At 68.7% G+C, this 115,343-nt stretch carries 91 protein-coding genes, 1 tRNA gene and 9 pseudogenes (2 of these 101 cut by a window edge); 48 read left to right on the top strand and 53 right to left on the bottom strand.

Annotation, left to right across the window (positions count from 1 at the left end):
- Positions 1 to 22, top strand: a pseudogene (locus FBY35_RS06280) (MFS transporter) (its annotated part extends 773 nt beyond the left edge of the window); the annotation flags it as partial.
- Positions 23 to 263: 241 nt separating this feature from the next.
- Here FBY35_RS06280 and FBY35_RS06275 read toward each other — a convergent pair.
- Entirely contained in the window at positions 264 to 791 is a 528-nt protein-coding gene (locus FBY35_RS06275) for a DUF2238 domain-containing protein (RefSeq protein WP_399208349.1), read from the bottom strand.
- Positions 792 to 1,030: 239 nt separating this feature from the next.
- On the opposite strand from FBY35_RS06275, the gene FBY35_RS37965 reads away from it, so the two are divergent.
- The 4 genes from FBY35_RS37965 to FBY35_RS06260 are packed head-to-tail and all read left to right on the top strand — an operon-like array spanning position 1,031 to position 2,023.
- Positions 1,031 to 1,186, top strand: a complete 156-nt coding sequence (locus tag FBY35_RS37965) for a hypothetical protein (protein WP_160159243.1) — start codon at positions 1,031 to 1,033, stop codon at positions 1,184 to 1,186.
- A complete protein-coding gene (locus FBY35_RS06270; protein ID WP_142212827.1) occupies positions 1,183 to 1,578 on the top strand; it encodes a transposase in 396 nt (131 codons plus the stop codon). The genes FBY35_RS37965 and FBY35_RS06270 overlap by 4 nt, the downstream gene beginning before the upstream one ends.
- Positions 1,579 to 1,611: 33 nt before the next feature.
- Positions 1,612 to 1,803, top strand: a complete 192-nt coding sequence (locus FBY35_RS06265; RefSeq protein WP_142212826.1) for an AfsA-related hotdog domain-containing protein — start codon at positions 1,612 to 1,614, stop codon at positions 1,801 to 1,803.
- Positions 1,804 to 1,831: 28 nt separating this feature from the next.
- The gene (locus FBY35_RS06260) at positions 1,832 to 2,023 is read left to right on the top strand and encodes a hypothetical protein (protein ID WP_142212825.1); all 192 of its coding nucleotides are present in this window, start codon (positions 1,832 to 1,834) and stop codon (positions 2,021 to 2,023) included.
- A gap of 49 nt (positions 2,024 to 2,072) precedes the next feature.
- On the opposite strand, the gene FBY35_RS06255 is transcribed toward FBY35_RS06260, so the two are convergent.
- Positions 2,073 to 2,597: a LysR substrate-binding domain-containing protein gene (locus tag FBY35_RS06255; protein WP_399208237.1), complete on the bottom strand. Its 525-nt coding sequence runs from the start codon at positions 2,595 to 2,597 to the stop codon at positions 2,073 to 2,075.
- Positions 2,598 to 2,932: 335 nt separating this feature from the next.
- Positions 2,933 to 3,949, bottom strand: a complete 1,017-nt coding sequence (locus FBY35_RS06250; protein WP_142212824.1) for a terpene synthase family protein — start codon at positions 3,947 to 3,949, stop codon at positions 2,933 to 2,935.
- Between the two features lie 467 nt (positions 3,950 to 4,416).
- On the opposite strand from FBY35_RS06250, the gene FBY35_RS06245 reads away from it, so the two are divergent.
- The 6 genes from FBY35_RS06245 to FBY35_RS06220 all read left to right on the top strand — a co-directional run bounded on the left by FBY35_RS06245 (position 4,417) and on the right by FBY35_RS06220 (position 13,392).
- Positions 4,417 to 6,237, top strand: coding sequence for a SpoIIE family protein phosphatase (locus FBY35_RS06245; RefSeq protein ID WP_142212823.1), 1,821 nt, complete (start codon positions 4,417 to 4,419; stop codon positions 6,235 to 6,237).
- A 457-nt stretch (positions 6,238 to 6,694) separates the two neighbouring features.
- Complete coding sequence (locus FBY35_RS06240; protein ID WP_222123111.1) at positions 6,695 to 7,375, top strand: alpha/beta fold hydrolase; 681 nt, start codon at positions 6,695 to 6,697, stop codon at positions 7,373 to 7,375.
- A gap of 2,080 nt (positions 7,376 to 9,455) precedes the next feature.
- Positions 9,456 to 9,785, top strand: a complete 330-nt coding sequence (locus tag FBY35_RS06235) for a hypothetical protein (RefSeq protein ID WP_142212821.1) — start codon at positions 9,456 to 9,458, stop codon at positions 9,783 to 9,785.
- A 415-nt stretch (positions 9,786 to 10,200) separates the two neighbouring features.
- Positions 10,201 to 12,489, top strand: a complete 2,289-nt coding sequence (locus FBY35_RS06230) for a LuxR C-terminal-related transcriptional regulator (RefSeq protein WP_142212820.1) — start codon at positions 10,201 to 10,203, stop codon at positions 12,487 to 12,489.
- A 187-nt stretch (positions 12,490 to 12,676) separates the two neighbouring features.
- On the top strand, positions 12,677 to 13,099 hold the full coding sequence (locus FBY35_RS06225; protein ID WP_142212819.1) for a hypothetical protein: 423 nt from the start codon (positions 12,677 to 12,679) through the stop codon (positions 13,097 to 13,099).
- On the top strand, positions 13,096 to 13,392 hold the full coding sequence (locus FBY35_RS06220) for a hypothetical protein (protein ID WP_142212818.1): 297 nt from the start codon (positions 13,096 to 13,098) through the stop codon (positions 13,390 to 13,392). Before FBY35_RS06225 ends, FBY35_RS06220 begins: the two co-directional genes overlap by 4 nt.
- Here FBY35_RS06220 and FBY35_RS06215 read toward each other — a convergent pair.
- Positions 13,389 to 15,797 (bottom strand): MMPL family transporter, encoded by a 2,409-nt coding sequence (locus FBY35_RS06215; protein WP_142214927.1) that lies wholly within the window; start codon positions 15,795 to 15,797, stop codon positions 13,389 to 13,391. The genes FBY35_RS06220 and FBY35_RS06215 overlap by 4 nt on opposite strands.
- A 328-nt stretch (positions 15,798 to 16,125) precedes the next feature.
- Here FBY35_RS06215 and FBY35_RS06210 point away from each other — a divergent pair, with 328 nt between their 5' ends.
- The 4 genes and pseudogenes from FBY35_RS06210 to FBY35_RS06190 all read left to right on the top strand — a co-directional run bounded on the left by FBY35_RS06210 (position 16,126) and on the right by FBY35_RS06190 (position 20,061).
- Positions 16,126 to 17,367: an ISAs1 family transposase gene (locus FBY35_RS06210; protein ID WP_142212817.1), complete on the top strand. Its 1,242-nt coding sequence runs from the start codon at positions 16,126 to 16,128 to the stop codon at positions 17,365 to 17,367.
- Between the two features lie 245 nt (positions 17,368 to 17,612).
- Positions 17,613 to 18,422 (top strand): annotated as a pseudogene (locus FBY35_RS06205) (IS630 family transposase); the annotation flags it as partial.
- Positions 18,423 to 18,524: 102 nt separating this feature from the next.
- On the top strand, positions 18,525 to 19,037 hold the full coding sequence (locus tag FBY35_RS06200; RefSeq protein WP_260848532.1) for a transposase: 513 nt from the start codon (positions 18,525 to 18,527) through the stop codon (positions 19,035 to 19,037).
- 376 nt (positions 19,038 to 19,413) lie between these two features.
- Complete coding sequence (locus FBY35_RS06190; protein ID WP_142212816.1) at positions 19,414 to 20,061, top strand: transferase; 648 nt, start codon at positions 19,414 to 19,416, stop codon at positions 20,059 to 20,061.
- 114 nt (positions 20,062 to 20,175) lie between these two features.
- On the opposite strand, the gene FBY35_RS36960 is transcribed toward FBY35_RS06190, so the two are convergent.
- The 9 genes and pseudogenes from FBY35_RS36960 to nsrR all read right to left on the bottom strand — a co-directional run bounded on the left by FBY35_RS36960 (position 20,176) and on the right by nsrR (position 26,120).
- Positions 20,176 to 20,580, bottom strand: coding sequence for a recombinase family protein (locus tag FBY35_RS36960; protein ID WP_186356868.1), 405 nt, complete (start codon positions 20,578 to 20,580; stop codon positions 20,176 to 20,178).
- Between the two features lie 259 nt (positions 20,581 to 20,839).
- Positions 20,840 to 20,968, bottom strand: a pseudogene (locus tag FBY35_RS36955) (DUF5999 family protein); the annotation flags it as partial.
- A gap of 489 nt (positions 20,969 to 21,457) precedes the next feature.
- Positions 21,458 to 22,012: a DDE-type integrase/transposase/recombinase gene (locus FBY35_RS37960; RefSeq protein WP_142212814.1), complete on the bottom strand. Its 555-nt coding sequence runs from the start codon at positions 22,010 to 22,012 to the stop codon at positions 21,458 to 21,460.
- Between the two features lie 6 nt (positions 22,013 to 22,018).
- On the bottom strand, positions 22,019 to 22,402 hold the full coding sequence (locus FBY35_RS06175; protein WP_142212813.1) for a hypothetical protein: 384 nt from the start codon (positions 22,400 to 22,402) through the stop codon (positions 22,019 to 22,021).
- A 145-nt stretch (positions 22,403 to 22,547) separates the two neighbouring features.
- Positions 22,548 to 22,745: a DUF5999 family protein gene (locus tag FBY35_RS06170; protein WP_142212812.1), complete on the bottom strand. Its 198-nt coding sequence runs from the start codon at positions 22,743 to 22,745 to the stop codon at positions 22,548 to 22,550.
- 326 nt (positions 22,746 to 23,071) lie between these two features.
- On the bottom strand, positions 23,072 to 23,581 hold the full coding sequence (locus FBY35_RS06165) for an ATP-binding protein (protein WP_142212811.1): 510 nt from the start codon (positions 23,579 to 23,581) through the stop codon (positions 23,072 to 23,074).
- 273 nt (positions 23,582 to 23,854) lie between these two features.
- Positions 23,855 to 24,283, bottom strand: coding sequence for a hypothetical protein (locus FBY35_RS06155; RefSeq protein ID WP_142212810.1), 429 nt, complete (start codon positions 24,281 to 24,283; stop codon positions 23,855 to 23,857).
- Between the two features lie 124 nt (positions 24,284 to 24,407).
- On the bottom strand, positions 24,408 to 25,604 hold the full coding sequence (locus tag FBY35_RS06150) for a globin domain-containing protein (protein WP_142212809.1): 1,197 nt from the start codon (positions 25,602 to 25,604) through the stop codon (positions 24,408 to 24,410).
- Between the two features lie 72 nt (positions 25,605 to 25,676).
- On the bottom strand, positions 25,677 to 26,120 hold the full coding sequence (nsrR, locus tag FBY35_RS06145) for a nitric oxide-sensing transcriptional repressor NsrR (protein ID WP_142212808.1): 444 nt from the start codon (positions 26,118 to 26,120) through the stop codon (positions 25,677 to 25,679).
- A 190-nt stretch (positions 26,121 to 26,310) separates the two neighbouring features.
- Between nsrR and FBY35_RS06140 the strand changes: the two genes are divergently transcribed.
- Positions 26,311 to 26,496, top strand: coding sequence for a hypothetical protein (locus FBY35_RS06140; protein ID WP_142212807.1), 186 nt, complete (start codon positions 26,311 to 26,313; stop codon positions 26,494 to 26,496).
- Positions 26,497 to 26,669: 173 nt separating this feature from the next.
- Positions 26,670 to 26,757: transfer RNA gene (locus FBY35_RS06135), tRNA-Leu, on the top strand.
- Positions 26,758 to 26,979: 222 nt separating this feature from the next.
- Here the strand turns inward: FBY35_RS06135 and FBY35_RS06130 are convergent.
- The 4 genes from FBY35_RS06130 to FBY35_RS06115 all read right to left on the bottom strand — a co-directional run bounded on the left by FBY35_RS06130 (position 26,980) and on the right by FBY35_RS06115 (position 30,795).
- Positions 26,980 to 27,600 carry an ATP/GTP-binding protein gene (locus FBY35_RS06130; RefSeq protein ID WP_142212806.1) on the bottom strand — a complete coding sequence of 207 codons (621 nt, stop codon included), beginning with the start codon at positions 27,598 to 27,600 and terminating at the stop codon, positions 26,980 to 26,982.
- Positions 27,587 to 27,991, bottom strand: coding sequence for a DUF742 domain-containing protein (locus FBY35_RS06125; RefSeq protein WP_260848531.1), 405 nt, complete (start codon positions 27,989 to 27,991; stop codon positions 27,587 to 27,589). The genes FBY35_RS06130 and FBY35_RS06125 overlap by 14 nt, the downstream gene beginning before the upstream one ends.
- Positions 27,992 to 28,034: 43 nt before the next feature.
- Positions 28,035 to 28,481, bottom strand: coding sequence for a roadblock/LC7 domain-containing protein (locus FBY35_RS06120; RefSeq protein WP_142212805.1), 447 nt, complete (start codon positions 28,479 to 28,481; stop codon positions 28,035 to 28,037).
- A 64-nt stretch (positions 28,482 to 28,545) separates the two neighbouring features.
- Positions 28,546 to 30,795 (bottom strand): ATP-binding protein, encoded by a 2,250-nt coding sequence (locus FBY35_RS06115; protein ID WP_222123110.1) that lies wholly within the window; start codon positions 30,793 to 30,795, stop codon positions 28,546 to 28,548.
- Positions 30,796 to 31,457: 662 nt separating this feature from the next.
- Here FBY35_RS06115 and FBY35_RS06110 point away from each other — a divergent pair.
- Positions 31,458 to 33,098, top strand: a complete 1,641-nt coding sequence (locus FBY35_RS06110; protein WP_160159242.1) for a LuxR family transcriptional regulator — start codon at positions 31,458 to 31,460, stop codon at positions 33,096 to 33,098.
- Positions 33,099 to 33,251: 153 nt separating this feature from the next.
- Here the strand turns inward: FBY35_RS06110 and FBY35_RS06105 are convergent, their stop codons facing one another.
- Entirely contained in the window at positions 33,252 to 33,605 is a 354-nt protein-coding gene (locus FBY35_RS06105) for a DUF805 domain-containing protein (RefSeq protein ID WP_142212802.1), read from the bottom strand.
- A 246-nt stretch (positions 33,606 to 33,851) separates the two neighbouring features.
- On the bottom strand, positions 33,852 to 35,681 hold the full coding sequence (locus tag FBY35_RS06100) for a long-chain fatty acid--CoA ligase (RefSeq protein ID WP_142212801.1): 1,830 nt from the start codon (positions 35,679 to 35,681) through the stop codon (positions 33,852 to 33,854).
- A 256-nt stretch (positions 35,682 to 35,937) separates the two neighbouring features.
- Here FBY35_RS06100 and FBY35_RS06095 point away from each other — a divergent pair, with 256 nt between their 5' ends.
- Positions 35,938 to 36,759 carry a helix-turn-helix transcriptional regulator gene (locus tag FBY35_RS06095; protein WP_142212800.1) on the top strand — a complete coding sequence of 274 codons (822 nt, stop codon included), beginning with the start codon at positions 35,938 to 35,940 and terminating at the stop codon, positions 36,757 to 36,759.
- A complete protein-coding gene (locus tag FBY35_RS06090) occupies positions 36,756 to 37,001 on the top strand; it encodes a DUF397 domain-containing protein (protein ID WP_142212799.1) in 246 nt (81 codons plus the stop codon). The genes FBY35_RS06095 and FBY35_RS06090 overlap by 4 nt, the downstream gene beginning before the upstream one ends.
- Here FBY35_RS06090 and FBY35_RS06085 read toward each other — a convergent pair.
- Entirely contained in the window at positions 36,959 to 37,828 is an 870-nt protein-coding gene (locus tag FBY35_RS06085) for a CDP-alcohol phosphatidyltransferase family protein (protein ID WP_142212798.1), read from the bottom strand. The two genes, FBY35_RS06090 and FBY35_RS06085, sit on opposite strands and share 43 nt — an antisense overlap.
- Before the next feature lie 107 nt (positions 37,829 to 37,935).
- Here FBY35_RS06085 and FBY35_RS06080 point away from each other — a divergent pair, with 107 nt between their 5' ends.
- The 5 genes and pseudogenes from FBY35_RS06080 to FBY35_RS36370 form a co-directional block, all read left to right on the top strand.
- The gene (locus FBY35_RS06080) at positions 37,936 to 38,913 is read left to right on the top strand and encodes a dehydrogenase (RefSeq protein WP_142212797.1); all 978 of its coding nucleotides are present in this window, start codon (positions 37,936 to 37,938) and stop codon (positions 38,911 to 38,913) included.
- Positions 38,914 to 38,976: 63 nt separating this feature from the next.
- A complete protein-coding gene (locus FBY35_RS06075; RefSeq protein ID WP_142212796.1) occupies positions 38,977 to 39,375 on the top strand; it encodes a 6-carboxytetrahydropterin synthase in 399 nt (132 codons plus the stop codon).
- On the top strand, positions 39,372 to 40,466 hold the full coding sequence (locus FBY35_RS06070; RefSeq protein WP_142212795.1) for a glycosyltransferase family 4 protein: 1,095 nt from the start codon (positions 39,372 to 39,374) through the stop codon (positions 40,464 to 40,466). Before FBY35_RS06075 ends, FBY35_RS06070 begins: the two co-directional genes overlap by 4 nt.
- On the top strand, positions 40,394 to 41,302 hold the full coding sequence (locus tag FBY35_RS06065; RefSeq protein WP_399208236.1) for an SAM-dependent methyltransferase: 909 nt from the start codon (positions 40,394 to 40,396) through the stop codon (positions 41,300 to 41,302). Before FBY35_RS06070 ends, FBY35_RS06065 begins: the two co-directional genes overlap by 73 nt.
- Positions 41,299 to 42,228, top strand: a pseudogene (locus FBY35_RS36370) (lysylphosphatidylglycerol synthase transmembrane domain-containing protein); the annotation flags it as partial. The gene FBY35_RS06065 and the pseudogene FBY35_RS36370, both read left to right, overlap by 4 nt.
- A 177-nt stretch (positions 42,229 to 42,405) precedes the next feature.
- Here the strand turns inward: FBY35_RS36370 and FBY35_RS36950 are convergent.
- Positions 42,406 to 43,050, bottom strand: a pseudogene (locus FBY35_RS36950) (RibD family protein); the annotation flags it as partial.
- On the bottom strand, positions 43,047 to 43,796 hold the full coding sequence (locus FBY35_RS06055) for a creatininase family protein (protein ID WP_142212792.1): 750 nt from the start codon (positions 43,794 to 43,796) through the stop codon (positions 43,047 to 43,049). The pseudogene FBY35_RS36950 and the gene FBY35_RS06055, both read right to left, overlap by 4 nt.
- Positions 43,797 to 43,921: 125 nt before the next feature.
- On the opposite strand from FBY35_RS06055, the gene FBY35_RS06050 reads away from it, so the two are divergent.
- Entirely contained in the window at positions 43,922 to 44,572 is a 651-nt protein-coding gene (locus FBY35_RS06050; protein WP_142212791.1) for a GTP cyclohydrolase II, read from the top strand.
- A gap of 21 nt (positions 44,573 to 44,593) precedes the next feature.
- On the opposite strand, the pseudogene FBY35_RS06045 reads toward FBY35_RS06050, so the two are convergent.
- The 4 genes and pseudogenes from FBY35_RS06045 to FBY35_RS06030 form a co-directional block, all read right to left on the bottom strand.
- Positions 44,594 to 47,437 (bottom strand): annotated as a pseudogene (locus FBY35_RS06045) (hypothetical protein); the annotation flags it as partial.
- A gap of 59 nt (positions 47,438 to 47,496) precedes the next feature.
- A pseudogene (locus FBY35_RS06040) lies at positions 47,497 to 49,774 on the bottom strand (NHLP family bacteriocin export ABC transporter peptidase/permease/ATPase subunit).
- Positions 49,771 to 50,397 (bottom strand): HlyD family efflux transporter periplasmic adaptor subunit, encoded by a 627-nt coding sequence (locus FBY35_RS06035; RefSeq protein WP_260848530.1) that lies wholly within the window; start codon positions 50,395 to 50,397, stop codon positions 49,771 to 49,773. The pseudogene FBY35_RS06040 and the gene FBY35_RS06035 overlap by 4 nt, the downstream one beginning before the upstream one ends.
- A gap of 37 nt (positions 50,398 to 50,434) precedes the next feature.
- Entirely contained in the window at positions 50,435 to 50,671 is a 237-nt protein-coding gene (locus tag FBY35_RS06030) for a type A2 lantipeptide (RefSeq protein ID WP_142212790.1), read from the bottom strand.
- A 617-nt stretch (positions 50,672 to 51,288) separates the two neighbouring features.
- Between FBY35_RS06030 and FBY35_RS06025 the strand changes: the two genes are divergently transcribed.
- From FBY35_RS06025 to FBY35_RS06010, 4 genes are all read left to right on the top strand, one after another.
- Complete coding sequence (locus FBY35_RS06025; RefSeq protein WP_142212789.1) at positions 51,289 to 53,154, top strand: cellulase family glycosylhydrolase; 1,866 nt, start codon at positions 51,289 to 51,291, stop codon at positions 53,152 to 53,154.
- Between the two features lie 137 nt (positions 53,155 to 53,291).
- Positions 53,292 to 53,657, top strand: a complete 366-nt coding sequence (locus tag FBY35_RS06020) for a hypothetical protein (protein WP_142212788.1) — start codon at positions 53,292 to 53,294, stop codon at positions 53,655 to 53,657.
- 113 nt (positions 53,658 to 53,770) lie between these two features.
- Positions 53,771 to 55,528: an NlpC/P60 family protein gene (locus tag FBY35_RS06015; RefSeq protein WP_142212787.1), complete on the top strand. Its 1,758-nt coding sequence runs from the start codon at positions 53,771 to 53,773 to the stop codon at positions 55,526 to 55,528.
- Positions 55,529 to 55,800: 272 nt separating this feature from the next.
- Positions 55,801 to 56,583, top strand: a complete 783-nt coding sequence (locus FBY35_RS06010) for a class I SAM-dependent methyltransferase (protein ID WP_142212786.1) — start codon at positions 55,801 to 55,803, stop codon at positions 56,581 to 56,583.
- Between the two features lie 110 nt (positions 56,584 to 56,693).
- On the opposite strand, the gene FBY35_RS06005 is transcribed toward FBY35_RS06010, so the two are convergent.
- Positions 56,694 to 57,521 (bottom strand): N-formylglutamate amidohydrolase, encoded by an 828-nt coding sequence (locus tag FBY35_RS06005; RefSeq protein WP_142212785.1) that lies wholly within the window; start codon positions 57,519 to 57,521, stop codon positions 56,694 to 56,696.
- 402 nt (positions 57,522 to 57,923) lie between these two features.
- Here FBY35_RS06005 and FBY35_RS06000 point away from each other — a divergent pair, with 402 nt between their 5' ends.
- From FBY35_RS06000 to FBY35_RS05990, 3 genes are all read left to right on the top strand, one after another.
- Positions 57,924 to 58,829 (top strand): LysR family transcriptional regulator, encoded by a 906-nt coding sequence (locus FBY35_RS06000; protein WP_142212784.1) that lies wholly within the window; start codon positions 57,924 to 57,926, stop codon positions 58,827 to 58,829.
- Between the two features lie 90 nt (positions 58,830 to 58,919).
- The gene (locus FBY35_RS05995; protein ID WP_142212783.1) at positions 58,920 to 59,498 is read left to right on the top strand and encodes a cysteine dioxygenase family protein; all 579 of its coding nucleotides are present in this window, start codon (positions 58,920 to 58,922) and stop codon (positions 59,496 to 59,498) included.
- Positions 59,498 to 60,538, top strand: a complete 1,041-nt coding sequence (locus FBY35_RS05990) for a YeiH family protein (RefSeq protein WP_142212782.1) — start codon at positions 59,498 to 59,500, stop codon at positions 60,536 to 60,538. Before FBY35_RS05995 ends, FBY35_RS05990 begins: the two co-directional genes overlap by 1 nt.
- On the opposite strand, the gene xylB is transcribed toward FBY35_RS05990, so the two are convergent.
- Positions 60,528 to 62,027: a xylulokinase gene (gene xylB / locus FBY35_RS05985; protein WP_142212781.1), complete on the bottom strand. Its 1,500-nt coding sequence runs from the start codon at positions 62,025 to 62,027 to the stop codon at positions 60,528 to 60,530. The genes FBY35_RS05990 and xylB overlap by 11 nt on opposite strands.
- A 158-nt stretch (positions 62,028 to 62,185) precedes the next feature.
- Between xylB and xylA the strand changes: the two genes are divergently transcribed.
- A complete protein-coding gene (xylA, locus tag FBY35_RS05980) occupies positions 62,186 to 63,355 on the top strand; it encodes a xylose isomerase (RefSeq protein WP_142212780.1) in 1,170 nt (389 codons plus the stop codon).
- Positions 63,356 to 63,692: 337 nt separating this feature from the next.
- Here xylA and FBY35_RS05975 read toward each other — a convergent pair whose 3' ends face one another.
- Genes FBY35_RS05975 through FBY35_RS05955 form a run of 5 tightly spaced genes read right to left on the bottom strand, consistent with a single transcriptional unit; the run spans position 63,693 to position 68,799 of the window.
- The gene (locus FBY35_RS05975) at positions 63,693 to 64,943 is read right to left on the bottom strand and encodes an ROK family protein (protein ID WP_142212779.1); all 1,251 of its coding nucleotides are present in this window, start codon (positions 64,941 to 64,943) and stop codon (positions 63,693 to 63,695) included.
- A complete protein-coding gene (locus tag FBY35_RS05970) occupies positions 64,940 to 66,400 on the bottom strand; it encodes an FAD-dependent monooxygenase (RefSeq protein WP_142212778.1) in 1,461 nt (486 codons plus the stop codon). The genes FBY35_RS05975 and FBY35_RS05970 overlap by 4 nt, the downstream gene beginning before the upstream one ends.
- Entirely contained in the window at positions 66,397 to 67,587 is a 1,191-nt protein-coding gene (locus tag FBY35_RS05965) for an MAB_1171c family putative transporter (protein WP_142212777.1), read from the bottom strand. Before FBY35_RS05965 ends, FBY35_RS05970 begins: the two co-directional genes overlap by 4 nt.
- A gap of 3 nt (positions 67,588 to 67,590) precedes the next feature.
- Entirely contained in the window at positions 67,591 to 68,121 is a 531-nt protein-coding gene (locus FBY35_RS05960) for a toxin-antitoxin system, toxin component (RefSeq protein WP_142214924.1), read from the bottom strand.
- A 45-nt stretch (positions 68,122 to 68,166) separates the two neighbouring features.
- Complete coding sequence (locus FBY35_RS05955; protein WP_142212776.1) at positions 68,167 to 68,799, bottom strand: helix-turn-helix transcriptional regulator; 633 nt, start codon at positions 68,797 to 68,799, stop codon at positions 68,167 to 68,169.
- Positions 68,800 to 69,031: 232 nt separating this feature from the next.
- On the opposite strand from FBY35_RS05955, the gene FBY35_RS05950 reads away from it, so the two are divergent.
- On the top strand, positions 69,032 to 70,111 hold the full coding sequence (locus tag FBY35_RS05950) for a helix-turn-helix domain-containing protein (RefSeq protein WP_142212775.1): 1,080 nt from the start codon (positions 69,032 to 69,034) through the stop codon (positions 70,109 to 70,111).
- Positions 70,112 to 70,197: 86 nt separating this feature from the next.
- Here FBY35_RS05950 and FBY35_RS05945 read toward each other — a convergent pair whose 3' ends face one another.
- The 3 genes from FBY35_RS05945 to FBY35_RS05935 form a co-directional block, all read right to left on the bottom strand.
- Positions 70,198 to 70,491: a hypothetical protein gene (locus FBY35_RS05945; RefSeq protein ID WP_142212774.1), complete on the bottom strand. Its 294-nt coding sequence runs from the start codon at positions 70,489 to 70,491 to the stop codon at positions 70,198 to 70,200.
- 84 nt (positions 70,492 to 70,575) lie between these two features.
- Positions 70,576 to 71,022: a hypothetical protein gene (locus tag FBY35_RS05940; RefSeq protein ID WP_260848529.1), complete on the bottom strand. Its 447-nt coding sequence runs from the start codon at positions 71,020 to 71,022 to the stop codon at positions 70,576 to 70,578.
- A complete protein-coding gene (locus tag FBY35_RS05935; RefSeq protein ID WP_142212773.1) occupies positions 71,016 to 71,501 on the bottom strand; it encodes an ATP-binding protein in 486 nt (161 codons plus the stop codon). The genes FBY35_RS05940 and FBY35_RS05935 overlap by 7 nt, the downstream gene beginning before the upstream one ends.
- Positions 71,502 to 71,625: 124 nt before the next feature.
- On the opposite strand from FBY35_RS05935, the gene FBY35_RS05930 reads away from it, so the two are divergent.
- Both FBY35_RS05930 and FBY35_RS05925 read left to right on the top strand, forming a co-directional pair.
- Positions 71,626 to 72,486 (top strand): helix-turn-helix transcriptional regulator, encoded by an 861-nt coding sequence (locus FBY35_RS05930; protein WP_142212772.1) that lies wholly within the window; start codon positions 71,626 to 71,628, stop codon positions 72,484 to 72,486.
- Positions 72,486 to 72,725: a DUF397 domain-containing protein gene (locus tag FBY35_RS05925; RefSeq protein WP_142212771.1), complete on the top strand. Its 240-nt coding sequence runs from the start codon at positions 72,486 to 72,488 to the stop codon at positions 72,723 to 72,725. The genes FBY35_RS05930 and FBY35_RS05925 overlap by 1 nt, the downstream gene beginning before the upstream one ends.
- A gap of 56 nt (positions 72,726 to 72,781) precedes the next feature.
- Here FBY35_RS05925 and FBY35_RS05920 read toward each other — a convergent pair whose 3' ends face one another.
- From FBY35_RS05920 to FBY35_RS05905, 4 genes and pseudogenes are all read right to left on the bottom strand, one after another.
- A complete protein-coding gene (locus FBY35_RS05920; RefSeq protein ID WP_142212770.1) occupies positions 72,782 to 73,276 on the bottom strand; it encodes a hypothetical protein in 495 nt (164 codons plus the stop codon).
- A gap of 86 nt (positions 73,277 to 73,362) precedes the next feature.
- Positions 73,363 to 73,632 carry a transposase family protein gene (locus FBY35_RS05915; RefSeq protein WP_142212769.1) on the bottom strand — a complete coding sequence of 90 codons (270 nt, stop codon included), beginning with the start codon at positions 73,630 to 73,632 and terminating at the stop codon, positions 73,363 to 73,365.
- A 309-nt stretch (positions 73,633 to 73,941) separates the two neighbouring features.
- Positions 73,942 to 74,403 (bottom strand): hypothetical protein, encoded by a 462-nt coding sequence (locus tag FBY35_RS05910; RefSeq protein WP_142212768.1) that lies wholly within the window; start codon positions 74,401 to 74,403, stop codon positions 73,942 to 73,944.
- A gap of 780 nt (positions 74,404 to 75,183) precedes the next feature.
- Positions 75,184 to 82,055, bottom strand: a pseudogene (locus FBY35_RS05905) (DNRLRE domain-containing protein); the annotation flags it as partial.
- A 571-nt stretch (positions 82,056 to 82,626) separates the two neighbouring features.
- Here FBY35_RS05905 and FBY35_RS05900 point away from each other — a divergent pair.
- Entirely contained in the window at positions 82,627 to 83,436 is an 810-nt protein-coding gene (locus FBY35_RS05900) for a class I SAM-dependent methyltransferase (protein ID WP_142212767.1), read from the top strand.
- 61 nt (positions 83,437 to 83,497) lie between these two features.
- Positions 83,498 to 83,807, top strand: a pseudogene (locus tag FBY35_RS36945) (TetR family transcriptional regulator); the annotation flags it as partial.
- A 46-nt stretch (positions 83,808 to 83,853) separates the two neighbouring features.
- Here FBY35_RS36945 and FBY35_RS05890 read toward each other — a convergent pair.
- Entirely contained in the window at positions 83,854 to 85,275 is a 1,422-nt protein-coding gene (locus tag FBY35_RS05890; protein ID WP_142212766.1) for a glycosyltransferase family 87 protein, read from the bottom strand.
- Positions 85,276 to 85,389: 114 nt separating this feature from the next.
- Between FBY35_RS05890 and FBY35_RS05885 the strand changes: the two genes are divergently transcribed.
- On the top strand, positions 85,390 to 86,550 hold the full coding sequence (locus FBY35_RS05885; RefSeq protein WP_260848528.1) for a molybdopterin-dependent oxidoreductase: 1,161 nt from the start codon (positions 85,390 to 85,392) through the stop codon (positions 86,548 to 86,550).
- Positions 86,550 to 86,939, top strand: coding sequence for a hypothetical protein (locus FBY35_RS05880; protein WP_142212764.1), 390 nt, complete (start codon positions 86,550 to 86,552; stop codon positions 86,937 to 86,939). Before FBY35_RS05885 ends, FBY35_RS05880 begins: the two co-directional genes overlap by 1 nt.
- Positions 86,940 to 87,321: 382 nt before the next feature.
- On the opposite strand, the gene FBY35_RS05875 is transcribed toward FBY35_RS05880, so the two are convergent.
- Genes FBY35_RS05875 through FBY35_RS05860 form a run of 4 tightly spaced genes read right to left on the bottom strand, consistent with a single transcriptional unit; the run spans position 87,322 to position 90,507 of the window.
- Positions 87,322 to 88,017: a bifunctional 2-polyprenyl-6-hydroxyphenol methylase/3-demethylubiquinol 3-O-methyltransferase UbiG gene (locus FBY35_RS05875; RefSeq protein WP_142212763.1), complete on the bottom strand. Its 696-nt coding sequence runs from the start codon at positions 88,015 to 88,017 to the stop codon at positions 87,322 to 87,324.
- A complete protein-coding gene (locus tag FBY35_RS05870; protein WP_142212762.1) occupies positions 88,014 to 88,769 on the bottom strand; it encodes a DUF2064 domain-containing protein in 756 nt (251 codons plus the stop codon). The genes FBY35_RS05875 and FBY35_RS05870 overlap by 4 nt, the downstream gene beginning before the upstream one ends.
- Positions 88,766 to 89,455 (bottom strand): glycosyltransferase family 2 protein, encoded by a 690-nt coding sequence (locus FBY35_RS05865; protein ID WP_142212761.1) that lies wholly within the window; start codon positions 89,453 to 89,455, stop codon positions 88,766 to 88,768. Before FBY35_RS05865 ends, FBY35_RS05870 begins: the two co-directional genes overlap by 4 nt.
- Complete coding sequence (locus FBY35_RS05860) at positions 89,452 to 90,507, bottom strand: NAD(P)-dependent oxidoreductase (RefSeq protein WP_142212760.1); 1,056 nt, start codon at positions 90,505 to 90,507, stop codon at positions 89,452 to 89,454. The genes FBY35_RS05865 and FBY35_RS05860 overlap by 4 nt, the downstream gene beginning before the upstream one ends.
- A gap of 299 nt (positions 90,508 to 90,806) precedes the next feature.
- On the opposite strand from FBY35_RS05860, the gene FBY35_RS05855 reads away from it, so the two are divergent.
- Positions 90,807 to 91,241: a YchJ family protein gene (locus FBY35_RS05855; RefSeq protein ID WP_142212759.1), complete on the top strand. Its 435-nt coding sequence runs from the start codon at positions 90,807 to 90,809 to the stop codon at positions 91,239 to 91,241.
- Between the two features lie 30 nt (positions 91,242 to 91,271).
- Here the strand turns inward: FBY35_RS05855 and FBY35_RS05850 are convergent, their stop codons facing one another.
- The 3 genes from FBY35_RS05850 to FBY35_RS05840 all read right to left on the bottom strand — a co-directional run bounded on the left by FBY35_RS05850 (position 91,272) and on the right by FBY35_RS05840 (position 93,360).
- On the bottom strand, positions 91,272 to 91,472 hold the full coding sequence (locus tag FBY35_RS05850; RefSeq protein WP_142212758.1) for a hypothetical protein: 201 nt from the start codon (positions 91,470 to 91,472) through the stop codon (positions 91,272 to 91,274).
- A 16-nt stretch (positions 91,473 to 91,488) separates the two neighbouring features.
- Positions 91,489 to 91,746: a hypothetical protein gene (locus FBY35_RS05845; RefSeq protein WP_142212757.1), complete on the bottom strand. Its 258-nt coding sequence runs from the start codon at positions 91,744 to 91,746 to the stop codon at positions 91,489 to 91,491.
- A 549-nt stretch (positions 91,747 to 92,295) separates the two neighbouring features.
- Positions 92,296 to 93,360 carry an ATP-dependent DNA ligase gene (locus FBY35_RS05840; RefSeq protein ID WP_142212756.1) on the bottom strand — a complete coding sequence of 355 codons (1,065 nt, stop codon included), beginning with the start codon at positions 93,358 to 93,360 and terminating at the stop codon, positions 92,296 to 92,298.
- Between the two features lie 52 nt (positions 93,361 to 93,412).
- Here FBY35_RS05840 and ligD point away from each other — a divergent pair, with 52 nt between their 5' ends.
- On the top strand, positions 93,413 to 94,426 hold the full coding sequence (ligD, locus tag FBY35_RS05835; protein ID WP_142212755.1) for a non-homologous end-joining DNA ligase: 1,014 nt from the start codon (positions 93,413 to 93,415) through the stop codon (positions 94,424 to 94,426).
- Positions 94,427 to 94,465: 39 nt separating this feature from the next.
- Here the strand turns inward: ligD and FBY35_RS05830 are convergent, their stop codons facing one another.
- Complete coding sequence (locus FBY35_RS05830) at positions 94,466 to 96,610, bottom strand: OmpL47-type beta-barrel domain-containing protein (RefSeq protein ID WP_142214922.1); 2,145 nt, start codon at positions 96,608 to 96,610, stop codon at positions 94,466 to 94,468.
- A gap of 56 nt (positions 96,611 to 96,666) precedes the next feature.
- On the bottom strand, positions 96,667 to 99,150 hold the full coding sequence (locus tag FBY35_RS05825; protein WP_142212754.1) for a ThuA domain-containing protein: 2,484 nt from the start codon (positions 99,148 to 99,150) through the stop codon (positions 96,667 to 96,669).
- 205 nt (positions 99,151 to 99,355) lie between these two features.
- Between FBY35_RS05825 and FBY35_RS05820 the strand changes: the two genes are divergently transcribed.
- Together FBY35_RS05820 and FBY35_RS05815 are read left to right on the top strand one after the other, a co-directional pair.
- Complete coding sequence (locus FBY35_RS05820; RefSeq protein ID WP_142212753.1) at positions 99,356 to 100,378, top strand: multicopper oxidase domain-containing protein; 1,023 nt, start codon at positions 99,356 to 99,358, stop codon at positions 100,376 to 100,378.
- A gap of 319 nt (positions 100,379 to 100,697) precedes the next feature.
- A complete protein-coding gene (locus FBY35_RS05815) occupies positions 100,698 to 102,509 on the top strand; it encodes a glycoside hydrolase family 15 protein (RefSeq protein WP_142212752.1) in 1,812 nt (603 codons plus the stop codon).
- A 74-nt stretch (positions 102,510 to 102,583) separates the two neighbouring features.
- Here FBY35_RS05815 and FBY35_RS05810 read toward each other — a convergent pair whose 3' ends face one another.
- Entirely contained in the window at positions 102,584 to 107,044 is a 4,461-nt protein-coding gene (locus FBY35_RS05810) for an aminotransferase class I/II-fold pyridoxal phosphate-dependent enzyme (protein WP_142214921.1), read from the bottom strand.
- A gap of 519 nt (positions 107,045 to 107,563) precedes the next feature.
- Between FBY35_RS05810 and FBY35_RS05805 the strand changes: the two genes are divergently transcribed.
- The 3 genes from FBY35_RS05805 to FBY35_RS05795 all read left to right on the top strand — a co-directional run bounded on the left by FBY35_RS05805 (position 107,564) and on the right by FBY35_RS05795 (position 113,292).
- A complete protein-coding gene (locus FBY35_RS05805; RefSeq protein ID WP_160159241.1) occupies positions 107,564 to 108,829 on the top strand; it encodes a family 16 glycosylhydrolase in 1,266 nt (421 codons plus the stop codon).
- Positions 108,830 to 109,163: 334 nt separating this feature from the next.
- Positions 109,164 to 111,917 carry an HAD hydrolase family protein gene (locus FBY35_RS05800; protein WP_142212750.1) on the top strand — a complete coding sequence of 918 codons (2,754 nt, stop codon included), beginning with the start codon at positions 109,164 to 109,166 and terminating at the stop codon, positions 111,915 to 111,917.
- A gap of 250 nt (positions 111,918 to 112,167) precedes the next feature.
- Complete coding sequence (locus tag FBY35_RS05795) at positions 112,168 to 113,292, top strand: GNAT family N-acetyltransferase (protein ID WP_160159240.1); 1,125 nt, start codon at positions 112,168 to 112,170, stop codon at positions 113,290 to 113,292.
- Between the two features lie 7 nt (positions 113,293 to 113,299).
- On the opposite strand, the gene FBY35_RS05790 is transcribed toward FBY35_RS05795, so the two are convergent.
- Positions 113,300 to 114,598 (bottom strand): lipopolysaccharide biosynthesis protein, encoded by a 1,299-nt coding sequence (locus tag FBY35_RS05790; RefSeq protein WP_142212748.1) that lies wholly within the window; start codon positions 114,596 to 114,598, stop codon positions 113,300 to 113,302.
- Between the two features lie 347 nt (positions 114,599 to 114,945).
- Positions 114,946 to 115,343: the 3' portion of a GNAT family N-acetyltransferase gene (locus tag FBY35_RS05785; protein ID WP_142212747.1), read on the bottom strand. 691 nt of this gene lie beyond the right edge of the window; the window shows 398 of its 1,089 coding nt (coding positions 692–1,089); the start codon falls outside the window, past its right edge; its stop codon occupies positions 114,946 to 114,948.

Raw genomic sequence — 115,343 nt, 5'->3', positions numbered from 1 at the left:
CGAGAGTTACACCACCGCCTTTGACCGCCGCACAAGGACTCCGTTTCTCAATTCACTGCGCCGGGTGTGATGGGTCCGGCGTGATCATTCCTGCGGTCGCCTCCTGGTCGTGCGGCCGCGGGGGTGTGCAGGTGTCGAGGCAGTCGCAGGGGCTGCCCAAAATTGTGGAGTTGGGCCGCCGCATGATCGAACGCTGCCGCCGGGCGACGGTGCCCTTCGGCTGGGTGGCCGCCGACAGCGCCGGCGGGGACTGGTTCCTCGGGTCAGCCGGCCAGCCGCGCCAACTGCCGGTCATGCCACCTGCTGAGCAGCAGCAGCGCGACCGTAGCGCCGATCAGTGCGCAGAACATGTCCCACTGGGTGTCCCACACATCGCCCTGCGTGGCCAGGAAGTCGTCCGCCGCATGGCCGCCAATGACCGCCGTCGCCCATTCGAACATCTCAAAGCCCGCGCTGAAGGCCAGGCAGCTGCAGACCGTGAGTGGCGCCAGCCAACGGCTCCCGCGAAGGGGTGAGGTCCGGCTCAGCAACTCGCGTACCCCGATGGCCGGTACAAAGCCCTGCATCAGGTGCCCGAACCGGTCGTACGGATTCCGGGCAAGCCCCAGGGTGTCCTGTAGCCACCCTCCCAGCGGCACCCGGGCATACGTGTAGTGCCCGCCCACCGCCAGCACCAGTGCGTGCACGGCGAGCAGACAGCAAAGAAGGCCCGTCAGTGGGAAACGCCGCCAGAACAGAACGGCCAGCGGCAGTCCGATCAGCACCCACACCACTTCCAGCAGCCAGGTCATCCGGTCGTACGGCTCCCACGCGGAGACAGCGACCCCGACGACGACCACGGCGACGCAGGCGCGGGCAAGCGCCGACGAAGCAGGGAGCGTGTTCGCTGTACGGCCTGCGATCATGGACACCGGAGTTCCCTCCCTCTCGGCTCCCCATTGTCACAGCCCCCGACCCCAACAGCCTGAGCACGACTACGCAGTTGCATACTCGTTTCCGCCGCTGGGCCAGGGACGGCACCTTCGATCGGATGTTCCGCACTGCACAGGCGAAGGCCGACGCGGCCGGAGACATCGACTGGCTGGTGTCGGTCGACTCCTCGATCGTGCGAGCCCACCAGCACACAGCCGGTGCCGAAAAGGGGGGCTCCGCAGCCCGGCACTCGGCCGCTCCAGAGGCGGAATGACCAGCAAGATCCACCTGGCCTGCGACGCTGTCGGGCGGCCGCTGGCCTTCGTCGTCGCCGGCAGAAACACCAACGACTGCACCCGGTTCACCGCGGTCATGGACGCAATACGGGTGCCTCGCATCGGTCCCGTCCGGCCCCGGACAAGGCCGTCCCACATCATCGGCGACAAGGACTACAGCTCCAAAGCCATCCGGGCCTGGCTTCGGCTTCGGGGCACCGCCCACACCATTGCCGAGCGAGCCGACCAGATCCGCAACCGGCCAGGCGGGGCAGCCGGGGCGGCCGGCCGCCCCGTTTCGACAGGGCGGTCTACAAAAGGGCGCAACGTGGCGCACAAGCAGCGTTCCGACGGCAACGGCTGCTGGGTAGCCGGGCCTCGCCAGCGATGAAGTGGCACCGGGTCTCCTGGCCGTTACAACCGTGTGCGTCTGCTCTTGCTGCCGCCGCCGGCATGCCTCACGCCATTCGGCCGCGACCGCTTCGAGGACGTGGTGCTCGCTGCCACCGACCGACCCGACCGCTGGCAGTTGCGTGTCGACACAACCCACCCCATCCTCTTCGACCACCTTGTCGACCACGCCCCGGGCATGCTGCTCCTGGAGCCCGCCCGCTAGGCCGCCCTGGCCACGGCCCCCGCGGCCGATGGCCGTCACCGGCATGGACTGCGACTTCGTGAAGTACGCCGAGATGTACGCCCCCTGCCGGCTTCAGACGGAGTGGACGGTGGACTCCGACCGGGTCCGGATCAGGGCACGGCAGCACGACCGGGAGATCTTCTCCAGCGTCGTGACCCTGGCTGCCATACCCGCTGCCGACTCCGCTCGCACCGCCTGACATGTGCCCCTGCAGCCCTCGCCGCAGGCCCGCGCCGAACGGGCCGCGGTCAGTCCGCCGCGGATCCATCGGACGGGCCGGCGGTGGCGGCCGCGTCCCGCAGCGCGTCCAACAGGCCGCGCAGGGCGGGCTGTTCGAGGGCGGTCTCCCGTGCGGCGGCCGAGATCACACGGACAGGCTCGGGGTTGCGGACCGGGCGCACGACGACGCCGGGATGCCGGTTGCGCAGCCCCAGCCTCGGCATCAGACCGACACCGAGACCGGCCGCGACGAATCCCTGCGCGGTGGCGTAGTCCTCGCTCTGGATGACGAAGTCGGGGCTGAAGCCGGCCGCCGCGCAGGAGTCGATCACCGGCTCGAGGCAGGGGCCGGACGGTTCGCTGCCGACCCGCTGCTCGCCTGCGAGCTCGTTCAGGTCGATGACCTCTTTGCCGGCGAGCGGATGACCGAGGGGCAGTACGGCTGCGTACGGGTCGTCGAGGAGATGGACGGTACGGAAGCCGTGACCGGCGCGCTCCCGCACCTGGACGACCACCGCCAGGTCGGCCCGGCCCCGCGTGCACGGACCGCGCACCCCGACGCGGCGTCAGGGGGCCGTGGCGACTGCCGAGAAGCGGGCACCCGCGCGGCCGACGACGGACGGCCCGCCTCCCGAGGCGCCGGTGGCCGAGGAGTCGACCGTCCTTGAGCCGGCCCCGAAGCGCGCGGCGGTGCCGCGCGCACCGCTCTGGAGAACGCCCGGTGACCGCCGAGCCGGAGCCGCGGCTGTGGTCCGCGTACCGCGAACTGACCGAGAAGGCGGTCCACGTGAGGGCTGACACCGAGCTCACGCCACCCGGTCTGGCGGCGTGAGGACGAGCCGGCGGACAACCCGAGGTGGTGTGATCAGGTGCCCGCGCACTCTTGGCGTCAGCCGAGGCCTTCCATGTGCATCTCCTCGAGATAGGTGGGCTGGTCAGGCCGCGCGCGGATCACTCGGGAGTAGCGGTCGGAGGCACGGCACCAGTCGTGACAGGCTCTCATCTGCGCCTGGAGGTCATCGACGAACAAGTAAGCGTTCTCCCGGTCGGGCAGGGGAAGGGCATCGGCATCGAAAAGTGCCGGGAGCTCAGATTTGAGGTGCAGGAATTCGTCGGTGTGGCGGCGTACTATCGATTGGGTCTCCGCGAGGGCTTCCCGTCGTGAATAGTGTCGGTGATGCTGCAGCACGATCACCAGATTGTGGAAGTCGCCTCTGGCTTCTTCCTTGGCCACGGAGAACGCGTCCTGAATGATGTTGACGACCTGGACCGTCGCATTGTGCATCTTCTGGATTTCCGGCATGGAGAAGACGGCCTCAGGTAATTCGTAATGACCGATGCGTTCGGCGTAGTCGATCAGTACATTTTCCAGCCCTGCCTTGTGGCGCAGGCTGAGGTATGTATTGACGTCGGGCACGATACCGCTTTGGCGGTTGATGGTCTCGCTGGTGTAGGCGTTGAGGAAGTCTTCCCAGTTCCGGGACGACCGCCGCTGCCAGGATGCGGACATACCGCGGACCTGGCGAGACCAGATCGAGGCCAGCCCGCGTGCCGCGGGGGTGGGATCCCCCTTCGGCGTCGCCCCGGGAGGTGAGTGCACGACATCGATGAGTTGCTGGATGATCTGTGCGACTCTGTCGGGCTGTATTCCCAGCGGGCCGTCGAACTGGTCATCTACCAAGAGGAACCAGCCTGCGATATCCGTCCCCAACTCCAGGTCTGCTCCGCTCGCATGTGGCCAGAAGCGGGCAGCAACGCCGGGCACGTCCCATCGGTAGTACTCGCGCAGGGATTCATGGCCCAGTAGTCTATGCTCCTGAATCCAGGCCATATGGTGAGCCGCTGCCGATTCGACGTCTTGGCTGATCCGCGAGGGGAAGGGGAGATCGAACGAGAATTCTTGCACGGCGCTCTCCTTATCCAGTTGACTTTGTGCGGACTACAGTGGCGAAGACTCGGGCACACCGTCGCCCCGACCGTTCGCTGGGTATGATTATCGGAGCGCGAACCCTTGATCGGGTCCCCGGCGGAGGCAATACCCCGGCGTAAAGAGGCACCTGCACAACCTGGCCCGCGCTCCTCACTCCCGGAGTGGTTCGCCACCGTGTTGACGCCCTTCCTTCGGTCATGCGCCACCGGCGCGGGTCCGGCACGCTGGCTGACGGAGACGTCGACCATCGATGCCCAACTCCCCCCGGTCCGCACGTTCCGCCCTCGGGACATGCTTGGGGAGAAGGTCCAGTTCCTGCGACAGCGTCACCCTTTCAGGTGCCCGGCTGATCACGTCTCCGTACGGCGGGCATCGCGGTTCTACGCTGATACCTCGTCATACGACTCTCATGAGACGTCGTTGCCTACAACGGGGAGTGCCCGGTGACAGAGGTCGGATTGCAGTCCGGGCCCAGCGCCGGCAAGGGCATCGCAGGGGGCACTACTTCCGCGCTGCCCGCCCCGGACCGGCGGACGGAAGGGCACGGTGCCAAGGACGCCGGCACGGATCACCAGCCGTCGAACTCTCCGTTCCAGCCGAGCGCAGGCCCGGTCCAGGCCGGGTTCTTCTGCTGGGACGTCGCCACCGGAGAGATCGACTGTGATCCGCCCACCTTCCGCCTTCACGGCCTGCCCGAGGACAGCCCCGCTCATCTCGACACCTTCCTGTCGAGGATTCCGGAATCCGATCTGCCCGAGTTCATGGGTGCGCTGCAGTCGATGGCGGAGGCCGGTGGCAACTACCAGATCGCCTACCGGATCCCGGCGGGTGAGGGTGGCTGGCGCTCGCTGGAGGCCCGCGGGCGTGTGCTCTCCGATGCGGCGGGAGTTCCGACGAGGATGGTCGGGGTGGTGATGGACACCACGGCCGCTCATGAGCGTCAGGAAGCCGAGAAGCGACGGCTCCGCGACAGTGCGACCCGCAATCGGCGGATGCAGCAGCTCACCGCCTCGTTGGCCGCCGCCGTGACAGTCAAGGACATCATGGCGGCCACTCAGGTGGGGTTGCAGGACTTCGGCGCGAGCGGGCTCGCCGTGGTGGCGTCCCAGTGCGATCGGCTGTCGGTCGTGGCCTCCTGCGGCTATCAGGAGGAGGAACTGGCTGTCCTATGCGATGCGGACACAGGCGCGTGCTCTCTGTTGCAGGACGCCCTTGCGCGCCATGCCCCGGTGTTCGTCGCTTCCGTCGCCGACCGGGCTGCCGCATACCCGCAGCAGGCGCAGCAGGCCGCCGAAGGATCACGCAGCCGGGCGTGGGCGGCGATTCCCATGGCGGATTCCCAAGGGCCGATCGGGGTCTGCCTGATGGGGTTCCCTTCGCCCCAGGAGTTCGGTCCCGAGGAGCGGGCGCTGCTCGTTGCCCTCGCCGGACTGCTCGCCCAGTCCCTGGAGCGGGCGAGGATGTACGAGTCGCAGCACGCTCTGGCCTTGGACCTGCAGCGCGGAATCCTGCCCCAAGGGCCGCTGTCGGCCCCCGGTTTGACGATCGCCGCGCGCTACCAGGCGGCCACGTCGGGCATGTGGATCGGCGGTGACTGGTACGACGCCATCCGCCTTCCCGACGGCGCGGTGGCACTGGTGATCGGCGACGTCCAGGGCCACAGCGTGCATGCTGCCTCGCTGATGGGCAAGCTCCGCACGGCCATTCATGCTTATGCCTGTGAGGGTCACGGTCCCGCGGGCGTTCTGGCACGGACGAATCGGCTGCTGGTCGAGTTCAGCCCGGACCCGGACCGGGCGATGCTCGCCACCTGTTGCTATCTGCTGATCCGCCCTGCCGAGGGGACGCTCGAGGCCTGCACGGCGGGCCATCTGGCACCTGCCCTGATCGCTCCGGGTGAGCCACCGCGCCTCCTCGAAATCGCTGGTGGCCTCCCGCTCGGTGTCGACCCGCAGGCCCAGTACCCGAGCGAGCAGATCCCCATCCGACCCGGCAGCGTGCTGGCGGTCACCACCGACGGGCTCCTTGAAGCCGCGGGGGGAGACATCGGAGTGGCCATCGAAGACTTTCTGGCAGGGCTGGCAGGGGCCGCGACAGCCGACCTCGAGGTCCTGGCGGACAAACTCCTTGCCGGGGTCAAGCCGGCACCGCGGCGCAGCGACGACATCGCCCTCCTGCTGGCCCGCCTCATCGGCCCCCAGCGCCCTGACGAGCCATCTGCCACAGGGATGGCCACGCAAGCAGAGGCGTCCGACGCGCGCTGAAGCTGCTGAGTGAATCATGCCGCGGTGGGCGGGTAGACCCGCATGTGGAGCCTGCTTGCCGTCGTTGACGTGGCCGCGCCGTCCCCGGGCCTCCCGCGCTCGCCGGGCCGAAAGGGCCGGACTCGACTCATGCCAAGGCGGTCCGGCGGATCCATCGCCGTCCTTGTTCAGCTGGAAATTCGGCCATCACCCAGGATCGTCGAACTACGTGTTCGGGTACCTGTGTTGGGCGGTTGAGCCCATTTGCCCAGCCGGCGGCCAGGGCAGGTACCAGGATTTGATGCAGGCTGCTACGTCGTATCTCCGTCCGGGAGAACACGTGGGACGGCCGCACGGAAATCTCACGGGAATTCCGTGATCGCGGGACGGCTCCGAGTCCGACAGTCTCGACTCTCGAAAGCTAAACCCGGCGTGCACAGCAGGGTGGATACGGATCCGAGTACAAGGATTGATTGTCGTGACAGACATTGTGGTGGTACACGGACTGTGGGCCGACGGGTCGAGTTGGAGCGAGGTGATCCCGCTCCTGCACGCGGCCGGGCACCGGGTCCACGCTGTGCAGCTGCCGCTGACCTCTGTGGGGGCTGACGTGGCGTACACCCGGCAGATTGTGGACCGGCTGCCGGGGCCCGTCGTTCTGGCCGGCTGGTCATACGGCGGCGCCATTATCACCAACGCAGCGCAGGGCACCCCAAATGTGTCCGCCCTGGTTTACATAGCGGCCTTCGCCCCTCACAAGGGTGAGAACGGCAATGACATCATGTCCCGCTACCCGTCCACCGTCGGCAAAGCGGTCTGCGTCGATGAACAGGGCCGGCAGTGGATCGACCCCGACCAGTACGGTCGGCTGTTTGCTGCAGACGTCCATCCCTCCCGCGCCGCTGTGCTGGCCAGCGTGCAGAAGCCGGCCGCGGAGTCATGCTTCTCCACGGCCTCGGGAGAGCCGGCCTGGCTCACGATCCCGTCCTGGTACGTGGTGGCCGAGAACGACAGGGCCCTGTTGCCCGAGGCCCAGCGGTGGATGGCCGAGCGTATCGGGGCAGCCACCACGTCCGTACCTGCGAGCCACGCCGTGCTGGTCTCCCAGCCCGCACGCGTCGCCGAGGTAATTGCTACGGCCGCAGCGGCCAACTTCTGATCATGGGAAGAGCGCAGTACGCACGCCGGAACTTCCGGCACAACACATTGAAGGCGATGGCATGCCGCGGACATGTGCGGCCAGGCCCGCACATGAGAACGAGAACTTGCTGCGCTTTGCCCTGAAACTGGAGGATCGGTGTCCGGCCTCGTCGCTGCGGTCAGTCTGCTGGGCTCTCGGGCACTGGCCGGGCCCGAAGGCCGGACGCCCCGTTGCGGAGTCACGAAAGAGGTAACGGGGGCTACTGGCCGCGACCGCTGTCGGGCTCATTGACGGCGGCGCCGCCCCACGCGCCGGTGCCGCCCTGCTCAGGCGGCATGAGCCGGCCGCTGACCGGAGTGCCGTGCTCGAGGATGCCTATCAGGTCTACCAGGAGGCCATGGACGCTCTGGGCCCGGTATGGGCGCGTTTGGATGCGTGTGGGACTGCCGAGTGCGCGGCGCCCTGAGGGCCGCCTCCAGCCCCTAAGGGCTGTCCCGCAATACCCGCCGGGCGCGCGACGACAGCTACGGCACCTCGCTGCGTTGTCGAATCGCCCGAATACGCCCAGTATGAGGACGACTCTCCGCCTTGCGATGCACCGCATCTGACGCCGCGCGCTCATCCGCCGGGTATTGCGGGACAGCCCTTAGGTCACACAAGGAACGTTAGAGTGCGAGTCAAGTTACTGGATTTTATGAGATTTCTTAGGCGAATCTATTGCACATGGCTCCGGCGGGAGCCTATACAAGACATGACAAAGCCTCTTCGCGGCCCGCCCCGAGTCCGGGACCTTGTCACCCGCCACCTGAGGCGGCACCGGATTCCTTCCACAGCCTGAAAGCTCCGGCCATGTCTCCCTACTCGGCCCGCCCGGCCTCTCTCGGCCCCCCGCCCCTCGCCTCCTGGGTCGACATCACGCGACCGGGACCGAAGACGCTGATGGGGCAGCACATTTACTCGAAGTGGTCGATCGCGGCGGTGGCCGGCGCCGGCAACCCGGCGAACCCGGAGGCAGGTGCGGATGCGATCTCCGGCCGGGGACTGCTCATCGAAGAGCTTCCACGGCGTCGGGTAGAACGCCCGTTCCGAAAGACCATGCTGTCTGGACCGAAGCCTTGGTCCGCCCGCTGCACGAGCACCATGACAGCAGCAGTGGCCACCACGATGGCTCAAGTGGGGGGTATGTACCCGCAGAGGCAGTGGCGATATACGTATTTCTGCCCTGTCCAAGTACCCAGCACGGCAGCGAGGGTGGACGAGAGCCGGACCAGCCCTCAGGGACGCGCAAGTTTGCCGTACCCAGGGGGACGGTGGACCGTGTCCCACGCTCGACCGTGTGCCGGCGATGAAGGTGATCAATTCCGTACAGGGGGAACCGCCATCACCGTTCTCGAGCCGAGCGAGCGGTCGTGCCCGCGCTTTCAGGCCCCCCGTCTGCTGCACGACCAGGATTCGCCGCCTGAGGAGACCGCCGGACACCTCCTCACCGCCGAGCCGACCGGTATGCCGTGGGTCCTCGGCATACTGCGCGCCGCCGCCCGCGCGGCCACGGGGCCCGACGAACCCGGTGCGGCGGTCCGCTACCTGCGCCGAGCCCTGCGGGAACCTCTGCCGGAAGGCGACCGGGCCGTAGTGCTCGCGGAGTTGGGCCGTGCCGAGGCCGGCAGTCACCCAGCAGCCGCGGTCAGCCATCTCACCGAGTACGTCCAGCCTCTGCTGATCGACCTGGGCGATCCGGCAAGGCGACCCCATGTCGCCCAAGCCCTTGCCGTACTGGAGGTGGCGAGCTTGAGCGAGCCCGTGGCCGCCACGAGGGGCAGTTGCCGTCCGCGCACACCTCGCCCTCGCCCTCGGATCAGGAGCCGACGCCGACTCTGTGGCTGCACAAGCACGCCTGGCACTAAAGGGGGATCTGTCACACGGCACGATGACAACCGCCGCTGGGCTGGCGGTATCAGCCCTGACCTTGTTCGACCGCCACATGATCGCCGTCATCCACCTGTCGTTCGAACAGCGAGTCGGGCGGACCGTGTCCACTGCCGTGAGCGGTGTCGTCTCTCAGACATCTCGGGCTCAGCCCCCCGGCTCCTCCGCAACCGTGACCTCATCAGGCCAGGCACCGCCGCAGGCGGCGGCGATGCCGCCGGAGGTTGCCCAAACCGCCGCACGGCTCAAGGACGCCATGCTGCAGCAACCGCTCACCGTTTCAGGCAACGCGCTCGCCCTGCTGGTCCTCCTGGCCGTACGGCTCGGCTGGTACTTGGCCGGACTCGCACTGCGACCGGTGCACGAGATCACCACCGCCCGCAGGCTGTGCTGGGGGAATCTGCACGAACGCATCGGTCTCACCGGCCTCCTGGAAGCCGCCCACCGGCCCCGGCGGGGAGGGCCGCCCGGCGCCACGCTCGCTGAGGAGAAACCGCCGTGACCACTGCCGGAGACACTGCCGTGACCAGGTTCGGCACGACCCGTCGCCGCCCGCTCGCTGGGGCCTGCTCGCGCTGTTGTCCGGCGGACGGACGGGAAATCGCCCACCGCCACAGCGCTTGGCATCATGGCACCGACCGGGTCCGCCTGTCCGTTCCCCTCCTCTGCCGTCCCGAGCAGGTGCCTGGCGGCGGCCCGCGCCCGCAGGTGGCCAACCAACCGAGCAAGCCACGTCGAGGGGACGGGGCTGGGCAAGGACGCATTGAGCACTGGTACCCGTCATCCACGCACGGCCTGAGGGCCGGACAGAGGCAGGCGGCTGTGGCCGGGCGGCGCGGCCGCCCGTTCCCCGGAGGCGAGCCGTCGTGGTGAGCCCGGGAGCTTCTTTCCAAGCGGCTGGCGCCCTGCCCGCCCAGGTGACCAGCTTCGTCGGCCGCCGCCAAGAGGTGGCCGCCGCCAAGAAGTTGCTGGGTCACAGTCGGCTGGTGACGCTGACCGGCCCGGGCGGCATTGGCAAGACCCGGCTGGCGTTGCGGGTCGCCGCGGAAGTACAGCGCTCCTTCCCCGGCGGGGTGCGACTCGTGCAGCTGGCGGGCCTGGAGGACGGTGATCGGCTTGCCCGAGCCGTGGCTGACGAACTCAGGCTGGGCAATGCGTCAGCACGTGAGCCGGAAGTTTCACTGGCGGAGTACGTGGCGGACCTACGGCTGCTTCTGGTCCTGGACAATTGCGAGCACCTGCTCGACGCATGCGCCCGGCTGGTCAGCACCCTCCTTGCCGCGGCTCCTGGGCTTCGGGTGCTGGCGACCAGCCGCCAGGTGCTGGGCCTGGGAGGTGAGCAGGCAATGGTCGTGCCACCTCTGTCGGCGCCCGAGCCGAGTGATGTCCCTCCTCAGGCAGGAGAGCGCTCAGAGGCAGTGACGCTGTTCGCAGAACGGGCTGTCTCGGTGTGCCCGGACTTCGTACTCACCCCCGAAAAGGCCCTGGCGGTCGCCCGGATCTGCCACCAGTTGGACGGGATCCCGCTGGCTATCGAACTGGCAGCGGCACGGCTGAGGTCCCTGTCGGTGGAAGGCATCCTCGCGCGTATGGACGAACGCTTCGACCTCCTCACCAAGGGATCGCGGAGCGCTGCCCAGCGGCAGCGCACACTGCGTGCCCTCATCGACTGGAGCTTCGATCTGTGCACGCCCTCCGAGCGGCTGCTGTGGGCACGCCTGTCTGTGTTCTGCGACGGCTTCGACCTGGAGGCGGCCGAAGCAGTGTGCCGCGGGCAGGGCCTCGAACGACGCGACGTGCTCGACCTTCTGTCGGCGCTGGTGGACAAGTCCATCGTCACCTGCGAGGAGCGCGGCACGCAGATGCGCTACTGGCTGCCGACGACATTCCGCCAGTACGGACGCGAACATCTGGCCCACTGCGGTGAGGAACGCATGCTCGTCGAGCGGCACTTCCACTGGTACCGGAAGAAGGCTGACCTGGCTGAGGCGGACTGGTTCGGCTCCCGCCAGATGTCGTGGCTGGCGTGGTTCCAGACGGAACAAGCCAACATGCGCGCCGCGTTGGAGCTCTGCATGTCCAAGCCCGATCGGGCAGAGTCAGGGCTGCGGATGGCTGCCTCGTTGTGGAGCCTCCGGCTTGGCCACTGGCTCGACTTCGGCTCCCTGAGCGAGGCACGGCACTGGATCGCCCAGGGCCTCGCCCTGGCTCCCTTCCCCAGCCCGGCCGGAGCGAGAGCGCTGCTCGTCGACGGGACGCTCGCCCTGCTGCAAGGCGACCCGGACACCGCTCGCAGGCGGATGGAAGAAAGCCACGAAACGGTACAACACTTGGGCGATGAACCGGCCTTGGCCCGTGCACGCGTGACCCTGGCCGGGATGATCTCCATGTTCCGGGGGAAGTTCGCCTCCGCTGCCGGCCTGCTGGAGGAGGCCATCAGTCTCCACCAGGCCGCCGATGACCCCGACAGCGTCGCGACTGCCTCATACCTGCTGGCCATGGTCTGCTTCAACCTCGACGACCCGGCCACCAGCACCCACGCCCAACGATGCCTGTCCCTGTGCGAGACACACGACGCGAAGTGGTCCCTCAACCATGCTCTGTGGGTGGTGGGGTTGGAGGAGTACCGCAGCGGAAATATGCGGCGCGCAGTCACGCTGATCCGCCAGTCGATGCGTGAGAAGCTGCAGTGTGGCGGGCGGTGGGGCATAGCCCAGAGCCTCGAGCTGCTGGGCTGGTGTGCCGCAGCAGGGGACCGGTACGACAGGTCCGCCACCTTGCTGGGCGCGGCTCAGGCCGTATCGCAGTTGTCCGGTTGCGATCTGTCCAGATGGGGACACATCAAGCCAGGGCATGACGCCTGCGAGGTGCTGCTGCGGCAGGAGCTGGGCAAGGACGGTTTCACAACCGCTTTCCAGGCCGGCACGAAGCTCACCCTGGAGCAGGCCGTTGCCTTTGCCCTTGACGAGAAGCGTGACGCCGAGCCTCCGCCGTCGGACGGGAAGACGATCTGGGCGTCACTGACCGTCAGGGAGCGAGAGGTTGCCGAACTGGTCAGCCAGGGCATGACCAACAGGGACGTCGCCGCCCGACTGGTGATCTCCACGCGCACCGCCGAGGGCCACGTGATGCGCATCCTGGGCAAGCTCGGCCTCGCTTCACGCGCACAACTCGCGGCCTGGGCCGCCAAGCAGCACGACTGCTGAGGGGTGAGTCACGCGAGTTAACGCTCCGCGTGCCTGTGCCGCCGCAGATCATGTGTCGCCGGAAAACAGCTGGTGCGGGCATCAGCGAGCCCCGTTGCGGAGCCGATCTGATCGTCGGCACCTCGACCGGCGCGATCATCGGCGCAGTGCTGGCCACCGGTCAGGACCCAGCCTGCTCGCCACTCCTGTGCGCCCCGCCGACTCCGACGGCACCCCGCCCCAGGTGGACGGGCGTCGACTGGGCGAGGCGTTCGCCGTGCTCGGCAATGCCGCCTCGAACCCAGCCGAGGCGCGGCGCCGAGTGGGCCAGATCGCGCTCGCCGCCGAGACCGGCCCCGAGCAGGCACATATTGCCCGGATGCGCGCCACGGCCGGCGCAGACCAGTGGCCGGACCGGAAGCTGCTCATTACTGTGCTGGACGCTGAGACCGGCGAGAAGGAGGTCTTCGACCGTGCCAGTGGCGCACCGCTGCCCTCGGCCGTGGCGGCAGGCACGGCCTTCCCGGGCATCTACCACCGATCAGCATCAACGGCCGCCGATACATGGACGGCTCCCTGCGGTCGGCGACCAATCCCGGACTTGCAGCCGGAGCCCGCACGCTCGTCGTGATCGACCCACAAGCGCACCTGTTCCCCCGCGAGTTGCTCCACCAGGAGCTGGCGGTCGCCGGGGTGCACACAGTGGTAACCATCGAGCCCGATCCGGCATCGATACGCGCCTTTGGCTCAGACCTGAACGACCGCACGGCCTGGGAACCGGCCTACCAGGCGGGTCTTCGCCAAGCCACCGATGCCGCAGAGCAGCTCCGCCTCACGTGGGAGACCGGATCCGACACGGACGGGGCGCCGCCCGGCCCCGGCCGCCCGGATACCAGCTACTGCCGGGGGCCGGTCGGAGGCTAATTGACCGCGTCCACCTCCCCCTCCGCCAGCTCCACGTCGTACACCACCGGCCCCTCCGCCACCGCCACATGCCTGGCCCTTGAGCCGTACGAGCCCGCCGTCACCGCCAGCACATAGGAACCCGGCGCCGGTACCGACACGATGTACGAGCCGTCGGCCAGGGACGTCACGCGGTCCAGTTGGCGGCCGGACTTCGAGAGCAGGGTCACCGCGGCGTGCTCGACGGGGTCGCCGTCCGCCGTGCGGACGTAGCCGTGGACCACCGAGGCGGGGCCGCTCTCCAGTTCAGCCGGTTCCTCGGCCTCTTCCTTGGGCTCCACCGCAAGGTGCGGCAGCCGCTTCTCCAGCCACCCCGGCAGCCACCAGTTCGCGCCGCCCAGCAGATGCATCGCCGCCGGCACCAGCGCCGTACGCAGGATGAACGCGTCCAGGGCCACCGCGACCGCCAGGCCCACGCCCGCCGTCGCCGCGCCCGAGTCGCCGCTGAGCACGAACGCCAGGAACACACAGACCATGATCAGGGCCGCGGAGTTGATGACACGGCTGGTCTCGGCAAGACCGACCCGCACCGCGCGCGCGTTGTCCTTCGTGTGGACCCACTCCTCGTGCATCCGGCTCACCAGGAACACCTGGTAGTCCATCGACAGGCCGAAGAGCAGGGACAGCATGATGACCGGCAGGAAGGCGTTGATCGGGCCCTCCTTGCCGAGGCCGAGCAGTTCCAGGCCCCAGCCCCACTGGAAGATCGCGACGAGGACGCCGAAGGAGGCCGCCGCCGCGATCAGGTTCATCACCGCTGCCGTCAGCGGCACCACCAGGGAGCGGAAGGCGATCAGCAGGAGCAGGAAGCCCAGGCCGACGATGGTCGCGATGAAGTACGGGAGGCGGTCGCCGGTGACCGTCGCGAAGTCCTTCGACACCGCCGTCACACCGCCCACGTGCGCCTGCACGCCCGCTTTCGGGATCACTTCGTCCCGCAGGACGTCGATCAGGTCGTCCGTCTGCTTCGACTGCGGTGAGGTCGTCGGGACCACCTGGATGACGGTGACGCCCTGGGCGGGGGGCAGCGGTGCCACCCGGGCCACCCCAGACGTCGCCTCGAGGTCCTTCACCAGGGTTGTCGTGTCGCCGCCGGACGTCACCACCTGGAGCGGGCCGTTGAAGCCGGGGCCGAAGCCCTCCGCGAGCAGGTCGTACGCCTTCCTCGTGGTCGTCGACGCGTCGTCGTTGCCCTGGTCCGTCGCGCCCAGCCGTAGCGACAGCACCGGGAGGGCGAGCGCGGCCATGAGGACCACGGCGAGCGCGGCGATCGTACGGGGGCGCTTCTGTACGCCCGTCGACCAGCGCGCCGCGAGTCCGCTCGCCCGCTCCTGCTCGGGGCCCTGTGCGGCGAGCCGGCGGCGCTGACGGCGGCTGAGCACCCGGGGGCCGAGGAAGCCGAGCAGGGCCGGCAGGAGCGTGGTCGCCGCGAGCACGCTCAGCACCACCGTGAGGGAGGTGCCGATCACCACGCCGTCCAGGAAGCGCAGGTTCGTCACCAGCATTCCGGCGAGCGCGATGCACACAGTGCCGCCCGCGAACAGCACCGCGCGGCCGGAGGTGTTGAGGGCGGTGACCGCCGACTGCTGCGGGTCCACGCCGCGCAGGATGCCGCGCCGGTGCCGGGTGACGATGAACAGCGCGTAGTCGATGCCGACGCCGAGCCCGATCAGGGTAGCGAGCAGCGGCGCCAGGTCGGGGATGTCCGTGGTGTGGCCGAGCAGCTGGGTGGAGAACAGGCCCGTGCCCACACCGAAGACGGCCACGCCGATCGGCAGCAGCATCGCGAAGAGCGAGCAGAAGGCCAGGAACAGCACGACGGCGGCGGCCACGATGCCGACCATCTCCGCAAGGCCCGTCGGCAGCTCCTGCACCCGTTGGATCGCCTGGCCGCCGAGCTCCACTTGGAGACCGCCGCGTTCGGCGGCCTGCGCGGTGTCGACGACGTCCTGGACGAGGTCCTTGGGTACGGCGTTCGCCTGGTCCGCGAACGTGATCTGCGCATACGCGATCCGTCCGTCACTGCTGATCTGCGCCGCGCCCCGGGGGCCCGAGTAGGGGTCGGTGACGTCGCCGACGCCCTTCATCCCCGCGATCTTCTCCAGCGCCGACTGGATCCGGGACCGTACGTCCTGGTCCTTCACCGAGCCCGAGCCGACCTTCCACACCACCGTGTCGGTGTCGCCCGAGCTGTCCGGGAACGCCTTCTCCATCAGGTCGTACGCCCGCTTGGAGTCCGTGCCGGGAAGGGAGAAGACGTTCGCGTAGTCCGTGCCCGCCGTCGACGCCGAGAAACCCAGGCCGAACAGCGCCCCCACCCACAGCAACAGGACCAACAGCCGGTGCCGATAGCACCACCGTGCCAATGTCTCCACGCTCAAAACTCCTTGACAGTCCGGTTCGTTCGGTCGGTTGGTCCCCCAGGTCCTGGGCAACAGGGTCAGGGGCGCCACTCGCGTGTGGACATGGGACCGGCTCGACTCTCAAGGAACTCCAAAGTGCGACCGGCCCCCGTTGTCAGTGGGCGCACCGATACTGGGGGCATGACCGCCACGGCGATTGCAAAATTGTGGTGATCTCTCGGATGTGCAGGTCACGGCGGTATGACGATGCTGGTCGGGTGCGCGATCGGACGCAACGAAGCTCCGTTGTGGAGGTGACCTTGCCAAGTCGCCGTCCCGCAACGGAGCTTCGATGTGCCGTCGGTCTGCCACTGTCTGTCTGGTCAAGTCGCCCAGCCGTCAGCACTGTGCGACGGGTCCGCTGGCCGAGCGGCTGGCGACGCTGGCCGATCCGCGGTGCCGGCGCGGGAAGCGTCACCCCTTCGTGGCAGTGCTGCTGATCGCCTGCTCCGCCGTGGTGACCGGTGCGACGAGATACGTAGTGATCAGCGAGTGGGCGGCCGAGGCCCCGCAGGATGTCCTGGCCCGGCTCGGTGCCCGTACCGTGACCGCCCTGGCCGTGCGTATCCCGCCCAGCGGTGCGACGATCCGCCGGGTCGTCAAGGACACCTGCCCCGGCGGCCTGGCCGACCTCCTCGGCCACGACCCGGCCGGATGTGACACCCTCGCCCTGGACGGCAAGAGCGCCCGCGGCTCGCGCCTGGGCGCCACCCCGGCCGCCCACCTGCTGGCCGCGATGACGGGCACCGGCATGACCGTCACCCAGCTCAGGGTTCCGGAAAAGACCAACGAAATCACCTGCTTCGCCGCCCTCCTGGACCCCTATGACCTGCGAGGAGTCACCGTGACCGGCGACGCACTGCACACCCAGCGCGAGCACGCCCGCTTCCTCGTCGACGTCAAGAGGGCGCACTACGCCTTCACCGTGAAGCGGAACCAGAAGAACCTCTACGAGCAGATGCGGACCCTGCTCTGGCAGGAGGCGACGGCGAAGTTCTACGACCGCACTACGGGCCATGGACGTAAGGAGACCCGGGTCGTGCAGGCCCTGACCGTCACCGACCTCGGCGTCGACTTCCCCCACGCCGCCCAGGTCGCCAAGGCCGTCCGCCACCGCACCGACACCAAGACCGGCAAGCAGAGCCGCGAGACCGCCTACATGATCACCGACCTCACCAGCCGACAAGCGTCCCGCGAAAGGATCGCAACGATCTTGAGAGCACACTGGGTGATCGAAAACAGACTCCACTTCGTCCGCGACACCACCTTCCACGAAGACGCCTCCAAGATCCGCACCGGGCACAGCTCGGAGGACATGGCCACCCTGCGCAGCTTCGCCATCAACCAGCTCCGCACCGCCGGCCCACCAACATCGCCGCCGGACTCCGCGCGACGGCCCTCCGCCCCTACGAGCGGCCACTGGCCCTCCTCGGCCTCAACTGGCCTGCGCCGATGCGCGATCAAAGGACTTTGCAATCGCCCTGGGACGCACCCTCTGGGGAGCGTCCAGACATTTCAGGCCGTAACATGTTGACGATAAATAGGTCAAAGCGGGTTGAAACGGTTCTCGTCACGCCACTGACAGCGTGACGTCGCGCCAGCCGGGTGCCGGTCGCGCGACAGCGACAGTAGAGCTTTTGTCCTGCCTGCCCATCGTGGCCACGCGCCGGCCCTGGAGAACACTGGGTAATTACCTGTTTCAGTACCTAGTGTGATGCGCCAGAAATCCTGATGGTTAGTAAGTACCCTGTCGTCATGTCGCATTCGGGTCCTTCCGCTGTGGTGATCGCGTTGTCCGAGGCCGAGCGCGCCGAGTTGGTGCGCCGGACGAAAATGCCGCACCGGCGCTCGGCCGAGAAGGCCCGCATCATCCTGGCGTGTGCTGACGGCATGTCAAACGCGGGTGTCGCACGGCTCGTCGGTGTCCAGGCCAAGACGGTCGGCAAGTGGCGTCGGGCATTCGCTGCAGAGCGGATGGCTGGGCTTGAGGGCGCCGGCTGGATTGGTCGGCCGAAGGCCGACCTCATCCTCGACGATGCTGAGCGCGGACAGTTGCAGCAGTGGGCTCGGCAGGCCAAGACCGCCCAGTTCCTCGCGTTACGGGCCAAGATCGTGCTGCGCTGCGCGGAGGGCGGGACGAACCAGCAGGCCGCGGCCGACCTCGGCATCGACAGGTCGACCGTGGGCCGCTGGCGGGCCCGGTTCATCGCCAAACGCCTCGATGGCCTGCAGGACGAGCCGCGCTCGGGCCGGCCGCCTTCGATCCTCCTCGACCAGGTCGAGGAGGTCGTCGTGGCCACCCTGGAGTCGGTCCCGGGCCAGGACACGCACTGGTCACGGGCCTCGATGGCCCAGCGCACTGGCCTGTCGAAGTCGACGATCGGGCGAATCTGGAAGCGGTTCGACCTCAAGCCCCACCTGCAGGACTCCTTCAAGCTGTCCACCGATCCGCAGTTCGTCGCCAAGGTCGTCGACGTTGTCGGCCTGTACCACCACCCGCCCGAGAAGGCGGTCGTGCTCTGCGTGGACGAGAAGAGCCAGATCCAGGCGCTGGACCGGTCCCAGCCGGTACTGCCGATGATGCCGGGCACATGACGGACGCGGAGTGGGCGGCCATCCGGCCGTTGCTGCCGGTGCCGGCCTGGCTCCAGGGGCGGGGCGGACAGCCCGAGGGCTACTGCCAACCGCCAGATGCTGGACGCGATCCGTTACCTGGTCGCGGGCGGGATCTCGTGGCGGGCGATGCCCGCGGACTTCCCCGACTGGGGCCGGGTCTACGGCTTCTTCCGCCGCTGGCGCGAGCACGGGCTGATCACCGAGTTCCACGACCGGCTGCGTGGACGGGTGAGGGAGTGCGAGGGCCGTGAGGCCGAGCCCACGGCCGGGGTCATCGACGCGCAGTCGGTGCGGGCCGCTGCGACGGTGCCGGCCGCCTCACGCGGCTACGACGGCGGGAAGAAGGTGCCCGGGCGAAAGCGGCACATCGTGACCGACTGCCTCGGCCTGCTCCTGATCGTGGCGGTCACCGCTGCGAACATCGGCGATCGGGACGCCGCCGCGGGCCTGCTGACCGGGTGCGCCGCATGCACCGCGACATCACCCTCGTCTGGGCCGACGGCGGCTACACCGGCGACCCGGTCAACCTGCCGGCAGAAACTCGCCGCTGACCGCCCCTCCTCCAGCACCCCCAGAAGCCGCTGGTAATCCGGCGCCAGCACCGTCACCGGCAACCCGTCCCGCCAGGACGGCACCGTCGAGCCCGGCACGGGCGAGGGGGCGGTTTCCTGCTCAGCCTCGACCTCGGTCACGGCAGTTGACTCGGCCGCGGAGACAGCCAGGGCCTCGACCAGTTCCTCCCGCGCGATCACCCGCCGGTCCAGCTCGATCTCGGCGGCCTCCAACATCCCAGCCAGCCGGGCGACTTCGTCCCGCAGCCCTTCCACCCGCACACGGGCAGTCGCCTCCCGCTCCTCCAGCATTCCCAGCACCGACGCCACCGCGCACCTCTCGGCCATGAAAGCGGACACACGACGCCGCATCCCTGCCTCAGTCCGAGCGACACCATGCCTGACCAGCAGAAATCAAACGATCACGTTCGGTTGCGATACGGCTTCTGACCAAGTGGCGGGGCCTCCAGCGCGAGGCTCTGACTCTGCTCAGCGAAGACCAGCGCATCCACCCGAGCGCATACATCCACCCCACGGCGATCATCGGAGACGACGTGATCATCGGCCCGGACGTCAAGGTCCACGAGTTCACCACCGTCCGCAAGGGCAGCGTCCTGTGCGCCGGCGCCCAAGTCGGCTTCAACTGCGAAGTAACCGCAGCATTCATGGGAGAGGACGCCGTCCAAGGGCACCGAATCGGCGTGAACCGGACGATCATCGGCACCCGAGCCCACCTCTCGGCCAAGGTCACCGTGGCCGCCATCAACATGACCACCGACATGCGCAAGCCCGACCGCGAGGTCATCATCCGCACGGGCCTCGGCCTCTACCGCTGCGGAACGCCCCAGTTCGGGGCGGTCATCGGCGACGAAACTCAGACCGGCAACAACATCAGCATCGGTCCAGGTGTTGCCATCGGCCGCCGCTGTCAGATCACCAGCGGGGTCGCCATCGCCATCCGCGCCATCCCGAAGGACTGCACCGTCACCGCCCCACACGCCACGGAAGCCACCGTCCGTCGCCGTCGCCGCCCCTTCCCACCCAATCAGACCATCAATTAGGCCGTAGAACGTGACTTACTTGCCTGCACGCCTCTGCCCCCACTGACCTGCAAGTTCATTTGACAACCCAAGATAACGATCGCCTCCAGCAGACCGGTCGCTCCTCTCGCGCGTTCAGAGGCCGGGTCTCTTCTGGCACGGGATGCGAAGGCTTGCGGGGCCAGGAACCACGGGCCTCCGGGCACGGTCGGGGAGCTCGAAGATCCGCAAGCACCCGGCTGCGGAGAGCATGCGGACTGTGAGGCGGGCTTGGTCGTCCTCGGGCGAGAACACCCACAGCCCGGGCACCACGAGCAGGCGATGGTTGCCCTTCATCACCGCGGTGATGAGCCTTTCCAGCTCAGGCCGCAATCCTGTGGCGGGGCAGCCGTTGTCGAGATAGAGGACCGGGGTGGGCAGCCCCAGGCGAGCGGCGAAGCTGCGCAGCGCGATACGGTCCCGGTTGGCCGCTGATGGGTTCTGGGGGTAGTAGCGCAGATAGGCGGCGGGCGGTCGAGGGCGGGGTCTTGTGGTTCGCATGACGGGGATCCTCTCGGTCGTGAGCGTACTCGGACGAGGCAGTCGCGGGGTGCAAGCCCATAGCAGCGGGAAGTGCAAGGCAGCGGCAGGTGAGCGGGTGCGAGGGTGCGAGCTTGCCCCGGGGTTGAGGCGGCTGGCAGTGGCGTGACCCGGTTCGGGCCACAGCGAGGCGGCGGCTGGGCCCCGAATGGGCCAGGGATGACACATGTCGAGTTGTCAGCCGGCCTACCAGGGGCGTGCCGGTTCGGGACACTTCACGGGTGTCGTCGAAGAGCACCACACCGTTGCAGAGCAGGAACCATCCCTGGTCGGGGTGGAAGGCCACCACGCGGGCTGCGTCGTGGTCTGGTGCGTCCCAGGAGGGGCATGGGCTGGTGTGGGAACACATTTGGGTACCTTCGATCACGTTCGAAAGTTGTAGTACTCAAATGGGACGCTTGGGTCTCGGGGAAGGCGACCGGGAAACTGCGTATGCCGGTACCTATGTTTTCGCCGTTGCCAAGGAGGGCCCTTCGCCGACGCTGCGGCGTGAGCGTGATGCCGCTTGCCGGGCCCGGGTCTGCATGCCGTTCCCTGGGACGCATTCCGCGCAGCCGCGTTCCTGGAGGCCAGGTCGGTTCGGGCGTTAGGCATCAGTACGGATCGATGCGGTGCGCGACCCGGTCGTGGCCGCGAACACCGTCCCGGTGCCCCTCCTGCCCGGTTTCTCACGGAGATTCCGTGATGCCTCGAGCGAACGGCCCGGCAGGCTTGTCCCGTGGAGCGGCCCCTCCTCCGCTCGCCCGCTGTGCTTGTCCCCCCGGCACGGCGGGCGAGTGCCCGTCTGTGAGCCCTACGGTGGTGGCGCCCGACGTAAACAGGCCGATTGTGGACTCCATCAAGGCGTTGTCGTGGGCGTCGCCGACCGAGCCGATGGGCGCCACGATGCCCTCGCCGTCCAGGTGGGTGGCGAGCTTGAACGAGGTGTACCGGCTGCCCGCGTCGCTGTGATGGATGGGCTGTTCCGGGCTGCTGTCTTCTGCGTTCCCGATCGCGCTGCCACAGACTCATCTTCCACTGCGGCCAGGACGAGTTCGGTGGGATTGGTTGTGGCTGCGGACCAGCCCAAGGTGCGGCGGGAGAAGGTGTCGATGACGAAGGCGAGGTAGCCGGTGCCGGCCCAGATCGCGAGGCGTGTGAAGTCTGCCATCCAGCACCGGTTCGGCGCCGCAGCGACGAAGTCGCGGTCCACCGGATCCGGGGGCCCGCTCAGCGGACGGGTCCGCGATCGTGGTGGTGTGCCGGGCAGAGTCGGCGTGAGCTGACCTGGTGCATGGTTCCGCGGGTATCGACAACCCAGAGCGTGTCCGCCGTACGTCCACGACGGGCCATCCGGACGGTTGCGCGGATACCGTCGGGCAAGGTGATGGTCTTGCCTGTCCACTTTTCCCATGCAGGGTCAGTGCAGGTCAGCACCATTGACTCCTGTCGCGGGGAACCTGGTGGGGGACGGCAGTTCCACAATCTCGCATCCGAAGCTGCGGATTCCTTCAGCCAGGGCGCGGGCTTCGTTGTCGTGGATGGAGAACACGAACAGTCCTGTTACCAACAGCACCTTGTAGACGCCGTCGGCGCTGCGTTGGAGGAATTGTTCGAGAGCGGGCCGAGGGCCGAATGAACGGACGCCGTTGTCCAGGTAGAGGACCGGCTCGGCCAGCCCGAGCCGACGGGCCTGCCTGAGCAGCTTTTTCTGGTGGGTTGCCATTTGTGAGGTGTCATAGGGGTAGCAACGCAGGTACATCGCCGTCCGGTCGGCTGAGCTGTGGTTCAGCGTGTATTCCATGTGCCGCCTTCTCCCGGCTGTCCGGACCCAACTCCTCCGCGCAGATGCCGGGCAAAGCTCTTGGCCGGCGTGGCGATCGCCTTCACCCGTTTCAGCAGTAGGGATACAAGCGGAACAGGTGACGTGTGGCAGTGCGGGGTGGAGTTCATGACGGGATCCTGTCCGGTGGGACCCGCTGCGGCGGGATGATGGAGCGGTTCGGGAGGACTTCACGGGTGTCGTCGAAGAGCACCACACCGTTGCAGAGCAGGAACCATCCCTGGTCGGGGTGGAAGGCCACCACGCGGGCTGCGTCGTGGTCTGGTGCGTCCCAGGAGGGGCATGGGCTGGTGTGGGAACACATTTGGGTACCTTCGATCACGTTCGAAAGTTGTAGTACTCAAATGGGACGCTTGGGTCTCGGGGAAGGCGACCGGGAAACTGCGTATGCCGGTACCTATGTTTTCGCCGTTGCCAAGGAGGGCCCCACTCCCGACCGAGGTTGCGCAGTCCCAGCCCGGCTTGGCCACCCGCAGACGCGTCCGACTCCATTCCGTGTACGAGGAAGCGCTGAGCGTTACCTCCGGGGGCCGCGGTGCGCTGAGCGCAGCGACAGCGGACAGACAGCCCCACCGGTGCCACGGCGGCATGCCGCATGATCGAAACGAAGGGCGTCACCAACATCAGAGCTCACGGGCTCAAACCTGGGATTGGAGCGTGTTGCCGCACAGACAGGCGGGCCCAGTGGGTTGTGCCACCCCAGTGGGTACGGCTGCCGTGGGAGGTGGCCAGAGCGTCGATGATGCACAGCCCCCGCCCGCGTTCGTCGGCGGCGCAGGTCGCTGCCCAATTCCCGTGGCGCTCGGCCGGGCCGCCGTCGGTGACTCCGACCCACACCCGCAGACCCGCATGCTCACGATGCAGGTGGAGATGCACGGCCAACGGCGGACACGCGTGCTCGACAGCGTTGGTCACCAGCTCGGACACCACAAGCAGCACGGAGGTGGCTGCGTCCTCACCGACCTGCCAGTTGCCCAGCATCGCCCCGACGATTCGGCGAGCGCGGCCGACTGCCTCCGGTCGGTGGGCGAGCCGACATGAAGTGTGGTCCGTATTCCGCGGGCCGTCCGCCGTACCGTCGTCGACGGTGGTGTACGTCGGTTTCCGGTCTGGTGGGGAGAGTGACTTCGAGGGTTCCATGGCCGTCATCCGGAGGTGAAGGGAGGGGACACCTCACGTTGCACACGTACCCATACAGCAAGAAAGGGGGAAAACACGTACACCACTACGCACAGTCCACCTGCTTTTTCGGCTTCTCCAGGACGTGAGTCGAGCTCACCAAGTGGCGGCACCGTTCCCGTAGGCCCGCATCCGCCGCCGAAGTTTCAGCCGCCCGGCTCGGTGACCGATCCGCACGAGCACTTCGGCTCAGTGCGTTGCATCCGGCCTCTGCGGTTGATTCTGATGGATTCATCAGCCATGAAGCGTGACGGTGCCCAGTACGAGCAGCGTGACCGCCTTGGCCGACTCGCAGGCCACGTAGACCAAATGGGCGTGGGAGCGCGGGACTTCCTTCCCCGCCATCACCCGGTCGGACCGGCGGTTGAGGACGGGGCGGACAGCGGTGAGCTGCACCGCCAGCAGCACGACGGGGATGGCCGCCAGGACCGCCACGGCCACCGGGGGATCGCCGCCGGCGACCGCCGCGACTACGACGGTCGCCAGCACGGCCTCGACGCGGTTGAGCGCTCGGAAGACGAGGCGGCCGATGCCGAGCCCGATCCTTACCGTCACGTCGGGGGCGCGGAACTTCAGCGGCGCCTCCAGGAAGGAGATGGCGAGCACCATCCCGAGCCAGACGAAAGTGGCGGCGACGGCTACGGCGGCCGAGGTGGCATGCATGCGGTTTGCCCTTTCGTTTTCTGCGCGGGGCCCGGTTCGGGTGGCCGCCTTCTGTCGCTGTCTTTCCCCTCGGCCATCTGCTCTGGCCCGTCGCGCCATTCAGACCGTCTCGGTGGACACGGCCCTACTGTCGCCCCAGCCAGAGGTCCGGTCCGAAGACCTCGTAGTGGATCATTCCCGCAGGCACGCCGAGGCGCAGTAGGTCGTCGCGGACCCCGCGCATGAAGGGCAGCGGGCCGCACAGGTAGGCGGTCAAGGCCGGGTGGAGTTCCAGTGCGGTGAGGTCGGCCCGGCCGGTCGACGCGTCCGGTGCCTGGTCGCCGGGCTCCTCGTACCACAGGTGGAGCCGCGCGTCCGGGAGCGCCAGCGCCAGGGTGCGCTGCTCGTCGCGGTGCGCGTGGTCGGCTGGGGAGCGGTCGGCGTGGACCACGGTCACCGGGCGGGCCGAGCCGCTGGAGGCGAGATGGTCGAGCATGGCCAGCATGGGTGTGCTGCCGATACCGGCGGACGCCAGGAGCAGCGGGCCGTCACCCTCTGGCAGGACCAGGTCGCCGAACGGGGCGGACACGGTGAGAGTGTCGCCCGGCCGCGCGTGCTCGTGGAGCCAGGACGAGACTTCACCGTCCGGATTCACATCGTTCCGCACGCGCTTGACGGTGATACGCCAGTGCGGGCGGCCCGGGGCGGCGGACAGGCTGTACTGGCGGATCTGCCGGGCGCCGTCGGGCAGTTCGACCTGGACGCTGACGTACTGGCCCGGCCGGAAGGGCTCCGTGGGGCGGCCGTCGGCGCGCCGCAGACCCAACGAGACCACGTCGGGTGTCTCCTGACGTCGCTCGGTGATCTCCATGCTGTGCCAGATGTCGCCCTCGGCGGCGCCGGCCTCCTGGTAGAGACGGGCCTCGATGGCGATCAGCGCGTTGGCCATCAGCCAGTAGACCTCGTCCCACGCCGCGGCGACCTCGGGGGTGACGGCGTCGCCCAGCACATCGGCTATCGCTCCGAAGAGGTGACGGTGGATGATCTTGTACTGGTCGGAGGTGATGCCGAGGGAGGCGTGCTTGTGTGCGATGCGAGCGAGCATCGCGTCCGGGCGGGAGTCGGGGCTCTCCAGCAGTATGCCCGCGAACGCCGCGATGGATCCGGCCAGCGCCTGCTGCTGATGCCCGTTGGCCTGGTTGCCCCGGTTGAACAAGTCCCGCAGCAGCTCGGGTTGGGCATCGAACAGCTTCCGGTAGAACAGCTCGGTGATGTCCCCGATGGCGGCGCCGATCACCGGCAGCGTGGCTCGGACAACGGGGGTGGACTGCTCGGAGAGCACAGCGACTCCTTAATCAGTAGATGATCTTCGCATTTAAGGGCGCGGGGAACCGCCCCCCTTGGTTTGCGTGGATTACTCCGGTGGCCGGCCGACGAGTCCGACCAGCACCGGTCCGGTGGGCGAGGCCACCAGGTCGTTCACGGTCAGCGGGTCGAGCGTGGCGTAGAACGCCTCCTGGGCGTCGCGCAGCGCCCGTCGCAGGCGGCAGGCCCCGCGCAGTGGGCACGGTGGGTCGTCGTCGCAGGCGACGACCTCGCCCTCACCCTCAAGTTCTCGTATCAGCCAGCCGACTGAGGCCCGCCGTCCGAGGTCGGTCAGTGCCAGTCCGCCGCCGCGGCCTCGCCGGGCTTCGACCACGCCCAGGTGCTGGAGGCGTGTGATTGCCTTCGCGACGTGCGTGTATCGAACGTCCATGGTTTCCGCCACGTCGCGCGTGGTCACAGGGTAGTCAACGGTGGAGACCGCCAGGCGCATGACGGAACGCAATGCCAGGTCGGTGAACTTTGTCAGTCGCACACTCCGGACGCTAGCAAACGCGCATGCTGCATGCCTATTTAAAAATGGCTGTGACCGTGTGGAGTGCGTCACGGACGCGGCTGTACAAGGGCGTTGGCCTCCGCCGAGGGGTAGCAGCTGGTTCCGACGGCGGCCCGCGACGCATTCCAGATCCTCCTCGAAGGCCCGCCCGCCCCGCGCCGGGAAAACGTTGGAGCGCCGCAGCCTGGGTGAGGGCTCCAAGGGGCAGCGGTGCTACGACTGGACCTGGTTCGACGTCACTCTGTCCGGCCGGCAGCCCGCCGACGGCTTCGCCCACCACCTGCTCGTCCGCCGCTCCACCGACAGCATCATCGGCAACAACAAGGCCGCGAGCATGCGCATTTCCTGCGCATGAGTTAGCGCGGAGAGTGCTCAACTGTATGCATACTGTGAAGGTCGTCCGGGATGGGTGCTGTGAGCGTTCGGCGGCTACTGCTGCACCGCACTGACCACGGGAAATGCAGGTGAGAACGACCTGAAACCCCTGGTATTGTTGTCCCTGTCGCCGCGGGAGAACGCGGTCACCTTGTCCGGGTGGCGGAATGGCAGACGCGCTAGCTTGAGGTGCTAGTGCCCTTTATCGGGCGTGGGGGTTCAAGTCCCCCCTCGGACACCAGCTGATACCCCTGTTCATCAGGGGTTTTCTGCATTTCCGCGCAGTGGCGTGACCAACCACGTGACCAACGGCTCAGCCAATCCCCAGGTCCGACCAAGGAATGCAGGCCAAGTCGGCCGGCACTGGAGGCAGCCAATCGGCGCGCTCCGTCCTTGCGAGAAGCGCTGAGCGGCCGGCGCAGATCAGCAGCCCGATCAAAAGATCATTCGGTATGACGTCGGGTCACGGCAGGCCAGGCTTCCGAGCCACCGTGCGCCCGGCAATGCCGGTGGCGTCGGTCGCGATGGTGAGCCTGGCGATGGCCTGGTCCATCAGGGCCATCAGGACGTCACGGCATGAGGCGCGGTCGCGAGCGTCGAACAGGCACAGTTGGGTCGTGGGCTGGAGGGAGAGAGCGGCGCGGATCTGGGCGGCACTGTAGGGCTGTTGGCCGTGGAAGCAGTTGACGGCGACGATGAAGGGAATGGCGCGGTTTTCGAAGAAGTCGATCGCGGCGAAACTGGTTTCCAGCCGTCGGGTGTCGACCAGGACGACGCCGCCGAGGGCCCCCATGGCCAGGTCGTTCCACATGAACCAGAAGCGTTGCTGTCCGGGAGTGCCGAACAGGTAGAGCACCAGATCGGGACTGAGTGTGATACGCCCGAAGTCCAGCGCGACCGTGGTGGACGTCTTGTGCTCGATGCCGGTGAGGTCGTCTGTGCCCGAACTCGGTGCGGTGAGCACCTCCTCGGTACGCAGCGGATTGATCTCGCTGACGGACGCAACCGTGGTGGTCTTCCCGACGCCGAAGCCCCCTGATATGAGGATCTTCACGAGGTCGGGGGCGGTGTCAGATCCTGGCAAGACCTTCCCTCACTCTCTGCAGCAGTGTGATGTCCGGGCCGGTAGTCGCGTATGGGGCGACGTGGGCGGGCGGTTGCGTGGTGATCCTTCCTGCCTCCAGCAGGTCGGAGAGCATGACGGTGACGACGGAGACGGGGAGGTCGACACGGGCGGCGACTTCGACGACTGCCGTGGGGGTGGGGCAGACGCGCAGGATGCGCAGGTGTTCCGGCTGCAGCGTGACGTTCGGCGAGGCCGTCCGCTCGTCCACCGCAGTCACCTGGGTGATCAGGGCGAAGACATCGCGGCTGGGCCGGGCCCGGCCCGCTGTGAGGGCGAAGAGCCGTACGAGGCGCCCGGATCGGCTCATCGCGTCGGCCTCTCCGGTGCGGGAGAGCGGTGCGCTGCGCATGGCCGCAGTGTCGGATGGACGACCCGGGCGCGGGAGTGGTAACTCATGTGGGGGGTGCACCGCCGGATGAGTCGGTGGCGGCCTCAGGGCGACGAGGCGGGGTGCCGAGGTGTTTGCCGATCCGCGTGACGATCAGGTTCATTTCGAACGCGACCACGCCGACGTCGGCTCTGGAAGTGCTCAGGACGGTCAAGTAGGCGCCGCCACCGGCCGAGGTGATGATGAGGTAGCCCTGCCGCATCTCGATCAGTGTCTGGACGACCGCTTCGCCGTCGAAGCCGGCGCAGACGCTGCGCCCCAGGCTCATCAGACCCGACACCGTGGCGGCCAGACGTTCGGCATCCGGCCGGGCCAGGGACGTGGACCTGCTGACGACCATACCGTCCTGGGAGACAACGAGGACGTGGCGGACGTCGGCTACTTGGTCGGCGAGGTGGGTCAGCAGCAGGTCCAGCGGGGTGTAGTCGCTGGGTGCGGAATGCTTGGCCATGTGGTGCTTTTCTCCGGGCGGTGGAAGTGGTTCCGGCTGCGAATGCAATGAACTTCACCGGCCGTCACGTACGGCTGCTGCCGGGGCTGGAGCGTCTGGCATGTGCGGTACCGCGTTGGAAAGCCGACAGGGTGTGTGCGGCCCGTTCTGGTGAGGGGGGCTGCCCGGGCGGCTCCGGGGGGTGGGGATGTGGTGTGGGGACGAGACCCAATTCCTGAGCCATGCTGGCCTGAGGAGTGCGTTGCGGCAAAGGTGGGGGTTCTCCTGGCGCCCTGTCGTTTTGGGTGGGCCCGGCGGGCGCGTCCGAGGTGGCTGCGGCCGGAACGGCGGCGGCGCGTTGCCCGTCGAAAGGCCAGAACTGCCCTGAACGACGCAGGTGGTCGGGGGGAACTGCGTCGGCCGCCGGCGCTTCGGGCCGGTTGCTGTGCTCCGTGCCGTGGACCAGTTCCGTGTTACGGACCAGCAGCCCCTGGGGAATCAGTACCACCGCGGAGGTGCCGCCGAACGCGGACGGTCGCAAGGTCACCGTGATGCCGAGGCGGACGGCGAGATGGGTGATGACGAGCAGGCCGAGCCGGGCGTCTTGCCCGATGGAGAGCACGTCGGACACCGGAGGTTGGGCCAGCCTGAGGTTGGCATCCGCGTACTCCGTTTCGGCCATGCCAATACCGCGGTCCTCGATTTCGACGGATACACCCTTGAGGACTGTGTCGACCCTGACGGACACAGGGTAGAAAGGCGGCGAAAACTTCGCGGCGTTCTCCATCAGCTCAGCCATCAGGTGTACGACGGCGGCAACAGCGGGGCCGATCAGACGGACACTGTCGTCAGCGCTCACGGTGATTCTCTGGTACTGGGAGACCTCGCCCACGGCGCTGCGCAGCACGTCCGACAGGAGCACGGGCTGGTTCCCCCGGCGTCCCGGCCAGGCACCGCCGATGATCAGCAGGTTCTCCTCGTACCGGCGCAGCTGGCTGGTCTGTGAGTCGAGCTGGTAGAGGTCGGTGAGCACTTCCGGATCCTGGTACTTGCGCTCGAGCTCGTCCAGAAGGGCAAGCTGGCCATTGACGAGACTCTGGCTGCGGCGAGCGCTGAGCACAATCGCCTTCTGCAAGCCCCGGCGGGTGTCAGCGAGTTCCACAGCGCTTCGGATTCCGGTGCGCTGGACAGCATTGAACGCTTCGGCGACCTGGCCGACCTGGTCGGTGCCGTAGTCCAGATCGAGCGCTTCGGCTTCGACGTCGACTGTTTCACCGCGGTTCAACCGGGCGACGATGGCGGGCAGTCGTTGCGTCGCGAGATCCAGCGTGGCGGCGCGGAGTCCGGCCATGCGGTGCAGCAAGGAGCGGGACACCCGCCATGAGAGCGTTGCAGAGACGATTACAGCCGCGAGCCCGGCAAGGGCTGCCGCGATGTCGCGGCGCAGTATCGTGGCGGCAGTGTCGGCCTGCGCCGAGAGCAGCCGTGCGGTGCGTGCCCGGATGAGGTCCTCCAGACCCGCCTCCAGCTGATTGAGGTCGGACCTCCACTGTGCAGTACCGGGGGACAGCATCATGCCGCCTCGGGCATCCGTACGGGCGGCGACGACGGCATTCTCGACTGCCGCCATTCTCTTCCATGCGGCGGTGTTGGTTATCCGCGCCAGCTCGCTCTGTTCCGCGGGTGACTGGATGCTTGCCAGGTAGTTCAGCATCGACCTCTGCAGGCCCAGTGGCGTCATGAACGCCACTCGTTGATCCGGGCTCATGGTGCCGGAAGGCAGCCCTTGGGACATCAGGGTGTCTTCGAGGTGCAGGGCCTGTGAGGTGATGATGAGCATCGACAGCGGCTGAGCCTGCGACACGAGTGGTCCCTGCGGTACCTGCCGGGCCTGGAACGCGGAGGTCACCTGCTTATTGATGAGGTAGGTGAAAGACTCCATCACCGTTGACGTTGCTGCGGAACGCTGATTGATCTGCGTGCGGAGCTGCTGCAGCGGAAAGTCCCTCAGCGCAACGGCGAAGGGCATTTGGGCGGTTCGGACTTTCTCCGGGGCCTGCTGGAGTCGGTGCTCCAGATCGCCGAGCTTCTTTATGGAGTTGTCGGTCATGTTCCGCTGTGATTCCAGAGCTCCGAGGGACGTACGCGGATCGGCCAGCCGTGTCACGCTGATACGCAACTCTGTCTCCAGATTCCAGCGCACGGTGTCCAGCTTGGGGTCAAGAGAACGCCCCAACTCCGCCTGTCTGCTCAGGTCCAGGCCCTCAGTGAGTGACCGGTACGCATTCGCGGCCCAGAGGAGGATCAGCGCCGCGCTGGGAACCAGGGCGAGCATGAGCAGAGACGTCAGCAGGGATCTGCGTCGCCGCGAACGATGTTTCGGTCGTACCATTCAGTGTCCTCGAGTCGGGCGAGACAGGGCAGCCGCCGACGCGTGAAGCGTGCGTTTCAGCGGACGCCTGCCGGACTGCGAGCACCCGGCATGTCGTCCGATCAAGGATTCCGAATCAGAGACTCCTGGGCATCACGGAATCACCGTGAGATCAACCGCCGTCCGCCGTCTGCCCTTTGGACCTCATGAGGGCTGGGATCAACGGCGCCCGAGGCGACGACACTACGACACGGTTACGCAGCGGGTGCGTAGCCGCGGAGCGGGTAGTGACACACGTACTTCCCGCCTGCCCGTATCCCGGCCGGCCAACGAGGGTGGAGGAGCGCCGGATTCCAGCCAAGGGGGACGCTCAAGGACGCGGCACCCGCGGGGGATCGGGGGCACCGTGTCCCGCGGCCGCGCGACACGAGGAATCCGATCACCGAAACACGGGGAAAATCGTCATCATCATGCGCGAGCCGTGCGAGCGGTCAAACCCGCAGTACCAGAGAGCACGTGAATTGCACGACCAGGATGCGCCACCGGAAGAGACCGCCGGGTACCTCCTGACCACCGAACCGACCGGCCTGCCGTGGGTCCTCAGCGTTCTGCGTGCCGCTGCCCGAATGGCCACAGTGCGTGGAGAAGTTGGCCTCGCCGCCGACTACTTGCGCAGGGCTCTGCGAGAACCGCTGACGGACGACGACCGCGCGATCGTTCTCGCGGAGCTGGGCCACGTCGAAGCCGGCCGTCACCCAGCAGCCGCGGTCCGTCATCTCACCGAGTCCCTCAGCCTTCTTCCCGGCCACGCGGCGCAACGGGGCGAGGCGGTGACAGTCCTTGCCGACGCCCTGACGCGTTGCCGCCGGGGATGCCAGGCTGTTGAGCTGCTCGATCGCGAAATTCGTACCTTTGCCTCGGCGGGAGCATCCCACCCGGATCCCGACCTGGTGGCACACCTGCACCTCCAGCGTCTGCTGATCGACCTGGACGATCCGGCAAAGCGCCCCTATGTATCCCAGGCTGCTGACCACTTCGAGGCGAGGAATCCGCACGATCCCGTGGTCAGGCGAGGGGCGGCAGCCGTCCGGGCAGGCGCTGCCCTCGGGCAGAACACGGATGCCGCCGCCGTGGCTGCTCAGGCGCGCCGGGCACTGGAGGGCGAACTGCCCCGGGGAGTGATGACCACGGCCGCCGGACACGCCGTACTGTCCATGACCTGGTGCGACCAAGGGAAGGAAGCAGCCCCGTTCGTCGACCGCCTCGCCGACGACACTCAGGAGAACCGTGCGTCATCCCGGATCCTGGTGGCGATGAGCCAGAGCGAGTTCGCGTACCGGTCCGGCGACTTGCACACGGCAATCGACCTCGGCCGCGACTGCCTCAACCTTTTCTCCTCCTCCCGCGGAGACAGCAGGCTCGCCCTGGCGACCGCCACCCTGACACGTGCCCTGGTGGAAACCGAACAGACCGACGAAGCGGCGGAACTCCTCGCCCGCCCCGACTGCACCCGCCTCGAGCCGGACTGGCACTGGACCCATCTCCTGGAGGCCCGCGCACGGCTCTTCCTCGCACGCGGCCATCTCGAGGCCGCCCTGCAGGACCTCACCGAGTGCGGACGACGCCAGAGTGCCTGGCACCGGGACAACCCCGCCGTCCTGCCCTGGCGTTCCCTGGCAGCTGTCACATACTTGGCCATGGGCGACCAACGTCCAGCCGAACTCCTCGCACAGCAGGAGGTCGAGCAGGCGCGTACCTTCGGCGCGCCTCGGGCTCTCGGCATCTCGCTGCGTGCCGCCGGTCTTGCAGCGCGTGGCCGGCACGGACAGCGCCTTCTGGGAGAGTCCGTGGACCTGCTGGACCAGGCCGGGGCCGCTGTGGAGCAGGCTCGCTCGCTCGTCGCACTCGCCACCCTGAGGTTCGAAGCCGGTCACACCCGGATTGCGCGCGACCTGGCCCGCCGCGGGCTCCGCCTCGCCCAGCACTGCGGAGCGGCAGGACTGAGCACCCAGGCCCTCGACAGACTACGTAAGTTCGGGGCACGGCCACGCACCAGCCGCGTGGTCGGAATCCAGGCCCTGACCACCAGTGAACGCCGGGTCGCAGTCCTGGCAGCACGCGGCCTGACGAACCGTGAAATCGCTCAGCAGCTCTTCATCACACAGCGCACGGTGGAGAACCACCTCACCAGCGGATTCCGTAAACTCGGCATCACAGGGCGCCGACAAATCCCCGACATGGTCCGAAGCCTGGACGCCCGCATCTGAGCAGGCAAGCCGAGAACCAAAGAAAAGGCGGGGCGCCTTCGTCCAGTCCCGCGCACAACGACGATTGCCCGTCAGCCGGAGCTGACGGGCAATCGAGCGGACGGTGGCGTCACCGGCCGGCAGGGAGCGGTCCCGCCGGCCGGCGCGTCAGCGTCAGAATGCCGCGACGGCCTTCGGGTTCGGGCCGTACGCGTTCTCGTTCGGCTTGCCCTCGGTGGCCAGGAAGACGATCAGGATGATGAAGCCCACCAGCGGGATCAGCGCGATGAGGACCCACCAGCCGGAGCGGTCCGTGTCGTGCAGTCGGCGGATCGTGACGCCGAGGGCCGGAAGGAGCACGCCGACCGCGTAGATCAGCTGGAGGAAGCTCGTGCCGAGCACGTTGTCGAGGACCGCCAGTACGGCGCTGATGATGATGTTGAAAAGGGCGAACATCCAGTATTCCTGCCGACGCGCACGCCCGCCGAATACCGCGTACTTCTTGAGTACATCCACGTACCAGTTCACAGCGTCCCCCCAAAGGACCGCGCTTGGGCCTGTCCTCTTGGAGCAAGCCGGTGCGGAGAAAGTAGTGGCTTGAAGTGGGCTGGTCAAACCGTTACCTGTGACGCTTGATCAGCACCGTGAGCAGCGGCTCCAGCGGGACCGGTGAGCCAACCCTCGAATCATGATTTTGTCCGGTTCCGCGCACTTCTGAACCCCTGAACCTCGTCTGCCCAGGAGTGAGGCCGCCCAACTGCAGCCACACCACCCTCAGCGCATGTACAGCGCCTCGATGTCCGCCGCGTACGCCCCCGCGATCGCCCGCCTCTTGAGCTTCAGCGTCGGCGTCATCAGGCCGTCGTCCAGGCTGAACTCGTTCGGCAGGATGCGGAAGGCCCGGATGGACTCCGCCCGCGAGACGCTGGTGTTCGCCCGCGAGACCGCGCGCTGGATCTGGGCTCGTAGTTCCTCGTCGTCCGTCATCGCGGAGACGTCCGCCGGCTGCTTGCCCTTGAGGCTCTGCCAGTGCGCCAGCGCCTCCGGGTCCACCGTGATCAGTGCCGCGACGTAGGGCTGGTCGTCGCCCACGATCAGGCACTGCGAGATCAGTGGGTGGTGGCGCAGCTGTTCCTCCAGGGGAAGCGGGGCCACGCTCTTGCCACCGCTGGTGATGATGATGTCCTTCTTGCGGCCCGTGATGACGAGGTAGCCCTCGCCGTCGAGGTGGCCCGTGTCCCCGGTGGCGAACCAGCCGTCGCGCAGGACAGCCTCGGTGGCCTTCGGGTTGTTGAGATACCCCGCGAAGACCGTGGCGCCGCGTACCCACACCTCGCCGTCGTCCGCGATGTGCACCGACGAGCCGGGGATCGGGCGGCCCACGGTGCCGAATCGCACCGCCCCCGGAGGCTGGGCCGTGATCGCGCCGGAGGTCTCGGTGAGGCCGTAACCGTCGTAGACGGTGATGCCGGTGCCCGCGAAGAACAGCCCCAACTCCCTGCGGAGTGTCGAGCCGCCGGACACCGCGTTGCGCACCTGGCCGCCCAGCACCTCGCGCAGCTTGCCGTACACCAGGCGGTCATACACGGAGTGCAGAACCTTCAGCGACGGGCTCGGGCCGTGGCCCGTGCCCATGGCGTGGCATTCCGCGGCTTCGGCGTAGCGCACCGCGACGGCGGCGGCCTTGTCGAAGAGACTGACGCGTCCCGCCTCCTCGGCGGCGCGGCGGGCCCTGTAGAAGATCTTCTCGAAGATGTACGGGACCGCGAACAGGAACGTCGGCCGGAACTCGGTCAGGGCCGGAAGCAGCGACTCGGGCGCCAGATCGGGCTGGTGACCGAGCCGGACACCGCCGCGAAGACAGCAGACGACGACCATCAGCCCGTAAATGTGCGCGACGGGAAGGAAGTTGAGGATCGACGGCTGCACACCGGGCTCGGCGATGATCCCGCCCCAGCCTTCGAGGAGGGTGTCGCACTCCGCGGCCAGATTGGCGTGCGTGACGAGGCAGCCCTTGGGGGTGCCGGTGGTTCCGGAGGTGTAGCTGACAGCGGCGACCTGGTCGGACATCACGGCGGCGCGGTGACGGTGGATCAATTCGTCTTCCACGCCGATGCCCTGACCGATCAGGGATTCCACACAGCCCAGGTCCATCTGCCAGATCGCGGACAGCCGGGAATCGGCGTCAGTGGCCGCCGCCACGGTCATCGCATGGTTCTCGTGCTCGACCACGACGGCCCGGACCTGGGCGTCGTAGAGGATCCAGCGCACCTGCTCGATGGACGAGGTGGGGTAGACGGGAACGATCTCGACGCCGATGGACCACAGGGCATACGCCAGGAGCGTCCACTCGTACCGGGTACGGGACATGAGCGCGACCCGGTCGCCGAAGCGGATGCCGTTCGCCAGGAACCCCTTGGCCACCGCCATCACGTCGTCACGGAACCGCTGTGCGCTGACAGGTTCCCAGGTCTCCGGCCGTGGGCCGGTCAGCCGGGAGAGCTGCACCAGGGACGGGTCCCGCTCGGCCGTCTCGTACACCGAGTCGGCGAGGCCGCCCGATCTCAGTGGCTCAGTGCGCAGGGGAGGACCGCTTCCTCGCATGATGGCCGCTCCCTTCCCCGTGTCGGGGGCGCTACGCAGTGCAACTCCGGGAGCGAAACGTACCTGTTGAAAAGTCTCCTGCCTAGTTTTCGGACACATCCAGCAACGGATAGGGCGAACCACCCGAAACTCCTCGGCTCGTACGCGTTGTCCCGTACGAGCTCGCCCGCTGGACCGTACGAGTAACCCCACGTGAGCATGGGGTCGTTGTACAGGTGCAACGAGTGCGACAAGCGCGACAAGGGGGTCGCCGCCCATGGCGAACAGCAGTGCACCCGAACAGTCCGACAGCCTCAAAGCGTTCGGAGCCGTCCTCAAGGTCTTCCGTGAACGGGCCTCGCTCACACAGGAGCAGCTCGCGCCGCTGGTCTGCTACTCGCATGCCTGCGTCGCCTCGATCGAGCAGGGGCGCCGCATGCCGCCCGGCGACTTCGTCGAGCGGGCGGAGGAGGCCCTGGACTCGTTCGGGGTGCTGCGGGCGGTGGCCCAGCATGTGTCGCGACGGCCGGGTCTGGCCGCGTGGTTCCGGCTCTGGGCCCAACTGGAGTCGGCGGCCGTCAGCCTCTGCACGTACGAATGCCGGGTGGTTCCTGGCCTGTTGCAGACTCAGGCGTACGCGCGTGCCGTGATGCTGAACGTCCCGCCGCCGCCCACCCAGGCGGAGGTCGAGGAGCGGATCGCGGCGCGTACGGAGCGGCAGGAGCTGCTGGTCCGTACGCCGCCGATCGCGTTCAGCTTCATCGTCGAGGAGGCGGTGCTGCTGCGGCACACCGGCGGTGAGGGCGTCACACGGGAACTCCTCGACCACCTCATCGCCTGCGCCGAGTTGTGGAACGTCGAGCTGCAGGTCATGCCGCTGCGGCAGCCTCATCACGCCGGTTCGGACGGCCCGATGCGGCTTCTGGAGACGCCCGACAACAAGTGGCTTGGCTACTCGGAGGGGCAGAAGACCGGTCAGCTGAACTCCGACCCGAAAGCGGTCAGCGTGATGCAGATGCGCTATGCCAAGATGCGCTCACAGGCCCTGTCCCCGGCGGACTCGGAGGACCTGTTGAAGCGGATGCGAGGAGCGCTATGAGCACCAACGACGAGCTCAACTGGTTCAAGAGCAGCCACAGCGGTTCCCAGGGTGACAGCTGCGTGGAGGTCGCCCTGCACTGGTACAAGTCTTCCCACAGCGGTTCCGAGGGTGACGACTGCGTGGAGGTTGCCTGCCGCCCGGACGCCGTCCACGTCCGCGACTCCAAGGCGAAGGACGGACCGCGGCTCGCGGTGTCTCAGGCCGCTTGGGTCGAGTTCATCGAGTTCGCGGGAGTCTGAAGCGTCTGCGGGCGGTCGGAGGCGGGGGACAGGTCGGGCGACCGGCGGACTTCCGTTGTCGCTTCCCCGTCCCGTACCCGCCACAGCCACCTGATGTCCCGTCCGAAGGACCACATCAGCAGCGCCAGTGCCACAAGGACCGCCCCGGAAGCCGGCACGACCGGCAGGATCCCGGCGCCGACCACCAGGAGGATGATCCCCTGGAGCGCGGCCACCGTCTTGCGGGCCGTGCTCGGCGGCAGGGCTCCGTTCAGCCACGGCAGGACCCGGGCCGCCGCGACGAAGGCGTAGCGCATGGTGCCGATCAGCAGTACCCACGGGCCCAGGGACATGGAGACATAGACGCTGAGCACCAGGATCAGGAAGGCGTCGACTTCCATGTCGAAGCGTGCCCCCAGCGGGGACGCCGATCCGGTGTGGCGGGCGACTTTGCCGTCGACCGCGTCGAGGATCAGGGCGACCGCGGTGAGGGCGACCAGGACCGTGACCGGCGGCGGGCTTTCGAAGGAGTCCGCGACCAGCGCGGTCACACCGCCCACGAGGGTCGCCCGCGCAAGAGTGACGCGGTTGGCCGGTCCGAAGGATTCGAGCCACGAACGGCGCAGGGCGCGGGTCAGCGCGGCCCAGGTGGCGACCCCGAAGGCCAGGCCCGTCAGCCAGCCCGCGGGCCCCAGGCCGATCGCCGTGCCGAGCAGAGCGAGCAGGGCGAGCTGTGCTCCCGCTCCCACAGCGGTCTCGTGCCGCGGCCTCATGGCAAGCTGTGCGCCCGTACCCGCGGCCGTCTCCTGCCGCAGCGGCCTCATGTCGTACGTGTTGTTCAAGGCCACCGTGCGCACCCTCCGGGTGAGTGACAGATTCGATCATTCCCGCGTACCGTGGCCGCGGCTTGGTGATCAGTACGTTAAATACCGCGCGATCGTTCAGGAGGTTGCCGATGCAGCGCGTCGCACGTGCCTTCTGGCTCCGTTCTCCCGGCCACGGCGAGATCCGGGAGGTCGCCCTGCCGGTACCCGCCGCCGACGAGGTGCTGGTGCGCACGCTCTTCTCCGGGGTGAGCCGCGGCACGGAGACACTGGTCTTCCGCGGAGGTGTGCCGGAGAACCAGTACGGCGTGATGCGGGCGCCGTTCCAGGAAGGCGAGTTCCCCGCGCCCGTCAAGTACGGCTATCTCAATGTGGGGCTGGTGGAGGAGGGGCCGCGGGAGCTGCTCGGCCGTACGGTCTTCTCCCTCTATCCGCACCAGACGCGGTTCGTCGTCCCCGCGAAGGCCGTGACTCCGGTGCCGGACACCGTTCCCGCCGCGCGGGCGGTGTTGGCCGGGACGGTCGAGACGGCCGTGAACGCCGTGTGGGACGCGGCGCCGATGCTCGGCGACCGTATCGCCGTCGTGGGCGCGGGCATGGTCGGGGCCTCTGTCGCCGCCGTACTCGCCCGGTTCCCCGCAGTCCGAGTCCAGCTCGTCGACGCCAATCCCGCGCGGGCGGACGTCGCCGGGGCGCTCGGCGTCGACTTCGCGCTGCCCGAGGAGGCAGCCGGTGACTGCGATCTCGTCGTCCACGCCAGCGCCACCGAGGACGGACTCGCGCGCTCGCTGGAACTCCTCGCCCCGGAGGGAACGGTCCTCGAACTGAGCTGGTACGGAGACCGGCGCGTCAGCCTGCCGCTGGGGGAGGCCTTCCACTCCCGCCGCCTCGTGGTGCGCAGCAGCCAGGTCGGCACGGTGTCCCCGGCCAGGGGTTCTCGCCGGACCTTCGCCGATCGGCTCGCGCTCGCGCTGGACCTGCTCGCCGACCCCGCCTTCGATGCGCTGATCACCGCAGAGTGTGCTTTCGACGAGTTGCCCGACGCGCTGGGGAGGCTTGCTTCCGGCGATCTTCCGGGGTTGTGTCTGCGCGTACGGTACGACCGCTGAACAGGGCGGACCGATCGGCCGTACTACAGGTCAGATGTGCCAGCGCACCTGGAGGGTCGTCCTTTGTTCAGCATCACCGTTCGTGATCACATCATGATCGCTCACAGCTTCAGCGGGGAGGTCTTCGGACCTGCCCAGCGCCTGCACGGTGCCACCTTCCTCGTGGACGCCACCTTCCGCCGCCCCGAACTGGACGCCGACAACATCGTCGTCGACATCGGACTGGCCACCCAGGAACTCGGCACCGTCACCGGCGAGCTGAACTACCGCAATCTCGACGACGACCCCGACTTCGCCGGCATCAACACCAGTACGGAGTTCCTGGCCAAGGTCATCGCCGACCGGCTCGCGGACCGGGTGCACGCGGGGGCTCTGGGCGAAGGTGCCCGCGGCCTGGCCGGGATCACGGTCACGCTGCACGAATCGCATGTCGCCTGGGCGAGTTACGAGCGTTCGCTATGAACCGCTCCGTGCACATCGTCATGCCGGGCGCCGTCGACGATCCGGCCGCGCCCAGCGGCGGCAACGTCTACGACCGCCGCCTGTGCCGGGAACTGCCCGGCATCGGCTGGCAGGTCCGCGAGCACGCCGTCGCGGGCACCTGGCCGCAGCCGGGAGCGGACGCCCGGGCGGAACTGGCCCGGATCCTGGCCGGGGCCGCGGACGGTGCCGTGGTCCTCCTCGACGGACTCGTCGCGTGCGCCGTCCCCGACATCGTGGTCCCCGAGACCGGACGGCTGCGTATCGCGGTGCTGGTGCACCTGCCGCTGGGCGACGAGACAGGGCTCGCCCCGCAGCGGGTGGTGGAGCTCGACGCTCTGGAGCGCCGAACCCTGCGTTCCGTGGCCGCGGTCGTGGCGACCAGCGACTGGGCGGCCCGCAGGCTTGTGGCCCACCACGGGCTCGAACCCGCCCGGGTCCATGTCGCCGCCCCCGGCGCCGACATCGGGCCCCTGGCGGCCGGTACCGACGGCGCTTCGCGGCTGCTCTGCGTCGCCTCGGTGACCCCGCGCAAGGGGCAGCTGCGGCTGGTGGAGGCCCTGGCCGAGGTCGCGGACCTGCCCTGGACGCTCGTATGCGCCGGTGGCCTCCGCCAGGACCCCGCATACGTCGCCCAACTGCGCGCACTGGTCGAGAAGTCGGGCCTCGACGGCCGGGTTCACCTCGTCGGGCCGCAGAGCGGCGCGGAGCTGGACGCGACCTACGCCGATGCCGACCTGCTGGTACTCGCCTCGTACGCGGAGACGTACGGCATGGCCGTGACCGAAGCGCTCGCCCGCGGCATTCCCGTACTGGCCACGGTCGTCGGCGGACTCCCGGAGGCCGTGGGGCGCGCGCCCGACGGGACTGTGCCGGGCCTGCTCGTACGGTCGGAGGACTCCGCGGTACTCGCAACGGCGCTGCGCCGCTGGTTCGGCGACTCGGCGCTGCGCCGTCGGCTGAAGGCGGCCGCCGGCGCCCGGCGCGCCGCGCTGGACGGGTGGCAGACCACGGCCCGGAATCTGGCCGGGGCGCTGGAACAACTCCGCATCGACCCCCGGAGGGCCGCGTGAGCAGCACCGACGCACCTCGTTACGCACCCGAGTGGCTTGAGCTGCGCGAGGGCGCCGACGCCGCCGCCCGTGCGGCCGAACTCCTCGACCCGCTGCGAGAACGGCTCGTGGGCCGGGAGTCCGGCGGTCTTGTGATCCGCGATCTCGGTTGCGGCACCGGTTCCATGGGGCGCTGGCTCGCGCCCCGGCTCCCCGGCCCGCAGTACTGGATCCTGCACGACCACGACCCCGGTCTGCTCGACCTGGCGGCCGCTCACACGCCTCGTACGGCTGCCGACGGCAGTCCCGTCACGGTCACCACGGAGCGGGGCGACATCGCCCACGTGACGGCGGACCTCCTGGCCGGTGCCTCGCTGGTGACGGCCTCCGCTCTTCTGGACGTCCTCACCCGGGACGAGGTGGATGCGCTTGCCAGGGCGTGCGCGGGGGCGGGCTGCCCCGCGTTGCTGGCGCTGTCCGTGGTGGGGCGGGTCGAGCTGACACCGGCCGAGCCGCTGGACGACCAGATCGCCGACGCCTTCAACGAACACCAGCAGCGCAGCGGTCTGCTGGGGCCCGAGGCCGTCACGGTCGCTGCCGAAGCGTTCATGCGTCAGGGAGCGACGGTACGGATGCAGGCCAGCCCGTGGCGGCTCGGCGCCGACGAGTCGGTGCTGGTGGCGCAGTGGCTGCGCGGCTGGGTCGGCGCGGCCTGCGAGCAGAGCCCGTCCCTGGCACTGCGCGCCAAGGAGTATCTGCGCCGCCGCCTGGCGCAGTGCGCGGCGGGCGAGTTGACGGTGGTGGTGCAGCACACCGATCTGCTGGCACTGCCTCGCGCGACGGGCAGGACGTCATGAGAGGGGGGACGAAGGCTCGCCTGGGAACGCTCGCCGGAGCGGGCATCCTGGCCGTGCTGGTGTGGCGTCTTGGCACCGGTGCCTTCGTGGACGGGCTGGCGAGGATCGACGGCCCCACCCTCCTGGCCGCCCTCGGACTGGGTCTGCTCACCACCGTGTTCAGCGCCTGGCGCTGGCGTCTGGTGGCCCGTGGCCTGGACATCCGGCTGCCGCTCGGCCGGGCCGTCGGCGACTACTACCGGGCCCTGTTCCTGAACGCGGCGCTGCCCGGTGGCGTGCTCGGCGATGTGCACCGCGCGGTGCGGCACGGCCACAACACCGGTGACATCGGCCGGGGTGTCCGCGCGGTCGTCCTCGAACGGACCGCCGGGCAGGTCGTCCTGATCGCCGTCGGCGGGGTGGTGCTGCTTGTTCAGCCTTCCCCGGCTCTGACAGCGGCCCGCCACCTGGCGACGCTGCCGACTCTTGCTCTGGCCGTCGCCGTGGCGGGCGCGCTGATGATCACCCTCGCTGTCCGGCTCCGCGGGAAGCCCGGCACCTCGCGCTGGCACCGGGCGACCCGCACCGCGCTGGCCGAAGCACGCCTCGGACTGCTCGCCCGCGCCAGCTGGCCGGGAGTGGTGGTCTCGTCCGTCGCGGTGCTGGCGGGGCATCTCGGCATGTTCCTTCTCGCCGCCCGGGCAGCGGGATCAACTGCTCCGTTCGCCCAGTTGGCCCCCCTGATGGTGCTGGCTCTGCTCGCCATGGCGCTGCCGCTGAACGTCGGTGGCTGGGGACCCAGGGAAGGCGTCACCGCCTGGGCCTTCGGTGCCGCGGGACTGGGCGCCGCCCAGGGCCTGACCGTCGCCGTGGTCTACGGAGTGCTCACCTTCGCCGCGAGCCTGCCCGGTGCCGGCGTGCTCGTCGGCCCCTGGCTCGCCCGTCTTGGCCGCCCGCAGGTCGAGTTCGAAGAGCGTGTCCTCACCGAGGAAGACACGTCGGACCGGTGGGCGAAGCGCTTCGCGCATCACGGGCTCTCCGGCGAAGCGCAGGCCGGGAATGCCGTCGCCGATCAGGACCGGCGCCACGGTGACGTAGAGCCGGTCCAGCGCCTGCTCGTGAAGGAAGCGCGACACGGTGACGCCGCCGCCCTCGATCAGCACCCGGCCAAGGCCGCGCCGCGCGAGCGTGTCCAGCAGGCGCCGCGGGGCGAACGCATCCTGGTCCGGCAGGGTCAGAACCTCGACACCGTCGGGGACGGACTGGTCACGGCCGCTGTCGGCGCCCACGACCCACAGAGTGGGGGCTGACCCATCGGTGAACACCTGGCGCCCCAGTGGCACCCGGCCGCGCGGATCGAGGACGACGCGCACCGGGTTGGTCCCCGCGCAGGCGCGCACGGTCAGTTGAGGATTGTCGGCGACAGCTGTGCCCGCACCGACGACCACTGCGTCGGACAGCGCCCGCAGATGGTGCAGATGGCTGCGGTCCTCCTCGCCGGTGACAAAGTCGGCGTCGCCGGTACGGGTCGCGATGAACCCGTCCAGGCTCTGCCCGAGCTGCGCGAACGCAACGCGCGGACCGGCCAGGCACAGCGGCAGATAGCGCTCCGCGAGCCACTCGGCCTCGGGCGTGGCGCCCTGCGTCCAGCGCCGGCCGCCATGAGGGTCCCGGGCCAGTCCCGCGGCCTGTGCGTCCGCCTCGGACCGGACGGCTCGCAGCCGCTTCCAGGCCTCGACCGCATCCAGCACACCACCGAGGCCGCTCATCGCGTCCCCCGACCGGAAAGCAGGGAGAGGTACTCACCGAAGGATTCGACCAGGGAGGCCAGCAGATCCTTTCCCTTATCGGCGGATGCCATTGAAGGACGGCCGATGACACCGGAGTCCGTGAGGGCCTTCATACCGAGAGTGAGGAGATGCTTACGGTCGTCGGCGAGGAAATCGGATGTCTCATACCCGGGGCGGACGAGTTCGGGGTGGGCGTGCAGCAGGATGGATGTCTCCACTTCCCCCGCGTGCATATCGCTGTGCGAGGGAGTCTGTACACCGGCTCTGGCCCGTGCGGCGTCCCAGTCCGCCGTGCCCGGGAAAAGCGCCATTGGTATGCCGCTGCTCTCGGATTCCTGAACGACATTGCGCAGTACGTAATTTCCGCCGTGCCCGTTGAGCAGAATCAGGGCGCCGATACCGGAGCGGCTCAGGGAGTCGGCGATGTCCCGTACGACCGCGCTGAGAGTGGCGGCGGAAATACTGACCGTGCCCGGCCAGGCGGCGTGCTCGTGGGAGCAGGAGACGGTCAGCGGAGGAAGGTGGAGGACCGGATGAGCTGCGGCGACCTCCCGGGCGATGGTGCAGGCGATGACCGTGTCGGTCACCAGAGGCAGGTACGGACCGTGCTGCTCGAAGCTGCCGATCGGAAGGACGGCCACACCTGCCCCGCCGGCCCGCACGTCCTCCGTCGAGTGCAACGGCAACACACCCGGTGCCTGCTGTGGTGTTCCCGAACCGCTCATGTCTTTCCGGCCTTTCGTTGTTCGCTCTGGGCGCCCGTGGTCGAACGTGATGAATCGGGCGCCCAGTTGTACCCTTCGTGTTTTACTCTCACATCACCCGCAGTCTGCCAGATAAGATCGGACCCATGACAGAAATTGATGGCGCGTTCCACGGAAGTGTTCGTCCATCAGGTGTCGAACGAGTGGTGGATGTCCAACTGTCCACCGTGCACGGCGATTTCATCGCCATCGGCTACCTGGACCGCAATAGCGGTGATGAACAAATGGTGCTGGTATTCGGCGATGTCGAGCGGGAAGGAGCACTTACCCGCGTGCATTCGGAGTGTCTGACCGGAGATGTCTTCGGTTCCAAGCACTGCGAGTGCGGCGACCAGCTGTCCGCAGCGCTGGACGCCATCGTGCAGGAAGGGCACGGCATCCTCGTCTACCTCCGGGGCCACGAGGGGCGCGGAATCGGCCTGCTGGCCAAGCTCCAGGCGATGAAGCTCCAGGCGGAGGGCCTTGACACGGTCGAGGCGAACATTGCCCTCGGGCTTCCGGTCGACGCCCGCGACTACGGGTCGGCAGCCGAGATCCTGCACGATCTCGGCGTCCAGTCGGTACGGCTGCTGTCGAACAACCCGCTCAAGCGCGAGGCGCTGCTGCGGCACGGCATCAAGATCGCCGAACTGGTGCCCCTGCTGATACCGCCGCGCGCCGAGAACCGGTCCTATCTGTGGACCAAGCGGGACCGCCTCGACCACTTCCTGCCGCACCTGGACGGCACAGCCGAGTAGCGCTGCTCGTCCCGTACGTCACGCCATCTGGCGGCGCACCAGCTCGTGCAGGTGCCCGCCCGCGTGCGCGAGCAGCTCCGCCGGAGCCCCCTGCTCCACGATCCGGCCGTCCGACATCACGATCACACGGTCGGCGTCCATCACGGTCGACAGCCGGTGGGCGATCACGACGCGGCTCGCGCTCAGGCGGCGGGTGGACTCGATCACGATGCGCTGGGTCTCGTTGTCCAGCGCACTCGTGGCCTCGTCGAAGAAGAGGATCCGCGGGCGGCGGACGAGAGCCTGAGCGATCATCAGGCGCTGGCGCTGGCCGCCCGATATCGCGCCGCCGCCCGCGATCATGGTGTGCAGGCCCATCGGCATGCGCTTGATGTCCTCGGCCAGGCCCGCCATCTCGGCCGCCTCCCAGGCCTCTTCCTGAGTGAAGGCCTCGGTGCCGCAGATGCAGTCCAGGATCGATCCGGTCAGCGGCTGCGCGTTCTGCAGGACCACTCCGCACTGGCGGCGTACGGCGGCCTGGTCCAGGGCCGCCAGGTCCTGGCCGTCGAAGAGGACACTGCCCGAGGCCGGCCGGTCGAAGCCGATGAGGAGCCGCAGCAGCGTCGACTTGCCGCAGCCGCTCGGGCCGACGATCGCCACGAACTCGCCCGGCCGTACCGTCAGGGACACGTCGTCGAGGACGAGCGGGCCGTCCTCGGTGTAACGGAAGCTGAGCTTCCTGGTCTCGATCCCGCCGGACAGGGTGCCGGGCTGGGCGCCGGCCCCGCGGACCTCGGGGGCCTCGTCGAAGACGGGTTTGATCTGCTCGAACATGGGCAGTGCGGCGGCGGCCGACACGAGCACGCCTGACAGCTGGGTGACCGAGGTCAGCAGCATGGTCACGGAGGTGTTGAAGGTCAGGAACTCACCCGCCGACATGCTGCCGCGGGCAGGACCGGCCAGCAGCATGAACATGGTGAGCGAACAGAGCGGCAGACAGACCGCGTCGAGGACCGTCGTCAGGTTCTTGATCCGCCCCGCCCGCTGCTGGAGTTCGCGGGAGCGGGCGAACTCCCGCGCCCACGCGGCGTACGCGAAGCTCTCCGCCGCCGCGACCCGCAGCTTCGGCAGGCCGCGCAGGGTCTGGAAGGCCTGGTTGTTGAGTTTGTTGCCGAGCTCGACCAGTTCCCGCTGCCAGCGCAGCTGCCACAGTCCCATCCCGAGGAACACCGCACCGATGACGACCAGCATGGCGATCGCCGCGAGCGCCAGCGGCACGCTGTAGCAGAGCAGCAGTACGAGGTTCATCCCGCCGACCGTGCCCGCCTGAAGGGCCACCGGACCGATGCCCGACATCAGCCGCCGGACGGCGCTGACACCCATCGCCGCACTGGCCAGCTCTCCGGTGGAGCGCTCGGTGAAGAACCGGGTCGGCAGCCGCAACAGCCGGTCCCACACGGCCGGTTGGAGCATGCTCTCCATACGGCCCTCCAGCCGCAGGACCGTGAGGTTCTGGAGCAGCATGAACGCGGCCGAGACGATGCCGGCGATCATCACGGCCAGGGCGACCTGGACGATGAGGCTCTTCTCGGCCGTCGGTACGTACACGCCCAGCACCTGGCCCGTCGCGATCGGCACCAGCGCGCCGAGAGCGACGGTCACCAGTCCGCCGATCGCCAGATGGCGTACGTCCGGCGCGGTGCCGCGCAGGCTGAAGCGCAGCAACAGCCAGGCTGTCACGGGCCGTTCCGGCAGCGGGCGGTAGAACATCACGGCGCGCGGCTCGAGTTCCTCCGCCTGGTTCTCGCCGATCCGGATGCGTAGGCCGGACGCCGGGTTCACCGCTTCGTAGCGGCCACGGCGCCACAGCAGGGCGACCGGCGCGCCCGACTTGGCCCAATGTCCCACCAGGGGACCGGTGTTCGTACGCCACCAGCGCCCCGCCAGCCGGACCGCGCGGGTACGGATCCGGGAGCCGGTCGCGATTCGCTCGACGGGGGAGACGCGGTCGTTGACCGGGCCGCTTTTCGGCGGCTCGGTGAGCGTGATCCCGGCGGCCTCCGCGACCCGTCGGCACACGGCAAACGTCGCGTCGTCGTCGGCGCCGTCCGCTCCGGCGGATGCCCGCCCGGCCCGCTCGGGCCTGCCGATGGAGGCCAGCAGCGCCTGGTCGGCCCGGGCCCTGACCGCCTCTCCCGCCTTGATGCCCGCGGCCGTACGGTCCTCGTGGGCGCGCTCAAGACCCTCGATCCAGCGGTCCACCGCGGACAGCAGCCGGTACTGCTGGTTGACCATCTGCTGCCACAGCGCGGCGTCGATCAGCAGATCGCCCGCGGCCTCCGCGCCGTACAGGGCGCCGTACTGGACGCTGCCGGAGGGGACCGGCATCCACAGGATGTCGTCGTCGGCCATGGCCTCGTCGGTGGCCCGGCCCTCCAGCGGAGCCTGGAACAGGACGCCGAGTCCCCGGCCGGTGCCGAGGGCGAAGGCGTGCTCCAGCGGGGTCGGCCCCTCGTACCCCGCCCCGGTAACCCGTCTCGTACCCAGCCGGGAAGCCGGCCTCGTATCCGGCCGGATGCTCGGTTCCGTACGCTGGACAGCCGCCGCTGTAATCCGGCCGGTACAGCTCCCGCAACGGGATCCGGCGCAGCAGACAGTCCTGCGAGGGTCTGCCGAGCAGAGTGTGCCGGGGGCCCTCGACCGGGCCCAGCAGGAGCGTGCCCGCCTCCAGGCGGCCCAGGAAGTGCCAGTGGCCCTGCTGGGCGGCGTCGACGGCGAAGAGATCCAGGGTCCCGCCGACCACGAGCCACAGCACGTGCGGCCCCTCCAGCTGCAGACTGCGCAGACCGGTGCAGTCGACGGGCGCGCCCAAACCGCCCAGGGCATGGGTCACCGCGTCGCTCTCGCCCGGTCCCACGACCGCCGCCGGGTGAACGGATGCCATGTCAGTGCTCCTTGACCAGCTGGGCGTACGGGCCCCCGGCAGCCACCAGGTCCTCGTGACGGCCGCGTTCGACGACCGAGCCGTGGTCGAGCACCACGATCTCGTCGCTGTCGCGCACCGTGCTCAGCCGGTGCGCGATGACGACGCAGGCACAGCCGCGGCGCCGCAGATGTCGATGATGAGCCGCTCCGTCTCGGCGTCCAGGGCGCTGGTCACCTCGTCGAGCACCAGGATGCTGGGCCGCCGTACCAGTGCCCGGGCGATCTCCAGTCGCTGCCGCTGCCCGCCGGAGAAGTTGCGGCCGTCCTGCTCGACCCGGCTGTGGATGCCGTGGGGACGCCGTGCGACCACGTCGTGGAGCGCCGCGTCCTTCAGGGCGGTGACGACGACGTCGTCCGATATGGAGGGGTCCCACAGCGCCACGTTGTCCCGGACGGTGCCCTCGAAGAGGAAGACGTCCTGGTCGACGAAGGAGACCGATGCGGCAAGCGTGCTGCGGGAGATGTCCTCGAGTCGCTGCCCGTCGATGCGGATCGTCCCCTCCCACGGGCTGTACAGCCCGGAGATCAGCCGCGAGACGGTGGACTTGCCGCTGCCCGACCCGCCGACGAGCGCGACCTGCCGGCCGGGTCCGACCGTCAGGGAGAAGTCGCTGAGCAGCGGCTTGTCGAGCGGGCTGTAGCCGAAGGTGATGTTCTGAAGGGACACATGGCCCTTGAGCCTGCGCGTGCTCGTGTCGGTTTCCCGGCGCGAGTAGAGCGAGTCCACGGGGAAGTTCTCGACGTCCCCCAGCCGAGCCACGTCGGCGGCGAAGTCCTGGATCCGGCCCGCGACGCCGTTGAGGCGGGTGATCGGCGCGGTGAAGCGGGTCACCAGCGCCTGGAAGGCGACGAGCAGACCGATCGAGATATGGCCCTCCACGGCCCGCAGGCCGCCGATCCAGAGGATCAGCGCGCTGTTGAGCGTCGCGAGGGTGGGTGCGACCACCGCCAGGACCGCGCTCGGCACGCCGAGCCGCGTTGTTCCTCCAGTGTGGTCGCGTGCTGGCCCGCCCAGCGGCGGAAGTATCCGCTCTCGCCGCCCGTGGCCTTCATGGTCTCGATGAGCTGAAGGCCCGTGTACGAGGTGTTGGTCAGCCGGGCGCTGTCGGCGCGCAGCTTCTGGGTGTGGGTGGCGCGCAGCCTGATCACGATGCGCATCGCGACCACGTTGAGGAGTGCGATCCCTATGCCGATGACGGTGAGTTGAGGGTCGTACGTCCACAGCAGGAGGGCGTAGAGGATCACGACGACGCCGTCCACGCCCGCGGCGGCGAGGTCCCGGGCGAGTGTTTCGGCGACGGCGTCGTTGGACTGGAGGCGCTGGACCAGATCGGCCGGGCTGCGCTGGGCGAAGAAGGTGACCGGCAGTCGCAGCAGATGCCGCAGGAACCGGGCGCTGCTGAGCGTGGACGAGATGATGCGGCCGCGCAGCAGATTCGCCTGCTGCAGTCCGGTCAGCACCGCGGTCAGTGCCACCATCGCCGCCATCGACGCGAACAGCGGTCCGAGCAGCGAGGTCTGATTGCCGATCAGGAACATGTCGATGTACGTACGGCTCAGCGCGGGCACTACCGCGCCGACCGCGACGAGCAGCAGGCTCGCAAGCAGCGCCGCGATCAGAGTGCCCGTCGTGCCGCGCAGCCTCGCGGGCACCGCGCGCATGATCCCCGGCTTGCGGCCGCCGCGGCGGAAGCTGTCGGAGGGCTCGAAGATCAGGGCGACCCCGGTGAAGCTGGTGTCGAAGTCCTCCGTCGCCACGAAACGGCGGCCCTTGTCGGGGTCGTTGATGTGTACGCCCCGGCGGCCGAACCGCCTGCCCATGCCGTCATAGACGACATAGTGGTTGAACTCCCAGAAAAGGATAGCGGGCGCCCGCATCCCGGCCAGTGCCGCGGGCTCCATCTGCATACCCGTGGCCTGCAGTCCGTAACTGCGCGCGGCCTTGAGGATGTTGCTGGCCCGCGAACCGTCCCGCGAGACACCGCACGCGATCCGCAGCTCCTCCAGCGGCACATGCCGTTCGTAGTGCGCGAGCACCATGGCGAGCGATGCGGCACCGCATTCCAGCGCCTCCATCTGGAGCACGGTCGGCGTGCGAACCGTCTTCTGCTTCGCGGGCTTGCCGGGCTTGCCGCGCTGGGGGGCTCCGCGCCGCGCGCCGCCACGCCGGGGCGTCGGCACGCTCTCCGGGCGGTGCCTGCCGCGGCCCGACGCCGGCAGGTGCTGCTGCGTGGTCATGGAAGCAGCCAATCGATCGGATGCTGCTCGGCCAGCCGGATGGAACCGGTGACGGGCGTCATGGACTCGACGGCGTACGCGGGGCCCTTTGAAGCGGACCAGGAGTAGCCGGACTTGGTGCCCAACGACGCATTCAGCCTGACCAGGACGGCGACGGGCTGGCCCCCTTTGGAGAACTGCTCGCCCAGCTGGCTGCTGCCGAGGAAGCCGGTGATCCGCTGCCGGGTCTGGGCCGTCCGGCCGACTGCCTTCACGCGGCCGCGCAGTACGCCGTATTGCTGTGTGGGCACCGACTGGACCGTGAGATCCACCGTCGCGCCCACATGCACGGTGGACGCGCTGTCGGCGGGGAGGTACAGAACCGCCATCAGGGGGTCGTCGGCCTGCTCGACGCGCTCGACGGCCGCCATGTCCGCTCCGGTGGTGACCACCGAGCCGATCGTGGCGACCAGTGCTGTCAGCCGGCCCGCGGCGATCGTACGGACGACGGTGCTGCCCTGGGCCGTACGGACCTTCACCAGGGGAGCGTTGGCGGCAACCCTCGCGCCCTCGTCGGCCATCACCTCGGTGACCTGGCCAGAGACAGGGCTCTGCAGGACATAGCTGCCCTGGGCGTGCGTCACCGCAACTGCCTGTGCCGCTCGGCGGCACAGAACCGGCTCAGAGACCGGCGGCCAGGCTCGTGACGCCGGTGGTGTTCAGGCCGGTGACACCCTCGGCGGTGCCGACCAGGGAACCGACGGTGCCGGACGCGGCGTCGACAAGGCCGGAGACCGGAACGACCGAGTCGGCGGTGCCGAGGACGGCGCCCGCGGCCTGGCCCACCAGGCCACCGGACACGTTGTCCAGGTCGGCGTCGGAGATTACCTGGGTCTCAACCTGGGGGGTGGAGTTCATGATGAAGCTTCCCTTCGCATGGCTACTCGAATTTCTGCGAGCGAGACTTTCGACTCTCCCGCAGTGCGAAGGATCAAAGCACCCGGGCCTGTTGCTCAGCTAATCGGACATCGGCGGACCAAGGCGCTGCCGGTCCGTTGAATTACGTTGCGTGCACGGGCGTCCATGGCTTGGTGCCATCTTCTTCACGTATTCGTCGCGCCTCAATTCCGGTGTCCGGGTGCCCTCTTGGCGGATTGGCGGACATTCCGCCCCTAGCGGCAGACCAGCAGGTCAGCGTGGGGAGAGTGCGCCGGAGGCTGTGTGGTGCATGGGTATTCGATGTGCAGATTCGCCGAAGAATGATTTCTCGTGCCAGGTGGTGCATGCATCTCGGACGTCCATGTGGAGGGAGTGTTTCCGTGCGGTGTTCAGAGGGTGTTGAGTGATCCATTCTGCGCGGCATTGCGGCGGTAATGGACCGACCTCCGGAAGTAGTGGAGATAGCCGCATAGCGGAGGTACGTCCGAGGCGGGCGGAATGGTCGATTCCGTCGGATGGCCCTGCGTTTGGCGGCGCTCGGCAGGGTGGTGGCGCGCCCATTGACAGTCTGATGGTGTGTCAGGAACCGTGAAAGCATGGCGAAGATGCGTGCGCGTCTGATCGGTCTGCTCGTCCTCATGACCGCGTCCCTGACCACCACCGGGGGCGCCACGTCGGCCGCAGCGCCCCCGACCGGCTCCCTGTGGTTCGACGAGCAAGCCGCCCGCGCGTTCACGGTCGACCACGGCCGCTTCACGGACGGACTCGGCCGCGAGGTGGTGCTGCGCGGATACAACGTCTCCGGCGAGACCAAGCTGGAGGAGAACGGCGGACTGCCCTTCGCTTCCGTCGCCGACGCCCAGAAGTCCGCGACCGCGCTGCGCATGCTCGGCGGCGCCAACAGTGTCCGCTTCCTGCTCTCCTGGGCCCATGCCGAACCCGTGCGCGGTCAGGTGGACACCGCCTATCTGGCCGCCGTCACCGCGCAGATGCGCGCCTTCCTCGCAGCGGGCATGCGCGTCTACCCCGACTTCCACCAGGACCTCTACTCGCGCTATCTGTTCAACTCGGGCAGCTGGTACACCGGCGACGGCGCTCCCAAGTGGGCGGTCGCGGCAGGCGGCTATCCACGGGAGTTCTGCGGGATCTGCCTTTTCTGGGGCCAGAACATCACCCAGAACGAGGCCGTGAAGCGGGCGGCGTACGACTTCTGGCACAACCGCGGCGGCGTCCAGGACGCCTTTCTCGCGACGGCCCGGACCGCCATGGCCTACCTCGCCGACCACCTCACCGACGCGGAGTTCGCGGCCGTCGCGGGCTTCGACCCGTACAACGAACCGCACGCCGGCTCGTACGACACCGGCCAGACCAGCCGCACATGGGAGCGCGACCTGCTCTGGCCCTTCTACGAGAAGTTCCGGGCCCGCATGGACGCCGCCGGTTGGCAGTCCAAGCCCGTCTTGGTGGAACCAAACCTCTTCTGGAACTCCAACCTCTCCTTCCAGAAGCAGGAGGGCGGTCTTCTCGACGCCGGGACCATCGGTCCGCGCTATGTCTTCAACACCCACTTCTACGACCAGAAGGCCATCTCCGGTGTCTTCATGTGGGGCAAGGCCGCCGACGGGCAGTACGCAGGCGACTTCGGCACCGTCCGGGACCGTGCGGCGGGCGCCGGTACGGCCGCGGTCGTCAGCGAGTTCGGCCACCCCCTGACCGGGACGGTCTCGGACAAGGCACCGACCGTCTACAAGGCGATGTACCAGGCCCTGGACTCCCGGCTGCCCGGCGCCACCTGGTGGTCCCGCCCACAGGACTCGGGCCCGGTCCTGTCCGGTACGCAATGGCAGTGGGACATCTACCACGGCCGCCACCACGAGCTGATGAACGGCAACACCGACAAGGTCCGCACCAGCGGCGACGCCTGGAACGACGAGGACCTCTCCGCCGTACGCCTCGACGACTCCGGGACGCCGGCCCTGCGGCAGGACGCCAGGCTGCTGGACCGCCTCTACCCCAGCGCCACCGCGGGCCGGGCCCTCGCCTTCACCTACGAGGACCGCTCACGCGACGGATCGGCCACCCTGACCTGGAATCCCGTACCGAAATCGCTCCCGCGCGTATCCGAACTGGTCGCATCTGGGCAGTACGGCCTCCTGCTGTGGCGCTCGGACGGCGGCTCGGCTCCCACCGAACTCCACCTCCCGGCCTCCTTCGAGACCACCCGGACGACCGTCGTCTCCGACCTCGGCACGGTCAGCGGACCGCCGTCCTACGAGTCGGGCGTGCCGATCGCGGTGTCCCCGGAACCGGGCGGGGCGGGCAGCCGCCGCCTGCTGCTCACCGCCCCGAAGGCCGACGTCCTGCACTACGCGCTGGTCACCAACGGGGCGACGGCTCCGTCGGCGGAGCTGCTGAGTGCGGCGCGGGCGGAACTGGCGGGGTGGGCGGCCGGGCGGGGCTGATTTTCGGCGATCGTGGGCTGCACCCATTTTTCGGTCACGATCAGCTGAGACCGATAACTCACTATTTTTCATATGTGGAGGAACGGTATTGATTGTGGAGTTCACGCATAGGGACCGATGAATCTGGAGGTACCACCATGGTCCGACTCCGTTCCGCCTCGCTGACTCTGCTGACCGCTGCCGCATGCCTCGCGCTCACCGTGCCATCGGCCTCGGCCGCCCCCGGCGACACCACGAGCATCTGCTACAGCAACTTGACGCCGTCCGGCTGGGTCGATGTGCAGTGGTGGAACACCTGGGAGTGCGGCGTCACCTTCAACCCCAACAAAAAGAAAATCCAGCAGGTCTCCGGCATGCCCATCGGCTCCACCCTGAACGTCTGTTCCTCCACACTGCCCCCGGCGGGCTGGGTCCAGGTGAACCGCTTCTACAACGGCGCCTGCCAGTACTCAGCAGTGCCCAGCCACGACCCCAACTCCTGGACGATCAAGCGGGTTTCCTGAGGCCTGGACTCTCTCGGCGGGAGAACGCCGGGTTCCCGCTGCTGGTCGGCAGGGGCGGTTCAAGCAGGGGGCCGCTGATCTTGGACGGCGGGCATGCTCGGATGATGACAGGCATGTCGAATACTTCCCGGCGCAGTCTGCTCGCTGTCTTCGCGGCCTCTGCCGCGTCCGTTCCGCTCAGCGGTCTGGCCGCCGCACCCGCCCGGGCCGCCGAGGCGGCTGCGCTCTCCGTGCAGTCGTTCTCGGCCCCGGCCCAACTGGCCTCGGCCCAGTCCTCGGTGACGCTGGCCCCGCTGGACGCGTCCTTCTTCACCCAGGTGACGCTGAATACTCCGCTTGCCGCCACGGTGCTGCCGGGTACTCCGGCCCGCAGCGAGATCACATCGGGCGGCAAGCGGGTCGCGTTGCTGACCCATGGTGCCCGGACGGTCGTACTGCCCGGCCCGGAGCGTACGTTCACCGAGAACAAGCAGCCGTTCGTGGACGACTTCCAGCGCACGCTTCCGGACCTGGCGCTTCCGTCGGCGGAGCGCCAGTACTGGGGCAGTACACCGGGCGGCGGCAGCTGGTCCACGCTCGGGCCCGCCGAGACCGACTACTCGGTCGTCCCCGGCTCCGGCGTCATCACCCTCACCACCGACTTGGCGAGCCGTCACGCGAGCGTGCGTGACGACGAGATCACGGACGTCGACGTGAGTGCCGTGGCCAAGTTCGACAAGGTGCCCGCCGGCCAGGCCTGCTCGTACGCGCTGTCCTTCGGCTATCAGGACACTCACAACAACTACCGGGCCCGGCTGTCCTTCCTGACCTCCGGAGCGGTCGAGTTGCGCGTCGAGAAGGAGGTCGCCGACACGGTCACCCAGCTGACCACGGCCCTCACGCTTGCCACCGGCGTGCCCGCGGGCACGAACTGGACGATCCGGGTGCGCCGCGAGGGTGCCCGTATCCAGGTCAAGGCATGGCGCTCCGACCTCGCCGAGCCGTCCTCGTGGGCCGCCGACGTCAGTGACCCCACCTTCACCAAGGGCCGGGTGGGACTGCGCGCGCTCGCCAACGACGGCTGCACCAACCTGCCGGTCAAGCTGATCGTCAGCCGCTTCCAGGTGGACGCCGCCACCTGGGAGACACCGCCCAGCGTCACGCACGGCGACTGGGTGCGCGTGCTGCCCCAGCCGTTCGACGGGAACTGGACGCCGGAGCTGGAGCAGACCGTCCGCGGCTGGGCCGGTTCGACGGCCCCGGACGTGCTGGCCTACGCGGCGATGTTCCTCGCGGGGGCGCCGGCCGTGACGAGCGGAGCCGGCCCGACCAAGGACAAGCAGGTCCTGGGCGAGGCCGGTTACGGCTACCTGGACCCGCAGGGCTACCGCTACGAAGGCGCCGACTTCCACGAGTACATGAACCTCGGCTGGACCTTCCCCGACGGCACCCACACCGCGCCGTCCAGCAAGCAGGTCGGCAACCTCGACTGCTCGGGCTACACGCGCATGGTCTACGGCTACCACCTGGGCGTGCCGATGGCCGCGGGCGAGGACACCTCCAGGACCCGGATCCCGCGCAAGTCCCGCAACATGGTCGACTACGCGCCCGGCGTGCGCATCGACCAGACCGACGGCACGAACCCACCCGCCGCGACACTGCTGCAGCCCGGCGACCTCGTGCTGTTCAACGCCGACTCGGGCGACGACAACCCGGCCATCACAGTCGACCACGTCGGCATCTACCTGGGCAGGGACGCGGCCGGCAAGCGCCGCTTCCTCTCCAGCCGCAAGACGGGCAACGGACCCACCATGTCCGACCTGGGCGGCGCCGCGCTCCTGGATGGCACCGGCACCTACGCCAAGAAACTGCACACCGTGCACCGCATCTGACGCCACGGCTGACCGCCCGCACCAGGCGCTGGCGGTCAGCCGGGTCGGCACCGGCACTTGGAGTTCGAGCGGATAAGCGGCAGGCAATCGGCCGGCAGACGGGCAGGCACAGGTTCCGTGATCATGGACTTGCGTCGCTCTGTGATCAGCTGGACTGTGCCTGCGCTGCCATGGTTCGTGAAACGCACCGGAATCGCGAGGTGACCCGCCTCGAACGGTGAACCGTTGAAACTCGTATGCGCGCGCCGCTCTCGCCTGCCATTCTCGGCGACATGCGTACGTTCGAAGAGCTCGTACAGGAAGGCGAGGCTGTCCCCACCGAGGGGTGGGACTTCTCCTGGTTCGCAGGTCGCGCCAGCGAGGAACGGCCGTGCTGGGGGTACTCGAGGCTGCTCGCCGAGCGGATGGCGAAGGCTGCGGCCGGACTCGACATCCAGACGGGCGGCGGCGAGGTGCTGGCCTCGATCCCCATCGCTCCGCCGGTGCTGGCGGCGACGGAGTCCTGGCCCCCGAACATCGCAATCGCCCGCCGCACCCTGGCGAAGTTCGACGCGACCGTCATGGAGGCCGAGGACGCATCCGACCTGCCATTCGCGGAGGAGTCGTTCGACCTGGTGGTCAGCCGACACCCCGTGGTGACCCGCTGGGACGAGGTGCGACGGGTGCTACGTCCGGACGGCGTGTACCTGGCCCAACACGTCGGCTCTGGCTCTGTGCGAGAGCTGACCGAGTTCATGATGGGGCCTCAGCCGCCAATGTCGCACCCGATTCCCGTGACCACCAGCTATGCAGGCACGAGCCCGACAGCGGCGGTGGCCGCCGCGGAGGCTGCGGGCCTGGACGTCGTCGACGTGCGCCAGGAAGCCCTCCGGATGGAGTTCCATGACATCGCGGCGGTGGTCCACTTCCTGCGCAAGGTGATCTGGATCGTCCCCGGCTTCACCGTGGACGCCTACCGTGACCGCCTGGCGGAACTCCACTCCTTCCTCGGACGCCATGGTCCGTTCGTTGCTCACTCGCAGCGATTCCTCATCGAGGCTCACCGGCGGAGGTAGCGAGAGCGTCCGTATCGATCACTTGCAGTCCGCGACTGGGCTCGTCGCCCGTACCACGCGGGAGACCTCGTCAGGAACCTGTTTGCGATCCCCGACCGGCTGATCAGCCTTTAAGAGGTGCTCGAGTCGGCGACTGCCCTCGTCCCGCCCGCGCGAGCGACCAGGTCGGCCACCGCGCGTGCGAGCGCCGCGAGGCCGGGGCCCGCCGGGCCGCCCGGCTCCGTCATGTAGAGGTCCCGGCGGATCTCGATCATCAGCGCGCTGACGCGAGGGTCCTTGCCGTAATACTTCAGCGGCACATACGTACCGGCAAAGGGTGTGTTGATCGCCGTCCCGCCGAATCCGGCGAACGACTTCTCCGCCAGGGCGACGAGCTCCGGCGGTGTGTGGAAGGCGTCGGCGCCGAGGCAGATCGGCGGCCGCGGGCCCTCACCGTGCAGCTCGTAAGGCAGCGGCTCGGTCGGATAGGAGTGGATGTCGATGATCACAGCGCGCCCGGTGGCCGCCAGCCGCTCGCCGACCGCCGCCGTCATCGCCTGCGCGTACGGACGGAAATAGCGGTCGATCAGCGGCTGCGGGTCGACCTCCGGCGCGCGCAGCCGTTCGCCGTGTGTGGTGTGGGTGTAGACCGCGCCCATGCCGACGGACAGCATTTCCTCCCGCTCGTCGGGAAACCGCTCGGGGTCGATGACCAGCCGCGAAAGACCGTTGACGAAACGCCAGGGAGCCACAGGAGCAGCCTCTGCCGCGGCGGCGGCGATCTGGGCGGTGTCGGCGTCGGTGATGTGGTCGAGCTCCCGCTCCAACGCGGCGTCGTCCAGCTCGATGCCGTCGCGCACGGGCGCGGGGATGATCCGTGCGGAATGCGGGACATGCAGAAGCACTGGGGAGTGGTCGGCGCCGGGAAGAAGCCGGAAGGGTGGGGGCTCGTGGTCCATCGATGTCCTTCCTGCCGGGCGAGCGGGGATCGGACGAGCATTTTACGGAGCCGGAACGGGCCCCGTGTGCCGATCACCTTCTGGAGCAGCGCAGTTGCCACGGATCGACGGCGGTGCCCATGACCCGCATCCCCGCGTCGTTCGTGTGCAGATGATGACATCATCGACATCGGCACCTGCATCCCGAAGAAGTTCAATGTGCACCCGACAGCCCAGGGCCGGCGCCAGATTCCCTTGTGACACGGCAAGTTGAGGGATCGTCGCCCGAATGGAGGGCCGGGCGGACGAAGGACCTACAACGAGGCTCTCTCGCTGTACGCCGGAGTGGCCGACCGGCGACGAATACCGGCCAATGGAGCGCAAGGGATCCCCGGGTACCCAAGTCCTGCTTATGGTTCAGGTGTGTTCGATTCCCGGCACATCAGAACGTTCCATGAAGTGGTGAGGACCGGTTCGTACTCGGCGGCCGCCCGTGCTCTGGGCTATACCCAACCGGCGATCACCCAACAGATGAAGTCCCTCGAACGCGACGTCGGCACACCACTGTTCATCCGGGTCGGCCGCAGTATGCGCCTCACCGAAGCGGGCGAGGCCCTGTCGCGGCACGCCTCCGTCATCCTCGACAACATGTCGGCCGCCCAACAGCAGATGAGCGCGCTGACCCGGCTGCGCGCGGGCAGGGTCCGCGTCTGCGCGTTCCCCAGCGCCAGTGCCACGCTCATCCCCGAGGCGATGGCCCGCCTCGCCACCGCCCATCCGGGCGTGCAGGTCGACCTCCTGGAGAGTGAGCCGCCGGAGTCGCTCCATCGCCTGGTGCGCGGGGAGTGCGACATCACGCTTGCCTTCACCTATCCCGGCCTGCATGAAGAGGTGCCGGAAAAGTTGGTGGAGATCCCGCTCCTGGAGGACCAGTTGACGGTGCTGCTGCCGACCGGGCATCCGCTCGCGCGGCGCAGAGCCGTCAAGCTGGCGGATCTGGCGCAGGAGCGCTGGATAGCCGGGTGTCTGCGCTGCCGGGCCAACCTCCTGCACGAATGCGGCGAGCAGGGGTTCGCGCCGGACATCGCGTTCACGACTGACGACAATCTCGTGGTGCAGAGTCTGGTCGCGGAGGGGCTCGGCGTCGCGATGATCCCGGCGCTCGTACTGAACTTCCTCTGCCACCGCAAAGTCACCGGACGGCCGCTGCAACCCGCTTCCCGTCGGCAGATCTCGGCGTACGTGCTCAAGGAGCATCTGCGGATACCGGCGACAGCCCTGGTCCTCGACGAGCTGAATACGGTCTCGGCGAACAAGATCGGCTGCTGAACAAGAGCGCCCCATTTATAAGCGGAACTTGGGAAGTCGCCAAGAAACCGTCGTTGGACGTGATGGGTCGGGCGGCTCGACGCTGCCCGTATGACCATTTCGACCGGAACAGCCGCCTTCACGGCCCCGCGCACGACCGAGCGCCTCGACGCGCTGATCGCCGAGGTACGCGAGGCCGTGGGGAGAGGCCTGCCACCCGACCTGACGGCATATCTGGTCGGCGAGCGCCTCGCACCGCATCTCGGCGCCGGCGATCTGCTCACCCCCGAGCAGTGCGAGAGCGACCCGGCCCGCTACCGCCAGCACCTGCTGCATGCCGAACACGACGGAAGCTTCTCGATCGTCGGACTGGTCTGGCTGCCGGGCCAGGGGACGTCCGTGCACGACCACGTGTCGTGGTGCACCACCGGTGTGCACGAGGGGGAGGAGTACGAGCGGCGCTACCGCCTTCTCCCGTCCCCTGCCACAGGGGCGGCCGCGCGCCTCGTCGCCACCGGCGATGTCGTCAACGAGCAGGGCGCCGTCTGCGGATTCGCGCCGCCCGGCGACATCCACCGGGTCTGGAACGCGGGTTCCGGACGGGCGATCTCCCTTCATGTGTACGGGGCGGACATATCGCGTCTTGGCACCAGCGTCCGGCGCGTCTACGAGCTGCCGGCCGACCGCTGATGGCGCTGCTGAGGGAACGGGCCGCCAAGGCACCCCCTTCCACGGCCGCGCCCCGCACCCTGCCCGGGCTCGCACTCGCCGCATCCGCCGTCGGCGTCGCCTGGTCCGTCCACCAACTGGTACCGGGCATACCGATGCTGACCGCCGCCGTGGTGCTGGGAATCGTGGCAGCGCACCTGCCGGGCACACGCGCCCTGGTCCGGGGAGCGGCCCGCCCGGGACTCTCGTACGCCGCGAAGCGCCTGATGCGGATCGGCATCGTGCTGCTCGGGCTGAAGCTGAGCCTGGACGACGTGCTCGGCCTCGGCTGGGCGACGGTCACCATGGTGCTCGGCGTCGTCGCCGCGACGTTCCTGGGCACCTGGTGGCTGGGCCGCCGAATGGGGCTCCCGGGCGATCAGCCGCTGCTGATCGCCGCCGGATACTCCATCTGCGGGGCGTCCGCGATCGGCGCGGTGAGCGAGGCGACGGACAGCGACGAGCGCGACGTCGCGACATCGGTGGCACTGGTGACACTGTGCGGAACCCTCGCCATCGCCGTACTGCCGCTGCTGCACCAGCCGTTGGGGCTGAGCGACGCCGAGTTCGGGCGCTGGGTCGGTGCGAGCGTCCACGACGTGGGGCAGGTCGTGGCCACCGCGCAGACCGCGGGCCCCGACGCGCTCACCGAGGCGGTCCTGGTCAAGCTGATGCGGGTGGCGCTGCTCGCGCCACTCGTCGCGGCGGTGGCGCTGTCCGTACGCCACAGACGGCGCGGCGGCGTTACGGCGACGAAGCGGCTGCCGCTGGTCCCGCTCTTCGTGGTCGGCTTCCTGACGATGGTGGCCCTGCGCAGTACGGGCCTGCTCCCGACGTCCGCCATCGACGTGGCACAGTACGCGCAGGAACTCCTGCTCGCCGCCGCGCTGTTCGGTCTCGGCAGCACGGTCGACCTGCCGTCCCTGACGCGCACGGGCGCGCGGGTCGCGGCCCTGGGGCTGAGCGCCTGGGTGGTCGTGGCGGGGGTCTCGTACGCGGGAGTGCTGCTGATCACGGGCTGACGGCGGGCACCTGCTCAGCGAGCAGGGTCGGCGCCGCCATGTCCAGTACGGTCAAGACCCGCTCCCAGGTCTCCATGTCCCGCTCCACCGGCGGCAGTTCGACAGCGCCGCCGCCCAGCCAGCCGCTCGCCAACGCGACCGGGTCCTCACCCGTCACGGCTCCTGCCGCGAGGGCCGCCGCGCCGAGGGCGACAAGCTCTCCGCTCTTTGGGATCAGCAGCGGGCGCCCGGAGAGCCGTCGTACGGTCTCCACCCAGTGCCGCCCCCTGGCTCCGCCGCCCACCAGCCGCAGCGGCCGAGTCGCCACATCGTCGTCGGCCGGGTCGAGACCGCAGGCGCGGAGCACCTCGTCCAGCGCGCGCAGCACCGTTACGACCGCGCCCTCGTAAGCAGCGCCGAGGATCTGCTGGCGGGTGGTTGTGTGGCGAAGGCCGGTGAGCAGACCTGAGGCCGCCGGCAGATCGGGGGTGCGCTCCCCGTCGAGGTAGGGCAGCAGCACGACCTCGCCGCCCGCCTCCGCGGCGTCCCTGCCCAGGCCCAGCAGCGTCGCGATCCTGTCGACGGCGAGCGTGCAGTTCAGGGTGCAGGCCAGTGGGAGATACGTACCGTCTGTGGCGGCGAATCCGGAGAGCGAGGGGGAGGCGGGCCGGGTGCGGCCGGCCGCGAAGATGGTGCCCGAGGTGCCGAGGCTGAGCACCGGGTGGTCCAGGAGCCCCGCGCCGCCGAGCCCGAGTCCGACGGCGGCGGCCATGTTGTCGCCGGTGCCCGCGGCGACGGCGATGCCTGCCGGCAGGCCGAGGTCGGCCGCCGCGGTGCCGGTCAGCGAGCCGATGCGCACGGCTCCGGTCGCGGCCACGGGCGGCAGTAAGTCGGCGTCCAGGCCGATGAGTTGAAGGAGCTTCGGGTCGTACGCACCGGTGGCGGTGGAGTACCAGCAGGTGCCGGAGGCGTCACCCGGGTCGGTGGCCGCGGTGCCTGCAAGCCGTTCGGTGAGGTAGTCGTGGGGGAGGCGTACGGCGGCGGCCGCCCTGGCGGCCCGTGGTTCGTTCTCCCGCAGCCACTGCCACTTGGCCGCCGTCATCGAGGCGACCGGCACCGATCCGGTACGGGCCGTCCAGGCATCGGGTCCCCCGAGCGCCTCGGTGAGGGCGGCGGCCTGCGGGGCCGAACGGGTGTCGTTCCACAGCAGTGCGGGACGCACCGGACGTCCGGCCCGGTCGAGGACCACGAGGCCGTGCTGCTGTCCCGCGACCGCGATGCCGATGACGGCGGACGCGGGCAGGCCCGACTCCTTGAGCCCGGCGGAAACGGCCTCGCGCAGCGCGTGCCACCACACTTCGGGGTCGCTCTCGCGGGCGCCGCCCGCACCGCCGACCTCGTGCGGGGCCCGGCCGACGGCGAGCGTACGGCCGGTGGCCGCGTCGACGAACGCGGCCTTGGCGGACTGGGTCGAGCTGTCAACGCCGATGACCACCTGCTGCGCGGGCATGGTCCCCACCTCTCCCTCCGGCCTATTTGGCAGTTCGCCAAACAAATTACGTCAAGCGGTCGTGCGCGAACAGGTGTTGGGGGCTATGGCGGTCGGGACGGGGTATGCAACATTAGTAAGCACAGAAAACAAACCAGGGTTCGAAGGCGGTCATGGCCATGGCGCAAGGCTTCACTCCCACCCCCGGCGACAAGTTCAGCTTCGGCCTCTGGACGGTCGGCTGGCAGGGCCGGGACCCGTTCGGGGACGCGACCCGCCCGCCACTGGACCCCGTCGAATCCGTGCAGCGGCTCGCCTCGCTCGGTGCGTACGGCGTCACCTTCCACGACGACGACCTGATTCCCTTCGGCGCGTCCGAGTCCCAGCGCGAGTCGCACGTCAAACGCTTCCGGCAGGCGCTGGACGCGACCGGTCTGGTCGTGCCCATGGCCACCACCAATCTCTTCACCCACCCCGTGTTCAAGGACGGCGGCTTCACCGCCAACGACCGGGACGTACGCCGGTACGCGCTGCGCAAGACCATCCGCAACATCGACCTGGCCGCCGAGCTCGGGGCGCGCACCTATGTCGCCTGGGGCGGCCGCGAGGGCGCCGAGTCGGGCGCGGCGAAGGATGTGCGGATCGCGCTGGACCGGATGAAGGAGGCCTTCGACCTGCTGGGGGAGTACGTCACCGAGCAGCGCTACGAGCTGCGCTTCGCCATCGAGCCCAAGCCGAACGAGCCGCGCGGTGACATCCTGCTGCCGACCGTCGGCCATGCGCTGGCCTTCATCGAGCAGCTTGAGCGGCCGGAGCTGTACGGAGTCAATCCTGAGGTCGGCCACGAGCAGATGGCCGGGCTGAACTTCACGCACTCCATCGCCCAGGCGCTGTGGGCGGGCAAGCTCTTCCACATCGACCTCAACGGGCAGAACGGCATCAAGTACGACCAGGACCTGCGCTTCGGTGCGGGCGATCTGCGGTCCGCCTTCTGGCTGGTCGACCTGCTGGAGAGCGGCGGCTACGAGGGCCCGAGGCACTTCGACTTCAAGCCGCCGAGGACCGAGGACGCCGACGGCGTGTGGGCGTCGGCGGCGGGCTGTATGCGCAACTACCTGATTCTGCGGGAACGGGCCGCCGCGTTCCGCGCGGATGCGCGGGTCCGGGCGGCGCTGCGGGCAGCGCGGCTTGATCAGCTGATGCTGCCGACTGCGGCGGACGGGCTGTCCGGGCTGCTGGCGGACCGGTCGGCGTTCGAGGAGTTCGACGTCGAGGAGGCGGGGGAGAGAGGGATGGCGTTCGAGGAGCTGGACCAGCTGGCGCTGGAGCACCTGCTGGGGTTGGGCTGAACGGGGCGGGTCGCCTGCGGCGGGCCTTGTCCCCTACCCGCCCCTTCCCGCTGTGACATTTTGCGGCTCCGCCGCGTGGCGGGCTCCGCCCCGGACCCGGCGCCTCAAACTCCCGCAGACTTCGTCCGGGGGGACCCCCGCGGGGCTGAAGTGTGCGGCTGGGCCGCACATTCAGCCCGTCCGGCGTTTGAGGACATGCGGCCGAAGGTCGCATACGGGGTCCAGGGGCGAAGCCCCTTGGTTACGGGATGGGGGTACCTCCCACGGCCGCCAGGCCGTAGGGGGAGGGCGGGGTGGGGGCAAAGCCCGCCGTAGGCGACCCGCCCCGCAGCCCCGACTACCCCGCTGCCCGCGCCGCATACCGCACCGGATCCCCCAGTACCTCCCGTACCACCAGCGCCGCCGCCCCCCGCGCCGCGTCCGCCGCCGGGGACGCTGCGCGCAGGCGGCCCGCCGTCTCGGGCCACAGGCCCGAGACCACCCGGCCCGACAGCTCGCCGTCGGCCGGCGGCGCCAGCCACGGCAGCAGCGGTGGATAGATCCCGCCGAGCACCACCGCGTCCGGGTCGAAGAGGTTCACCGCGCCGGACAGGACCCGGCCCAGCATGAGCCCGGCGCGTCGCAGGGCTGCCACCGCACGCTCGTCGCCCGCGCGGGCCCGCCGTTCCAGCTCGGCCACGCCCCGGGCGCCGCTGGTCTCGTCGAGTCCAGCGGCTCGCAGCAGCGCCGCCTGGCCGGCGTACTGCTCCAGGCAGCCGCGCGAGCCGCACCGGCATTCGGGGCCGTCAGGGGACACCACGACATGGCCGATCTCGCCGGCGAAACCGTGCGCGCCGCGCAGCAGTTCACCGTTCAGAACCAGCGCGCCGCCGACGCCGATCTCGCCCGTCAGATACAGGAAGCCGCGCACGTCGGCGAGGTCCCCGAACCACAGCTCCGCCAGGGCCGCCACATTGGCCTCGTTCTCGGACCGCACCGGCAGGGCGGGATCAGCGGGACGCAGAGCGGCGAGCGCCTCGGCGAACGGGACTTCGGCCGCGACATGTGTCCAGCCGAGGTTGGGCGCGTACCGGACGGTACCGGCAGAGACCAGGCCGGGGAGAGCCAACTGGACGCCGACCGGGTGCAGTTCCTGCTCGGCCGCGGACACCAGGGCCCGCGCGGCGATCACCGCGGCCCGGCCCAGCACCAGCTCGGGCGGCGCGCCGCTGTTGTCGATGTGCTCGACCAGCCGCACCCGGTCGCTGCCCGCCAGGTCGACCACGCACACCGCGACATAGTCGACGTTGATCTCGACCCCGATGCCCGCGACTCCGGTACGGGCCACCTTCACTACCGTGCCCGGACGGCCCGCCTGACCGCTGAATGTCTTGCCCGACTCCGTCAGGAACCCGCTGTCCAGGAGCTGTTCGACCAGGGAGGAGACGGCCGCCCGGGTCAGCCCCACCCGCGCCGATACACCGGCCCGGGTCACCTCGCCCGCGTCGCGGACCGCCCGCAGCACCAGGCTGAGGTTGTGCCGTCGTACCGTCTCCCGGTCGGCCTTGGGCTCCAGCGGTGGGTGGTTCCCGGGCCCGTTCGGTCTCACGCGTCCGCCGGATCGGTTTCGAGCTCCGTCTTCCGCTCGCCGCGGGGCCTGGCGGCGCTGCGCAGTTCCTCGTCGGTCAGCGGCGGCCCCGGCAGGGGCGGCAGCCCGGGTCCGCGCAGCGCGGCCAGCACAACCCGGGGGCGGACGAGCGTCGAGATGGGTGCGGACAGGGTCATCACATCGGTCAGGGCGTCGACGACCAGGAAGTTTCCGGTCGACGTCAGCATCAGGCGGTCGACGTAGCGGCCGAGCAGCCGGTCCACCGCGCCGGGCTCCTTCCCGGTCGCCCCGGGGTAGAAGATGTCCTGTCCGGTGGCGAGGTCCCAGGCCGTGGACGCGGGTTTGGCGATGGCGCGCTGTGCGCGCCTGGCGAGGCCGGGCGCGGTGATCCCGCGGTTGCGGATCTGATCGCGCAGGGCCCGTACGCCCTGTGCCGCCACCGACATGCCGTGGCCGTAGACCGGATTGAAGGTGGCGACCGCGTCACCCACCGCGACGAAGCCCTCGGGCCAGCCGCGGACCTTCTCGAAGTACCGGCGCCGGTTGGCCGTGTTGCCGAAGGTGACCACATCGCTGAGCGGCTCGGCACCGGAGATGAGCTCGCCGACGACCGGGTGCCTGACCGAGCGGGCGAAGGCTTCGAAGGCGTCGGCCGCCTTGGTCGGCTCGCCGCCCCGGGTGCCGGAGAGTGTCACAAGCCAGCGCCCGTCCTCGACGGGGAGGATGACCGCGGACTGTCCGGGCCGCGGTTCGCGGGCGTTGGACTGCACATTGACGATGGGGAAGTCCCCGGTTTTCTCCGGGGCGCGGAAGAGACGGCTCGCGTACACCAGGCCGGTGTCCACCTCGTCGACTCGTACGCTCTCGACCCCCAGCGCGCCCAGCAGCTGCGGTGTACGGGTGCCTCGGCCGCTGCAGTCGACGACCAGGTCGGCTTCGAGGACGCGCTCGGTGCCCTCGGCGGTCCGTACCCGTACTCCCGTGATCCGGGCCGAATCGCCTTCCAGGGACAGCACCTTGGTGCGTGCGAGCAGGGTGATGCCGGGGGCGGCCAGCACCTGCTCGCGCACCACCCAGTCGAGGAGGTCGCGGCTGCAGGAGATCAGATAGTGCGTCTCCTCGGTCCAGCGCCGGTACCAGCCCTGCGGAGAGAGCCCGACCATGGCGGTCGGCAGCGGGATCCGCCGGGCCCCGGCCGCCAGCCAGCGAGCGGTGACACCGGGCAGTACGGACTCGATCGCCTCGACCCCGCCGCACCACAGGATGTGCGCGTGACCTGCCTGGGGCAGGTGCTTGCGGGGCTCGGGCCCGGCCGGGAGGGCGTCGCGCTCCACGACCGTGATCTCGTCGGCGAACTCGCCCAGTGCGGCGGCGGCCAGCAGCCCGGCCAGTCCCGCGCCGATGACGACGGCGCGACGCGGGGCGGGGCCGGCGTCGGGTCTCTGGGGTTCGCTCATGGGTGGCTGCTCTCTGACCTGGCCGCGCAACGGCGGCGTGCTGCTGCGACGACAGGCGAGTGACGCAACGCCCGTGACATACCGACGAGATCGCGCTGTGCCTGCTTGGGCAGGGCGGCACGGGTGTCCGCCGAGGTGATGATCGTTCCTTGCGGGTCGGCGTCCCGGGCGATGACCGCGGCGGCCAGCATCGCGGCCTCGGCGACCGCGTCCGCCTCGTCGGCGCCGGCTCCGTGGGCGTGCGCCGCGGCATGGGAGTCCGCCCGCAGGGCGTGGTCGAAGTAGGGGTCCAGGGCGAGGATGCCGTCGTGGATGAAGGCCTCGCGCTGGGTCAGCCGGAGGTCGAGGGAGGACCACAGGGAGATCCGGACCGCGGCCGTGCCTCCGGGTGCCGCCGAGCGCAGTTCCCGCCACAGGGTGCCGAGCTTGCGGTAGGTCGACCACTTGCGCCAGGCGTCGGCGAGGCGCTGGCCGACCAGCGGGAGAATGAACCCCGTGGCGATGATCAGGGCGGAGGCGGACGCCAGCGGCGGTGCGACGCGGGTGCTGAGCCAGTCCAGGTTGTAGCCGGCCCAACGGGCGGACACTGCGGTGTACTTGACGGCGTCGAACCCGATGTTGAGGAAGTAGCCGGTCATGATGAGCACCAGGCCGGTACGCAACCAGCCGTGCACCACCAGGGACCAGCGCCTGCACAGGACCGACATCACGACCGCCGCCACCGTGTGCGACACGAGATAGAGAACGATCATCTCGCGCATGTACGGAGTGTTGGCGTAGTACGTGTCCAGATCGCGCAGCCGCTCGACGGGTGCGTCGCCGAGAGCGAAGAGGACGATCATCGCCACTATCACGGCGCCGTACGCGGTGATGGTGCGGCGGGACGCGCGTCGGGTCACCTCGGGCGGGCCGCCGCGCCAGTTGATGACGAGCACCAGGCAGGAGGCGCTGAACGCCGTGAGGATGCAATAGACCAGCGGCGCGGAGAAGTTGGGAATGCCGGTGATGCGGTTGACCGCGGCGATGGTGGGCGGCGCGGCGAAGAAGAACACCGAGACGGCCACGAGCAGCAGTGCGCTGACGGACCGCAGCAGCGGGTCACGCCAGCTGCGGCTGAATCCCGGCAGCCGGCAGGCGAACGCGACGGCGAGGGCGGCGCCCGGTATGTAGAAGTCCAGGCCTTCCACGCATCAGCCCTGCGGCTTTCGGTACCCCAGTGACGCCTCGATACGGCCCTCGATGACATCCAGGCCCGGGAGACCCCGTCTGGGTGAACTCGACAGCAGCGAACGGCACTTGGAGCTCAGCAGCAGTCCGAAGCTCTCCGCCTCGCTCTCCTCGGCGACGTCGAAATGCGTACGAGCCGCGACCTTGAGGACGGTGTCCTGCAGGTCGGCGCCGTCGTTCAGCAGGCGTGCCGCGACGGCGGCGCCCTCGACGTGGTGGCTGGAGTGACCGGCCTGCATGTGCCACAACTCATGGCCGAGGATGACCAGTTGGTGATCGGGAGCGGTGCGCTCCTCGATGACGATGAGGTCCTGGTCCGCCATGTCGAGCCAGAGCCCGCTGGCGGTTCCCGGGGGGAAGGAGGCCATGCGGAACTGGACCGGCCGGCCGCGTCGGCCGCTCATCCTGGCGCACAGGGTGGCGTAGAGGTCCGTCGGTTCCGCGGGGACGGGCAGGTCGATTCCGGCGATCAGTTCGCCGCACAACCGCCGCATCTCTTTGCCTTTGTTCACCGTTCTCCCGTCGGTGCGTGGTTCACTTCAGGACTCCGTCGGCTTGACGCTCTCGAGGAGCATGTCGAGCCATTCGGTGACCTTGTCGCGGTGTTTGTCGGTGGGGAGCTGGGCCGCGCGCCAGGCGATGCCCCGTACCCCGTGGTCCTGCAGCAGACGCTCCAGGGGGTCGCTGTCGCCCGCGTAGTCGTGCAGCAGCGTCTGCTCGGTGCGCTGCAGGGCGCCGTCGAGCGCGTCGGCGTCCTCCGCGGTGAGGAATCCGGCGTGGACCTTGAAGAAGCGCTGGATGGCGTCGCAGTGCTCCATGGTCGGTCTGCGGTCGCCGTTGATGAGAGCCCCCGCCTGCTGCCGCGACATGCCTGCGCCGTCGGCGATCTCCTGCTGTGTGTAGCGGCGGCCGTTGGGCTTGAGCCGGGTCCTGCGCAGCAGGTCGAAGCGCTGAAGGAAGCGTGCCTGGAGGTCGGGTTCGCCCGCGGGCCTGCCGTCGAGGAGGTCCCCGACCACATCGGCGGGGACGCCGGAGGCCTCGGAGAGCTGATGTACGTCGAAGACCTCACTGTGAGGCACACCGAGCTTGCCCGCGAGTTCGGCCAGACGGGAAATCGACGCCGCCAGGGGGCCTGCGGCTGTCGGGACCGGAACCGAGAAGCCGTCTGTCACCAGTAGGTCTCCTAGATCACGCGAGGTCGCTCCGCACACAGTGGGCTGCCGGGAGAGTAACTGTTCCAGAGAAGTGTAACCAGGCCTTGCCACAGCTGTGGCGCGATCTGGACGCTCAGCGGCGGTCAATGCCACGATAGTTGACATGTCCGGGTGCGGGTAGCAGGATCGCCACGCGGTGATGATCCAAATGGCCCTGCCGCACCGGGACTTCGAGAGGGTGGCATTCTCGATGACACATGAGGCAGGCGTGGAACGACCCGGTGCCCATGGGCGGCGAGGCCACTTCGGCACGGCCCGCGGCGCGCTCCGGGCGAGGCGCGTCACCGATGTCATCAGGCGGCGCCGCGAGGAACTCGGGCTGAGCGTCGAGGACGTGGCCGCCCGGCTCGAGATCAGCACCGGCGCGTACGGAAGCTGGGAACGCACCCCCGCTCAGGACTGGACCGACGAGCGGCTCATTGCCCTGGTCAAGGCCCTGGAGATGAGCGACCAGCAGGGTGGCTGGCTCTTCCGTCTCGCCGTCGACCGCGACCCGCCGGCCACCCCCGGCCGGCCCGTGACAGCCGCCCTTTCCGCGCCTCCGCTGGGGCCGGCGCGCCCCTCGGGCCCGGCCTTCCCCTCACGGCCCACGCGCCCGTTCGCGCCCGGGCCCGCACCCGCGCTGCCCATCCTGCCCGCGGCGCCGGACGAGCCAGATCCGCTTGCTGCGCCCGACCCCGAAACCCGTGCCTACCTGCACGACTACGCCGCGATGATGGACGCCGTGCCGATGCCTTCGGTGCTGTTCGACCGGCGTTGGGACGTGGCACACGCCAACCATGCCTTCGAGGCGCTGTTCCGCGGCATCGCCCCGCACCCCACGGCCATGCCCGCCGAGAACTTCCTCAGGTTCGTGCTCTTCCACCCGGACGCCGGGACGGTGCTCGGCGACCGTGAGACGAGCTGGTGCCTGCCCTTACTGGCGCAGCTCGACGCGGCCCTGGAGTGTTACCCGCAGGACCGAGTCCTTCAGGCCATTCGTCGCGACATCGCGGACGACCCGATCATGGACGCCGCCTACCGCTGCGGACTTCCGCACTGGATGCGCGCCATGGGGGCGGCTGCCATGCATCACGACGGAGCCGTACGGCCGTTGCACCACCCTGATCCCCGGCGGGGGCGGACCGAGTGCCGGATCGTCGACGAGACCCCCGGGACCCTTCAGGGCCAGGGCTTCACCCGGTTGACGCTGGTCCTGCGCGAGGGGCGGTCCGTCTCGCCCGATGTGCGGCGGGGCAAGTCGCATCTGCGAGCTGTCTCCAGCGGCTGAGACGCGAGCGGCACGACGGCCTGACGGCCCGCTCCGTCGGCTCATCGCCGCCTCAGCTCATCGCCGTCTTCGGTGCGTTGCCGTCTTCAGCGCATCGATGCCACGGCCCACTCCGCCACAAGGGCCACCGCGACCCCGACCCCCAGCACTGCCGTGGCCACCCGTGTACGCCCCTGGCGGCTGAGTACCAGCGCGCTGCCCGAGAGGATCAGCGCGATGCCGTAGAAGCCCACTGTCAGCACCGAGTGCGTGCTGCCCAGCCGCAGCACGAGCGTGACACCCACGGCGATCATGATGAGCGCGGAGAGGGCTATCCGAACATGACGTGCCTGGCGTGGTGTGAGCCCCTGCCGCTCCGGGCTCGAATTGGCTTCCGACATGCACCGAAGCCTATGCGGTCCGATGGGTGTTCGGGCTGCGGGGGCTGATCTTTCCTGCCCCCTGGTGTACGCCCCGGCGCCTGGTCAGGTGCTGTGCGCGCCGCCCACGCCGGCCGTCCACAGGGGAGCGGTTCCGGTGAGCTGGCAGGCCATCAGATAGAGCGGTATCGGCGGAGTGTAGGGGCTGGCGTCGTCGGGCCGCCGGATCAGCCGGGGATTCGCCGCAGGCACGTACGCCCCGCGGGCGTAGTGCGAGGGCAGCGGCCAGGTCAGCTCCAGGTCCGAGCCGGCCGGCACGATCCACCACCACCAGTCGGTGTCGGCGAAGACGCAGCCGTGGCGCGGTAGTCCGCCCAGCAGCCGGAAGCCGTGGCGCGCGGGAACGCCCACGGCATCACAGCCCAGATGGGCCGGGAGCGTGGGCGGAAGGACGAGCCGGGTCAACGGGCGCTCGGCGAGCGCGGTCTTGGTGCGGCAGGTGCCGCGGCGGACGCTCCGGGAGAAGAGGAGAGTCGCCAGGCTTTTCAGCATGGCCTCTGCGGAACGGGTGGAATGCCGGTCTGCTGGGAGGTGCGGGCGTGTGGCAGTTCCGCCCAGACCAGACGGCCGGGGCCGTGCTTCGACTCGTCCGCCCCCCAGGCGCTGCTGACGGCCTCGACCAGCAGAAGGCCGCGCCCGCGTTCTTCTTCGACGGTGTGGCACACGTGCGGGACGGCAGGGGATGCCCCCTGGTCCTGCACGGTTATTCGCAGGAGCTCCGCGCCGATAAGGAGTTCGCAGGCCACCAGATGGCCATCGGTGTGCACGACCGCGTTGGTGACCAGTTCGGACACGACGAGCATCGCTGTGTCGCGAACGTCGCCGCCTATTCCCCACAAGTGCAGCTGTTCGTGCGTGAGTCTTCTCGCTCTCGCGACGAACTCGACGCGCGCCGGAAGTTCAAAGTTGTACCGGTGGTCGGCCCCCGGGCACTGGTCCACGAGCGGGGCGGTGAGCGCGTCACGGTTCACCCGACCACTCTCCCGCTGCAATTGCCACCTTGGCAAGGGTCACTTTGAAAAATTCAGAGTGGGCATATTCATCTCCGCGGGAGCGTGGCACACTGCTCGCGACAGCACGTGGGGAGGTCTCGAAGTGAGTGAACCGCGGTCCGCCCCCACGGTGGGCCAGGTCGTACTCGGCAGGCGCTTGCAGGATCTGCGGGAGCGGGCCGGACTCAGGCGCGAGGAAGCGGCAAAGATCCTTCGCGTGGCCGCAGGCACCATCCGCCGGATGGAAACAGCCGAGGTCGCGCTGAAGATCCCCTATGTCCAACTGCTGCTGAACGCCTACGGGATCACTGACGACGAGGCCCGAGGTTTTATCGAGCTCGCCGAGGAGGCCAACAAGCCCGGCTGGTGGCAGCGCTTTCACGACGTTCTGCCCGGCTGGTTCAGTATGTACGTCAGTCTGGAGGGCGCCGCCGCCCTTATCCGGACTTATGAGCCGCACTTTGTGCCCGGTCTGCTGCAGACGGAGGACTACGCCCGGGCCATCATGACCTGCGGAGCCGTCGGGCAGACCGACCCGGCCGACATCGAGCGCCATGTGGCGTTGCGGATGGAACGCCAGGCTCTGCTGACCCGACCCGACGCACCCAAGTTCTGGGTGATCATGGACGAGACGGTCTTCCGCCGGCCCGTCGGTGGCCCCGGCGTCATGCGAGCGCAGATCGACCAGCTGCTCGAATGGGCCCGGCTGCCCCATGTCACCCTGCAGATCGCGGAGTTCGCGACCGGACATCACCCCGGCACCTACGGGCCGTTCGTCCTCTTCCGGTTCGCCGTCCCCGAGCTCCCGGACATGGTCTACAGCGAGTACCTCACTGGCGCCGTCTACCTGGACGCCCGCCCCGAGGTCGCCTCGCATCTGGAGGTTCTGGACCGCATGGCGGCCCAGGCCGCGACTGCGCAACGCACGAAGGAGATTCTCAGGGATCTCCGCAAGGAGTTGTAATGGATCACAACATATACAACGGCATGCCGGCGGCCCAACTGGGCGAAGAGGGCTGGCACAAGCCGTGGAGCGGCGGCAACGGCGGAAACTGCTTCGAGACGATGAAGCTGGCCGACGGCAGGGTCGCGGTGCGTCAGTCCGCTGACCCGGACGGCCCCGCCCTGATCTACACCTCCAACGAGATCGAGGCATTCATCCAGGGGGCCAAGGCCGGGAAGGCGGACTTCCTGGTCGGGTGACGCGGTCGTTCTGATCGTCCTTCCTGGTGACCGAAGCGCTGCCCCAGGGCTTGTGGTCACCCAGGGCCTTCTGCCAGTTCTCGGTGCATCGCGCCGATCCCGTCCATCTTCTGGGACTCCACGACGTGGTCGAAGCCGTCGTACACGCTTCGCTCGATGACCTTGCCGCCCGCGGTGACCGACTCCTGGCGGCCGAACGGGTCGTAGGTGTAGTTGGCGGCCGAGCCACCGGTGGTGGCCCTGAGCAGCCGGTTCCGGTCGTACTCGTAGACGGTGGTGGCGTCCTTGACCGTCTGCCCGATGACGTTGGCGTTGTCGTCGTGGACGTACGTCTCCGTACCGGCACCTGTACCCGTCTTGACCGACTTGGCGAGCCGGTGGGCCGGGTCATAGGTGTAGTCAGTGGTGGAGGACAGGTCGGTTGAGTGGTTGGCGGCGTTCATCTTCTGCGCCACGTCCTGCGCTTTGTTCCCGTTGGGGTCGTAGGCGTAGGTGCGTGAGGAGACCAGCGTTCCCGGATCAACCGCGTGATCAAGCTCGTCGCGCGCCACGCGTTCGGCTTCCGCAACGCAGGCAACCAGCGACTACGGACACGTTGCGTCACCACGCGGCGAGCCCGCATGCACCTCCGCACCGCTTAACTTCGAAGACCCCTCCTACCGTCCGCCGCCAGGCGTGCCGGGCCGTCCGGCGGCTCCACGACGGGCCTCGCCAGCGCGGCCAGGCCCTCGGGGCGCAGTCGCTCGATGACCCGTCGCACTGCGTCCATCGACGCGGCGGGCCGCTCGCCCAGCGCCCCGCGCACCGGGAAGCCCAGCCGGCCCAGGGTGTCCTGCGGGGCCCGCCGCAGCCATTGCCCCACCGCCGCGTACGAACGCGCCCCGGCCGCGACCGCATGCGACCGCATAGGCAGCCGCCCGCACCAACGCGACCAGCGGATACCGCCTGCCCCGACGTCCACGAGGATCCCAACCCTCGACTGTGTCACCCGCCGGGGCGACAGAACAGAACGCACGAGCGCAGGCATGGCAGACTCACGAATCACCGAAGCTCCGTTGTGCGCAAGGGACTTGAGAGGTCACTCGCATCAACGGAGCTTCGGCAGGTTCGGTCACCCTCGCCCTGACCAGCCACTTCACAAGATCAACTCGACCTTGCGAGAGCCCTGAGCTGACACCCGACACGGCTTAACTCATGGCGATTGGGCCCCGGGCCATCACACAGGGAACGGACCGGTGTAATGGACCCGACGCTCCCGCACTTCACGCTGCAACAACTCCCCGGCGTGCGGGCGGAGCTTCTCCCAGTTCTCCGGATAGCCCAGCAGCTGATCCGTTACGCGGATGCTGGTCATTTCCTTGATGAAGGGGCTGTGACTCCCCAGCTCCAATAGGCGTTCCAGGAAGTATGCACACCGATTCGCCAGTTCCTCGTCCAAGGGAACGGAATCGAGGAGCGGCTTCAGCACCTCATCCACGAAGACCTCGCTGATCAAGGTGTACGCCCCCACTTCGGCAGCAGGCCTGTTCACCGAGTCGGCGTACTCACGCTCGTCCTCCTCCAACGCGAGAATCACCTCCCGCTGCGCCGGAAAGCACTCCCGAATGAGGTCCCGCACGAGCGCGGAAGCCGTGGGACCGGCCTGCTCGCGCTCGGCGCCGTCCGCCGCTTCCGTCACTTCGTCTCTGCCCTTCATACGTCTGCTCAGTTCTTTTCCCGGGCGGCGCCCCTTTGCGTTCCGTACGCAAAGGGGCGCCGCAATCCGTCCGGCCGTCAGTCGCTACGCGACCTCAGGAACCGGGCAGTCTCCCATCACATCACACGGTTGGTCCCCTCGGAAAAGGGAACGCATTCCGTCCCAGATGAAGAGGAGGTCACCGAGCGCCCCTGCCCCGTTGAGCAGCTTCGGCAGCCTGGGTTCCCCCTTGAGGCGTGGCACCCCATGCGGGTTTGCCTCGAATTCGCCGCCGGTGATGGCCTTCATCGAAGGAGCGCGCCACATGCGATCACCCGCCGACTTCACGGCGTTGTGCACCTCCTGGTTCTCATTGATGAGCTTGGTCACCGCGCCGTTCTCGTCGACCGTGTTCAGGGCCCTCCAGATTTCGTCGGCCTCGGCCAGGGCGACGTTACGGTCCGCCTCTGAGAGGTTGACCTTCTTGTCCGGCTTCCGGTCGTCCTCAAGGAGCTTCGTCAGCCGGGTCAACTGGTCGGCGGCGTCGGCCACATGCCACAGTCCCTTGGTCGGATTGCCCGTCTTGAGTTCGTTGATCAGCGCGGAGCTCACCTTTCCGTCACCGACCTCCGGAACCGATCCCGGCTTGAGGTAGATGTCACCGAGAATTCCGCGCAGCTTCCCGTTCTCGACCGTAGGAGCCACGGCGGCACCCGACGGAACGAGGGGCGACAGGAAGCCGCCTCCGCTGCCGCCGCACGTGTTGCCGATCTCCGGCACGCCCGGTGCGCAGGGAAGGTGACCGTCGAGTTCGACGAAGCTGACCGGGTTACCACCGGTGAACGCATAGCGGTTTCCAGTGTAGGGGTCCGCTCCGAGGCTCATGTCGGCCAGGGCCCCGGTGTACATGTCCCGGGTCGTGAAGCGGTTGAGCCCCGGGTCGTAGTCGCGGAAGCCCATGTCGTATGTGCCGGACTGCGAGTCCCAGCGTTTGGCGTTGTAGCGGTAGGCGTTGTACGCCTCCTTGGTCGGGTCGCCGGCGTCGGGCTTGTCGATGCCGGTGAACTCCGACTTGTCGTCAGCGCCGTACGCCGTGTAGCCGTACGTCGCCTTCGTGTCGCCGTTCTTGTCCGTCAGGGTCTCGAGTCGGTGTGGCTGTTGTATCCGTAGTAGCCGTCCTCCGTCGTGCCGTCGGTGTTGTGCTTGATCTGCGACAGTCGCTCGCCCCATGGGCTGTACTGGTACGACTTGGTCAGCTGACTGCCGACCTTCTCGTCCAGTACCTCATCGGACATACCCAGGTACTCGTAGGCGGTGGTCTTGCCGTCCGCCGTCTTCGAGGTGGTGCGGTCCAGCGGGTCGAAGCTGTACTCCGTCGACTTCAGCGCGCCGGTGTCGTCCATCTTCTGGGACTCCACGACGTGGTCGAATCCGTCGTAGACGCTGCGCTGAATGACCTTGCCCTGGGCCGTCACCGACTCCTGCCGCCCGAACGGGTCGTAGGTGTAACTGGCCGTCGCACCGCCCGTCGTCATCGACAGCAGGCGGTTCCGGTCATACTCGTAGGTGCTGCTCGTCGCGCCCACCGACTGGCTGACGACGTTCGCGTTGTCGTCGTGGACGTACGTCTCCGTGCCCGCGCCGTTGCCGGACTTGACCGACTTGGCCAGCCGGTCGACAGGGTCGTAGGTGTAGTCGGTCGTCGAGGAGAGGTACGCTGCGTGGTCGTCGGCGTTCATCTTCTTCGCGACGTCCTGCGCCTTGCTGCCGTTCGGGTCGTAGGCATAGGAGTGCGAGGCGACCAGGGAGCCGTTCGGCTTCTTCTCCGTCGTGGACGCGACGGTGCCGTTCAGGTAGTACGTGTAGTCGACGGTGTTGCCGTTGCCCTTCGTCTCCTTCAGCTTCTGTGCGCGGTCGGTGTAGGTGTAGGACGTGACCTTCGGGTCAGCGTCCGTGGCGCTCTTGCCGACCGAGATGCTCTCCACCAACTCCCGCAGGTCATAGGTGTACTTGGAGAACTGGTCCGGGTGCGTGACCGTTTCCGGCTGCCCGTTGGCGTCGTAGGTGAACGACGTGGCCTTCTTCTCCTGCCCGGACAGCGCCTCGGTGACCTTCTGCACCTCGTTGAGACCGGAGTAGGCGACCGTGTAGGCGTCGATGTTCGCCCCGGACGAGGTGTCGTCGATCGACGTCAGGTTGGCGTTGGCGTCGTAGGCGTACGCGAAGGACTTCTTCTCCGTGTCGGCGGGATCACCTGCCGTGTCCCGCACCAGCTTCACCGCGTCGGCGACGGCGATGCCGCCGCTGTTCTGGTCCAGCCTCAGCTTGGTGTCCTCGTCCTGCTTGAGTGAGTAGGAGCCGAGGTTGACCCACGTACCGGTGTTCGCGTTCTGGTCCTTGGTGACGGCCGTTTCGGTCGTCGTACCGTGCGTGAGCGTGTACTTCGCCGTGGTCGCGGCGCCGGTCACCTTCGGGAACTTCACGTACGCCGTGTACGTGCCGTCCTTCGGGATGTTCAGCGTCCACGTGAACGCGTCGGTGCCACTGCCCGCGGCATGCGTGCGGTGGTCGTATCCCTGCTGGCCGGTGATGTCGCCCCTCGCCCAGGTGCCCGTCGAGGACGTGTTCTGCGTGTCGGAGTTGTCGTTCAGGACCACCGACTTGCCCACCGGCACGCCGTCGTCGGACTTCGACTTCAGCTTGCCGTCGGGGTAGTACGACCACGACATGGTTCGGTCCGAGGACCCGCCGGCCGAGGTGAGCGTGCGAGCGGTCTGCTTGCCCAACTCGTTGTAGTCGTAAGTGGTCTTGATGTCCCACGGGTCGGTGGACGACTTGGCCCAGCCGTTGTCGAAGTAGCTGAACGTGGTGTCGTTGCGGACCGTCTCGCCCTCCGACGGCGGCATTGAGGTCGTGTCGACACGGCCCACCGCGTCGTAGTCGGTCCGCGTGTAGACGTCCGCCTTGTTGTAGCGGGAGTCCGCCGGGTCGTACGGCTGGTACTGCTTCACCGGACGGTTCAGCGCGTCGTACTCGGTACGCGCGGTGAAGTCATCCGCGGCAGCCGTCGCCACGCCCCTGGGCGTGATCACCTTGGTGGTGTTGCCGGCCTGGTCGTACTCGAACTTCGTCGAGCGGTAGGTGATCGGCGAGGTGCCCGAGTACGGGACCTTGACCTCGGTCTGCTTGCCCCGCTCGTCATAGGTGACAAGCGCGGTGTTGTTCTCGGCGTCCGTGTTGGAGACGACCAGGGAGTCCTTGTCGTAGGCCTTCTTGGTGGTCTTGCCCGCGGCGTCCGTGGCGGTGACGACCCGGTGGTTCAGGTCGTAGTCGGACTTGGTGGTGTAGTCGGTGGTGTCGGCGGTGGCGTTCTTCTTCGGGTCGATGACCTTGGTGACGTTGCCGACGTTGTCGTACTCGTAGGAGAACTTGTCCTGGTCGGCGTTCACCACCGAGGTGAGCTGGTAGATCTCGTCGTAGTTGTTTGTGGTGACGTAGTCGTTCGGATCGGCCGTGGTCAGCGTTCCCTTGGGCTCCGTCGTCGTCTTGAGGTGACCGGCCTTGTCGTAGGTGTATGCCGTCCTCCGCTCGTCCGAGGTGGCCGTGTCCTTCGGCACGGTCGCCTCGCTGACGTGGTCGGCCTTGTCGTACACCGCCGTGGAGACGGCACCATTGGGCGCGGTCGACGTGGTGACGTTGTCGTTGGCGTCGTACACCGGCGCGGGCGTGGTGATGAGCAGGCCCGTGTTCTGGTCCTTGGGCACCGTGTTGACCAGCGGACGCCCATAGACGTCGTAGGTCTGCGTGGTCTTCTTGCCCAGCGCGTCGGTGACCTCGGTGACCTGGCCACGTGCGTCGTACACGTACGAAGTCGACTTGCCGAGCGCGTCGGTGATGGTCGCCGGGTAGCCCGTCGGACCGAAGTTGCTGTTGGTCGTCGGATTGCCGTTGGCGTCGGTCGCCTTGGTCAGCTGACCGTAGCCGTCGTACTCGTACTTGGTGGTGTAGTCGTCCACGGTGGCGGTGGCGACCCCCTTGGGATCGGTGACCGTCTTCAGGTTGCCGAAGGCGTCGTAGCCGAACTGCCACTTGCGGCCCTCGGGCGAGGTCTTGGTGAACAGGTCGGCGGAGTAGCCGTCGAGCCGGGTCTGGTACTCGTACTTCTGCGCGTTGGCCGGGTAGGTGCCCGGGGCGCAGTCCGAGGACGGCGGGACCCCTGCCTTGTTGTTCTCGGCGTCACGCGACCACAGCGGGTAGCCGGTCTTCTGGTCGTAGCAGTACGCGGTCTTGGCGTTGTTGGCCTCTTCGAGGTAGGTGACGTTGTTGTCCGCGTCCCAGCTCATCTTGGTGGTCTGGGACTTGGCGTTGGTCGTCTGGACGGGGCGGCCGAAGTCGTCCGTCACGTACTTGGTGGCGTGTGTCTCCGCGTCAGTGACCGTGGTGTCGACGAACTTGGTGTTGCCCGCGTTCACCGCGTAGGCGAAGCCGGTGTTCCCGTTGAGACGGTCGGTGATCGTCTTGGTCCACCAGTGGTACTTCGGGTCGTCACCGGCCTGCGGCGCGTAGTACGCCATGTTGGTGGCGTTGCCGCGCGGGTCGGTGGCCTTGACCAGCTTGACGTTCTTGTTCCCCTGCGTGGCATCGTAGGTGAACTTGAACACCTTCGGCTGCACGAAGCCGTCACCGTCGGTGAACTGCCCCAGCAGGCCCTTGTCGGTGTAGTAGAAGGAGATCTTGCGACCGGATATGTCCGTCATGGACTTCACGTGGTCGTAGATCTTGGAGTTGGTGAGGTTGGTGCCGGTGACCTTGGCGCCTGTGGCGTTGATGTAGTCGTAGGACGCGTCACCCTTGTTGAAGTAGGTGATGGTCAGCGACTGACGGCCGGCCGGGTCCGTGATGTAGGTCAGGAACTTGGTCGGCTTGTTGTTGGACTTGCGCTCCTCGTAGGTGAACGTCTGCGTGTTGCCGTTCTTGTCGACCGTGGACGTCATGTAGCCGTCGCAGCCGAACAGGAAGCGGGTGCCGTCAGGACGGGTGAGCGTCCAGGCATCCGGTACTGGGTCCTTGGTCGGCTTGCAGTCCAGGCCGGACTTCATCGTGACCTTGTAGTGCACACCGGCGGGGGCCTTCCACACCGAGTTGGTGCTGTCCCAGCGGAAGATGTGCGTGGTGCCGTCGCCGTCGGGGAGACGGATCTCCGTCGGGTTCGGGTTGGGGTGGAAGTCCAGTGGGGCGCCCAGTCGGATGGGACCTGCCGCCTGAATTGACCAGCCGTGACCAGCGACGGTGTCGCTCGTGTCCAGCGAGTTGTACGAGAAACGGGCGAAGGTGCTCAGGCCCCGGCCCGGGTTCGTGAACGCGTTGTACGACCAGACGCTGTTGCCCGAGGCCAGGTTGTTCATGACCGTGGAGCCGGCGCCGGTGTTCTTGCCGGTGTAGGAGTAGAACTTCTCCAGACCCAGGTCGTTCGAGGTCGGGTCCTCCACCGCCACGTTCTGCTTCAGCGACGGAATGGCGCCCGTCCCGGCCGACAGCCAGCTGCCGTCCGAGATCTTGCGGACGTCCCAGCCCAGCACGTACTCGGTGCGCTTGGAGCCGTTGTCCGAATTGATGGGGGTCTTGACCTGCGCCTGGATGGTCGCGGACTTGCCTGGCAGCAGCGCCGGAATGGCCGTCGACAGCTGGTTGCCGCCGTTGGTCATGTCCGTGCCGTCGGGCAGCTTCCAGGTGTACGACAGCTCCCGCTCACCCGCAGCCCACGTCGTGGACGTGGTGTTGGTGACCGTGAACTCGACCGTGTACTGCGAGTTCGGCGTCATCCGGGCCGGCGTCTGCGGCGCGTAGTACGTGTCCTCCGTGGTGGAGTCGACGTAGATGACCTGCATGTACGGGCGCAGCTGCGGGTCGGAGGCCTCCGACGACAGGAACAGAGTGCGCTCCTGCGGGCCGGTGGTCGTCTCGTCCTTCAGCTTGACGGCCACGCCCTTGTTGTTGGCGGGTGTGCGTACCCAGGACTGCATGAGGCCGGTGGCGTCCCACCAGTGGCGGCCGACTTCGTCGGTGATCTGGGGGACGGTGTCGGCGACGGTGGCGGACATGTCGCCGCCCGGGGTGGTCCACGCGGTGGTGGACGTGGCGTTGTTCCAGGTGGCCTGGGTCTCGGTGAAGTCGCGGGTCAGTGAGTGGAGTTCGTAGATGGCACCGTTGGTGGTGCTGGTGGTCTCCGCTCCCCACATGTACATCTTGTTCTCCAGCACCGTGGCGGTGGTGGGAATGTCAGTGGTGGGGAACTTCAGCACCGCGCGGGTCTTGCCGTACGTGGTGGAGTTGTTGCCGACACTCAGCCAAGTCTGGCCCACACCGAAGGACTGGATGGCGTCCTGGTTGACGGTGGGCTGCGCGGAGGACAGCGTGGTGTCCGTCTGACCCGCCTGGATGATCTTCATCGTCCGGCCGGCCTTGGGGATGCCCACCACCCGGGTCGGCGAGCCGAGCAGCTCGCCGCTCTTGGTCTTGACCGCGAGCTGGTAGAAGTACGACTTCCCGATCTCCGAGGAGCTGGAGTCGGGGGTCGGTACCGCCGTGGTGTCCGTGTAGGAGGTCGCCGTGGACGCGATCGGGGCGATCAGGGTCGCGGCGGACGGGGTGAAGACCTGTTGCGTGGAGCGGTGCAGCTGGTACTCGACGATGTCGTCGTTCGCCGCGCCGCTGGTGTTCACATACGCGGGCCAGGACAGCTCCGGGCCCGTGGAGTGCACCACGGTCGGGGAGTTCAGCGCGGTGCCGATCTTGCCGTAGGTGACGGTCAGGCGCGGAATGGTGGAGGTCTCACCACCGTAGTCGCCGTCGCCCGCCTCGTAGCGCGGACCGCCGGTCAGCGTCCCGGCCAGGGTGTCGTCCTTGGCCTGCACCACGAACCCGTAGTTGGGATTGACCCCGGACACCCAGCGTTGGACCGTGTCGGTCACCGGGAACTTGTGCCACTGGTTGTACTTGCCCACCGGCTTCACGATCTGAGCCGGGTTCACCAGCCGGACCGAGTCCGCCAGCGTCCGCGTCGTCGAGCTGCCCGTGTCACCCAGCACGATCTTGCCGGTGTTGCCCTTGACGAAGCTGTACTCGGCGGCATCCAGGGTCTTCCAGACCCCGCCCGTACCGGTCTGGTTGACCGTGTAATTCTTTGTACCGCCGTTGTAGTTCACGGTGTACGGGGCTGCCGTGGCCGCGTCCGCCGCCGCCGGGTAGTGCACATCCACCCGGTAGGAATCGCTCTCCGCCACCTGCGGCTGCCAGGAGTACGACTCACCCGTCAACGCGTTCTTGTTGTACGCGAAATCGTCGTAGGTCGCAGCCCCACCAGTCGTGGTGCCCCCCGGCCACTCGCCAACCGCCGCCGTCCCCACAGCCCCGTCATCGATCATGACGGTGGTGGCGGACAACTCACCCGCCAAAGCACTGGTGTTGGACCACGTCGCCGTCGTCTCGTCCCACGCACCCGTCGCCCGGTGCGCCTCCAGGGTCACCGCGTTGGAGTTGGTGGTGTGCGCCTGGTCGTAGTACATCTCCAGGCGGGCGGCATCGACCTTCACGCCCGCCGGGACCTCACTCAGCGGGAACTTGATCAGCGACCGGGCGATACCGGTGTCCGTCGATCGACGATCCCCTTACCGCCGTCATCCGACGACGACGCCGGGGCCGCATAAGCGACCTGCGGCAGCAGCGTTCCCGCCACCGCCGAGACCACCAGACAGGAGATATATCTCCTGTACGGAACTTTCACCTCAATGCCCTTTCGCATCGGCGGGCCAATTCGCCGCATGCGAAATAGGCACGCCGAATGAGCCGACCCGGAGGTTTCCGGTCGGCGTGACTCATGGCTCCACAGCCGAGAACTGGCAGTTCACGGCTGTGGCGGCGTGTTTCTAATCGCTTGAGTGACGCCCAGTCAACCCTCAGGACATTCGGGACAGTTGCCCCCTGAAAAGAGCGTTGATTCGCCCGTTTCTTCCGCTCACTCGCGCCCGACGGGCCGCGTCGTGCATAAACGCCCGGTTCCGAGACAGTTAAGACCAGACTCCCCGGCTTCGGCCCAGGAGCCCGCAAAGACAGCAGAGCTGGCCATGCTCATTCGAGGGTTTCTGAGCCGTCCGCACTGATCAGGCGGTGGGTTAGGGTCGTGACAACAGTTGATCTTGGGTGAGGTCGGGGAGGGCGCCGGTGTCGATGACGACGTTCGACAAGAGTGAGCGGCTCATATGGGCGGGCCAGGGAGCCGCTTATGCCGGAAGCTTTGCCAAGCTGTGCGCCTATCCGGTGCCACAGTTGCTCGATGCCGCCGAGGTGGGGCCGGGCGCGCGGATGCTGGATGTGGGGACCGGGCCGGGGACGGTCGCTGCCGCCGCGTGCGCCCGGGGTGCGACGGTGGCTGCCGTGGATGCAGAGCCGAGCATGGTCGAGTTGGCGACGCGGGCCGCACCGGCGGCTGACGTGGGCGTGGCCGCCCTTCCTGAGCTTCCCTTCGCCGACGCAGAGTTCGACGCTGTCGTGGCCAACTTCGTGCTGAACCATGTGGGCCGGCCCAAGATTGCCCTGGCCGAGCTGCGCCGTGTCGTGAAGCCGAACGGTTTGATCGCGTTGACGATTTGGGCGGTGCCTCCGGCCGCCGGACAGACTCTGATCGGCCGCGCGATCCAGGCCGGAGCAGCAGTGCGTCCGCCGCACCTGCCCGCAGGACTGGCTTCTGAAGATGAATTTCCCCGTGACGAGTGCGGCCTGAGGGGCCTGATGAATGCGGCAGGGTTGCGCGAGGCCGTGTGCGAGACCTTGCGCTGGGATCATCGCGCAAGCGCCGACGAGTGGTGGAGCGGTCCTGCGAGCGGAGTGGCGTTCGGCGGGCAGATGGTGCAGAGCCAGACCCCCCGGATCCGCGCCGAGATCAAGCGTCACTTCGATCTGTTCAGCAGGGAGTTCGCAGATCAGGACGGCGTGCTGACGTTGCCGCATGCGGCGTTGCTCGCCCGCGCGCGCCGCTGACCCGCGCCACAGAGGTGGTGCCTCTGCGGCTCACTTGGATTCGACCCGTACGAGCGGGTGGGGGCCGGCCGTCAGCGCTTCACTCGCCGCCTGCCAAGCGGTGTCCCCGGGGTGGCTCGCGGCACTCCGCCAGTGGGTCGACCTGTTCGTCGATTTCCTGGTCACGAAGCACGGACTCGCCAACGCGATGCAATCGGACAGCGGCGGCTTCGACGCACGACGCCGGCGAAATCAGGCCCGGTACGCACGCCTACGAACTGATGCGCGGCATCGGCAACCTCTGCATCGGACGTCACAACGACCCCCGCTATGACCCCCGCCGACTGATCGAACTGCTCCTCCAGGGACTACAGCGACCGCAGCCGTCGTGATGCCGACGGTGAGCCCGAGCGCGGCAGGGGACCGTCCGGGAGCGCGTCACGACCGCGTCGACTGAGCCGCACCCGCGCTGACCCGCCGGTCGTCATCACCGCGCGGTGCCGCGCGCCGTGGCCGACGACGACGCAGCACGCAGCCGCCGAGCACCACTGCGGCCGCGGCCGCGTACACCCAGGTCCCCAAGCTGTCAGGATCGGCGTCCATCCTCACGGTGACGTACTTCGCAGCACCCGCGACCGCCACGGCGAGCCACTCCCACCTCCCGTCCAGGGCCACCAGCGCGACCAGCAGCAACGCGTACCAGGAGTAGCCGGGAGTCAGCAGCAGGAAGGCCGATCCGGTGACCAGCAGGGCGCCGCTCCACGGTCGTTCGGGATCACCGTGCAGCAGGACATGGGCGGTGACCGCCAGCATCGCCACGACCACAGCGGGCAGCGCCCAGTCGTCCGGCAGCACCAGCCGCAGCAGCGCGTAGCGGTTGCGGGCCGAGGGATCGTCGTACCCCTCCTCCTCCGTGTAGCCGCTGAGATAGCCGAGCACCGAGCTGTTGGAGACCAGGACGTACGGCAGATACGTCAGCGCGACCACGGTGGCCGCGGGCAGCAGGACCGCTGCCGCGTCCCGCACCCGCCGTACGCCGGACAGGGCGCCCGGCAACACCACCGCGGGCAGCAGCTTGGTCGCGATCGCCGCGCCGAGCAGCGCCCCGCCCGCGATGCGCCGCCGCACCAGCACTCCCAGGCCCACCACGGTCAGCAGCGCCCCGAGCACATCGGCGTGCGCGTTGTTCACCGCCTCGATGGGCACGATCGGGCACCAGGCCCAGTACGCCGCGCGGCGGGGATCGCCGCGCCTGCGCAGGACGAGCAGCAGCGCCGCCGTGGTGCCCAGCGACAGCACCACACCGCCGGCCTGCAGTGCCTTGTGCCGCGAACCGTCCGGCGAGAGGGAGTCGACGAGCAGGAAATACCCTTCCGCCACCGGCGGGTAGACGGTGTGCACCTGCGGCCGGTTGATCCGTGTGCAGTGCACCTCGCCTTCGGGCCCGGCGATGCGTACCAGGCCGGGCCCGGCACACGCGGCCCCGCTCGGGAACAGCCAGTCGTCGCGCAGGCCGGTGAGCGCGGGATCGGCCGGGGCGTGGTCGTACGGCGAGATGCCGGCCGCCTGCACCCTGCCGTCCCAGGCGTAACGGTACGAATCCGTACTGGTACGCGGGGGAGCCAGCAGCCCGGTCGCGGCGACCGCCACACCCCCCGCGATCACCAGGACCACGGCCTGGCGCACCGGGGCCCTGCGCACCGCGAAGACCGCCGCGGCGAACAGCGCCCAGCAGGCGGCGTACCACCAGGAAAGACCGACGGGGTCGGTGAAGTAGCCGTCCTTGCGGACGGTCAGCACGAGTGCGGCGGTCAGGGCCCCCAGGAGGACGCCGGCGGTGAGCGTACGCGGGTTGATCACAGGCTCAGCCTGGCAGCCGGAGGAGGCCCGGACGCCTGGCAGCCGCCTGATGTCCGCATTCCGTAAGGTGTCAGAGCGCTCCACTCGGGCCCCGGCGGGAGTCTCATGGAAGACATGAAGATCAGGCCACCCCGACTGCCCAGACTGTCCGCGCCCCCCTTGCCGTCCTTCTCGGGCAAGCTGCACGACGCCCGTACGGCAACCTCGATCGGCCGCTGGCTGGGCCTGGCGATCGCCGTGTGCTTTGTGACCGGCGTGATCAGCCACTACCTCCAGCACCCGCCGGACTTTCTCGTGAACGTCCTGCCGAGCCGCCCGTCCTGGGGCTACCGGGTGACGCAGGGGCTGCATGTGGCGAGCGGTATCGCGGCGATCCCGCTGCTGTTCGCCAAGCTGTGGACCGTGTATCCCCGGCTGTTCGTGTGGCCCGCGCTGAAGTCGGTGCGCCATGCGCTGGAGCGTGTATCGGTGGCCGTCCTGGTCGCAGCGGCCGTGTTCCAGCTGTTCACCGGATTGCTCAACACCGTCCAGTGGTACCCGTGGCCGTTCTCCTTCGTTCCGGTGCACTTCGCTGTGGCATGGCTTCTGTTCGGCGCGCTGATCCTGCACATCGCCGTCAAGTACCCGGAGATCAGGGCGCATTGGACCAGCCGCTCACCGGGCACGCTCGAACTCCCGGCGGCCGAGGGGCCCGACCGGCGCTCCCTGCTGACCGGAGTCGCCGCGGCGGTCGGCGCGGTGACGCTGGCGACCGTCGGTCAGTCCTTCACTCCTCTGAGGCGCTTCGACCTGCTCGCGCCGAGACATCCCGACCACGGCCCGCAGGGGCTGCCCGTCAACCGTCTGGCTTCCACCGCGGGCGTGACCGCCCTGACCGTGGCCGACTGGCGGCTGACCGTGATCGGCAGGCGAAGTTACGAACTCACCCTCGACGAACTGCGGGCACTGCCCCAGACCACCGTCACCCTGCCGATCGCCTGTGTGGAGGGCTGGAGCAAGTCGGCCCAGTGGACCGGCGTCCGCGTACGGGACCTGCTGGAGCGCGCCGGAGCCAGGCCCGGCACGGCGGTACGGGTCGTGTCGATGGAGCGGCGCGGCGCCTACCGCGTGATGGAGATGGGCGCCGACTACGCCGACGATCCGCTCAGCCTGCTCGCCCTGCGCCTGGGCGGCGAGGTGCTCTCGCTCGACCACGGCTTCCCGGCACGCATCATCGCCCCGAACCGGCCCGGTGTGCTCCAGACCAAGTGGGTCGCCAGGATGGAGGTCATCTGATGCGGATCGTGACGGGTGCGCTGGGCCTCGCCCTGATGACTGTCGGCGCCGTACTGCTGGTGACCGGGGGACAACTGAAGGACGTGGCGCTGTGGCTGGCGGGCGCGATCGTCCTGCACGACGGGATCGTCGCCCCGCTGGTCCTCGGCGTGGGGCTGCTTCTCGCGGCAGTTCCGGCGCGCGGAACGGTCCGCGGCGCGCTGATCGTGGCGGGCTGCCTGACGGTGGTCGCGCTGCCGGTGCTCCTGCGGCCGGGAACACCGAAGAACACCTCGGTGCTGCCGCTGGACTACGTACGCAACTGGCTGCTGGCGCTTGCGGCCGTCGCGGTGCTCACCGGGCTGCTGCCGGCGGCGCGATGGATCTGGCGGCGAGTGCCGCGGCGTTGAACACTTGGCGAACGCATCGGCCGGGACGCTCGGTGACGCTGTCTTCCTGGGCATGTGACACCGAGTGCCCGTCCGTGGCGTACAAGGGGGACGCGGTCATGGTCAGGTTCGTACACAAACAAGTGGCGTACGCCCTGGTGATAGGGATCTCGGGGGCGATCGCCGCGACGGTGGGCGCCGCCGTGAACGGGCCCCGCGGGACTGGGCACGGCACTCGCCGCCCACGAACCGCTGGTCGTGACGTTCAACCTCGTCTGGGCGGTGGACCCGCTGCTACGTGCCGAACGGGCGGCCCGCTGGGAGCGCAGGCACCGAGTGCTGCTGTGGCAGGGCGCCGTGGACCAGCCGGAACAGCCGCTCCCGGCGGGCCGGCCGCCCGTCTTCACAACACCGCGTCTGAAACCGAGCCCCTCTGCGGTATGAGCCTCGGCCGCCGTGCCCGGCGGAGCGCCACGAACGTGCGCCCCGCCACCGTCCAGAGCTCGGCCTCGTCCGCCGCCCAGCCCGCCGACGCCGCGTAGTCGAGCAGCGCGGTCGTGCCCACTCGGGCCCAGGGGAACGCCGAGCCCTGCGCACTGCCGTCGTAGACCCGCACCTGCACGCGCTCGTCGACATCGAGCGGAGCGGTCTCGGCCAGCAGCGCACCGTCATCGGCGACCAGATCCGCCACCCGGGAGAGCAGTGCCTTCGGGTCCCCGCCTATGCCGATATTGCCGTCGATGAGCAGAGCGGTGCCCCAACTTCCCTCGCGGGGAAGCGGATCGAAGACCGAACGGTGCAGCGCGCTGCCGCCGATCCGCAGTGTGCGGGCCACCGCCTCGGGGCTGACGTCGATGCCCAGCGTCGGCCGCCCCAGCGCGGCGAGCGCCGCGACCAGCCGGCCGGGCCCGCAGCCGATGTCGAGCACCGCGCCCCGGCAGCGCTCCAGCACGGTCAGATCGGCGTCGTCCGGATCTGCGCACCACCGCTCGACCTCCAGGGGCAGCAGCCAGCCGTCGGGGCGGCGCAGAAACAGCGGCCCGCGGCCCGTGCGCAGCGCGTCGGTGTACGGATCGGCCTGCCAGGCCGGGGCGGTCATCGCGCCCCGGTCCCGGCGAGCGCGGTCATCGCCGCGGCGAACCGGCCGTGCGGGGCCTGTGCCGCGACCAGGCGGGCATCGTCGGCGGTGTCCACGTCCCGCAGCACGGGCAGTTGACGTACCGCGAGACCGGTACGCAGGAGCCGGTGCCGCTGGATCGCGCCGGTCTCGGGCACGGACATCGGTACGCCGCGCAGTAGCGCGGGATCCGGTTCGGCCAGGCCCAGCGCCCAGAATCCGCCGTCGTCGGCCGGACCGAAGGAGGCCTCGCCCTCGCCCAACTCCAGTCCGGTGGCGAGGAGTTCGATGGTCAGCTGTGGTGTGTCCATGCCGACGAGCAGCGCGGGCCCCTCGCAGAGCCCGAAGGCGTGCGCCAGCCGTTCGTCGAGCCCGCCCTGACACTGCGGCACGACGTCGAAACCGTCCGGCAGCCAGTCGCCGGGCGCACCGTCGAGCACCAGAACCCGGCGTCGTACGGGAGTGGCCAGCACGACCTCCAGGGTGTCGGCGAGCGCGGCCTCGGCGAGCCGGGCCGCCTCGTCGGGGGAGTACGGGGGACAGAGCCGGGTCTTGACGCGCCCGGGCACGGGGGCCTTGGCGATGACCAGCAGCGTGCCGGAGCGCTCCTCCCGGTCGCGGGACGTGTGGGGTGCGGTCGCACGGGCGCCGGACGGTTCGGGCAGCCGGTCACCGCGCCGCGCCGCGCCGTCCGCCGCCTCGTCGGCATGCCCGGTCGCGCGTGCCGGGCTCATTGCACCCCGCCCACGACGCCGACCCGGTCCGCGGGCCCCTGGGCCAGTACCGCCCGCATGTCCCGGACCGCCTGCCAGGTGCCCCGCCATGTGCCCGTCACTTTCGACCTTCCCGATCTCGGCAGATAGGGGACGTCGACCTCCGTCACCCGCCAGCCCGCCTCCGCCGCGCGGACCACCATCTGGAGCGGATAGCCGCTGCGGCGGTCCGTCAGGTCGAGGGCGAGCAGTTCCCCGCGGCGCGCCGCCCGCAGCGGGCCCAGGTCATGCAGTCGCAGGCCGGTGCGCCGGCGCAGCATCCGTGCGAGGGCCAGATTCCCGGCACGGGCGTGCGGCGGCCAGGCCCCGCGTCCCTGCGGCCGGCGCCGCCCCAGCACCAAGTCGCTCTCGCCGTCGCCGACTCGGGTCACGAAATCGACCAGCAGCCCCGGGTCCAGTGAGGCGTCGCAGTCGCAGAAGCAGACATACTCCGCCTCCGCCGCCAGCAGTCCCGCATGGCATGCGGCACCGAATCCGCGCCGGCCCTCATGCACGACGGTCGCGCCCAGGTCGCGGGCGATCCGGTCGGAGCCGTCCGTCGAGCCGTTGTCGACGACGATCGCGCGCCATCCGGCCGGGATCCGGCTCAGGACCCAGGGCAGCGCCTCCGCCTCGTCGAGGCAGGGAAGGATCACATCGACCGTCATGACGCCGCACCCCGCAGCCCGTCGGCGGCGAACTCCGTCATGCCATCGGCGAAGCCGATCCGCGGCTTCCAGCCCAGTTCGGCCCGCAGCCGCCGGGAGTCGGCGGTGATGTGCCGTACGTCGCCGAGCCGGAACTCCCCGGTGACCACCGGCGCGAGGCCGCCGTGGGCACGGGCCAGCGCGTCCGCCATCTCGCCGACCGTGTGCGGGGTCCCGCTGCCGGTGTTGTACGCGGTGAGCACACCCGGTTCCCGGTCGCCAAGGGTCTCCAGGGCGATCGCGTTGGCGTCCGCGACGTCCCGTACATGGACGAAGTCCCGTCGCTGCCGCCCGTCCTCGAAGACCCGCGGCGCCTCGCCCCGCTCGAGGGCGGACCGGAAGAAGGAGGCCACGCCCGCGTACGGGGTGTTCCGCGGCATCCCCGGCCCGTACACATTGTGGTAGCGCAGGGCGACGGCCCGGCCGGCCGTCGCCCTGGCCCAGGCCGCGGCCAGATGCTCCTGGGCCAGCTTGGTCGTCGCGTACAGATTGCGGGGGTCCGTCGGGGCGTCCTCGCCCACCAGGCCCGAGGTCAGCTCGGCGCCGCACTCGGTGCACAGGGGCTCGAAGTGCCCGGCCGCCAGATCGGCCGCGGCGCGCGGGCCCGGGCGGATGCGGCCGTGGCGCCGGCAGTCGTAGCGGCCCTCGCCGTAGACCACCATCGAGCCGGCCAGCACCAGTTCCTCGACACCCGCTTCGGCCATCGCCGCAAGGAGCACGGCCGTGCCGAGGTCGTTGCAGCCGACGTACTCCGGTGCGTCCGAGAAGTCCTTGCCGAGGCCGACCATCGCCGCCTGGTGGCAGACGGCGTCCACGCCGCGCAGGGCCCGCGCCAGGACCTCACGGTCCCTTACGTCCCCCAGGATCCACTCGGCGTCGGGCCGGGGCGGGGGTTCGGGATGGGCCGCAGGCAGCAGGGCGTCGAGCACGACCGGGTCATGGCCGCGGGCGGCGAGAGCAGCGACGATCTGCGAGCCGATGAAGCCCGCGCCTCCTGTGACGAGTACACGCATACTGGCGACGCTACGGCCGACAAGGGCACTGATAGCCCTTGCGCGCCGTGTCGTCACAGGTCCGTAAGGACTTCCGTAGCCCGCTCGGGGAAGCTCACCGCGAGGAACGAAGCGGCCCACCGATACGCTGCCCGCCCCCTGTCCTCGTGGCCGTCACCCGAGATCGAGGGCGATGCGCAGCCCGAGCCGGTAGCGGGTGCGGTCGTGACGCTTCAGGACTTCGATCTCCGGGGCCCGGAACAGCGGCTTCACCGTGCAGCGGGAGGCCGCCATTCGTCCAATGGCTGGAAAATGGAGTCATGTCCCGACGCAGCTCCGGCCCCCGGCGCGGTTCCGCCCCCGCCCTCACCGACACGTCGCCCTGCCCCTGCGGGCTGCCCGCCACCTACGGCGAGTGCTGCGGGCGCTTCCACTCGGGCGCAGCCAACGCGCCCACCGCAGAACTGTTGATGCGCTCCCGCTACAGCGCCTTTGTCACCCACAACGAGGCGTATCTGCTGCGTACATGGCATCCATCGACCAGGCCACGGACCCTGGAGATCGACCCCGGGATGCAGTGGACGCGCCTGGAGATCCTGGACACCGAGGACGGCAGTGCGTTCCACTCGTCCGGCACGGTCACCTTCCGTGCCCGCTTCCGGCATCACGGAATGCGCGGCGCGCTGCACGAGCGCAGCCGTTTCGTGCGGCACGGCGGCGCCTGGGTGTATGTCGACGGAGAGTTCCTGGACTGAGCCGGGAGCGGATCAGCGGGGGAGGGCGGATCACGCCCCGGTGGTGGATCCGGGCCGGACGATCATCAGCACCGTCGCCGTCGCCCACAACAGGTTGAACACCCCGGTGCTCATGGCGAGCGAGTGAAGCCCCGCGCCGACGGCTAGGCGCAGGGGCGGGGTGCCGGGTTGCGGTTCGCCCGCGGGGCCATCCGCGAGCAGCAGCCACCAGCGGCCCCTGGCCCCGCTCACCACGACCCCGGTGACTTCAGAAGCCGCGAGACGGCTTGATGACCAGCCGCGGGTTGTAGGCGGCAAGGATCTTGTTGGCCTGCGCCAGCGTGGACAGCGCGTGCTCGCGGTCCGCCTGGTCCTCGGTGCACAAGGGCATGCGGAACCGGTTCACCTCGCGTGCGGCGCACTCGGCGTCGACCTCTGCCTGCAGTATGTCCATCGGCATGCAGGACCCGATCAGCACGGCGATTCGATCCGGGATCGGTACGGGTACGAGGGGCGACGCGGTCACGTTTAGTCCTTCTCTTCTTCTCTGTCGGGCACCGGAGGCCGGCGCCCACCCCTTCATACGTACCGGACGGTCTTCCGTGTTCGTCGTCTGGGATGTCTCTGTGCGGCAACCGTTTCGGATCACGGGCCAACGGTGTCGTGCCGGCAGCGCGCACTGCGCGAGCCGCACGGACAGCCGCTTCCCCACTTTATGCGAACGGCGGCAGGGCACCCCACTCGGTCGCCCGGCCGACGGGGCGGCGACGAGCGGCCCGTCACGGTGAGCGTCGTCACGGCCGAAGTGACCACTGTGGCCAAGGGGTTGATCATTGCGTGCCCCGAACCCGGCTGCCGAGTCGCGATCATGCCCCGGACCAGCCACGAGTGGGCCGTGCCCGCATTGGCGGTCCGGGCGGCGGGCGGCGGGAGCCTGCCCATCCATGCGACCTCGTCGCCCGGTCAGGCCGAAGGGACCGTGCGTGGGCAGTGGTGCACGTCACCTGATCGACACGAGCGCGGAGCAAGCCGGAGGCGGTCGCGGCGCCACGCGCAGGCTCCGTGAGCGATCGCTTCAGGGCGCTGAAAGCACCTCGGACAGGTCGTAGCGCACCGGCTCCTCCAACTGCGCGTAGGTGCAGTCGGCGGGCTCGCGGTCCGGCCGCCAGCGCCGGAACTGCGCGGTGTGCCGGAATCGGTCGCCTTCCATGTGGTCGTAGGCCACCTCGGCGACCCGCTCTGGCCGCAGCGCCACCCACGAGAGATCCTTCTTGCCCGTCCAGCGGCTCTGCGCACCGGGCAGCCGGGCGCTCTCATGTGCGCTCTCCTCCGCCCACGCCGCCCACGGATGGCTGTCCGGCGGATCCATCCGCAGCGGCTCCAGCTCCTCGATCAGCTCCTCGCGCACCTTCATCGAGAACGCCGCGCAGACGCCGACGTGCTGCAGTGCGCCCGATGCGTCATTGAGGCCGAGGAGCAGCGAGCCGACGATCGGGCCGCTCTTGTGGAAGCGGTAGCCCGCCACGACCACATCGGCCGTCCGCTCGTGCTTGATCTTGAACATCAGCCGGGAGTCGGGCCGGTAGGGCAGGTCCAGCGGCTTGGCGACGATCCCGTCGAGCCCCGCGCCCTCGTACCGCTCGAACCACTCCTGCGCCACTGCGACATCCGTGGTGGCGGGCGCCAGGTGTACGGGCGCGACGGCATCGGCCAGAGCTGCCGCCAGCATGGCCCGCCGCACCGAGAGCGGGGCGTCCAGCAGGGCCTCGTCGCCGAGCGCGAGCAGATCGAAGGCGATGAAGCTCGAGGGTGTCTGCTCGGCGAGCAGCCGCACCCGGGAGTCGGCGGGGTGAATGCGCTCGGTGAGCTTGTCGAAGTCGAGGCGTCCCTCGTGGGCGATGACGATCTCTCCGTCGACGACACAGCGGACCGGGAGATTGGCCAGCAGATGGGCTGCCAGCTCGGGGAAGTAGCGGGTGAGCGGCTTGCCGGTCCGGGAGCCGATGACCACCTCGTCGCCGTCCCGGTGGACGATCGCCCGGAACCCGTCCCACTTGGCCTCGTACTGCATGCCCGGCGGGATCTTCTTGACCGACTTGGCCAGCATCGGCTTCACGGGTGGCATCACAGGCAGATCCATACGGCGATTGTCCGGTATGCGGGGAATCTCGGCACGGCCTACGCTGGCGGGCATGGCCGGAGCGATCGAACTGGACGTGGGGGAGCGGACCGTTCGCGTGTCCAATCCCGACAAGATCTACTTCCCTGAGCCCGGCTACACCAAGCTGGACATGGTCAGCTACTACCTCGCCGTCGGCGACGGCATCACCCGCGCCCTTCACAACCGGCCCACCACCCTGGAGCGCTACCCCGAGGGGGTGACCGGCGAGTCGTTCTTCCAGAAGCGTGCCCCCAAATATCTGCCCGACTGGATCCCGACCGCCCACATCACCTTCCCCAGCGGCCGGTCCGCCGACGAGATGTGCCCCACCGAACCCGCCGCCGTGCTGTGGGCCGCCAACCTCGGGGCCGTCACCTTTCACCCCTGGCCCGTACGCCGCGAGGACACCGACCACCCCGACGAGCTGCGGATCGACCTCGACCCGCAGCCGGGCACCGACTACGCCGACGCCGTGCGTGCCGCCCACGAACTGCGCGCCGTACTGGACGAGTCCGGACTGCGCGGCTGGCCCAAGACGTCAGGCGGACGCGGCATCCATGTCTTCGTACCGATCGAGCCGCGGTGGACCTTCACCCAGGTCCGGCGGGCCGCGATCGCCGTCGGCCGGCAGCTGGAGCGCCGCATGCCGGACCGGGTGACCATCAAATGGTGGAAGGAGGAGCGCGGCGAGCGGATCTTCGTCGACTACAACCAGACCGCCCGGGACCGCACCATCGCCTCCGCCTACTCCGTGCGGCCACGCCCGCACGCCCCCGTCTCCGCGCCGCTGCGCTGGGAGGAGATCGACGACGCCGTGCCGCAGGACTTCGACATCCAGACGATGCCCGCGCGGTACGCGGAGGTCGGCGACGTGCACGCGGACATGGACGATCAGCGGTTCAGCCTGGAGAGCCTGCTGGAGGTGGCCCGCAAGGACGAGGCGGAGCACGGCCTCGGCGACCTGCCCTACCCGCCGGAGTATCCGAAGATGCCGGGCGAGCCGAAGCGGGTGCAGCCGAGCAGGGCCCGGCACGACGACGCCTGAGCGCGCCGGGCCGGGCCCTTCCGGCTCTCGTAAAAGGACCTAGAGCTCCTTCACCCGGATGTTGCGGTAGGAGATGACGTCGGTCGTGCCGTGGACCTGGAGCCCGATGTAGCCGGAGGCGTACCGCCGGCCGTCCGTGCCCGGGTCGTCCGCCCGCGGCGGGACGAACTCCTGGCCGCCGGTGTTGTCGAACTCATTGATCAGCACGCCGTTGCGGTAGACCGAGTAGTGCTGGCCGACCACCCGGATCTCGTAGTCGTTCCAGGTGCCCTTGGCCGTTACACCCGCGCCGCCGAGGCCCACCCGGTCAAAACCGTAGACCGAGCCGGTCTTGTACATGTCTCCGCCCGGGCGGTCCAGAACCTGTACCTCGTGGCCGTACTTGATGGCGACCCACTCGGGACGCGGCTCCTCCGGATTGTCGTGGACGTAGGGGAAGCGCACGAAGACGCCGCTGTTGGCGTTGCCGGTGCCAGGAGCGTCGTCGCGCCACTGGAGCTTCAGCGAGAAGTCCCCGTACTGCCGCTTCGGATACCACAGCATGCCCAGGCCGCCCTTGGTGGTGCCGCTGGTCATCGACCCGTCCGTGCCCAGCCCGAACGAACCGCCGCCCACGTGCTGCCATTTGTCGAAGGAGGCCTGGGTGCCGTCGAAGAGATCGCGGTAGCCGGTGTTCTGGCCCGGCTTCCCGATGCCCGACTGCTGGGCCGCCCGGTAGATCTTCTTGTGCTCGCGCTGGTCGATCACACCGTCGGCGAGCAGCTGGTCGAGAACCTTGTCCACGTGCATGAGGAACAGCGCGTGCGAGGACCAGTCCTTCTCGTCCTCGATCAGCTCGTTGATGGTGCAGCGGCTACGGGTGATGCGGTTGGGCACGCCCGTGTCGACCGTACCCACGATCACCGTCAACCGCTCGTCGAACTCGGGGCAGTTGGGTGCCGGGACGCCGCCGCCCTCGGCGATCGTGAACGTCGCCTTCTGCGCGGCCGAGGTGTTGCCCGCCTTGTCGGTGGCCCGGTACAGGACGGTGTGGTGGCCGACCCGGTCGACGATGACGGGCGTGGTGTACGCGAGATAGGGACCGCCGTCGAGGGAGTACTCGACCGTGTCGACCCCGGATTCCGCGTCGCTCGCGGTGACGGTCACCTTGGCGCTCGTGATGTAGGCGCCGTCGGAGTTCTGCCGGCCGCTCACCGCTGCCGAGGTCCGGGGGGGATTCTTGTCCTCGGCGGGCGGTGTGACGACGGTGAAGTCCACGGCCTTCTCCGGGGCCGCGTTTCCTGCCTTGTCGGTCGCCTTGTAGCGGACCTTGTGCGTGCCCGCCTCGTGCACCATCACCGGGGCGGTGTACGGCTGCCAGGCCCCGCTCGCGCCGATCGCGTACTCGATGGTGTTGACCCCGGAGCCGGTGTCGGAGGCGGTCACGGTGACCGTGGCCATGCCCAGATACTGGCCCTGCTCGTTCTTCTCGCCGCTCACCGTCGCCGAGGTCTCCGGCGGGGTCTTGTCGTCGGTCGGCGGGGCGACGACCGCGAAGTCGACCGCCTTCTCGGCGGCGACGTTCCCTGCCTTGTCACCGGCCCGGTAGCGGATCTTGTGCGTGCCGACCTCGTTCACCACGACGGGCGCGGTGTACGGCTGCCAGGGGCCGTCGGTCCCGACCGCGTACTCGATGGTCTTGACGCCCGAACCCGCGTCGGTCGCCGACACGGTCACCGACGCCTGGCCGACGTACGCACCGTCGGCGTTCTTGTCACCGTCGACCTTCGCGGACGTCTGGGGCGGGATGGTGTCCTCGCCCCCGCCCTCGGTGACGGTCAGGATGCCCTGCATCGCGCCATGGCCGGGAATGGTGCAGTGGAAGCGGTACCGGCCGGGGGCGAGAATGACCTCGGCGGTGTGCTTGCCGCCCTGGTCGTCATTGGGGTTGGCGAGGATGTTCAGCGGTACGTCGTTGTTGTACTCGGGATCGGAGACGTCGAAGGTCAGTGTGTGCGGCATGCCCATGGTGTTGCCGGTCGCCGCGCTGTTCTCGAAGACGATGGTCGCTTTCCCCGCCACCGCGGTGGCCGGGAACGACGCGTACTTCTCGATCGAGTCGCCGGCCGTCCAGGTGAGGACCTGGTCGGCGGCCACGTGGTCGCTCTGCCCGTACGCGACCGCGGCCATCAGACCGAGGACCATCGTCAGCGCGGCCAGCAGGGCCGTCCAGAAACTCGCCGTTCTGTGTTTCACGTGTCTCACCGCGCCGCCTTCCGTGCCAGCTTGTCGGCGGACGGTGTCTGCTCGCCGCCCTTGTATGTGATGTGCCACAGCGCGGACTTGGAGTCGGAGGTGAAGAATCCGCGGCCGTAGTCCAGGACATAGAGCGAGCCGTCGGGGGCGAACTTCCAGTCCATGAGATTGCGGATGCCGTCCGTCCCCACCGGGATGATCTTCTTCAGGGACTCGGCGTGCACGGGAAGCCCGCCCTTGCCGACGGTCTTCGGGTCGGTCAGCACCGCGTGCCGCGGCTGGTCGCCGTCGTAGAAGTCGCCGACGAACCACTTCCCGTCCCAGTACGAGGGCCACTTGCCCTTGCTGGCGCTCGCCGCGTCATAGCGGTAGACCGGGCCGTTCATGGTCGCCTGGCCGCCGCCCTTGAGCCAGGGGAGCAGGATCTTCTGCTCATCCGTCCGGTAGCTGGGGACGCCGGCCGCATCGCGCGGATAGTCCACGCCGCCGCCCTGTGGCGAGTACCAGATGGTGTTGGAGGTGACGGGCGGCAGATTCACCAGGCCGTCGTTGTTGGGGGACTCGTTCCTCGGAGCGTCGCAGTTGTACCAGCCGAGCGGCTTTGCCGGATCGGGCAGATTGCGGTCCCGGTAGGGCTGCTTGTTGCCCATGCAGTACGGCCAGCCGTGGTTGCCCGCCCTGGTGATGGCGGAGAAGGTGTCGTACTTCGCCGGGCCCCAGGTAGTGCTCGGTGCGCCCGCGTCCGGACCGACCCAGCCCGCGTACAGAATGTCCGTCGACTTGTCGACGAAGATACGTGCCGGGTTGCGCACGCCCATCACATAGATCTCGCCGCGCGTCTTGCCGCCGCCCTCGTCCGGCTCCTTGCCGGTGAACAGGTTCCCCGCCGGGAGCGTGTACGTCCCGTCGTCCTCGGGGTGGATCCGCAGGATCTTGCCGTTGAGGTTGTTGGTGTTGCCCGCGGTGCGGCGAGCGTCCGCGAAGGACACGCCCTTGAAGCTGGGCTGGGGGTTGTTGCCGGAGTAACCGCCGCTGAAACCGGAGGAGTTGTTGTCACCGGTGGCGATATAGAGATTCTCCTTCGAGTCCCACGCCATGCCGCCGCCCGCGTGGCAGCAGCTGTGGATCTGCACCGGCCAGGTGAGCAGTACCTTCTCGGAGGCGAGATCCAGCTTGTTGGCGGCCAGGTCGAGTGTGAAGCGCGAGACGCGGCGCTGGGCCATATGCGTGTCGCGGTTGATCTGCGCGTGCGGCGTGTAGTGCAGATACACCCAGCCGTTGGTCATGAAGCCGGGGTCCAACTCGATGCCGAGCAGTCCTTCCTCGACCTTGATCAGCTCGTCGCCGCCGCCCTTGTTGCCGAATACGGTCAGCGCTCCGGCGAGGGTGACCTTCCTCGTCTCCGGGTCGTAGACATGGATCTCGCCCTGGCCCTTGCCGATGTCGGGGTTGTTCCAGTCGGTGACGACGGGCTTGCCGGCGTCGGCGCCGCCGCGGCCGATGTAGAGCACCCGCCCGTCGGGGGCGGTGACCAGGCCGTGCGGCTCGCCGATCTGGTCGTTCTGCCCCGGCTGGTTGGGCCGGGTGACTCGCTCGGCGGTGTAGTTGGCGGTGATGGTGGCCTTGCAGTCGGCGTGCGAGAGGCGGGTGGTCCAGGCGAGGGCGCCGCGCAGATGGTCGCGGAAGTCGGTTTCGGCGAAGCTGTCGACCGTACCCCCCATGCCGGTGTAGAAGGAGCGGCCGCCGTCGTAGTCACGGCACCAGGAGACGGGGTGGTCCCAGCCGTTGGCGCCGGCGGCGGGCTTGTAGGAACTCTCTTTGACACGGGCCACGGTGTGCACGCTGCCGGACGGATTCACCGCCCAGTTGAACCATGCGTCGGGCCGTTTCCACTGCAGCGGAAGCGACGCGGTGGCTGGATGCTGACGGTCGCCGACCTCGACGACCGCGCGCTGCACCGTGCTCGGCGCGCCGGTCGGCCGGGCGCCGATCAGCCCGGTGAACCAGTCGGAGTACGGCTCGGTGCGCGCCGCGTCATGAATGCCGACGAAGCCTCCGCCGGCCTCCAGATACGACTCGAGCCCGGCCTCCTGCTCCGGGTCGAGCACATCGCCGCCGCCGGTCAGAAAGACGACCGCGTTGTACTTCCCGAGCTTGGTGGCATCGGTGAAGACGGAGGCGTCGTCCGTGGCCTCGGTGGTGAACCGGCCCGCGGCGGGCCCCGTCCGGCCGATGGTCTCGATCGCCGCGATACCCGCGTCGACGGTCGGCGACTCGGCGGTGGCCGAGGCATGGAAGACGAGGACTTTCACCTTCTGGCCGCCCGGGGGCGACGGTAAGGACAACGTTGTCGACGCTGGTTCCGGATAGGTCCGGGCCGAGGCGACATCACCGCCCCCGAGCAGGGACACGGTCAGTGCGCCGACCCCAAGTGCCGCCGCCAGAGCGCTTCTTCGGGATCTCGACCGGTGATGTGGTGTGCGCTGCATGGGTCACCCACCCCTCTGTGGTCACAACAACAGCCTTGGAAACTAGACCCCTTTTCGTGGTTCGCCAATAGGTAAGACCGCAGTGGCACGAACTTTGTCCTTGGTGTGGATAAACGAAGATCACCGGGCTACCGTGGCGCCGTCCGGGGGGCACTTGTGTCTCATCCCTGCCCGTCAAACCCCGTACAGGACTGGAGAGTTCGGCATGGACAGACGAAGCTTCAACCGGCGGCTGCTGGCGGGGAGCGCGGTCGCGGCGACGGGCGTGACATCGTTATCGGTGGCCTTCGCCCAGAGCGCGACGAGCGCGGCGTCGATGGTGGGCGCGCCGAGGACCGCTCCTGCCGGGGGCCGGGTACGTCATCTCTCGCTGTATGCGGAGAAGCTGGCGGACGGCCAGATGGGCTACGGCCTGGAGCGCGGGAAGGCGTCGATTCCCGGCCCGCTCATCGAGCTGATCGAGGGCGACACACTGCACATCGAGTTCGAGAACACGATGGACGTTCCGGTCAGTCTGCATGCCCACGGCGTCGACTACGACATCGCCAACGACGGCACCCGGATGAGCAGGAGTCATGTCGAACCGGGAGGCACGCGGACGTACACCTGGCGCACGCACACCCCGGGCAAGCGTGCCGACGGCACCTGGCGCCCCGGGAGCGCAGGCTACTGGCACTACCACGACCATGTGGTGGGCACGGACCACGGCACCGGCGGCATCCGTAAAGGTCTCTACGGTCCGGTGGTGGTCCGCAGGAAGGGCGACATCCTCCCGGACAAGCAATTCACGATCGTCTTCAACGACATGACGATCAACAACAAGCCGGCGAGCGCGAGCCCCAACTTCCAGGCCACGGTGGGCGATCGCGTCGAGATCATCATGATCACGCACGGCGAGTACTACCACACGTTCCATATGCACGGCCATCGCTGGGCGGACAACAGGACCGGCCTGCTTCTGGGCCCGGACGACATCAGCCGCGTCATCGACAACAAGATCACGGGCCCCGCGGACTCGTTCGGTTTCCAGGTCGTCGCGGGCGAGAGCGTGGGGGCGGGGGCATGGATGTACCACTGCCATGTCCAGAGCCACTCCGACATGGGCATGGCCGGGCTGTTCCTGGTGGCAAAGCCGGACGGCACGATTCCGGGTTACGAGCCGCACCACCCGGCGAAGGCCGGGCCCGAACCCGACTCGGAAGCCAAGGTGGGCGGGCACAGCCATTAGGTCCTGTCCGGCCGATCTTGCCGGGCTCGCGTGCCCCGGCACGCCCACCACTCGGCCATATGGGTGAACGCGCCAGCCGGTGCGTCCGCCGCCCGGGCCTCCCGGGTTCGTCCAGGTTGCCGCGCCGCGCGCCGTGACAAAGGCGGAGTTATGCTGCATCCAAGGCAAACTGAACCGGAAAGGCTGATACTCCATCGACTGTGGCGGCCATCGTGAGAGCTTGGAAGATCTGGGCATTCAGCGTCGGGGTCGTGGCAGCCGGGAGGTATGTACTACGGGTTGTCCGTCCGGCGGGTGCCCCTGACAGTGACAGTGCATCATGGCCGGGATGATCGAGGACTATGCCGTCGTCGGTGATCTTGAGACGGCAGCCCTCATCAGCCGCGACGGGGCGATCGACTGGCTGTGCGTGCCCCGCTTCGATTCTCCTGCCTGTTTCGCCGCGCTTCTCGGGAATCCCGACAATGGGTACTGGCGCATCTCGCCCGTCGGCGGGAGTCAGTGCAACCGCCGGTCGTACCGCGGCGACACCCTTGTGCTGGACTCCATCTGGGACTCGGTCGACGGCGCGGTCAGCGTCACCGACTTCATGCCTCCGCGTGCCGACCTGCCTCATGTCGTGCGCATCGTGGAAGGTCTCTCCGGGACCGTGGCCATGCGCGGAGAACTGAGGCTCCGGTTCAACCACGGCCGTGTCGTTCCCTGGACGCGCACCCGCGGTACCTACGTGGTCTCGGTCGCCGGACCCGACTCCGCATGGCTGAGCGCCGACCAGCGCGTGGATGTGCGCGCCACCGACGACTGCACCTACTTCGACTTCACCGTCCGGGAAGGCGAGACCCTCGCCTTCATGCTCAGCTGGTCACCCTCGCACATGCCGGTCCCGCCGCCCGAGGACCCGGCGACCGCACTGCTGGAAACCCTCGATTTCTGGGAGCGCTGGGCGGCGAAGTGCCGCTACCAGGGACCCTGGCGGGACGCGGTGGTGCGCTCCTTGATCACATTGAAGGCGCTCACCTACGCGCCCACCGGGGGTATCGTCGCCGCGCCGACGACGTCCCTGCCCGAGAGCATCGGCGGTGAGCGGAACTGGGACTACCGGTTCTGCTGGCTCCGCGATTCCACTCTCACCCTCTCCTGCCTGCTGCGCAGCGGTTTCCGGGAGGAGGCGGTGTCCTGGACGGACTGGCTTCTGCGCGCCATGGCGGGCGATCCGGCGGACCTGCAGACGCTCTACGGCGTGGCCGGCCAGCGGCGGCTGCCGGAAGAGTCGTCGGCCTTCTGGCTGCCCGGCTACGAGGGGTCGGAGCCGGTCCGCTTCGGAAACGCGGCGGTGGGGCAGTTCCAGCTCGACGTCTACGGCGAGGTGCTGGACGCCTTGTATCTGGCCCTGCGGTCCGGTGTCCCCATGGAGCGCCACGTCTGGAGCCTCGTCCACGCGTTCATGAGCTACCTCGAAGAGCACTGGCGCGAGCCAGACGAGGGGCTGTGGGAGGTCCGCGGCCCACGGCGGCAGTTCGTCCACTCCAAGATCATGTGCTGGGTGGCCGTGGACCGCGCCCTGCGGATGTGGAAGCTGGCCGGGCGCACCGACTCGGTGGAGCGATGGCGGGCCATGCGCAAAGAGATCCACCGGGAGGTGTGCCGCGACGGCTGGAACGACGAGAAGGGGTCCTTCGTGCAGTACTACGGGGCCCCTGTACTGGACGCCTCCGCGCTGCTCATCCCCAGAGTGGGCTTCCTTCCGGTTCACGATCCCCGGGTGCTCGGCACCGTGGCGGCGGTCAGGACGCTGGATCACCACGGCTTCCTGCGGCGCTACGCAAGCCAGGACCACATGGTGAACGACGTGGACGGGCTGCGTGGCTCGGAGGGTGCCTTCCTTGCATGTTCGATGTGGTTGGCCGACGCGCTGGCCACCACCGGGCGCCCGGACGAGGCCCGCGCGGTGTTCGAGAGAGTGCTCGACGTGCGTAACGATGTCGGGCTGCTCTCCGAGGAGTGGGACCCGGTGATCCGCCGCCAACTCGGCAACACACCACAGGCGTTCAGCCATATCGCGCTGGTCAACACGGCCTTCACTCTGCGGGAGGCGGAGGCGGAAGCGGGCCGCAATCCGGCCGGAGCGTAGCCGGGTCGCCGGAGAGCAGCCGGTTCCGGATCCTTTGGCCGCCTGACCGCCGTGAACAGCCTGCGACCGGGGCGTCAGGGCCGCATTTGGAGTTCGAACCGCTCGGCGAAGGCCGAAAGCGTCTCGTTGAGCCGGTCGATGTCCTCATCGCTGTTCTTGGCGGTGACCTGGATCCGCACTCCGACCCGATCACGCGGGACAATCGGATAGGCCGCAAGCGTGACGTAGATTTTGTGGTCCCAGAGGAACTTCGCGGCCGCATCCAGATCCGAGCCCTCGGCGAGCGGAATCCCGATGACGGGCAGCCCAGTGGTGTTGGGCGTGAAGATGCCAAGGGCGCTGACATGGTCCAGTACGCGCATCGTCTTGCGATGCAGATCGGCGCGGATGGCGTCACCCCGCCGGTCGTTGACATCCAGGCCGGCGAGCGCGGTGGCGAGCGAGGCCGTTGGCGCGGATCCGGAGTAGAGGTACGGTGCGGCGGCGACCTTGAGATGGTCCTTCAGCCATGTCGGAAGGGCAAGGAACGCCAGCATGGACGAGTACGCCTTGGAGAATCCGCCGACCAGGATGATGTCGTCGTAGGTCTCCCCGAGATGGCGGACGACGCTGTTGCCGCGGGAGCCGTACGGGGACGTCTCGTCGGCACGGCGTTCGCCGATGATCCCAAAGCCGTGCGCGTCATCGATGTACATCAATGCGTCCCGAGCCCGGCAGACACCCGCCAGTTCAGCCAGGTTGGGCAGGTTCCCGCTCATGCTGTCGACCCCGTCCAGGCACACCAGCCGGGTGGAATCGGCCGGAGCGGTGCGCAGCAGAGCGTCGAGTTCGTCCGGCCGCTCGGCATGGAACCGCTGCACCGTGGCGCCGTGTCCCCGGGCGACCAGACAGCCGTCGTAGACCGTGCGGTGTGCGCGTGCCTCGATGAAGATGTGGCCCTCGCCGCCGATCACCGGGATCACGGAGGCATGGATGAGCGTGATGGTCGGGAGCAGCAACGTGTCGGGCGCGTCGAGCAGTTCGGTGAGCCGCTCCTCGATCTCCGGGTAGAGGCTGGGACTGCCGTTCAGCCGCGACCAGCTCGGGTGGGTGCCCCAACGATGTACCTGTGGCTCGATCGCGTCAATGATTTCGGGGTCGAGGTCGAAGCCCAGAAAGTTGCACGACGCGAAGTCGATGAGCCAGTGGTCACCGCAGCGCAGGTGCCGGCCGCGGACCTCGTCGATGACCGCATCGCACATCGGGCTGGAACGCCGCAGGTGTTCGAGGTCTCCCCAGCGTGGGTCGCGTCGCACGTCGCTGGGTGTCAGCGTCTTGCGCGCGTGAGCGTCGTCGACCGCGCCTTCACCACCGGTCGACGACAGCGGGCCCACGTCGGCGGTGCTCCGGCGAATGCGGGCCGTCCGACGCGTCGTCGTGCTGCTGATCAGCCGTGGGGCCTGGTGTTCGCTGGCGCTCCTGAGGAGTTGTTCGCCCTGGTCCGCTGTCATCGGGCGGGCGAACAGATAACCCTGCCCGAACCGGCAGCCGATGGCCGCCAACCGGTCGCGCTGCTCCACCTCTTCGATGCCTTCGGCTATGACCTGGAGGCCAAGGGTGTCGGCAATGCGCACAATGCCTTCGACCAGGGCGACTTGCTGTTCGTCGACGCTGATGTCGTCGATGAACGACTTGTCGACTTTGAGCACGTCGATCGGGAATTCACGGAGGTAGCTGAGCGACGAGAAGCCGGTGCCGAAGTCGTCGATGGCCATCCCCACACCGAGTTCCTTCAGCGTCCTCATCACCGACCGTATCTGGTCGTCGCGATTCATGAGGACGGTCTCCGTCAACTCCAGCACCAGCGAACCGCTCGCCAGGCCGGACGTGTCGAGGACGCGGCGCACCTGGTCGAGGAACCCGGGGTCGCGGAACTGACGGGCTGACACGTTGACGTTGAGGTTCAGGGGCTCCGGCCGTGGCACCACCCGCTGCCAGCGGGCCACATGGGCGGCGGCGTGTTCGAGCACCCAGCCGCCGAGCGGCATGATGTGCCCGGTCTCCTCGGCGAGCGCGATGAACTGGTCGGGAGGCACCAGACCGCGCCGGTCCTGCGGCCAGCGGACCAGCGCCTCGAAGCCGGCGACCTCGCCGGTGGCGATCTCCACAATGGGCTGATAGCGCACATGGAACGCCTCGGCGGCGATGGCGCTTTCAAGGCTCGCCTGGAGCTCGTGCCGCTCCAGCATTCCGGCGTTCAACTGCGCCTGATAGCTGCGCCACTGCCGTTTCCCGGCCGTTTTCGCGGCGTACAGGGCCAAGTCGGCGTGTGCGAGCAGTTCTTCCGCGTTGGAGCTGTCCTGCGCGCTGGATATCCCCACGCTGGCCGAAATGCTGACCATCCCGCTCGAGAGCCGGAACGGCTGGGAGAGGCTCTGGATGATCTGTCCCGCGAGCACTTCCGCGGCTGCCGGTTCCTTTGCACCCTCCATGAGCACAGCGAACTCGTCACCCCCCAGACGCGCCGCCGTGTCACTGACCCGCAGTGTTCCGGTCAACCGCCGGGCCACGGCCACGAGGAGTTCGTCCCCCACCGGGTGGCCCCTCGTGTCGTTGACCATCTTGAATTCGTCCAGGTCCACGAACAGTACGCAGGTGAGCGTGGAGGCCCTGCGTCCGCGCAGCAGCGCGCGCTCGATGCGCTCCAGCAGGAGCACGCGGTTGGGGAGGCCGGTGAGTGAATCGTGGAAGGCGCGGTAGGTGAGTTCCTGCTCCAGTTTGCGCTGCTCGGTCACGTCCCGAAGCGTGAGGACCAGCCCGTGGACGGTCTGGTCGTGCCGCAGATTGCTGCATCGGACCTCCACATCGATGAGTGCGCCACCCTGCTGCAGGACCTGCCAGTCGTCGCGGCTGTCCAGGTCGTCCTCGGTGCGCATCCGCGCCAGCGACTCCATCGCCCGCTCACTGTCCTGGTCCGCCACCAGGTCGCCGAGTCGCACTCCGTACAGCGGGGACCGGCGGAACATGCCCTCGGCGGACGGGCTCGCGTACTTGATGGTGTTGTCGTCGTCGAGGATCAGGATGACGTCCGAGGCGTTGTGCACGAGGGTGCGGAAGTACGCCTCACTGTTGCGGCGGTTGACCTCCTTGTCGAGCGCGACGCGTTCCACCGCCAGCGCGACCTGCGAGGCCAGGGTCTCGAACGACCCCCGCAATTCCGCCAGGCTCCGCTCCGGCCCCGCCACGACCAGCGCACCGACCAGCGAGTCACCGGTCGGGCGGTCCGGGAAGGACAGCGGACACAGCAGTGCGTATGGCAGGTCCCCCAACTCGGAGGCTGCGGACTCCCCGAGGTCCTCGACCCCCACGACCTGCGTCTCACGGGCGAGGAATGCGGGCAGCCACGCCTCAGCGGTCTCGTCGGTCCAGTCGAGGCGCCAGTCCCAGACGCGCGACGTCGTGCGCACGCTGTGGAGCCTGGACTCACCCTGGTCCGTGGTCAGCAGGACGGCCTCGTGGGGCGTCCCCGCCCCGAAGAACACGTCCGCCGCTCCCTGGACCGCATTCGCGATCTCCTTCAGGCTGGCCGCCGCCACCACCGACGCGGCCCCGGCCTGAAGGCCCCGTTCGCGGCTCACGGCCTTCAATTGGGATGCGACCAGGACCGAAAGACGGGCGAGTACGAGGAGGAAGAGAACGATCGAGCCCACCGCGATGGCAGCCGCATCGTCCACAGAGCCGCTCAGGGATTCGTACAGGAGCACTGAGGGAACGACCAGCGCGGCCAGGGCGAGTATGACGAGCCGCCGGACGCGGATGCCCGGGCGCCGCTCGGGCATTCGTGCCGTCAGTTCCACCATGGAGGGATGCAGCGCCGCCAGACCCCAGGCGGTGAAGAAGACGACCCAGCCCAGATCCATCGGGGTGCCGTCCCGCCAGGTTCCATTGAGCTGGAGACGTTTGTAGAGGACGTCGGAGCAGAGGATGCCGAGCGTGCCGACGGTGAGGAGCTGAATCGCAGGGCCGCGCACATCGCCGGGAGCGAGCAGCCGCACGAGCATCGCCAGCATCAGCACGTCACCGACCAGGTAGGCGATCGAGATCGCTCGCTGAGTCCAGGTCATGTCGGCGGCCTCGGCATAAGGCGCGATCAGGTAGACCCAGGAAAGCAGAGCCAGGCCGGAGGCCAGGATCAACGCGTCCAGCAGATTCGCCAGATCCCGCCCTGTCGCGCGATACCTGATGAACCCGTACAGCCCGATGGCGAACAGCGGATACGCCGCCAGATAGAAGACGTCGGCCAGTGAGGGAAATGGATTCTGCTGGTTGAAGAAGGTGTTGAGGATGTTGTAAGTGGTGGCGCCGACGGTGAAGGTGAACGCGGCGGCGGCCAGCACCAACCACGGCCAGCGGTGGGTCGGCCGGTTGATCCGGATGCCCAGGAGAATGGCGCAGACGCCGAGGATGCCGATGGCGGCCCAGGTGACGTCGCGGCTGCCCGGAATCGTCAGGTACACGACGGTGAGCGGGATCACGACGACGAAGTATCCGGCCATCAGTCGCTGGAACCGGGTCAATGCGCACCCCCTCCTACCACCATCGGACAGCGGGGACTGCACCGCTGTCTGCTGGGCAACGGCGGGCCTGGCCATTGGCTTTTTTGATCATATGTCTGCTTTGGGCGGGTGGCGACCGGAGGTCTGGAGAGACTCCGGGCCCAGGCGTCGAGGTCTTTCTCCGCATGTCGGCCCCGTGGGGCGTCTCACTGATTCTCGGCGGGTCGGTAATACTTCACCTTCGGCGTAAATGGGGCGTTTCTATTGCATCGCGTTCGTCCTATTTGAGTGAAATGTAATTCGCTATGGCGGATATCACATAAAAGGCGCCGAGTCTCGCCAACTCGGCGTTGTGTCTTAAGTCCTGAGGGTCAGTGAACTCGGGGATTCGGGTGGGAGGGCAACGAGGCGGTTGCGTGCCGGATTCGGCTCGCGCAGAGTCCATGTCCTTCAGCCCGCTTTTGCTCCGTGCAATGGCAGGCCTATTGCCTGATGTGGGGGGCGAAAGGTCATCCATTCATGCCCAGAGATTCCAGACACCGCCGCAAGCTGACCACTCGGACGAAGATTTCCGCCCTCGTACTTTCCTTCGCGGCCCTTGCGATGGGCAGCGCCGCATGGGCGGGCCAGTCGCAGCAGTCGACCGGCGTGGTCGTCGACTCGCTGTCCGTTTCGGCGGCACCGAGCGGCGGGCTGACGGCGACTGCGACGGTCCACTCCGCTCGTACGCTCCGGGTGCAGGCCCTGACCGTCGCCGTGCGGTCCTCGGACGGCTCCCGCTTCGACTTCCCCGGTGCGTCGGCGTCGAAACTGAGCCCCTCGCCGACGACATTCACCTCCGGCAGCCGCACATTCCCGGCCGGCACGTACACCGCCTTCGTCGCGTACAAGTACCACGACACCTGGCACAACCTCTCGCCGGTGAAGACGTTCACCTCCGGCGACACGGCCACTCAGACGCCCAGCGCGACGGCTTCCGCATCGCCCAGCCCGTCCCCGACCTCGACCTCCACAACCAGTCCGAGCTCCACCCCGACTGCGTCGACCTCGCCGGCTCCTTCCCCCAGCCAGACCACGTCGACGACCGGCGCCGCACCGGCGGGTATCCCCGGCACCTGGCGCCAGGTCTTCGGGGACGAATTCAACGGCACCAGCCTCGACGGTTCTAAGTGGAACCCGAACTGGCTGGGCTGCCCCACCTGCACGACGAAGCCGGTCAACTCCGCCGAGCTGGCTGCCTACGCCCCGTCCCAGGTGAGCGTCAGCGGCGGCTCCCTGCACCTCAAGGCCGAGAAGGCGCAGACCACGGCGACCGACGGCAAGACCTACGCCTACCGCTCCGGCCTGGTCGAGAGTGACGGCAAGGCGCAGTTCACCTACGGCGCCTTCGAGGCCAGGATCTACACCCCGGCGGCGTCACCTGGGGTGATCGCCAACTGGCCCGCCTTCTGGACCGATGGGCAGAACTGGCCGGAAGACGGCGAAATGGACGTCATGGAGGGCCTCGGCGGCGGCAAGGCCTGCTACCACTTCCACTCCCCGTCGGGCGGCCCGGGCGGCTGCGCCCCCGGTGACTTCACCGGATGGCACACGTACGGAGCCGAGTGGAAGCCCGGAGTCGTCACGTACTACTACGACGGCAAGCAGGTGGGCCAGATCACGACCGGCATCACCTCGTCCCCGATGTACCTGATCCTGAACAACGGCGTCAGCACCGAGCACGGAGGTCCGCTCGTGACCCCGGCCGACATGATGACCGACTATGTGAGGGTCTGGCAGCACTGACCCTCAGACCGACCGTGCCCGGCCGTGTACCTCGCGGCCGGGCACGTCTGTGCCTTCGGCGGATCCGTTCGACCCGGCGACGACGGGTGAAAGCTCCAGCCCGGTGCCGAGCCGCCGGTCGGCGGCTCAGCGGTCGCCCGCTCGAGGGCGCAGCCATAGCATGGGACACGGAGGCATTGCACGCCTGTCACTCGTGGTGTACATCCCGGCAATTCCCGGGTAGTTGCGCAAGCACCCCGGGAGGAGTGGTAGAGGTCCTGATGAGCTGTACAGGTACTGATTACCCGTCCCGGCAGGTGTTTTCGTCGCTGTCCGGGGGACAGGCGCCGTCGCCGTGAGCGGTGCGGTCCCCTGGCCGACGGTGCCGGACCTGCATGCGAATGTGCCGGAACTGCACAGCCGTCTGCGGGCAGCCGCGGACCGGGGGGACATGCTGGATGCCTTTCTGTGTGCTGCGGGCATCGTTCAGGTGGGTCAGGACTACCTGCACGGGACGGCTTGGCTGCCCAGTCGGGTCGCGCGGCAGCTGGGCGCGCGCGGGACTGGCGCAACCGCCCTGCGTGGCGCCGTGGGCGGCCTGCTCTCGATCGCCGCAACATCGCCCGCAGCACGTGAACTGAGAGCGTGGCTGACGTCCTTCGAGGATCTCGCCGATGCGCTCGCGGATGCTGTGATCGCCGAGCTGGTGTCTGCTTCCGGCACTCGTTCCGTCGAGTGCGTTGCGCGGGTGGAACACCTGCTGCGCCGCCACACAGCGGGAGTACCCGGACGCATTGCGGCGCTCCTGGAGGGCAGCCTGCTGCGGCCTCCTTCCTCCTTCCGTAGCTTCGACCAGCACCCCCGCGATGTCATAGAACTCGTCGCCCGTTTCGCCCGGAAATATCCAGAACGGGACCGTCAGCTCGTGGTCGTCGGGCTGCGCACCTCAGGCAGCTACCTTGCTCCGCTGACCGGAGCCGCCCTGCGCGAGGCGGGATACCGGCATGTCCGTGTCCGCACCGTCCGGCCGGGTGAACCGCCGCTGCGCGGCGACAGGGAGTTTCTCCGCTCCCTCGGACACAGCCGAGGCCTGGTGCTGCTGTGCGACGACCCGCCCACAACGGGCGGGAGCCTGGCGGCTGTCGCCGGACAGCTCGGCCGGGCGGGGATTCCAGACGAACACATCGTGATGCTGCTCGCCGCCTTCGGTGACGGTTCCCTTCCGGATCTGATTGCCGGCCACCCCAGTGTCGTGCTCCCCGGCGCGGACTGGTACATACGCACCCGTATGGGCGAGGAAGCGATGCGCCGAACCCTGGAGCATGTGCTGCCCGACCATGAAGTGATCGAACTGTCTTTGGGCCGGCCGGCGCTCCCGTCCCGCTGGTCGCGGGTAGCGGTTCCTGTCAGCGCACGTGTCCGCACCGGTTCCGGTGAGAAGCGCCTGGAGATGGTCGCGGAAGCGGCGGGGACCGGCTATTTCGGCCGGTATGCCATCGCGATCGCCGACCAGCTGGGCAGCCTCGTGCCCCGCGTCTACGGGTTCCACGACGGGGTACTGCTGCGCGAACGCCAGGGTGAGGAATCGGGGGAGGGGGCGGCTGCCGGGGATGCCGCTCGCGTGCCGCCGCACGCCGTCGTCCAATACGTCACGCAACGTCGACAGCGACTGGCCGTGACGGCCGACCGCAGCTCGTTCCTCAAGGGACGTCAGCCCGTGTGGGAGGTCGGCGCCCGGGTCTTCGCCGACAGGTGCGGAATGCTGGCGGCCCCGCTCCGCCCGCTACTGATTGATCCCCTGCTGCGCGCTCTGCTCCGCTCGCAGTCGCCCTGCCTCGTGGACGGCCGGATCTCTTACGGGCACTGGCGGGAAGGTGCCGACGGATGGATCAAGGTCGACTTCCATGAAGGACTATTCAGCCACCTGGACCTGGCCGCCTACGACGCGGCGTACGACCTGGCAGGGGCTGCGCTCTCGCTGTCCGGGGAAGGGGACGGGCTGCTGACCCGTTATGAGAAGCTGACCGGGAGCCCAGTTCCGCCCTCACAGTGGTGCCTGTACAAGGTGGCGCACGGCTGGAATGCGGAGAGGCTCGCCCATTCGGGGGTTGACGTGGGTATGACCGAGGCCGAGGCGCGGCGGGCCCAGTCCCGGGCTGTGCAGCAGTACCTGGCAGGTCTCTTCCTCCAGGATGTGGATGCCGTGGCGGACGGCCCGTGGTGCGTGCTGGACGTGGATGGCGTGCTGGAGACAAGCCTGTCGGGCTTCCCGGTCTCCACGCCGGCCGGGATGCTCGCTCTCCGTGCGCTTCGCGCCCATGGATACAGAGTGCTGCTCGCCACGGGACGCTCCCTCCCCGAGGTGAGGGACCGGTGCCGGGCGTACGGCCTGTCCGGAGGGGTCGCAGAGTACGGGGCCGTGGCGTACGACGCGGCCTCTGACCGGTCGGTCGGGCTCGTGGCCGAACACGACGGCGCCTTGACTGCGCTGCTGTCGGCTGTGCCGTCCGTGAGTGTGGACTCGCAGTACCGGTGGGCCGTGCGGGCATATCGCGGGAAAGGTGCCCGTCGTAGGGCCATGGACATGGCGACCGTCAGCCGTCTCATGGCACAGCCGGGAGGCGCCGGTCGGTTTTCGGTGGTTCAAGGGGATATGCAGACCGATTTTGTGCCCCTGGGCATCGACAAGGCCACGGGCCTGCTCGGTCTGATGGATCTGCTCGGCGACCGCGGAGGGCGGCCCGTGCTGGCTGTGGGCGACAGTTTCACCGATATCCCGATGCTGCAGTCGGCGGAGACCGGTTGTGCACCGCGCAACGCGGACCGGGCTGTGCGCGCAGCAGGGTTTCCTGTCCTCCGGCGGCCCTGCCAAGCCGGGCTCGCCGAGGCCGTCGGGCGGTTGCTGGGCCACCGGCCGGGTCGTTGTCCAGTCTGCCGGGCGCCGCGCCTGGCTCCCGACGACAGAGCCTTGACGGCCCTGCTTGCAGTACCGGAGTCCGGCCGTGCCGGCATGCCTGCCCGGCTGGTCAGGCTCGCTCTGGCGAGTGCAGGCCTGGACGGATCCCTCATGGGGAACCGCTGGTCCGCCGGAGACGGGCAGAGGACGTGAACGGACACTGCCCCCGGCAGAACGTTCCGCCATTCGTGTCCACGGGCTGCATTGCTCGACACCACGTGCCGAGTGTCGCCACTGCACCGGTACAGGCGTCCCGTTGCGTGGCCCCGCAGCTGTTCCGACAATGGATCGTGGCAGCAGGAGACTTGAGCCGACGCTCCGAGTTCTCCTGGTCCGCTTGCCCGAACACTGGGCCGTGGTGTCCATCCGCGGGGGCGGGGGCGGGGTCGTGAGGAGACCATTCGTGATCCATCACCAGGCATCCGAACTTGAGCCCCAGGAGTGGGACGTCCACACCGGTGATGGGGTGGTGCGGGCCGTGAGCCCGGTTCCACGTGAGACCTGGGCGCGAGTGCTCGCCACCGACCCGGGAGCCACGGCATTCCACATGCCGCAATGGCTCGACTGCATCTGCACCGTCGGTGGCTGGCACGACGCGAGCCGGCTCTACCGGACCGGCGAAGGCCGGGAGCTCGTTCTGCCGATGGTTCGTCGGCCGAGGTGGTTCCGCACACTCTCGTTGCAGGCCTCTTTTCCCCCGGGGTGGGGAACGGGCGGCATTTTGGCGTCCGGAGGAGTCCGCCCCCACGAAGTCGACATGATCCTTGCCGACCTTGCGTCGGACGGAGCACTGCGCACCAGCGTCCGCCCTGCCTTCGCCGCTGCGCCCGCGTGGCCCGACCAGGCGCCGGGGGTCGTCCACATCCCCCGGAAGGTCCATGTACTGGATCTTGAGGGCGGCATGGACGTCCTGTGGACGCAGCGATGGTCCAGGAACACGCGAAGTCGCCTGCGTTCGGCTGAACGGAGGGCCGAGCAGGCCGGCTTGGTCATCGAAAGCGGCCACTCGCCCGAGCTGGTCGCCGCCTTCTACGATCTCTACCTGCGCTGGCTCGACCGGCGGGCGCGGGAAAGGCGCCTGCCCCCGGCTGTTGTCCGGGAGCGCGGCAAGCGTTCGGAGCCGCTCGCCAAATTCCATGCGGTTGCCGCTTCCCTCCCGGGCACCTGCCGCATTCTGGTCGCCACCCTCGACGGTGAACCGGTGGCCGCCACGATCGTTCTGCTGCACGGATCGAGTTGCATCTACTGGCGTGGCTTCAGCGACAAGGAGACGGCCGGTCCGCTGCGCGTGAACCAGCTCCTTCAGCTCCGCTCGGTCGAGCAAGCCTGTGATGTCGGTTGCAGCCACTACGAGATGGGCGAATCGGGCGGGGTGGCTTCACTGGAGCGGTTCAAGACCAACCTCGGTGCCCGCGAGAGACACCTCGCCGAGTACCGGCTCGAGCGCCTGCCGCTCACTCGGCTCCAGGATCGGCTGGACCGGATCCGCGGGGCTGTCGAGTCCCGTCTCACCCCCGCGCGGAGCTGAGCGAGCCTCACGGCGGTCCCACCAGGCCCCCGTCTGTCGGTGATGCCGACCGGTCCCGCACGGGCAGCCAGAGCGGCTTCCGCCACCACAGCCACGCGGCCACCACGGTTTGGGCGATCAGCCAGCCGGCGCCGACCCCCGCGATGCCCAGTGCCGACAGCAGCATCAAGGACAGTGCGGTGGCCAGCGTGCAGACGACGGCCAGGATTCCGACCAGCACGCGCATCCGGCGCTGGGCCCGGCAGGCGCTGACGGCCGTGATGATGACCAGATTGGGAAACGCCGACAGAGCCACCAGGCGGAGCAGACCGGCCCCGTTCTGGGCGTAGTCCGGGCCGAACACCCGCAGTACCAGCGGCGCCGCGGCACAGAGCACCACTGTTCCCGCAAGCAGCAGCATCCCGGTGTGACGCAGCACCCGGCGGCACTGCATGGGCAATTGGGCCGGGTCGTTCGCTGCCTCGACGATGAGCGACTCACCCATACTCGCGTTCAGCTGGTACAGCGAGAACCCGGCGAGCCAGGCAAGCGAGAAGTAGGCGGCCTGGTCGGGGCCCAAGCGGTTGAGAACGAGGATCGGGAGCAGGGCGGTCGCGGCGAGCCAGAAAAGCGCGGCCACGTAGTCCGCCATGACGTATCCCGGCGTCGGTCTGCTCGGGTCGGCCCGTTCGTCCGCCGGGTTGCTGGCGTGCCGGGGGAAGGCCCTGGCGTACAGGAAGCCGTTGGTGAGGCTGATGGCGAAGACCAGGGCGATGGCCCAGGACAGCAGAATTCCTGTCGACTTCGCGACGACGGCGAGCAAACCGACGAGCACGATCTTCCCCACCGCGAACACGGCGTTCTCCCACACCACCCATTCCGGACGGCGCAGGCCGGTCAGCACGCCGTCCTGGATGACGAAGACCGCGTACGCCGCAGTAGCCAGGACGAAGCATCCCCCGAGCAGCGGCTCGCGCAGGAACTGCAGTCCTGGCGAAATCTGGGGCACCAGGAAGAGAAACATCCCTGCAAGGAACGCGGTGAAAACGCAAGCTGCCAGGTAGGCCTTGGAGACAAGAGCCCGGGTGCGTTCCCCAGCGGTGGGCACGAACCGGAGCAGGACATTGGTCAAGTTGAGTTGGCCCACTCCGGCCAGCAGCATCATCGCCGACACGGCCGAGTAGTTGCGGCCCACCGCACCGGTGTCGTACCAGCGGGCGGCCAACGCCCAGTATCCGGCCCCGAGCGCTGCTGTCACCAGCGAGTTGAACGTCAGCACGTGGCCGGTGCGCAGCAGATGGTCCTTGGGCTGCCGTCCCGGGCTCACCGTGCCCGCCAGTTGTCGGGCACGTGCTCGGCCTCCTGCGGCGCGGTGGGCGCTCGGCCGTCGGCAGCAGCGCTCGCCCAATCACCCTCAGGGCACCGGGCGGTGCTCAGGTGTCCGCAGTAGCAGACCTGCCGACGGCGCAAGGTGACTCCCAGTGATGCGCAGCCCGGACAAGGAGGCGACGGGTGATCCGTACGAAGAATCCGCGTTACGGAGGACTCCATCCGGCGGCCACGGATAGCTTGGCTTTCCAACAACTCCTCGTTCCCCTCAGCCTAGGTCGAGGACGGGCAGTCTGCGACCTGGCCCGCCCCGGGCCGTCCTCTCACGGGTTTTCGTGTCCCGAGCTAGGCGTCCTCGAAGCGGATCAGGCGTTTGACGACGTCCCGCAGCCCGCGATCGGCGGCCGAGACCGGAAGTCGCTCGCGCAGGAAGGTGGGGGTCGAGTAGCTCTCGGCCCCGAAGCCCTCCTTGAAATGAGCCAGCGAGGACCCCGGCCGGGAGTCCCCCAGGTGGTAGTAGGCGCAGCCCGCCGCACACGCGTCCTCGACGGCGAGTTGGTGGAGCAGGAAGTTCGCCCGGACAGGGTGGGCGAGATCCCGGTTCATCGCACCGCGCCAGTACTTCGCATGAGGCCCGTGACGGAGGACGACAATCGCGGCGGCAGGCTCGCCGAAACACGATGCCATGTAGATCACGCACGATTCACCGAACCGCTCGGCAACGGCCTCCAGCCGCTGGCGTG

It is taken from the genome of Streptomyces sp. SLBN-118 (genome assembly GCF_006715635.1).
Classification (GTDB): domain Bacteria; phylum Actinomycetota; class Actinomycetes; order Streptomycetales; family Streptomycetaceae; genus Streptomyces.
This window is presented reverse-complemented; position numbering and strand designations above follow the sequence as displayed.

Excerpts from the sequence above, each read along its gene's own strand:
- FBY35_RS05940 (WP_260848529.1), bottom strand. The coding sequence starts at position 71,022 with ATGCTGAAAAGCCTGGCGACTCTCCTCTTCTCCCGGAGCGTCCGCCGC.
- FBY35_RS05880 (WP_142212764.1), top strand. The coding sequence starts at position 86,550 with ATGCGGATCGTGACGGGTGCGCTGGGCCTCGCCCTGATGACTGTCGGC.
- FBY35_RS06015 (WP_142212787.1), top strand. The coding sequence starts at position 53,771 with ATGTCGAATACTTCCCGGCGCAGTCTGCTCGCTGTCTTCGCGGCCTCT.
- FBY35_RS05840 (WP_142212756.1), bottom strand. The coding sequence starts at position 93,360 with ATGGATCTGCCTGTGATGCCACCCGTGAAGCCGATGCTGGCCAAGTCG.
- FBY35_RS06090 (WP_142212799.1), top strand. The coding sequence starts at position 36,756 with ATGAGCACCAACGACGAGCTCAACTGGTTCAAGAGCAGCCACAGCGGT.
- FBY35_RS06005 (WP_142212785.1), bottom strand. The coding sequence starts at position 57,521 with ATGGACCACGAGCCCCCACCCTTCCGGCTTCTTCCCGGCGCCGACCAC.
- FBY35_RS37965 (WP_160159243.1), top strand. The coding sequence starts at position 1,031 with ATGTTCCGCACTGCACAGGCGAAGGCCGACGCGGCCGGAGACATCGAC.
- FBY35_RS06070 (WP_142212795.1), top strand. The coding sequence starts at position 39,372 with ATGAACCGCTCCGTGCACATCGTCATGCCGGGCGCCGTCGACGATCCG.
- FBY35_RS06080 (WP_142212797.1), top strand. The coding sequence starts at position 37,936 with ATGCAGCGCGTCGCACGTGCCTTCTGGCTCCGTTCTCCCGGCCACGGC.
- FBY35_RS06120 (WP_142212805.1), bottom strand. The coding sequence starts at position 28,481 with ATGGCCAAGCATTCCGCACCCAGCGACTACACCCCGCTGGACCTGCTG.
- FBY35_RS06115 (WP_222123110.1), bottom strand. The coding sequence starts at position 30,795 with ATGCTCGCCCTGGTTCCCAGCGCGGCGCTGATCCTCCTCTGGGCCGCG.
- FBY35_RS05950 (WP_142212775.1), top strand. The coding sequence starts at position 69,032 with ATGACACATGAGGCAGGCGTGGAACGACCCGGTGCCCATGGGCGGCGA.
- FBY35_RS06155 (WP_142212810.1), bottom strand. The coding sequence starts at position 24,283 with ATGCATGCCACCTCGGCCGCCGTAGCCGTCGCCGCCACTTTCGTCTGG.
- FBY35_RS05825 (WP_142212754.1), bottom strand. The coding sequence starts at position 99,150 with ATGCAGCGCACACCACATCACCGGTCGAGATCCCGAAGAAGCGCTCTG.
- FBY35_RS05885 (WP_260848528.1), top strand. The coding sequence starts at position 85,390 with ATGAAGATCAGGCCACCCCGACTGCCCAGACTGTCCGCGCCCCCCTTG.
- FBY35_RS05860 (WP_142212760.1), bottom strand. The coding sequence starts at position 90,507 with ATGCGTGTACTCGTCACAGGAGGCGCGGGCTTCATCGGCTCGCAGATC.
- FBY35_RS06110 (WP_160159242.1), top strand. The coding sequence starts at position 31,458 with ATGGCCACAGTGCGTGGAGAAGTTGGCCTCGCCGCCGACTACTTGCGC.
- FBY35_RS05995 (WP_142212783.1), top strand. The coding sequence starts at position 58,920 with ATGACCATTTCGACCGGAACAGCCGCCTTCACGGCCCCGCGCACGACC.
- FBY35_RS05870 (WP_142212762.1), bottom strand. The coding sequence starts at position 88,769 with ATGAGCCCGGCACGCGCGACCGGGCATGCCGACGAGGCGGCGGACGGC.
- FBY35_RS05815 (WP_142212752.1), top strand. The coding sequence starts at position 100,698 with ATGGCCGGGATGATCGAGGACTATGCCGTCGTCGGTGATCTTGAGACG.
- FBY35_RS05915 (WP_142212769.1), bottom strand. The coding sequence starts at position 73,632 with ATGCGGTCGCATGCGGTCGCGGCCGGGGCGCGTTCGTACGCGGCGGTG.
- FBY35_RS06200 (WP_260848532.1), top strand. The coding sequence starts at position 18,525 with ATGCTGGACGCGATCCGTTACCTGGTCGCGGGCGGGATCTCGTGGCGG.
- FBY35_RS06165 (WP_142212811.1), bottom strand. The coding sequence starts at position 23,581 with ATGGAACCCTCGAAGTCACTCTCCCCACCAGACCGGAAACCGACGTAC.
- FBY35_RS06210 (WP_142212817.1), top strand. The coding sequence starts at position 16,126 with ATGTGCCGTCGGTCTGCCACTGTCTGTCTGGTCAAGTCGCCCAGCCGT.
- FBY35_RS05925 (WP_142212771.1), top strand. The coding sequence starts at position 72,486 with ATGGATCACAACATATACAACGGCATGCCGGCGGCCCAACTGGGCGAA.
- FBY35_RS05900 (WP_142212767.1), top strand. The coding sequence starts at position 82,627 with ATGACGACGTTCGACAAGAGTGAGCGGCTCATATGGGCGGGCCAGGGA.
- FBY35_RS05865 (WP_142212761.1), bottom strand. The coding sequence starts at position 89,455 with ATGACGGTCGATGTGATCCTTCCCTGCCTCGACGAGGCGGAGGCGCTG.
- FBY35_RS05855 (WP_142212759.1), top strand. The coding sequence starts at position 90,807 with ATGTCCCGACGCAGCTCCGGCCCCCGGCGCGGTTCCGCCCCCGCCCTC.
- xylB (WP_142212781.1), bottom strand. The coding sequence starts at position 62,027 with ATGCCCGCGCAGCAGGTGGTCATCGGCGTTGACAGCTCGACCCAGTCC.
- xylA (WP_142212780.1), top strand. The coding sequence starts at position 62,186 with ATGGCGCAAGGCTTCACTCCCACCCCCGGCGACAAGTTCAGCTTCGGC.
- FBY35_RS05990 (WP_142212782.1), top strand. The coding sequence starts at position 59,498 with ATGGCGCTGCTGAGGGAACGGGCCGCCAAGGCACCCCCTTCCACGGCC.
- FBY35_RS06030 (WP_142212790.1), bottom strand. The coding sequence starts at position 50,671 with ATGAACTCCACCCCCCAGGTTGAGACCCAGGTAATCTCCGACGCCGAC.
- FBY35_RS06100 (WP_142212801.1), bottom strand. The coding sequence starts at position 35,681 with ATGCGAGGAAGCGGTCCTCCCCTGCGCACTGAGCCACTGAGATCGGGC.
- FBY35_RS05970 (WP_142212778.1), bottom strand. The coding sequence starts at position 66,400 with ATGAGCGAACCCCAGAGACCCGACGCCGGCCCCGCCCCGCGTCGCGCC.
- FBY35_RS05820 (WP_142212753.1), top strand. The coding sequence starts at position 99,356 with ATGGACAGACGAAGCTTCAACCGGCGGCTGCTGGCGGGGAGCGCGGTC.
- FBY35_RS05810 (WP_142214921.1), bottom strand. The coding sequence starts at position 107,044 with ATGGCCGGATACTTCGTCGTCGTGATCCCGCTCACCGTCGTGTACCTG.
- FBY35_RS06055 (WP_142212792.1), bottom strand. The coding sequence starts at position 43,796 with ATGAGCGGTTCGGGAACACCACAGCAGGCACCGGGTGTGTTGCCGTTG.
- FBY35_RS37960 (WP_142212814.1), bottom strand. The coding sequence starts at position 22,012 with ATGGGAAAAGTGGACAGGCAAGACCATCACCTTGCCCGACGGTATCCG.
- FBY35_RS06050 (WP_142212791.1), top strand. The coding sequence starts at position 43,922 with ATGACAGAAATTGATGGCGCGTTCCACGGAAGTGTTCGTCCATCAGGT.
- FBY35_RS06275 (WP_399208349.1), bottom strand. The coding sequence starts at position 791 with ATGACCTGGCTGCTGGAAGTGGTGTGGGTGCTGATCGGACTGCCGCTG.
- FBY35_RS06020 (WP_142212788.1), top strand. The coding sequence starts at position 53,292 with ATGGTCCGACTCCGTTCCGCCTCGCTGACTCTGCTGACCGCTGCCGCA.
- FBY35_RS06260 (WP_142212825.1), top strand. The coding sequence starts at position 1,832 with ATGGCCGTCACCGGCATGGACTGCGACTTCGTGAAGTACGCCGAGATG.
- FBY35_RS06125 (WP_260848531.1), bottom strand. The coding sequence starts at position 27,991 with ATGCGCAGCGCACCGCTCTCCCGCACCGGAGAGGCCGACGCGATGAGC.
- FBY35_RS06270 (WP_142212827.1), top strand. The coding sequence starts at position 1,183 with ATGACCAGCAAGATCCACCTGGCCTGCGACGCTGTCGGGCGGCCGCTG.
- FBY35_RS05805 (WP_160159241.1), top strand. The coding sequence starts at position 107,564 with ATGCCCAGAGATTCCAGACACCGCCGCAAGCTGACCACTCGGACGAAG.
- FBY35_RS36960 (WP_186356868.1), bottom strand. The coding sequence starts at position 20,580 with ATGCGAACCACAAGACCCCGCCCTCGACCGCCCGCCGCCTATCTGCGC.
- FBY35_RS05875 (WP_142212763.1), bottom strand. The coding sequence starts at position 88,017 with ATGACCGCCCCGGCCTGGCAGGCCGATCCGTACACCGACGCGCTGCGC.
- FBY35_RS06010 (WP_142212786.1), top strand. The coding sequence starts at position 55,801 with ATGCGTACGTTCGAAGAGCTCGTACAGGAAGGCGAGGCTGTCCCCACC.
- FBY35_RS05830 (WP_142214922.1), bottom strand. The coding sequence starts at position 96,610 with ATGGTCCTCGGTCTGATGGCCGCGGTCGCGTACGGGCAGAGCGACCAC.
- FBY35_RS06170 (WP_142212812.1), bottom strand. The coding sequence starts at position 22,745 with ATGTGTTCCCACACCAGCCCATGCCCCTCCTGGGACGCACCAGACCAC.
- FBY35_RS06175 (WP_142212813.1), bottom strand. The coding sequence starts at position 22,402 with ATGGAATACACGCTGAACCACAGCTCAGCCGACCGGACGGCGATGTAC.
- FBY35_RS05945 (WP_142212774.1), bottom strand. The coding sequence starts at position 70,491 with ATGTCGGAAGCCAATTCGAGCCCGGAGCGGCAGGGGCTCACACCACGC.
- FBY35_RS06025 (WP_142212789.1), top strand. The coding sequence starts at position 51,289 with ATGGCGAAGATGCGTGCGCGTCTGATCGGTCTGCTCGTCCTCATGACC.
- FBY35_RS05960 (WP_142214924.1), bottom strand. The coding sequence starts at position 68,121 with ATGCGGCGGTTGTGCGGCGAACTGATCGCCGGAATCGACCTGCCCGTC.
- FBY35_RS06095 (WP_142212800.1), top strand. The coding sequence starts at position 35,938 with ATGGCGAACAGCAGTGCACCCGAACAGTCCGACAGCCTCAAAGCGTTC.
- ligD (WP_142212755.1), top strand. The coding sequence starts at position 93,413 with ATGGCCGGAGCGATCGAACTGGACGTGGGGGAGCGGACCGTTCGCGTG.